Source organism: Mesorhizobium sp. CA15, assembly GCF_020165215.1.
Lineage (GTDB): Bacteria > Pseudomonadota > Alphaproteobacteria > Rhizobiales > Rhizobiaceae > Mesorhizobium.
In genome coordinates this window covers 226977-329055 of the sequence record NZ_JAIUHQ010000005.1, presented here as the reverse complement: position 1 = coordinate 329055, position 102079 = coordinate 226977, and the positions used below count along the sequence as shown (strand labels likewise).

Sequence of the window (102079 nt, the reverse complement as noted above, 5' to 3'; positions counted from 1 at the left end):
AACCATCGAGGCAGCCGAATGCAAGAACTACTTCGAAAACGCCGGATACGCTTCCGTCAAAACATGAAAGACTCTAGTGCATGTCGCCCAGAAGTGCGACGCGCTTTAATGCATCAGCGGGCCGCTGGCTTTCCGCCAGGCGTCGATGCCGCCCTGGATATGGCGGGCACTGGTAATCCCGACATCCTGCGCCGCTTGCACCGCCATCGCCGAGCGCTCGCCGAAGGCGCAGTAGAACAGGATCTGTTTGCTGGTCGATTTCGCCAGCTCGTGCAACATGCCGCCGGCGGCGATGTTTTCCTGCAGCCGCGCATAGGGCAGATGGATCGCGCCGGGGATGACCCCGTGTCGCTCGCGCTCGGTTTGCTCGCGCAGGTCGATCAGCGCCACGTCGGGTCGCCCGACCAGCGCCAGCGCCTGCTCCGCGCTGACCGCCCAGCCGCGGCTGGCGATGTCGTCCTGATGCAGCCCGACCCGCATGTTGGCGGGCACGGCCACATCCATCATTTTCGGGTTGGACAGATTGAGATTGTTCATGATGTTCACATACTCGTCGACCGACTTCACCTGCAGGCGCGGATTGAAGGCCTTTTCCTCGCCGATCGTCGACACGGTCTCGCCCTTATAGTCATGCGCCGGGAAGATCAGCGTCTCGTCGGGCAGCTTGAGCAGCCGGCCGAAGATCGATTCATATTGCTGGCGCGGATCGCCGTTCTGGAAGTCGGTGCGGCCGGTGCCGCGGATGAGCAGCGTGTCGCCGGTGAAGACCCGGTCGGGCAAGATGAAGCTGTAGGAATCGTCGGTGTGGCCCGGCGTGTAGATGACGTCGAGCGCCAGGCCTTCGATGCCGAGCTTGTCGCCGTCGGCAAGCCGCATCGACACCACGTCGGCCTTGGTCTGCTCGCCCATGACGGTCACGCAATGCGTCTTGTCGCGCAACGCGCCGAGTCCGGTGATGTGGTCGGCATGAAGATGCGTGTCGACCGCCTTGACCAGCCTCAGGTCCAGCTCATTGACCAGCTGCAGATAGCGCTCGACCTTCTCCAGCACCGGATCGATGATCAGCGCCTCGCCGCCGCGCCGGCTGGCGAGCAGATAGGAGTAGGTACCCGAAACGGAATCGAAGAGCTGACGGAAGATCATTCGTGCCTCTTTCGCCTGATGCCGGTTGTTCGGCTGCCGGTCAGTCTAGAACAAGCGCGAGGTGCCCGCCAGCGGCACACGCCCGTCAAAAAGGCTGAAACCCTACCGCCTCAGCACAGCACTCAGCACGTCCCTGATGCCAATCGAGCCGACGAAGCGCGAGCCTTCATCGAACAGCGCCACCGGCGCCGTCTGCGACCGGTGCATGGCGAGCATCACCGTCTTCAGCGGCGTGCCGGGATTGGCCCAGAACACCTGGGCGCCCTCCTCCGGCTGGCGCTCGACATCGGCGCAGGACACCCACACCGCCGGCTTGCCGTCGCGCTCGGCCGCCGCCACAAGGCCGTGGTCGTCGATCTTGAAGCGTGTCGTCTTGCGCCGGTCGAGCCACACCCAGCCGTTATCGCCGTGCTCCAGGTCGCGACGGTCCCGCATCACGTTCCACGCCGTCAGCACCGACAGCGGATTCACATTGGCGATGAAGTCGCGGACATAGTCGTTGGCAGGGCGCAAGACGATGTCTTCCGGCGCGCCGGTCTGCACGATGCGGCCGCCCTCCATGATCGTGATGTGGCTGCCGATCTTCAGCGCCTCCTCGAGGTCGTGGCTGACGAAGATGATGGTCTTCTTCAGCTCGGCCTGGAGCTGCAGCAATTCGTCCTGCAGCTTGGTGCGGATAAGCGGGTCGAGCGCCGAAAACGGCTCGTCCATCAACAGGATCGGCGCCTCGGTGGCGAAAGCCCGGGCGAGACCGACGCGCTGCTGCATGCCGCCCGAAAGCTCATGAGCGTATTTCTTCGACCACTGGTCGAGATGGACCAGTTGCAATTGCTTCTGCACGCGCGCCTTGCGTTCCGCCTCCGGCACGCCGGCAAGCTCGAGGCCGAAGCCGACATTTTCCTCGACCGTGCGCCATGGCAGCAGGCCGAACTGCTGGAACACCATGGCCACCTGCTTCTGCCGCAACCGCCGCAAGGTCGCCTCGTCGCAGGTGACGACATCGACCACACGGTCGCCGTCCTTGACCAGCACCTGGCCGCGCGACACCACATTGAGCCGGTTGACGGCCCGCAGCAGCGTCGACTTGCCGGAGCCGGACAGGCCCATCAACACCGAAATCTCGCCCTCATGGACGGTCAGGCTGGCGCCGGCGCAACCCAGCACATTCCCGGTCTTTTCGAGAATCTCGGCGCGCGTTGCGCCCTGATCGATCAGCGCCAGCGAACCGGCCTGGTCGGCGCCGAAGACGATGTCTACATTCTTGAAATCAACCGCGACGGTCATTTCTTGCCTCCAACGCCGATGCGGGTCATGCGGTCGAGCACGATGGCGAGCACGACGATCGCGAGGCCCGCCTCAAGCCCGAGATCGATGCGGCGCGAGCCGAGCGCCCGGTTGATTTCCGTGCCGAGGCCGCCGGCGCCGATCAGGGCGGCGAACACCACCATCGACAGCGACAGCATGATCGACTGCGTCAGACCCGCCATGATGGTCGGCAGCGCCGAGGGCAGCTCCACTTTCCACAGAAGCTGGCGCTTGGTGGCGCCGAACGCCTCGCCCGCTTCGATGATTGCCTTGGGCACCGAAACGACGCCGAGATGGGTGAGCCGAACCGCCGTCGGGATGACGAAGATGATGGTGACGATGAGGCCGGGCGCATTGCCGAGCCCGAACAGGGTGAGCACCGGTATCAGGTAGACAAAGGTCGGCAGCGTCTGCATCAGGTCGAGCACCGGCAGCATGACGCGGTAGACCTTCGGCTTGTGCGCCGCCCAGATGCCGAGCGGCACGCCGATCGCCATTGCCATTGCGGCGGCGGCAACGACCAGCACCAGCGTCTGCACCGTCTGTTTCCACAGATTCTGGTTGATGATGAAGATCAGGCCGAGGAAGACGCCGATGGCGAGCGGCCGCGAACGCTGTAAGAGCCAGGCGATGAACGCGATGACCAGGGCCAACAAAACCGGCGGCACCATGAGCAGGAGGCTCACTGCTCCGTCCAGGATGAAATTCAGACCGTTTGAAAATGCGCGGAAGATGGTGTCGAAATTGTCGGTCAGGAAACCGAAGAAAGCCTTGCCCCATGGCCCGATCGGAATTTTGTAGTCGGTCAGGAATTTAGAAATCGGATCCATCTTTCCCCTCTCGGCTTCGCCGCGCTCGCCGCACGGTTATCCTCTCACGTCTCCAGGCATATGAAAAAGGGCAGCCTCTTCGAGGGCTGCCCTTTTTCGGAAATCATGCCGGTCCCAAGCGGATCAGCCCCCGAGCGCGGTCTTGACGGCAGCCGCCGCGTCGCCGCCATCAAAGGTGGTGACGCCGGCGATCCAGGGCGCCACCGCGTCCGGATGCTTCTTCAGCCAATCGGTCGCCACCGTCTGCGGATCGCCACCCTTGAGGATCGCGTCCATCATCTCGCCTTCCATGTCGAGATTGAACTTCAGGTTCGCGATGAACTTCCCGGCGTTCGGGCATTCGGTGGTGTAGCCCTTGCGCACGATGGTATAGACGGTGGCGGCGCCGAAGCCGCTGTCGCCCATGCCGTCGAGATAGGTGATCTTCATGGCGCCCATCACCGGATGCGGCGTCCAGCCGAGGAAGGCGATCCACTCATTGTTCTTCATCGACTGCTCGGCCTGCGTCAGCATGCCGGCCTCCGAGGATTCGACCAGCTCGAAGCCTTCGAGGTTGTCCTTCGGGTTCTTGATCATGTCGAGGATGATGCGGTTGCCGTCATTGCCGGCCTCGATGCCGTAAATCTTGCCGTTGAACTTGTCCTTGAACTTGCCGAGATCGGTCAGCGTCTTGACACCGGCATCCGCGACATAGGTCGGCACGACGATGCCATAGCCGGCGCCGGTCAGGTTGGTGCTGATCGTCTCGATCGAGCCTTCCTTGGTGTAGTCCTTGATGTCGTTGGTCATCGACGGCATCCAATTGCCGAGGAAGACGTCCAGGTCCTTGTTCTTCAGCGAGGCCATGGTCACCGGCACCGAAAGCTGGATCGTCTGCGGCTCATAGCCGAGCGCGGTGAGCAGCACCGAGGCGAGGCCCGTGGTGGCCTGGATGTCGGTCCAGCCGACATCCGACAGCCGCACGGCCTTGCAGCTCGCCGGATCGCCGGCATTGGCGGCGGTTGTCGACAGGAACGCCGCAAGGCCGAGGCCTGCGACGAAAGATTTCATACGCGACATGAACTTATCTCCCATTGGATTTCCGAGGCAAAGCGAAGTCACGGTTCTTGCGCCCGCCTTGTTTCGTCAGCCAAACACCATTTTGATGTTGTTTCAAGCGGTTCAACGTCGCGACGAACGGCGCGCGCTGGCCATTAAGCGACATGACAGCTTTTTGAACGACATCGAGTTTTTGGTGGACGGAGCCGGTGCCCTCTCCCCGAGCCGCGGCAAGTCGGCTTAGGGTGTGTCGAGATTCAGGTCGGGCCGGCCTCGCCTGAATCCCGACACACCCAAAAGAGCGACATGGCCAAGCTTTACTTCCACTACGCGACGATGAACGCCGGCAAGACGACGATGCTTTTGCAAGCGTCTTACAATTATCGCGAACGCGGCATGTCGACGATGCTGTTCGTCGCCGGCCACTATCGTAAGGGCGACACCGGGCTGATCTCGTCGCGCATCGGTCTCGAATCCGAGGCAGAGATTTTCCGCGACGGCGACGACCTCTATGCCACGGTCGCCGAGCACCATCGGCATGGCCCTGTGCATTGCATCTTCGTCGACGAGGCGCAGTTCCTTGAGGAAGAGCAGGTCTGGCAGCTCGCCCGCATCGCCGACCGTCTAGGCATTCCGGTCATGTGCTACGGCCTGCGCACCGACTTCCAGGGTAATCTGTTCTCCGGCTCGCGCGCTCTGCTCGCCATCGCCGACGACCTGCGCGAGGTCCGCACCATCTGCCGTTGCGGCCGTAAGGCGACGATGGTGGTGCGCCTGGGGCCCGACGGCAAGGTGGCGAAGCAGGGCGAGCAGGTGGCGATCGGCAAGGACGTCTATGTCTCGCTCTGCCGAAGGCATTGGGAAGAGGAGATGGGCCGGGCCGCGCCCGACGACTTCATCGGCTTTGTCAACCGCTGAGCCGAAAGCCTGCATAGAGCAATTCCAGGAAAAGTGCATAGCGTTTTCCGTCCGGAATTGTGTAAAAACAAAGAGTTAAAGCGGTTCGGCGATTCCGTGAAACGCTGAACCGCTCTAGAGCCGGAGGTCGTCCGAAAACCGCTTCAAGCCCTGACCGGCGCCGGCGAAACCGGCATCGCCGCCGCAAGATATTTGCCGGCGCTGTTTCATGGCCGTTCGCAAAAACAAGACCTTAAGGCATGTCAGCAAAAGCTGTTCGATGATGGTGCGCGTTACTATGCGCCATGCGCATGCTTGCCTTGCCTTTCAAGGACCTAACCAATTCTTTTGTTTTGACGCTTCCCTTTGTCTTCCTTCTTTCAATCCCTTGAAGCCCCACATATATTCGCCGCCACGACACGGAAACGGATGCCGAAGCGGGAGGCCCCAATGGCGACATTGCAGAATTTCGATGCCGAAATTGCCAAGACCAAGCAGGTCGTGCAGGACATGCGCAGCAAGATCGAGCAGTCCGGCACCGTGCTCGACACGCTTGCTCAGGCCGACAAGAAGATCGGCGACGCCAATTTCGACATCGAGAACGCCCGTATCGAGGACGTGCTCAAGCAGCAGAAGGTCATGGAAGGCAATATTGCCGACCTGATCATCGGGCTCGAGGACGCAACCAATGTCTTCGGCGCCGAGTTCGAAAGCATGAAGAACTACACCGGCTGGGAAAACTTCGTCGGTGTCTTTTCGGCGCAGCGAAAGCAGCGCATGCGCACCGACCGCGTCCGCAACATGTCGCTTGCCGGCAATCTGCAGGAGCTGCTGGCCAAGTCGGACACCATCGTCGGCATCCTGAAGGCGCAGAAGCAGGTCCTCGACCAGCGCTACAAGACCTCCGAGGCCAGCCTTTCGCAGGTTATCGAGCGCCGCAAGATGACGATGACCAACCTTGAAGCGGTGCAGAAGCGCATCGAGGAATTGAACCCGATGCTGCTCGACATCGAAAACAAGATCGCCGCCTCCACGACCCAGAAGGAGCGCACCGAGCTTGAGGGCGAGCGCTCCAAAATGGCGACCGAATACAATGAAAAGCAGGCCAAGGAGCAGGAGCTGCTGGCCGAAAGCCAGACGCTGGAGCGCTACACCTCGATGTTCCAGACCTTCGTCGATTCACTCAACAACCAGATTGCCGCGCAGTCGACGCTGATCAACAAGCTGACCATCGACACCGAGCAGCGCATCGTCCTCTACAAGGCGCTGGAAGATTCGCTCAAGACCGCCGCCCAGCAGGACGTCGCCCACAAGATCAACACGCTGGGCAGCCAGGTCGACAACACGGCCGAGGAGACGATGGCCGGCATCGGCGCCGCCTCGCAGAAGCACATTGGCGACCTGCTCGAGATGCATGAGAAGAACATGGTGGCTTCAGCCGACATCCAGCGCCGCAAGAAGCTTGCCGACGATGCTTTCGCCCGCCGCTTCGACGATGTGATGAAGAAGCACAACGCCGCCAACTATGTGCAGCAATAGGCGGCGCCGCTGATTTCATTTCCACGGCAGCCACATGACACCTGAGAACGACGCCGCGGCACGCTATTTCTCCGCCATCACGGCGGCGCTGAGCGGGCTGGAAGTGTTCATGCGCGACGACCGCTCGCCGCTCTACCGGCACGGCATCGTCGCCAGGATCGTCGCGGAGTATATCGCGCGGCTGGACAAGTCCTTTGCCTGCTGGCGCAACCGGCTGGGCTTCATGGACACCTTCCGCATCTCGCGCGCCGAAAGCGGCTATCCGGTCTTCCAGAACCTGCTGGAGCTGGAAAACGACCGCCAGCAGGCCGATGCCCGCCTGGCCAACATCCCGCAGGCCGGCGAGCTGCGCGAGGAGATGGCCGACTTCATCCTGCGCCATAAGGAATTTCCCGAGGCGCTACAGAAGTCGATGGCCGAGCGGCTCTATCTGGAGGACGTCAAGAGCGAGGCGACCTTCGGCCCGTTCACGCTTGCGCAGACGGCCAAGGTCTCGGTCAACCCGAAAACCATGCGGCCCTATTACCTCGTCCACTGGGCCGCGTTCGACGGCAGCGCCAACCTGCCGCTGGTCTACATGGTGACGGTGGAGGACTCCTCCGAAAGCATGGTGCGCCAGCTGGTCGACGTGAACGGCAAGCTCAACGAGCGGGTCGATATCCCGCTCCCCGTCGACGGCTTGCTCAACCCGGAGCTTGCGCACCGCTTCGACGATTTCACCGAGAAGAACTCGGCCTATACGCTGTCTCCAGCGACGATCGCCGTCAATCTCGACAAGGATTTCGAGCCGCTGCATCCCAAGCAGCTGAGGCGCGTGGTGCTGGGACCCTTCTACTCGGCCGGCATCACCCAGAACAATTCGACGGTGGCCGAGGTGCTGGCCAAGGTGCGCAAGCCGCAGAACGCCTGGCTGCTCACCTGGACCATCCAGGAAGTCTTCTCCAAGAGCGAAAAGCCCGGCCGCAGGGGCCTGTTCTCCAGCGAGAAGACGACGCAGGAATTCTTCATCAACACCGACGATCTCGAAGCGGCGCGCCAGGGCGTGTCGAGCTACGAGAACCACGCGCTGATCCCGCACGAGGCCTATCAGGCGCTCTACGCCGCGGGCGAGGCGCAGAAGATCTTTTCCGGTTACAAGGTCCACATCCTGTCCAACGGACAGGTGATCAGCGACGTCTGACCGTCAATCGCGGAGCATCCTTCATGGACACCGGCCTGACCACGATCTCGGAAGCCGCAGTCGAAAAGCACCGCGCGACCGCGCAGAGCTTCATCACCCGCATCGTCGTGCTGGAGGACCCTTCGCGCGAATCCGGCACGGCGCTTGCCGGCACCAACCGCCGCTTCGTCTCGACCGTGTCGGTCGGCTCGGTGCACCGCACGCGCGAGGTCGAGCTCACGAAAACAGTAGCGGCCATTCATCCCGACGACCAGTTGATGAGCATCCCGCAGCACACGCTGCTCTACCGCGCCCGCCGCGGCCTGGCGATCGCGCTCGCCATATCCGACGTCTTCGCCGAAGGCTCCGACCTCGAAAGCCTGCAGGCGAGGAATGCGCGTGCGCCGCTGGAAGGCGATGAGGCAGCCACCTTCAAGAAGCTTCTGTCGGCCTCGGCTTACGTTTCCGCCTTCAGTTTCGCTTCGTATCTGTTCCAGCTGATCGACAGCGATGGCGAGGCGCCGAACGACATCCCCGAGCCCGACTTCCTGTTCGACACACCGCAGGACGCGGTCAAGTCGATCATCGCCGGTCTCGACAAGGCAATCGCCGGCTCGAAGGACGACGCCGACCTGACGACGCGCGCTCGCGCCTTCGCCCGCGGCGCCATCGACGGGTTGCTTGCGCGCAAAGGTCGCTTCGACGGCATTGGCCCGTTCGAAAATGCGCATATCCGTATCGACGTCGACGATTTCACCCTCGATGGTTTCGACGTCGCGCCCGGCAAGCGCACCAAGCCACTGGTGATGACCTTCAAGAAACCGGAAGAGGTCATCGGCAACCACATCGCCAAATTCCAGTCGGTCAGGCTGGCCAAGATGCTGATGGCCTACGACTTCGAGCGTGAGCTGAACCCCTTCGTCGAGCTCGGCGGGTTCCTGTTCACCTTCATCGGCGACGGGGCGCCGGGCACCGGCAAGACGACGCTGATCCAGATGATCGCCGGCCTCGTCAACGGCTACTGCCAGGTCGCCGGCTATTCCTTCGCCTATGAGAATTTCGGCGTCGACCAGATCTCGTCCTACCAGGGCAAGTCGGGCCAGAACTGCCGACAGTTCATCAACAACGTGCTCAACCCGCGCGCCATCGGCTTCGGCACCATCGACGACATCGACCAGGTGGCGGCGCGCCGTTCCGACGACCGTGCTTCCGCCGGTCAGCAGGAGATCACCGGCGTCCTGATGGACGCCTTCGCCGGCGCCTCGACGGTGGTGCGCGGCAATTGCTCCTTCGGCATGTTCTCCAACTATCCGGAAAATGTCGACGATGCGCTGCGCCAGCGCGCCGGCGCGCGCTGGCTGGTCGACGGCCCACAGACCCGCGATGATTATATCGACATCTTCGTGCTGCTTGCCGGCAAGAACCACGAGATCCCGCTTGGCAAGCACGAGCTCTATGCCGCGCAGGAAATCCAGCGCGCCGTGGCCGAAGCCTATGAAGAGCACGAGAAGCCGCAGGAAGACGGGCTGATGAAGGTCTATGAGCGCTACATGAAGGAAAACGGCGCGCCGAAGACCATGGCCGATGTCGGCACCTATCTGCACATGATCAAGGACGCCGAGCCGCGCTTCACCGGTCGCGCCATCAAGAACGTCACCGACGCGATAAAAATGCGCGCCATGGACATCGAGCTGCCGGACGACTGGTTCGAGAAGCCGGAAGCCTTCATGCACAAGAGCTACGATGACAAGAAGGCGATGATCGAGGAACTGCGCGGACCGTTCTCGATGGACATGGTCATGCAGGAGATCAACCGCTACGCCGATTCCGAGTTCCGCTATTCCGATAAATCCGACGACGCCGCCGTGGAGAAGCTCCTGCGCGACGCCAGGCTGCGCGAGCGCGCAGCGCGCGAGATGGAGGAGTTGAAGAAGAAGGGGCTGTGGAATGCGTGAGTTGCGCCGACCTCGCCTTCTCCCCTTGTGGGAGAAGGTGTCGCCGAAGGCGACGGATGAGGGGGGCTCCAGGGAACGCCAGCGTCTCACTCCGCTGGAACACCCCTCATCCGTCTCGGCGCTATCGCGCCGATCCACCTTCTCCCACAAGGGGAGAAGGAAAGGTCGCGCCCCTCATCCGCCCTTCGGGCACTTTCTCCCCGTGAACGGGGAGTAGGGAAGATGAGCGCAATTAAAAAACCCGACCTTCTGCGCGACAACGAGCTGATCTACGGCCGCTTGCTAACCATCGACGAGCCGCATCTCATCCAGCGCTACAACAAGGCGCTTGCCGCTTTCGGCCTCGAGCCCACCAAGCTTGCGAGCTTCCAGATCGACCGCACCGGCTTCTCGCCCGAAATCGCCGAGGAATGCGGCGACTACAACTATCTCGATCCCAATGAGGTCAACCGCCGCTTCATCATCCTGACGCCGTCGCAGATCGATCTGCCGGTGGTCCACACCGCCTTCTCCAACACCTCGCAGCTGATGTTCGAGTTCATGTCGAAGAACCGGCGCGCCATCGACGCGCTCACCATCAAGGACGTCATCTACGGCGAGATCGAGGACTCGGTTCCCAAGGTCAACGATATCGAGGACCTGCTGTCGATCAACCAGGTCGAGTTCAAGGTGTTGTCAGCCGAGGACGTGCTCGGCAAGGCGGCTGAGCTCGGCAAGCTCGTCGACCGGCTGAGGCAGGAGCCTGACGCCTGGCGCGACGACGCCATGCTTGAGCGCATGGTCGACCTTGCCAAGGTCTGCGGCGACATCCGCGAGAACGCGCTGGTGCCCGACCAGGTTATCTTCCGCCACAACGCCTACTGGACCAGCCATTTCGGCGGGCTCTACGTCTTCGTCGACCCCGATATGACGACGGTGATCAGCGATCCGGCCGCTCCCGGCTTCCGCCGCTCGCGGCCCTGGCAGGTGAGCTATCTGTCGATCAACGACGCCGACAAGGTGTTCGGCTTCCTGGCCGCCACCGGCCGTCTCGATCTGCCGCGCGCCTCCTGGATCGAGACTTCCGGTTATCTCGAACACCGCGCCGAAATGGTCGTGCGGGCGCTGATCCGCGACGCCGAGCCCAACCGCAATCTGACCGATGTCGACAAGGTCTGGCTGCAGACCTGGATCCTTGGGCACGCCGACCTGATCGCCAGCGACGGCAATTTCCCCTTCCTCAACGCCGCCAAGCGCGAGATCGCCCAGCTCGGCCATCTCAAGATCGAGGATGTGCCGCCGCGCCAGCGTTTCCTGGTCGTGCGCGCCAAGCCCGATCATCCCGACGCCTGGCTGACCAACCAGCTGATCTCGGATTTCGTGCCGCAGGACTTCGTGTCGCGCTACGTCTTCAACAAGCCCGGCTTCTACAAGGACTATGACGGCTTCAGCGACGCCTGGCGAAGCCATGTTGTGGACGTTCTGAAAACCACATATTTGAAGGACAAGGCGGCGTTCCGTGCGCGCCTTTACGGTTTGACTGACTAGAGCATGATTCCGAAAAGTGGGAACCGGTTTTCGGGGGAAATCATGCTCCAACAAAGAGTTAGATCAGGATGACGTTTCAACGAAACGTTATTCTGATCTAGAGCAATTCCAGGAAAAGTGTGGGCGGTTTTCCGCCCGGAATTGCGGCAAAACAAAGGGTTAGGGCAGATCGCCGCTTCCCTTGAAACGGTGAAATGCTCTGAGGGGTACCACAGCCATGCTCGACCCGATCGTGAACTTCTTCACCCGGATTTTTCAATGGATCGGCCGCGGCATCGGTTTCGTCATCGGCCTTATCCTGTGGCCGTTCATGTGGGTTGGCCGCTGGTACGGCCAGCGCGGCTGGATTCTGAAGGCGGTGGTCGGCCTTGCCGTTCTGGTATTGATCGGCCTCTATGCCAATTTCTTCTACGCCACGCAGTGGTGGAACAATTTCAACCCGAACTATCCCGACACCTACACGTTCGAGAAGCGGAACGTGTCGGCGGGCGAGCAGGTTTCAGCCGGCAGCGGCACCGATACGGCCAAGACATGCGGCAACTCGGCGATCGCCCAGGTTGCCGCTGATTTGACGGACTTCAATGTCAACCAGAATGCCTGGATCTCCTCGATGATCCTCTACAAGCTCGGCCTGTTCGGCATCGATTGGGACCACACGCCCTGGATGGACAACAAGGCGTCCTTCCAGCGCGGCATCAACCAGGCGGTGCGGCGCACCGCGACCGAGCTTGCCGACAATCTCGGCCGCGTGCGCACGACATCGCAGATCGACGCCGACCTGCAGGACGCGCGCGGCAATCTACAGTTCGATGAATACACCTGGTATTTCGGCCTGAACCCGTTCGGCCCCAAGACGCCGACGCCCAGCTATTATCGCGACGCGGTGCGGAAGCTGCGAAACTTCAACGCCCGGCTGGCCACCTGCCAGGCGACGTTCGACGCCCGTGCCGACAATCTGAAGCAATATATCGACCGCATCTCCTCGGACATCGGATCGACCTCGGCCATTCTCAAGGAGCGCGCGGAAAACCACAATGATGGCTGGTTCGATACCCGCGCCGACGACCGCTTCTGGTTCGCCTATGGTCAGCTCTATGCATATTACGGCCTGATGAAGGGCGCCCAGGCCGACTTCGACGACGTGATCAAGGAAAAGCACCTGCAGAGCCTTTGGGACACGATGGATTCGCAATTCGTCTCGGCGCTGCGCATCCAGCCCTTCATCATCGCCAACGGCCGCGAGGACGGCTGGCTCCTGCCGACGCATCTGACGACGATGGGCTTCTACATCCTGCGCGTGCGCTCCAACATGGTCGAGATCAGCAACGTGCTCACGCAATAGCGCCTTTCGAGGCGACACGGCGATGGTGGATTTGCGCCGTCGCTTCTGTCGCTTTTCGCGTATTCAGCGGCTGTTTTGAGACGGCGGAACGGTCTTGGCTCTGGCTTCTATACGCCGCAAGCGACCGGGGCCGAAGACCCGAGCAGGGTCGGACCGGGAACAGCAGTTTTTCTTTGCAGGAAACTTAGTTGCATGGAAGTTGACGCCGCGGCCGCGACAGGGTTAGAACTTGCCCTTGCTCCCGCGCGGCGTTTCGAACATGCACAGATGATCAAAACCGTCCCTTCCACCGCCCAATCCAGAGGAAAGCCGTCATGGCCGAAGTGAAGTCCGACATCGAGATCGCGCGCGCCGCCAAGAAGAAACCGATCCAGGAGATCGGCGCCAAGATCGGCATCCCGAACGAGCATCTCTTACCCTATGGCCACGACAAGGCGAAGGTCTCGGCCGAGTTCATCAAGTCGGTGAAGGACAGGAAGGACGGCAAGCTGATCCTCGTCACCGCCATCAACCCGACGCCGGCCGGCGAAGGCAAGACCACCACCACGGTCGGCCTTGGCGATGGCCTCAATCGCATTGGCAAGAAGGCGATCGTCTGCATCCGCGAGGCCTCGCTCGGACCGAATTTCGGCGTCAAGGGCGGTGCCGCCGGCGGCGGCCTCGCCCAGGTGGTGCCGATGGAGGACATGAACCTTCACTTCACCGGCGACTTCCACGCCATCACCACGGCACACAACTTGCTTTCGGCACTGATCGACAACCACATCTACTGGGGCAACGAACTCGGCATCGATACTCGCCGCGTCGCCTGGCGCCGCGTTATGGACATGAACGATCGGGCGCTGCGCGAGATCATCTGCTCGCTCGGCGGCGTCGCCAACGGTTATCCGCGCGAAGCCGGCTTCGACATCACCGTGGCTTCCGAAGTCATGGCGATCCTGTGCCTCTCCACCGACCTCAAGGACCTCGAGAAGCGCCTCGGTGACATCATCGTCGCCTACCGCCGCGACAAGTCGCCGGTCTATGCCCGCGACCTCAAGGCCGACGGCGCCATGGCAGTTCTGCTCAAGGACGCCATGCAGCCCAATTTGGTGCAGACGCTGGAGAACAACCCGGCCTTCGTGCATGGCGGCCCGTTCGCCAACATCGCGCATGGCTGCAACTCGGTCGTCGCCACCACGACAGCGCTGAAGCTTGCCGACTATGTCGTTACCGAAGCCGGCTTCGGCGCCGATCTCGGCGCGGAAAAGTTCTTCGACATCAAGTGCCGCAAGGCGGGGCTGAAGCCGTCGGCGGCGGTCATTGTCGCCACGGTGCGCGCCATGAAGATGAATGGCGGCGTCAAGAAGGAAGATCTCGGCAAGGAAAACATCGAGGCGGTCAAGAAAGGCTGCCTGAATCTCGGCCGCCATATCGAGAATGTGAAGCAGTTCGGCGTGCCGGCAGTGGTGGCGATCAACCACTTCACCACCGACACCGAAACCGAGATCCAGGCGATGAAGGACTTCGTCAAGGCGCAGGGCGCCGAGGCCATCCTGTGCAAGCACTGGGCGCAGGGCTCGGCAGGCATCGAGGACCTCGCCAGGAAGGTGGTCGAGATCGCAGAATCCGGCGCCTCACAGTTCTCGCCGCTCTACCCGGACGAGATGCCGCTGTTCGAGAAGGTCAACACCATCGTCAAGCGCATCTATCGCGGCGACGAGGCGATCGCCGACAAGTCGATCCGCGACCAGTTGCATGCCTGGGAGCAGGCCGGCTACGGCAATCTGCCGGTCTGCATGGCCAAGACCCAGTACTCGTTCTCGACCGACCCGAACCTGCGCGGCGCACCGACCGGCCATACCGTGCCGGTGCGCGAGGTCAGGCTATCGGCCGGCGCCGGCTTCGTCGTCATCATCTGCGGCGAGGTCATGACCATGCCGGGCCTGCCCAAGGCGCCGTCCTCGGAGAAGATCTTCTTGAACGAGACCGGCCAGATCGAGGGCCTGTTCTAGACGCTGCTCGAACTGAAAGCCCAAGGGCGCCGCCCCACCGCGGCGCCCTTTTTTCTTCGCCGGCTTTCACGCCACCGTGGGCGAGCCGAACTTCTTGATGCCGGCGACCGACATCGAGACGAACTGGTCGAGGATGGCGAAGAAGATATCGAGGCTGAAGCCGAACAGGAAAGCGAAGGTGAACAGGCTGAAGCCTATGCCGGTCACCTCGCCGCCGAGCTTGGTTCCCGGCGCCATGAACCAGGCTAGGATCATCCCGGCAAGCCCGCCCAGCGCAATGCGATGAATGAGCCGCGACAGCGGCGGATTGGGTAAGAGCGGGTTCAGGATCATGCGCATGTGGAACATGATGCCGCCAAGCGCGCCGTAAAGCGCGGGCAGGATCCACAGCGCATAGGGGCTGAGGACTTCGCTCAGCGTCTTGGCCTGCAGTGTCAGCGTCGAAATCGAATTCGGCGTGATGGTGATGACGCCTTCGCACTGCAGATCGCGTGTCGCCGCGTCGAAATCCGCGCTCACGTCTTCGACCATGCCGGTAGAACTGACGACTTGCATGCCGCCTTGAGTGTTGCCGTTGTTCCTGCAATCGAAATCCGACTGCTTGAGCGGCTGGCTGCTCCCGGCCCCGCTCTGCTGTTGCGCCAGCGCGATTTCCTGGCCGCAGAACTGGTCAATCGCCATCTGCCTGGGGTTCGAGAAATCAAGCAGCGCGCCCGCTTTGGCCGAGGAAGCCGAAAACTTGCAATAGGCCCATTGCATGCCCCAGAGCGGAAACGGCGCCTCCTGCGTCATGAACCCCTGCGCCCGCACCAGCAACGAGGAAAAACGCTGGTCAAGCGAATGCAGGCTGTCGACGGAATTGTAATAGGCGTCCTTCAGAAGCGTCAGATCGGTCGCCGACGCCTGCTGGGCGGCGGCCGAGCTCAATTGCTTCTTGGTCGCCCAGACCTGCCTGATCGACTGCCCGAACCGAGCGCTGAAATCGTTGTTGTCGATCTCCTGCAGTTCCGCGTTGATCGAGACGCCCCTGTTGTAGACATAGGTCAGCTTGCCGATGACGATCATCATCGTCACCGACAGGGCGATGAGGAAATAGGTCGCGAGAGCGGTCCGGCGCGACATGTCGCCCGGCGACCAGCCGGTGCGCAGCGCAGCCAAGGTTGAAAACGGCACGGTGCTGGAGCAGTCGTTGAGCACCGTTTGAAGTTTGACGACCTCGGGCTGGCTTGCGCTCGCGTCACTGAGTTTTTCCGCGTCGCCGATCGCAGCGAAGAGCGCGCTGTCCTTGAACACGCCGTAGCGGCCGTAGCCGGCAACCAGCTTGGCGTCGGCAAGCAACCCGGAGACAAGAGGATCGTGGAATGTCGTCATCGCGCCCCCCGACGACTAGCCCAGATAACCCTGCACGAAGCCATATTGCGACGGGCATCCGCAGGGATAGCCGGCCGGCCCGGGCGGTTGCGCCCAGCACCAGAAGAATTGGGTGAAGCAGATCGTGCCTGGCGCATGCGGCGGCACTTGCGCGAAGGCGGGCCACGGCAGCAGCGCCGCGCCGACAGCGAGGGTCAGGACGACCAAGGTTCGTGCAACGCGCGCCTTCAATCCAGTCCCCCGAGCCATCCGCGCTTATTCACATGCGCGGTGACTTTCTGAAAATACCGGAACGGCGTCCGTGAAATGGCTCACGCTCTTGCTGGATATTTGGCGCGAAGAAAAAGGCGCCGCATCCTGGCGGCGCCCTTGTTTTGAAGGCTTCGGGTTACGCTGCGTTCCGCTGCAGGGCCCGCTGGTTGGACGCATAGATCGTGTCGCGCTCGGGCAACTTCGCGGTCTTCAGGCAATCGATCCACTCGGCGGTCTTGAGCACCGCAGCGAAGCGCGACTGCAGGACGACGCTCACCACCCGGTGTATGTCCTCGGCGGACGCGTAGCCGGCGCTGTTGGCATAGGGCACCGAGCCGCTGGCATCCGAAAGGAACTCGACGGCAAAGCCCATATGCACCGCGTGGATGATGGTCGACAGATCGCAGTTGTGGGTCATGTAGCCGACGACCGCGATCGTATCGATGGCGTTGGCGCGCAGCCAGGCTTCAAGATCCGTGCCGGTGAAGGCCGAAGGCAGCGTCTTTTCGACATAGTGGTCGCGGGCGCGCCTGGCGATCTCGGGATGCAGCTCGCCGCCATGGCTGCCCTTGGCGAAGATCGGCGAGGTCTCGGGCGCCATCTGCTTGACGACGACGATTTTGATGCCGGCCGCCGCGGCGGCATCCATGGCGCGCGCCACATTGGCGACGGTCTCGTTGAAAGGCGGATGCTGGATGGCGAGGTTGCCGCCATTGTAGTCGTTCTGGACGTCGACGACGACAAGCGCGCGGCGCGGCTGGGTGGCTGGTGCTGACATGGCGGTTTTCCTTTCGACCGGGTTGATGGGCGCAAAGCTAGGCCGATGTGTCGAGCCAAGAAAGTGACCCGATCGACATCATTCGAAAAAATTGGGACATTCAACTTTCAACGAAACGATGCTTGCCATGAAGAATCCGATCATCGCCGCCGTCGCCTTCGACGGCATCAGCCCGTTCCACCTCTCTGTGCCGTGCCTGGTGTTCGGCACCGATCGAACCAACCTTGGGCTGCCGCGCTTCGACTTCCGCGTCTGTGCGATGGACGAGGGACCCATTCATACCGATGCGGGGCTGAGCATCGTCGTGCCGCATGGGATTTCGGCGCTCGACGAGGCCGACATCGTCATCATCCCGAGCTGGAAGGATCTCGAGGATCCCTTGGCCGCGCCGTTCAAGGACGCGCTGCAGCGCGCGCATCGGCGCGGCGCGCTCATCGTCGGCTTGTGCCTCGGCGCCTTCGCCATTGCCGGCGCCGGATTGCTGGCCGGACGCAAGGCAACCACCCACTGGGCCTATACCGACCGGCTGCAGGCGCTGCATCCCGACATCGCGATCGATGCGGACGTGCTCTATGTCGACGAGGGCGACATCGTCACCTCCGCCGGCGTCGCTGCCGGCCTCGACTGCTGCCTGCACATCGTTCGCGCCCGCTATGGCGCGGAGGCCGCCCTTCGGCTTGCCCGCCACGTCGTGCTCTCGCCGCATCGGCAGGGCGGCCAGGCGCAGTTCATCGAGCGCCCGCTCGCGCCGACGCCGAATGCCGACCGGTTCTCGCGCGCTCTCGACCAGGTGCGGGCGACGCTCGGCGAACCGCACAGCCTCGACAGCGTCGCCGATGCGGCCGGCCTCACCCGCCGCACCTTCACACGCCGCTTCCAGAAGTCGATAGGCACCAGTTTCGGCGATTGGCTTGCCGACCAGCGCGTGGCACTTGCGCAGAGGCTGCTGGAGCAGACGGACAAATCGATGGACATCGTGGCTTTCGAAGCCGGCTTCGGCAGCGCCACCTCGCTGCGCCAGCATTTCGCCGCGCGGCTCAGGACCTCGCCGGTACGGTACCGGCGTGAATTCTCAAAAACCGCTCAAAACGGCGGTGCGTTCATCGGCGCGTGACGACCCGCGCCGGGTTGCCGACGACGGTCGCGTTGGCCGGTACGTCGCGGGTCACCACCGCGCCCGCGCCGACGATGGCGCCCTCGCCTATGCTGACGCCGGCGAGAATTACCGCGCTGCCACCGATCCAGGCATTGTCGCCGATCGTTACGGCTTTTGCGATCTCCAGCCCGGCCAGCCGGCCGGCAGCTTCGCGATGATGCTCGGCGCAGTAGATCTGCACATTGGGCCCCAGCATCGTCCCCTTGCCGATGCGCACCGGCGCGGTGTCGAGGATGGTGCAGCCGGCATTGAGGAAGACGCCGTCGCCGAGGAACAGGTTGAAGCCATAGGCGCAGTGGAACGGCGCCTCGATGCGCACCCCCTCGCCCGCGCCGCCGAGCAGCGCCTGCAGCGCCGGGGCGATATCACCGCGCTGCCGGGGCGGCAGGCTGTTGTGCTCGAACACCGCATCGCGCGCGGCGATGCGCAACGCCTCGAGCTCATCGTCGATGCAGGTGTACCATTCGCCCGCCGCCATCTTTATGCGTTCGCTTGTCGTCATGGTGGCCCTCAGGTTTTCGTCTGCTCCCAAAGCACAATCGATCGTCTGACAAAAGCCCCGTAGCCAAACGCCTGGCTTGTGCTAGCCTGCCGTTGCGAGGCCATGCGACGGTCTCGGTTTGAGGGGGTCGATCATGCTTTACATTCTTGCATTGCTGATAGGCGTCATTGCCGGCCTGCGCGCCATGACCGCGCCCGCCGCCGTCGCCTGGGGTTCCTATCTCGGCTGGCTGCCGGTAACAGGCACCTGGGCGAGCTTCATGGGCCACTGGATCACTGTCGGCATCTTCACCATCCTGGCCATCGTCGAGCTGGTCGCCGACCAGCTGCCGTCGACGCCGAGCCGCAAGGTGCCGCCGCAGTTCGGCACCCGCATCGTCGTCGGCGCCTTCTGCGGCGCGGTGATCGGCGCGACCGCCGGCGCCTCCATCGGCGGCCTGGTCGCCGGCGCGATCGGCGCGGTGATCGGCACGCTGGGCGGCGCCGAGGTCCGCGGCCGGCTGGCCGCCGCATTCGGCAAGGATCAGCCCGCCGCCTTCATCGAGGATGCGGTGGCCATCATCGGCGGGCTGCTCATCGTGGCGGCGGTCGCATGAGCGCAAAGAGCTTCGACGCCATCGTCATCGGCGCTGGCCAGGCCGGGCCGCCACTGGTCGGCCGGCTTGAGGCCGCCGGCAAGAAGGTTGCGCTGATCGAGCGCAAGTTCATCGGCGGCACCTGCGTCAACACCGGCTGCATGCCGACCAAGGCGATGGTAGCGAGCGCCTATGCCGCGCATCTCGCCCGCCGCGCCGCAGACTACGGTGTCGCCCTCTCGGGCCCCGTCGGCGTGGACTACAAGCGCATCAAGGCGCGCAAGGACAAGGTCACCAACGACGCCCGCGGCAATCTCGAAAAATGGATCGCCGGCCTGAAGGGCTGCACGCTTTATCGCGACCATGCCCGTTTCGTCACCTCCGACACGGTGCGCGTCGGCGATGAGCTGCTCACCGCGCCAAAGATCTTCCTCAATACCGGCGGCCGCGCCTCGGTGCCCAATCTGCCCGGCGTCAACGACATACCCTATCTCACCAATTCCTCGATGATGGATCTCGATGTGCTGCCCAGCCATCTGATCGTCGTCGGTGGCAGCTATATCTCGCTCGAATTCGCGCAGATGTTCCGCCGCTTCGGCTCAGAAGTCACGGTGATCGAGAAGGCGCCGCGGCTGACCGGCCGCGAGGATGAGGACACCTCGGCCGCCATCCAATCGATACTCGAAAACGAAGGCATCGCCGTCCATGTCGGCGCGGACGACATCGCCTTTGCCAGGCAAGGCAATGGGATCGCCGTCACCTTCGCCGCCGGCAAGCCGCCGGCGGTCGGCTCGCATGTGCTGCTGGCGCTGGGGCGCAAGCCCAACACCGACGATCTCGGCCTCGACAAGGCCGGCGTCGCGGTCGACCAGCGCGGCTATATCGTCGTCGACGACCAGTTGCGCACCAATGTGCCGGGCATCTGGGCGATGGGCGACTGCAACGGCAAGGGCGCCTTCACCCACACCTCCTACAACGACTTCGAGATCGTCGCCGCCAACCTGCTCGACAACGATCCGCGCAAGGTGAGCGACCGCATCGAAGCCTATGCGCTCTATATCGATCCGCCGCTCGGGCGCTGCGGCATGACGGAAGCCGCCGTGAAGAAATCAGGCCGCCGCGCGCTGGTCGGACAGCGGCCGATGACGCGTGTCGGCCGCGCGGTCGAGAAGGGCGAGACGCAAGGCTTCATGAAGATCCTGGCCGATGCCGACACCGGTGAAATCCTCGGCTGCTCCGTGCTCGGCCCGGGCGGCGACGAGGCGATCCACTGCGTGCTCGACCTCATGTACGCCAAGGCGCCGATCTCGACGCTGGCGCGCGCCATGCACATCCACCCCAATGTCTCGGAGCTGCTGCCGACCATCGCCCAGGAGCTGAAGCCGCTGGAGTAGAGCAATTCCGGAAAAGGCGCAGCGGTTAGGCTCGGCGTCTTCGCCGTAGCAGGGCTCGGCGTCTTCGCCGTAGCCGCCCTGCCCCGATAGCCCGGCGAGGCTGGACCACTCGACAGCCCGATCGCAACAATGCATGGCTGAAACCTCCTCACGCGGAGATATCCCATGCAGAAGACGATCGAACGCATCGCCGGCGACAGCGAGGGTGTCGCCTACGAATTTCCGGTCTTGCGCTTCGAGGGCAAGGACAAGGCGGCTCCCTCCGCCTATCTGCAGGCGGCGCTGCATGCCGGCGAGCTGCCGGGCGTCGTCGCCATCGACGCGCTGATGCCGATGCTGGCCAAGGCGGAGGCCGAGGGCCGCATCAAGGGTCCGATCACCATCGTACCCTGGGCCAACCCGATCGGCCGCGCGCAATATCATTTCGGCGAGCACCAGGGCCGCTTCAATCTCGGCACCCGCACCAACTTCAATCGCTCCTTTCCGCTGCTTGCCGCGCCCGACGCCAGGCTTCTGCCGGATGTCAGCCTCGGCGGCGCCGATCGCCGGCTGAAGAACCGGCTCGTCCAGCTCTCGCTCGGCAACGATATCGTGCTTGACCTCCACTGCGACGACGAAGGTCTGGCCTATCTCTACATCCACACCAGCCTGTGGCCGCATATGGCCGATTGCGCGGCGGCCATGGGCGCCGAAGCCGTCCTGCTGTGGAGCGAGGACGATACCGGCACCTTCGAAGGCGCCTCGATCATGCCCTACCAGAACGTGCCGGCGAGCGTCGCGCGTTTCGATCGCCGCGCCGTCACCACGGTCGAATATCGCGGCATGCTCGATGTCGACGCCGCCTTCGCCGCGGCCGATGCCGCGGGACTTTACCGACTGCTTGTGACGCGCGGCGTCGTCCAGGACTCATCAGTGCCGAAATTCGAGAAATTTTCCGGACCGGTCGTACCGCTGGAAAACATCGACATGATGCCTTCGCCCAGGGCCGGCGCGATCCTTTACGAGGTCAAACCCGGCGACCGCGTCAAGAAAGGCGAAAGGCTGGCGACGATCGTCCACGCGCCCGGCGAGGCCGGCGGCCGCACGGAAGTGTTCGCCCCTCAGTCGGGCTTCATCCTGACCCGCCGCGCGCGCCGCATCATCCGCGCCGGCGAGGATCTTCTGAAGCTCGCCGGCGACGCCAGGAGCACCGATGCACGCTCCGGCACGCTGGAAGACTGAGGCGTAGCGGCTTTCACCATCGCCGTGAAATCCAGTTGCATGGACCTCCATTCGCCGCTATGGGAGTCGCCATGAACATGCGTTCGAACAAGACCATTTGGTGGTGGCCTCGCTGACAGCGGCCTGTTCGTGCGTGTGCGCGTGAAAAAGAGGGTGGCCGCAGCGGAATATCCGGGCGGCCATTTGTTTTTTAACGCCATTCCCGGGTCCGTTGCCCAAGACGCTGATGGAGACGGCAATGACGACTAAAGTTCTGGACAACGGGGCCGAGCGCTTCATCACCGCGGGCGGCGTGACGATCACCCGCGAGCGGCACGACCGGCCCTATGAAGGCGCGATCGATGCCTATGTCGACGGCCTGAATTCGCGCCGCGGCGCGGTGTTTTCCTCCAACTACGAATATCCGGGCCGCTACACGCGCTGGGATACGGCCATCATAGATCCGCCGCTGGTGATCTCCGCGCGGGGACGCACCATGCGCATCGAAGCACTCAACAAACGCGGCGAAGTGTTGCTGCCGGTGATCGGCAAGGCGCTTGGCGAGCTCGGCGAAGTGACGATCGTCGAGACCTCGAAGACGCTCATCCGCCTCGATGTCGCCAAACCAGGCCGCGTCTTCACCGAGGAGGAGCGCAGCCGCGTACCGTCCGTGTTCACGGTGCTGCGCGCCATCACCGCGCTGTTCAAGACCGCGGAGGACGCCAATCTCGGCCTTTACGGCGCCTTCGGCTATGACCTAGCTTTCCAGTTCGATCCTGTCGACTACAAGCTCGAGCGCAAGGAGAGCCAGCGCGACCTGGTGCTGTTCCTGCCCGACGAGATCCTCGTCGTCGACCATTATTCGACCAAGGCCTGGACCGACCGCTACGACTATTCCGGCGACGGCTTTTCGACCGAAGGCTTGGCCCGCGACGCCACCGCCGAGCCGTTCAAGACCGCCGACCGCATCCCGCCGCGCGGCGACCATGAGCCGGGCGAATACGCCAACCTAGTGCGCCGGGCGATGGAGAGCTTCAAGCGCGGCGACCTGTTCGAGGTCGTACCTGGACAGATGTTCTACGAGCGCTGCGAAACCCAGCCTTCCGACATCTCGCGCAAGCTGAAATCGATCAACCCCTCGCCCTACTCCTTCTTCATCAATCTCGGCGAGAACGAATATCTGATCGGTGCCTCGCCGGAGATGTTCGTGCGCGTCAACGGCCGCCGCGTCGAGACCTGCCCGATCTCGGGCACCATCAAACGCGGTGACGACGCCATTTCCGACAGCGAGCAGATCCTGAAGCTGCTCAACTCGAAGAAGGATGAGTCCGAGCTCACCATGTGCTCGGACGTCGACCGCAACGACAAGTCGCGCGTGTGCGAACCGGGCTCCGTACGCGTCATCGGCCGTCGCCAGATCGAGATGTATTCGCGCCTGATCCACACCGTCGACCATATCGAGGGGCGCTTGCGCGAAGGCATGGACGCCTTCGACGCGTTTCTCTCGCATGCCTGGGCGGTCACCGTCACCGGCGCGCCGAAACTGTGGGCCATGCGCTTCATCGAGCAGAACGAGAAGAGCCCGCGCGCCTGGTATGGCGGGGCGGTCGGCATGGTCAATTTCAACGGCGACATGAACACCGGGCTGACCTTGCGCACCATCCGCATCAAGGACGGCATCGCCGAGGTCCGCGCCGGCGCCACACTGCTTTTCGACAGCATTCCCGAGGAAGAAGAAGCCGAAACCGAACTGAAGGCATCCGCCATGCTCTCCGCCATCCGCGACGCCAAGACCGGCAACGCCACCGGAACCGAGCGCACCACCGCGCGCGTCGGCGACGGCGTCAACATCCTGCTGGTCGACCATGAGGACAGTTTCGTCCATACCTTGGCCAACTACTTCCGCCAGACCGGCGCCAACGTCTCCACGGTTCGCTCGCCGGTGCCGGAGGAGGTCTTCGAGCGGTTGAAGCCGGACCTCGTCGTGCTTTCGCCCGGCCCTGGCACGCCGAAGGATTTCGACTGCGCCGCAACCATCAGACGAGCGCGCAGCCGCGACCTGCCGATCTTCGGCGTCTGTCTCGGCCTGCAGGCATTGGCCGAGGCCTATGGCGGCGAGCTCAGGCAACTGCACATCCCCATGCATGGCAAGCCGTCGCGCATCCGCGTATCGAAGCCCGGCATCATCTTCTCAGGCCTGCCAAAGGAAGTGACCGTCGGCCGCTATCACTCGATTTTCGCCGACCCGGTGCGCCTGCCCGACGGTTTCGTGGTGACCGCCGAAACCGAGGACGGCATCATCATGGCTTTCGAGCACCGCAAGGAGCCGATCGCGGCGGTGCAATTCCATCCCGAATCGATCATGACGCTCGGTCACAATGCCGGCATGCGCATCATCGAAAACATTGTCGCGCATCTGCCGCGCAAGGCCAAGGAAAAGGCCGCCTAGGAACCATGGCTGTGACGCAGGACACGGTGGCGGCCGCGGCGAAAGCCGCGACCCGCGAGAAGATTGCCAGGCTTGCCTTCTGGTCGATCCTGGTCGCCTTCGTGGTGCTCGTCTTGAAGCTTGCCGCCTGGTACATCACCGGTTCCGTGGCGCTCTATTCCGACGCGCTGGAATCGATCGTCAACGTGATCGCATCGGCCGCCGCCTTCTGGGCGATCCAGGTCAGCTACAAGCCCGCCGACCAGGACCATCCCTTCGGCCATCACAAAGCCGAATATTTTTCCGCCGTCCTCGAAGGCGTGCTGATCGTCGTCGCGGCGCTGCTGATCCTCAACGAGGTCTGGCAGTCCTGGCAACATCCGGCCCCGCTGGAACAGCCTTGGCAGGGACTTGCCGTCAACGGCGTCGCGACGGTCATCAATGCGATCTGGGCCTGGACGCTGATTCGCGCCGGCCGGAATGCGAAGTCACCTGCGCTTGTCGCCGACGGCCAGCACATCATGACGGACGTGGTAACATCCGTCGGCGTGTTCGGCGGTCTTGTCGGTGCCGTGCTCACCGGCTGGCAGATCCTCGACCCGGCGCTGGCAGTGATCGTCGCGCTCAACATTCTGTGGCAGGGCTGGCATGTCATCGGCTCGTCGATGAGCGGGCTGATGGACCGCGCCGTCGACAACCATGAGCACATGCAGATCCGCAACATCATATCGGCCAATTCGAAGGGCGCGCTCGAGGTGCATGATCTCAAGACGCGCATTGCCGGGCGCGCCACCTTCATCGAGTTCCATCTGGTGGTCGACGCCGACATGACCGTCGGCGCCAGCCACGTCATCTGCGACCGCATCGAGGATGCGCTGAAGGCCGAGATCCCCTCGGTGCGCGTCACCATCCATGTCGAGCCGGACGACGAGGCGAAGCTGCCGAAAGGCACCGCGGCCGTGCCTTTCGCCTGACGGTGGCAGCAGGGCAGACATTGGAGATTGGCCGGAGCCTCTCAATTTCGTCATTCTAGGGCGGACCAGGAGCGAAGCTCCGTCGCGAAGACCCTAGAATCCATGCCGTTACCTTCGCCAAGGAGTGCAACGGAGCAAAATTCTGCACCGTGGCGGCGCTTCCAACCCACGGCGGGATTCTATGGTCTGCGCCGCGTCGCTTCGCTCCTTGCTCCGCCATAGAATGACGAAGCGCTGGTTACGGAGCACATGCCGACTGCGGCATCGGCTGCAGCCGATAGACCTTGTCGTCTGACCTGGTCTTGCCATCCGCCGCCTTCGAACAGAGATCGACAATTGCCACTGCATTGTTGGGATTTGCGACCATCATCGTGCCATTGACGCCGCGCTTGAGGAAGATCTCCTTCTGCGAGACGTCGCAGGAAAAATCGCTCATCTTGGAACTGGCCGAGCAGCGCCACTGATCGGCCTCGCCCTGGCAGGAATAGGTCTGCGTGACCTTTTTCCCTTTCTGCCTGGTCGTCACCGAAACGGCGACATCCGCCCCATCCGGCCAGTTCGCGGCATCGCCGCCGGCTGAGAAGGAGGCGAGCTCGACGGGTCCGCGAAACACGCGGATCGATTGCGTCAGCTGGTTGGGATGCGACTTCAGATGCGCATCGTCGTAGTCACGCCCGAAGCAGAAGGGCTGATCGGGCTTGAGCCGCACGCGCAGCGGCTCGCCCAGCGCCGGATCGATCGGGTCGATGCGCGCGAACTCCGCCTTGCAGGTCTCGGCCGGCATCGGGTCCAGCTTGAAATTGTCGTCGTCGCTGCCCAGCGCCTGCCTGTTGTACTCGGCCTCGCCGAGCTGCTCTTCCGAATCCGGGTCGAGATAGACGTCTGGCGACAGACCGGACAGAAGAAGCTTCCCCTTGTCGTCGACTTTCAGCGAAGCCAGCGTCCGGTCGCAGTCCATGCCGCAACGGATGCCGCTCGCCTTGTCGCTTGGATCCTCCTTGTTGCACCAGCTGCTCGCCCATTCCGGCTTCTTGGCGCCGCGCACCGTTGTGGTGAGGAAGCCGTTATAGGACGTATCCTGGTTGGCGGCGGGTTCTTCGTTCGTCCGGCTGACCGGGTCATGGCCGTAGAAGAAGAAGATGCGCGCCACCTTCTGACGCGGATGCGCCTTGAGATGGGCGGCGTCGTAGACACGGCCGAAGCAGGCGTCGGCGCCAGTCGGGCTGAGCTCGGGAAGCTTAGGCGGCTGTTCGGCGCGCGCCGCGCCGAACGAAGCGGCAAAGGCGGCGCAAAGCACCACCGCCATGGTCCTCGCCACCATGGTCCTCGATGTCATGTGATCCTCCTCCCACCGACAGGACTTGGATATGCTAGTCTAGGAGTGCCGCCTGGACCATGCAAAATCGCGAGCGCGCGGCGAACGGAGGATACGATGCTGCGCCGTGACATCTTTCGTGCCGGCCTCGCAGGCGCCGCGGGCCTGTTCGGCCTGAGCCGGGCAAATGCGGCAACGCCTGAGGGGCGGCTGAAAGTCGCCTATCACCTCAGCGACGCCGACAAGGTCAACTTCGTCCTCGGCAATATCAAGAACCACTATGAAGGCACCGGCGGCAATGTCGACATCGTGCTCGTGGTGCACGGTCCGGCTCTGGCCGCCTTCAAAGTCAAGGGCGCTTCCGGCGCTGTTTCCAGCCGCTTTGCCGGCCTTGTCCAGCAGGGACTTGTGCCGCAAGCCTGCGGCAACACCTTGCACGGTATGGATATCACGCTGACCGACCTGCTGGCGGGCTTCGAGCTTGCCGACAAGGGCGGCGTCGTGAAGCTCGCCGAACTGCAGCATCAGGGCTATGTCTATCTCAGGCCCTGAATGCGCCCGCACTGAACGCCAACACTTGAAGGCCGGGCCGGCAATGGCCTACGAAGGACGACAACCCGGAGACCAGCCGACATGACGACACTTGCCATCCCCGATCTTGCCGGCAAGGCGGTGCTGGTCACCGGCGCTTCGACCGGGATCGGCGCAGCACTTGCCCGTGCCTATGCGGCGCAGAAATGCCGCGTCGCGCTGCATTTCAATGAAAGCCGCGCTCCCGCCGAAACCGTGGCCGGAGCCATCCGCGACGATGGCGGCGAGGTGTTCCTGGTCCAGGGCGACTTCTCGAAACCTGCCGACGTCGAGCGTGTCGTCGAAGAGAGCGCAAACCATTTCGGCCGGCTCGACGGCCTGGTCAACAATGCCGGCGGCATGCTTGGCCGCGTCGCCTATGCCGACCAGGACGAGGCGCATTACGACGCCGTGATGGACCTCAATGCGCGCTCTGTCCTGACCGCTTCGCGCAAGGCGATCCCCTGGCTGAAGCGCCAGGGTGGCTTCATCATCAACACCACCTCGATCGCCGCCCGCAACGGCGCCGGCGGCGGCGCCGGCCTCTATGGATCGTCCAAGGCCTTCGTTTCCAACGTGACGCGCGGCATGGCCAAGGAGCTGATCGGCTTCGGCATCCGCGTCAACGCCGTGGCGCCCGGCACGATCTTGACGCCCTTCCACGAACGCTATTCGAATGCCGAGCAGATCAAGGCCATGGTCGCCACCATTCCGCAAGGGCGCGCCGGAACGCCGGAGGATTGCGTCGGAGCTTACCTGTTCCTGTCGTCCGATCTGTTGAGCGGCTACATCATCGGCCAGGTGATCGAGGTCAATGGTGGCCAGTTGATGCCGTGAGCGGTCGACTGCATACTCGATGCAGCGCACAACCTGGAGGAGATCAAGGCATGTACGGACTGATCGGCAAGATGCGGGCGGCGCGCGGCCAGCGCGATGCGGTCATGGACGTGCTGCGCGAAAGCACCGGCGCTCTCCCCGGCTGCCTGAGCTACATTATCGCCACCGATCCAGCCGACGCCGACGCCATCTGGGTCACCGAAGTGTGGACCGACCAGGCGAGTCATAAGGCATCGCTGCAGCTGCCGGAAGTCCAGGCGGCGATCGCCAGGGCGCGTCCCTTCATCGCCGGCTTCGAATTCCAGATCGAGACTCATCCCGTTGGCGGCTTCGGCCTTCCTGCGCCAGAAAAGGCTGGGTGACATCGCCGCCGCGGCGCAGAACGTCGACATCTCTTTCGTCATGGCCTTGCAGACGGCGCGCTTCCTGGTCGTGCTGCTGATTGTGCCAAGCGTAGCCAGGCTGGTGGCGCGAAACGTCGGGGCCTGATCCGAGCTATCCAATGCCAAAGGAATTTCAGGAAAAATGCTCAGCAGCTTTCCGTCCGGAATTGCGTAAAAATAGAAAATCAGAGGAGGTCAGCAATCCTATCAGGATGCTGAATTGCTCTGAGTGAGCGGAGGAGAAGTGCCCATGGAACGCCGTCAGAATGTCGTCAATCTTTCCGGCCGCATCGCCGTGGTGACGGGCGGCGCGCAAGGCATCGGTTTTGCGGTCGCCCGGCGCCTGTTGTCGTCGGGCGCCGGCGTTGCCATCTGGGACGTCGACCAGGCCGCAATGACCCGGGCTGTCGCCGAGCTCGCTTCGCTCGGCCGCGTTGAAGCCATTCTCTGCGACCAGTCCCAGATCGAGGCCGTCGATCGCGCTGCCGTCGCGACTGAGCGCTCGCTTGGCCCCGTCGATCTCCTGGTCAACAATGCCGGCATTGCCGGGCCGGCGGCGACCGTGGCGGACTACGACCCCGCCGCCTGGCGTCAGATCGTCGATATCGACCTCAACGGCGTCTTCTACTGCTGCCGGCGCCTGGTGCCCGGCATGGTCGCGCGCAATTACGGCCGCATCGTCAACATCTCCTCGGTGGCCGGCAAGGAAGGCAATCCGAATGCCGCCGCCTATTCGGCCGCCAAGGCCGGCGTGCTGGCGCTGACCAAGTCGCTCGGCAAGGAGCTCGCGGGACACGACATCGCCGTCAACGCGCTGACCCCCTCGCCCGCCCGTACCAGAATTCTCGAGCAGCTCACGGAAGCGCAGGTCGCTTATATGCTCGGCAAAGTGCCGCGCGGCCGCTTCGTCGAGGTGGAAGAGGCCGCCGCGATGATCGTCTTCATGCTGTCGGACGAGAACTCTTTCACCACCGGCGCGACCTTCGATCTCTCCGGCGGCCGCGCGACCTACTGACCATCCCCGCGGAGCTTCGTTTGGATTGCCGGGCCTATCGCCCCGCCGCAAGCCTCTCGGGAAGAAAATCGACGAAGACCCGGACCTTCGGCGAAAGATGGCGATTGGACGGCCACAGCATGCGGAACTGGCCGCGGCCGTCGACATGGTCGTCGAGCACGGCGCGCAGCCTGCCGTCATGCAGCGCCTCCCGCACCAGGAAGTCGGGCATGCAGGCGATGCCGAGACCGGCAATCGTAGCGCCCTTCAATGCCTCCATGTTGTTACAGGTCAGCATCGAACGGATCTGCGGCTCGGCGCTCCCGGTGATGAACGGCCAGTTGAGCAGCCTGCCGCTGTTGAGAAAGCGGAAGTGTATCCCGAAATGTGCCGCTAGATCCGCCGGCGTGCCGGGCATGCCATGGCGATCGAGATAGGAGGCGGCCGCGCACAATATCATGCGAAAGGGCGCGACCGGCCTCGACACCAATCGCGAATCGGGCAGCTCACCGCTGCGGATCGCGACGTCGATACCCTCGTCGATGACGTCGACGATGCGATCGTTGAAATCGATGTCGAGCTCGATTTCCGGGTATCGCGCCATGAATTCCGACAGCACCGGCAAAAGCAGATGATAGGTGACGATCGGCGTTGAGATGCGCAGCCGGCCATGCGGCGTTTCGCGTGTACGCGACAGCATCGCCTCCGCGTCTTCTATGTCGTCGAGGATGCGGCGCACCCGCTTGTTGAAAAGCTTGCCCTCCTCAGTCAGACCTATGCGCCGCGTGCTGCGCTGCAGGAGACGCACGCCGAGTTCCTGCTCGAGCCGGGCGACGCTCTTGCCGACGGCGGAGGCGGAAATGCCGAGCGCTTGTCCGGCGGCGACGAAACTGCCGAGCTCGGCGGTGCGGGCGAAAGCCAGAAGGCCGTTGAGACGATCCATGGTGAACCTATTCGAGCGTTTTGTTCCGAGATGAACGGAGATTTAATACTATTTTGCCGGAAACGTCGCCACCCTATCTTGTCGTTGCGATCGGCTGTGCCAGTCAGGACATGCCGGCAAATCCCGCCTCGGATAGGAAAATCCATGACTTTGATGACCAGAACCGGCCCGGCCGGCAGATGGCTCGTGCTGCTGTCAGTTTGCCTCGCAGCCATGACGATGCCGTTGAGCTTCACCGGTCCCGCCGTGGCGCTGTCCCGCATTGCCGCCGATCTCGGCGGCAGTCCGATCGAGCTCAATTGGGTGACCAATGCCTTCATGCTGACCTTCGGCGCCGGCCTAATGGCGGCCGGAGCGCTGGCTGACAATCATGGCCGCAAGCGGATTTTTCTCGCCGGCCTCGCCGCCTATTCCCTAGCCGCGCTGGGCTGCATGCTGGCGCCAGGCATCGTCTGGTTCGATTTCTTCAGGGCTCTGCAAGGCGTTGGCGGCGCTGCCGCCTTCGCCGGCGGCGCCTCTGCGCTTGCCCAGGAATTCGACGGGCAATCGCGTTTGCGCGCCTTCAGCTTCCTCGGCACCAGCTTCGGCATCGGCCTTGCCTTCGGCCCTGTTGCCTCCGGCCTGCTCATCGACGCGTTCGGCTGGCGCGCGATCTTTCTTCTGGTGGCGGTGCTTGGCGTTGCCGCCGCCGCGCTCGGCCTGCGCACCGTCGCCGAATCGCGCGACCCGGACGCAACCGGGCTCGACTGGGCGGGAGCCGCCACCTTCACCATCGCGCTTGCCGCGCTGACCTGCGGCGTGCTGCAGGCGCCCCAGAGCGGTTGGGCCAATCCCCTCGTTATCGCCCTCCTCGGCGTTGCAGCCATCTTCTTTGCCGCCTTCGTCATTGTCGAGCGGCGGGTGCGCCGGCCGATGCTGGACCTGACGCTGTTTCGCTTCCCGCGTTTCGTCGGCGTGCAGTTCCTGGCCGCCGCACCTGCCTATGCCTTCGTCGTCTTGCTCGTGCTCCTGCCGATCCGCTTCATCGGCATTGAGGGGATGAGCGAGATCAAGGCGGGGCAATTGATGATCTGCCTGTCCGGGCCGCTGCTGATCTTGCCGCTGCTGGCCGGCCAGGCGGCACGCCGGATCGCCCCGGCCACCATCTGCGGTGTGGGCCTCCTCGCTGCCGCGGCCGGCCTGGTCTGGCTCAGTTGCGTGCCCGTGGCGGACAACGCGCTGCTGCTCCCGCTGGTCTTGATCGGCATCGGCATCGCCTTGCCCTGGGGACTGATGGACGGACTTGCCGTCAGCGTCGTGCCAAAGGAGCGCGCCGGCATGGCGGTCGGCATATTCAACACCACCCGCGTCGCCAGCGAGGGCGTGGCCCTGGCGATCGTCATGGCGGCCTTGTCCGGTTTCACGGCCACGCAGCTTAGCGCTCAAGCACTGGCCTCGCCTGCCGAAGCGGCCGCGGCGGCACAGCTACTGGCAACCGGCAATATCAGCGAAACGGTGCAACATCTGCACTTGGCCGGAGCCAGTGCCCTGGTCCAAGCCTATGAGACGGCTTTCGACCGGCTGCTCATCGTGCTGGCGACGATCACCGTGCTCACCGCCGTCGTCGTCTTCTTCGGCTTGCGTCGCGGATCGCCGTCGCAACAAGACGTCGCGCCTGTCCCGGCCTGCCAGGAAGGCTGACGCCATGTGATGCCGTCAAGTCCGGCGAGGTACCAAAAAATACTTGACTCTCTTACTCATATTTGAGAGCGCGGAGGCGCAACCAAACATGAGGATTGGAGACAAGTTAATGACGAAGCGGTCGAGGACGTGGCGCCGGGGACTATCATTGCTGGCGGGCAGCGCCATCCTCGGCCATGCCTGGCCGACAATTGCCCAGGAAGGCGGCGACGCCACCGTTCTCGACAGGATCGAGGTGACCGCCGAGAGCAACGAGATCCTGAAGCAGGACGGCTACGTCGCGAAGAAGGACCGCATCGGCACCAAGACCGACACGCCGATCGCCAGGATCCCGCAGGCGGTCTCGGTCGTCACGCAGAAGCAGATCGAGGACCAGAAGCCGCGTACACTGAACGACGCACTGGGCTACACGGCCAGCGCCAATCCAAACAGCTTCGGTTTCGACACGCGCTACGACGCCTTCTTCCTGCGAGGCTTCCAGGCCTTCTACAACGGCATGTTCCGCGACGGGCTGCGCCAGTACAACGGCCCTTCCGCCTGGTTCAAGACAGAACCTTACGGCATCGAGGGCGTCACCATCCTGAAGGGACCGGCCTCCTCGCTTTACGGCGTCAGCGGTCCGGGCGGCATCGTCAATGTCGTCACCAAACGCCCCAAGGACGAGCCGTTCCATGAGAGCGAGTTGCTGGCCGGCGAGCACAACCGCTTCCAGGCGGCGCTCGATGCTTCCGGGCCGGTCAATGACGACGGCAGCATCCTCTATCGCTTCACCAGCCTCGGCCGTCTGAGCGAGACCGGCCTGCCCGACTATCCCGACGATAAACTCTATCTGGCGCCGGCCGTCACTTTCAAGCCGGACGAGGACACCAAGCTCACCATCCTCGGCGAATATTCGAAGTCCGTCACCGGCGGCACCGCGGCCTTCTACAACTCCGCCTATGGCGTGCTGTCGAACGTCTATGAAGGCGATGCGTCCTGGAATGATTTCACCCAGGATCAGGGGCGCATCGGCTACGAGTTCGAGCACCGCTTCAACGACTGGCTGACCGTGCGCCAGAACCTGCGCTACAACGCCGTTGACTCGGATATCGAATATAGCGGCCATTACTCGATCGGCGCCGATCAGCCGCTTGAGCGCTACTGGGGCCACTACACCGAGACGATGAAGAACTTCGTCGTCGACAACATGGCGCAGCTCGAATTCGACACGGGTCCGGTGCGGCACACCGTGATTGCCGGCATCGACTATGCCTGGTCGGACTATGACGCCGGCAGCGGGCTTTCCTATGTCTCGGTCGAGGATATCAAGGCCGCTCCCGTCCCCCATTTCGGCGGGCAGGAGATGAACCAGCTCGGCGTCTACCTGCACGACCAGATGGAGTGGAACGATTTCACCCTGTTCACCAGCGGCCGCTACGACTGGGTCGACACCACCTCCACCGCGGCGGATTTCAGTCAGTCGAAGCAGAAGGACAGCGCCTTCTCCGGCCGCGTCGGCCTGTCCTACCGGACCGAATGGGGCATCATCCCCTACGTCAACTATTCGACCTCGTTCTCTCCCAACATCGGCTTCGTCTATGACGACGTCTCGAGTTCCGTCAGCCGCGTCGCCCGCCCGACCATCGCCACGCAGACGGAGATCGGCGTCAAATACGAGATCCCCGACCACAACGCGACCGTCAGCGCCGCGCTGTTCGACATCGACCAGAAGGACGGCGTCGTCTTCGACGCCTCCACCGGCATCAACAAGCAGCGCCAGCTCGACCTCAACTCGCGCGGCGTCGAGCTGGAAGCCAATGCCTCACTCGATAATGGCTTCAGCGTCATCGCCTCCTACACGTATCTGCGCGTGAAGATCGAACGCGGCGCCGAAGGCACCGACGGCAAGGAACTGTCGGCCACGCCGAACCACATCCTGTCGCTCTGGGGCCATTACCAGTTCGAGAACGGCACGCTTGAAGGGCTTGGGCTCGGCGCTGGCGTGCGTTTCGCCGGCGCGAGCTACGGCGACGACACCAATACTTTCAAGAACGACGCGCGCGCCTTCGTCGATGCCTCGCTGTCCTATGATTTCGGCTATCGCAACCCGAGGCTCGAAGGCGTGAAGCTGCAGATCAACGCCAAGAACCTGTTCGACAACCAGCAGGCAATTTGCTCGGCCGGCTATTGCTACCGCGACGAGGGCCGCTCGCTGTTCGGCAGCCTGCGCTATCGCTTCTGATGTCGGTCTCCGTCTCGAACCGGGCCGCCTCGTCGCCGGCCGCCATCGTCGCCGCGATCGGCGGCCTCTATGTGGCGCAGAGCGTGATCGGCGGCATCACCTGGACGGGTCTCCCGGCCGTGATGCGCGACCAGGGCCTGCCGCTCGACCGCATCGGCCTGCTCACCCTGATCGCCCTGCCATGGGCGCTGAAGTTCCTGTGGTCGCCGGCGGTGGAGCGTTACCGGCTTCCGCCAGCGGGCAGGAACCGCACCGGCGCGATCGTCCTCATCGGCGGCCTCATCTCCATCACCGGACTGCTGGCCATCGCCCAGTTCGGTCCCGCCACCTTCTGGCCGGTCGTCGCCTGCCTGACGGTGGTCGCCTTTGCCGCCTCGACGGTCGACATCGCCTGCGATGGCTTTGCGGTGCAGAACCTTGCCGGCAAAAATCTCGGCTGGGGCAATGCCGCCCAGGTCGGCGGCGCCTATCTCGGCTCGGCGATCGGCGCCGGTCTCTTCCTCTATCTCGTCGAAATCCACGGCTGGCGCGCGGCGGTGTCGGCGATGGCCTCGCTGCTGGTGCTGCTCGGACTGCCCTTCCTGCTCGGCATCGCCGGCCGATCGCGCGAGGAAGTGCGCGAACACGTGCCCGCGCTCGGCACGGCGCTGCGGCGCTCGCAGATACGCCGCGGTCTGGCGGCGTCGGCGATCTACGTTCTGGCGCAGAAAGCGGCGCTGACCATGCTCGGCCCGTTTCTGGTCGATGCCGGGCTCAGCCTTTCCACGATCGGCCTGGTCAACGGTGTCGGCAGCATGGTTCTCGGCGGCGCGGCCGCCCTTGCCGGCGGCGCTCTTGTCCGATGGCTGGGCACGCGCAGCGTGCTTGTGCTCGCGCTTATGCTGCAGGCCGGATCGCTGTTCATCCTCGCGGCCTTCGCGCTTTCCGGCGTTTTCCCGGCAGGCCCGCTGGCGGCCGTCGCGACGCTGAGTTCCTCGGGCATCATGGCGCTCGGCTTCGTGGCGCTCTATGCGCAGTTCATGCGCTGGTCGGATCCGAAGCAGGCAGGGGTCGATTTCACGCTTTTCCAGTGCATGGATGCCTTGGTCAGCATGGCGGGCGGCATCCTGGCCGGCTATGCGGCGCAGCATCTGGGCTATGGCGCACTGTTCGGCGGCGCGGGCGTCGTCGCGCTGCTGGCGGTGCCGGCCATCGCCATGGTCAGCGATCGCAACTAAAAGATTGAACTATTCCTCGCCGGCACCGTCTCCGCCCGACTCGCCGCGGCGCCAATAGGCGGTGACAAGATGCCGGTTGCGCGACAGGGCCCATTCCTTGCGCACGATCCGGCGGATGTCGCGGAAGTCGGCGAACTCGCATCCGGCCCAGACAAAGAGATCGTCGGCCCCGCGGCCGCGCTCGCGCAGCGCTTCCGGCAGCAGGCCGGCCCGGCCTGCTTCGCGGCCATGCCGATAAAGCCAATGGACAGCGATGTTCTCGCCCGCCGCCAGCGTCACCCGGTCTTGCGGACCGTCAACCTCGATGAAGGCCTCGGCACGGACGGACGGCGCAAGCTCTTCCAGCATCCGGCCGATCGCCGGAAGCGCGGTATCGTCGCCCAGAAGAAGCAGGTTTGATGCCTCGGGCACATCGCCGCCGCCGGGGCCGATCATGCCGATGATGTCGCCGGCCCTCGCATTCTGCGCGAAACTCGCAGCCGGCGTCTCGGCGCCGGGATGCAGCACGAAGTCGATGTCGAGCCAACCCTCGGCCACGTCCAGCGCGCGGATCGTGTAGACGCGGATGGTGAGCGCATCCTCGCCCGACGGCCAGACGATCAGACCGTCCGGGCCCATGGTCGGCCAAACCGCCTGCCGTCCGGCCGGCGGCAGCAGAAGCCGAACATGAAATCCGCCATGGGCGAAGCGGCCGAGGGCGCGGCCGCAGAAGCGCACGCGTTGCATATGCGGCGACAACCGCCTCGAGGACAGGACCGATATCTCGCGGAAGAATATCGGCGTGCCGGCATCCTTGCCGTCTCCTTGCCAGCGCAGGCCTTCGGTGGTGCTGAGATGCGCGGCGATGTGGCCGGCGAAGATCATCTTCATGTAGGAGAGGCAGGTCTCGTCCTCCGCCGCGACACGGACCAGCACGCCGCGGTCGTCGAATGAGGCATTCAACGTGCCGTAATGCATACGGAATTCCCATTGGCCGGCAACGCCGGTGTCGTTTTCATAATCGCCGTGCTCGGCGCGCAGGCTGTCCATCACCGCGCGGATGTCGTCGTTTTGGATACGGGTTTGCGCGCTCAAGAGCTTCATCGCCGGGCCTTCCGATATCGACGAGATCGGCCGAAGCCCGATGTCACCAAGCGCCGGCATGCCACAGCGCCGGCGGCATTGCCACAAAAACATGATTACGATGGTCATATTTTTGGACGATGCCGCACGAAGGTCGGCGACGCATCCGTTCTTCAGCTGATGACCAGGCTCGCGATCCGGTCGCCGTTGAGCGTGAAGGCCATGTCGCCCTCGCCGTTGAAGCCGTTGCCGGTCACGGCGACGCGGGCATGGTAGACGCCGTCGCGCTCCGCGATGCGAACGATGCGAAGGTTGGACTGCACGCCGATATTGTCCGACTGGTTCCACCGCGCGACGCTATCGCGGCCACGGAAATCGCGACCCCAGTCGCTGAGGAAAGCATCGTCTGTGAATGTGGCCAGAAAGGCTTCGGTATCGGCGGCGTTGGTCGCTTCGACAAAGCGACGGATCGGATCGGGTGTGGTCATTGGTTTGTACATTTTGAGGTGTGTTGAGATTCAGGTCAGGCCGAGACGAAAATGGTGGCTTCCGAGAGAACCGGAGCGGGGCGTACTTCATGTACGTGAGCACCGGAAGCGCAGGAAACCGCCATTTGCAGGCCGGCCTCACCTGAATATCAACGCACCTCAGTCCAACCTGTGCATGAGGTCGTCATCCAGCCAACGGCCGAAGAAATAGACGAGCTGCTTATGCCACCACGGCCAGTCATGGCTGACGTCGCCACCCCAATAGTCGACCCAGGCCGGGATCGATTTGTCGCGCAGCACCTGTTCCAGCTCGCGCGTTTCGACCAGCATGCGCTCTTCCCAGGCGCCTTGGCCGCAGCAGAAGATCAGCCTGAGCGCCCTGAGCCGCCCGAGCAGCTTCTGGTCGACGATGCCGGGCAGATAGTCGAGCGGCGAATTGAAATAGATGTTGCCTTCAAGCACCCGGCCGAAGAAATCGCGGGCCGAATAGACGCCGGACAGCGAGATCACCCCGCTCGCCAGCTCCGGGAAGCGGAACACGAAATTGGATGAGTGGTAGCCGCCCATCGAGCAGCCGCAAAACAGCGGCTTCAAAACGCGGCCACCGTTGGACTTGGCGGCAACCGCCTGCAATTCCGGCAGCGCTTCTTCGCGCACATAGCGGAAATAGGCTTCGTGGCGGGCGATGCGTTGCGCCGGGTCGGCATGCTTGTCGAAGAAGGATTCCGAATCTACGCCGTCGAGCGTGAAGAGCTGGATGCGGCCGGTGTCGATGAAGTCGGCAAGCGCGCCGACCCCGCCCGAATCCTCGAGCTGGTAGAACCGCCCTTGCGAGGTCGGGAACACCACCACCGGCCGCCCGGCATGGCCGTAGCGCTTGTATTCCATGTCCCGGCCGAGATTGCGGGAATGGCCCTTGTGATAGGAGACGTCCATCGGCTCAGGCCTTTTCCGCGTGGATGTAGTCGACCGCCTGGCGCAGCGCCTTCGGATCCTTCGAACGCATCTGGTAGGCGTAATTGCCCATGGCGCGGCTGAAGACCTCTTCGATGGCCTGATGATGGACGATCTTGTCGCCGTGGGCGGCTAGCACGTCCGCATGGCTGTGCAAATAGTCGATGTGGCGTTTGCGGCTGGCATAGGCGGTGAAATACTTGCCCTTGTAAGGGCCGCCGGCGGCGTTCTTGACCACCATGTCGGCCCAGGCGGCATAGACGTCGATGTCGAATGTGTAGTTGATGGCGTCCGTCATCCAGGCGCCGGGCGGCCGCATGTTGACCTCGAGCGCGATGACGCGCTTGTCGCTGGTTTCGAACAGCTCGATATGGAAGAAGCGCTCGCGTACGTCGAACGCTTTGAGGATCTTGCGGCCCGCCTCCTCGACTTCCGGGCTGATCTCGGTAAAGCAGGTGTAGCTCATATGGCGATCCTTGTTGACCGCCTCCATGATGCTCTGATCGTAACGGTGGCTGGCCGCCAGCACCACCTCGCCGTCGCGGTTGACTAGCCCGTCGAAGGTCACGACCAGCCCCTCGATGAACTGCTCCATGACGAAGGTGACACCCTTCGGCTTGTCCTTGAAGAACTGGTCGAGCTCCTTGGCGTTGGAGATCTTGAAAGTGTTGGAAGCCCCGGAGCCCGAATCCGGCTTGACCACCACCGGAAAGCCGACGCGGCGGATGAAGGTCATGGCGCCGGCACGGTCGGAGCATTTGCGCTGCGGGATGGTCTCGACGCCGCTCTTGCGGAAGAAGGCGCGCATGCGGCTCTTCCGCTTCAAGTTCTTCACGAAATCGAGCTTGGTGCCGTAGATATTGAAATCGGTGCGGATGTTGGCTTCGAGTTCGAGCCAATGCTCGTTGAGCGACTCGAAGCGATCGATGCGGCCCCATTTGTGGATGAAGTGCCCCATCGCCCGCAAAACGGCGTCGTAATCTTCCATGTCGGCGATGCGGTAATATTCCGAAAGCGCCGCCTTGAGCTTGGCGTTCAAGGTTTCGTAAGGCGCATCGCCGATGCCGAGCACGGTGGCGCCCGCCTTTTTCAGCCGGTCGCAAAAATCGGTGCCGTTGGCCGGGAAATGCGGCGAGAAGAACACGAAATTCATGGACGAACCCTTCCCCGGAGCTTCGCTCGGTGCCAAGCCTTCGAAACCAAGTCTGGCGCATTTGCGAGGCGCGGGGAAGACTGTCCGCACCGGCGGCGCTATTAGGCAAGGGCGTTCATTCATGCGTCCCGCTTGCCTCCGACGGGCCGCTCCTGTAAGAGAGCCGGCATGACCACGCGCGTCCGCTCCGTCGCCTCCTCTCGCACCGGCTTTGCCGGCGAGACCGCGCGCGCGCTCGCCTCGACCCTGCTTCTTCTCGGCCTTATCGGCGATCGCCGGGTTCGCTGAAGGAGCGCCCGGCGGTCGAAACCGCCGCTCAAGGCGCATGCTCCTTGGCCAGACTTTGGCAAAGTCACATCAAGCGAACGAATTTTTGGTAGAGGCGACGCTCGCCACCCATCCGCCTGAAGCGGGCATGCGGGCCGCCGGGAGAAACGACGATGAACGCACGAGAAGAAATCCGCGCCGGCGAGGCTGAAGCCGGGAAGCGCGCGGCCGGCCACATGCCGGATGCGGCACGCAAATACCAATCCTACCCGACGGTCGGCCTGACCGACCGCACCTGGCCGAACAAGACCATCGACAAGGCGCCGATCTGGTGCTCGGTCGACCTGCGCGACGGCAACCAGGCGCTGATCGACCCGATGGGTCATGAGCGCAAGGCGCGCATGTTCGCGCTGCTCCTCGACATGGGCTTCAAGGAGATCGAGATCGGCTTCCCCTCGGCCTCGCAGACTGATTTCGACTTTGCCCGCTGGTGCATCGAGGAAGGCGGCGTCCCCGCCGACGTCTCACTCCAGGTGCTGGTGCAGTGCCGGCCCGAGCTGATCACGCGGACCTTCGAGGCGCTGAAGGGCGCGCACCGCCCGATCGTGCATTTTTACAATTCGACCAGCGAGCTGCAGCGCCGCGTCGTGTTCGAGAAGGACGTCGCCGGGATCAAGCGCATCGCCACAGACGCCGCCAAGATGATCACCGACATGGCCGCCAAGGCCGGCGGCGGCTACCGCTTCGAATATTCGCCGGAGAGCTTCACCGGCACCGAGCTCGAAGTCGCGCTGGAGATCTGCAACGCGGTCACCGAGATCGTGAAGCCGACGGCCGACAACAAGCTGATCATCAACCTGCCGTCGACGGTCGAGATGTCGACGCCCAACGTCTATGCAGATCGCATCGAATGGATGTGCCGCAACCTCGATGCCAGAGAGAACCTGATCGTCTCGCTGCATCCGCACAACGACCGCGGCACCGGCATCGCCACCACCGAGCTCGGCCTGATGGCTGGCGCCGACCGCGTCGAAGGCACGCTGTTCGGCAATGGCGAACGCACCGGCAATGTCGATATCGTCACGCTGGCGCTCAACATGTTCACCCAGGGCGTCGATCCGGAGCTCGACTGCTCCGACATAAACCGGATGAAGGACGTCTACGAATATTCGAACCAGCTGAAGATCCCGGAACGTCACCCTTATGTCGGCGAGCTGGTCTACACGGCTTTCTCCGGCTCGCACCAGGACGCCATCAACAAAGGCATGAAAGCTCTGAAGAAGGCCAACACCCCAATCTGGGAAGTGCCCTATCTGCCGATTGATCCGGCCGATGTCGGCCGCACCTACGAGGCGATCATCCGCATCAACTCGCAGTCCGGCAAAGGCGGCATCGCATATGTGCTGCAGGCAGATTACGGCCTCAACTTGCCGCGCAATCTGCAGATCGAGTTCAGCCAGGCGATCCAGGCGATCACCGATGCTGAAGGCAAGGAAGTGCCGGCCAGGCGCATCCACGAACGCTTCCTCGAAACCTATGTCGACCAACCCGGCGCGCGGCTGAAGTTCCTCGACCATCGCACCTATCCGGACACCGAGGTGAAGGGCCGGCGCATGGTCGAAGCGGATATTCTCGACAATGGCAAGGAAGTGACCATCACCGGCTCGGGCACCGGCCCGATCGACGGCTTTGTCGATGCGCTCTCGCGCCATGTCGGCGTCGACATGTCGGTGCTCGACTATTCCGAGCATTCCCTGCAGCGCGGCTCCAACGCCTCGGCGATCTCCTATGTCGAGATGGAGTATCCGGGCGGCAAGCTGTTCGGCGCCGGCATCAACACCAACATCGTCGCCGCCTCGCTGGAGGCTGTCGTTTCGGCCGCCAACCGGATCATCGGCGGCTAGAGCAAATTCCAGGAAAAGTGTGAGGCGGTTAGGCTCGGCGGTTTCGCCGTAGCCTTCCGTCCGGAATTGCGGTCAAACAAAAAATTGAGCGGTTCACCGTTTCGTGAAACGGTGAACCGCTCAAGCCGGATGATCTGATTCAGCGATGGAGCTGGCGCATTCCAGCTTGCGCCACGCTGCAGACGCGGACGCGAATCTGCCATTCGTTAACCGCCGGAGGAATTTCCGGTGGCTTACGCGATCACATAATAGAAGCATCCTTGTGCGCCGGCGCGAGCGCTATATTATCGCTCCCTAACCTGTGCCGACTTCGAAAGGTTCGACACTTGGAGCATGCCCCGCCTGCCGCCCCCGCAGTGCGCGAGACATTGGAGCGACTGCTTGCCAGCGAAACGTTCGGCCGATCCGAGCGTGCCCGCAGGCTATTACGCTATCTGGTCGAACGCGAGCAGGCCGGCGAGGCGGACAGGCTGAAAGGCGTTTCAATCGCCATGGACGTCTTCGGCAAGGACGGCGATTTCGACGCCTCCACCGATGCCGTGGTCAGGGTTCAGGCCGGTCGTCTGCGCGAACTTCTGGAGCAGTATTTCGCCAATGAAGGTGTCGCCGAGCCGGTGCGCATCGCGATCCCGCGCGGCGGTTATGTCCCGTCCTACGAGCCGAATGCGATCCGCCTGCCCGGCGACGCCAGGTCCGCCTCCAAAACCGTCGCGCAGCGGTCCGACGCTTTGGCCGAAGCCGCTCAGGCCGCAACCGAACATCTCGACGCCTCTGCCGCGGGCGAACCTGCAGCGCTGATGGCGCCGGCAGCACCCGCCCAGTCGCTCACGCGGCAATTGCGGTTCTTCTGGGCTGCCATGGCTCTGGTCATTGTCATGCTCGGCGTGCTCATCGTGCGTCAAGGCAATGCCTTCCTCAACGGCGGCGACACTGCCGCGACAGCCGAAACGGCGCGCCTGGCCGGCACCGCCCAGTCCCGATTCGACTCCCTGCCGCTGATCTACATCGCCGTCAAAGCCGATGGAGCGGAGGCGGCTCGTGTCGCGTCGTCGCTGCGCGCCGGGCTCGCGGGTTTCGACACCATCGATTTCATCGGGCGCGATGCGGATTCGACGCGTGATCGGTCCGCCGATCCGATCAGTTTCGTTTTCGAAATCGTTCCCGGGCCTGCTGCCGGCGACGTCACGGTGGAGTTGCAGAGCGTCGCGACCGGGCGGGTTCTCCTGTCGCGCAACCTTACATCGGCCGAGAGCGCCCCTGGCGCGGTTGAAGGCAACGTCGCCAGCCTTCTCACCTCGACCGTTCCCGCTTCGGGCGCTATCTACAGCTACATCGATCAGAGCGACATCCGGACCAGCCAGATCGGGTGCCTGGTGCTCGACGACCGCTATTATCTCGACATGAGCGCCCAGACGCACGAAATTGCGTATCGCTGCCTGGAGAAGCTGGTCGGCGAAGGCACCAAATCGTCGCTTGTCTACGCGGAGCTGGCCGCGCTTCATGTGGAAGCCGTCACCGCACACTATGCCTATCCACCGGAAGCGACGCTCGAAAAGGCCATGTCGCTTGCCCACCGCGCCGTCCAGATGGGGCCGATGAGCCCGCATGCGCATCGCGCCTTTGGCTACCTCAACTCGCGTCTCGGCAACACGGACGAAGCGATCCGATTGATGCGAAAGGCTTACGAACTCAACCCGTACGACCTCGGCATGGCCGCCGCCTATGGCTACGGCCTGATCTTCGCCGGTAAATATGATGAGGGAACGCCGATCCTGGACCACGCGGTCGAAGCCTTCAGCGGCCATCCAACCTGGTGGGATTATGGCCTTTTCGTCGGAGCCTTCATGCAGGGCGATATGAAAAAGGCCGCGCTCGCCAGCGAGTCGCTGCGCACGACGGCATCAAAGTCGCATTACCTGGCCGCGCGCCTGATCGGCGCCAGGATTTCGGGACGCGACAAGCTGGCGGGTGAGCTTGCCAACGAGCTCACCGCCGAATTCCCGAAGTTCGCCGCCGACCCGCGCGCGACATTCGTCGATCGCAAATACCCCCCGGATCTCACGGATCGGCTGGTTCAATCCTTGCGAGCCGCCGGGATCGGCAACCCGAGCTAATCCAACTCTCCATACTCATTTGGGCCACACGAATGCCGGAGCACCAAAGTATGACGCATCGAGCGCCTGACGGGGCGCTGCGGTCGCGAAAATTTTACTGGCCATCAATCCGGTTCGGGAGCAATTCAGCCACAATTGAAGCTCCTGCCTTGTTCACCGCCCCATTTTTTCATGCGTCCATTCCCTTATGCGGTCGAAAGCGGCGCCCGTCCGAGGACGATCGTGCTTCTGCACGGCTTCGGAGCCTGTGGTGAGATCTGGCGTGACGTCGCGGCCTCACTGGCGGCGCGGGCGAGAGTGTTGGCCTATGATCTACCGGGCCATGGACAGTCCCTGGAAAGCGAAGGCCTGGGCGGCGCCAAGCCAGCCGCGCGAGCCATCCTCGCCGATCTGGCCGCCCGCCGGTTGGGCAAGGTCCATCTCGTCGGTCACTCCATGGGCGGCGCGATCGCGACATCGATGGCGCTTGCCGACCCCGACAGGGTGGCCTCGCTTACGCTGTTGGCGCCCGGCGGTTTTGGCCCGGAAATCAACGCAGCCTTGCTGCACCGCTACGCCGCCGCGGCCGGCAGGAACCAGGTCCGCGCCAGCCTTGCCGCCATGTCGGGTCCGCGCAGCGTGCCGCCTGATCACGTGGTGGATGCACTCTGCCGGATGCGCACCCGACCGGGCCAGTTGCAGACCCTGATCGATATGGCGGCCGCGATGACGAGGGATGACCGGCAAGGGATCATCCCCCGCGCGCAGTTGGATACGCTCGACATGCCGGTCATGGTCGTTTGGGGAGCGGAGGATCCGCTGCTGCGGGTTGAGCAGGCCGAGGCGCTGCCGTCGCATTTCCATCTGCATCATGTCCTTGACGCAGGTCACATGCTGGTCGAGGAAGCTCCTGACCTGATTGCCGAAATCGTGCGTCGCAACGTGCGGCGGCGCGGCAGACGGTTGCGTCCACCGCTGGACGCTTCGGCGGGTTGATCGCTCCCGGACCGATCTCGAAACGTCCCTTACCCGCTTTCGCCGGACCGCGGCAGTCGCGCGGTTCGTCGTCGGCAGTGCATTTTGCCGGCGACTGTGGTAACTCGCTGTTAACCAACAGTGAGGCAGCCGCCATGACGGATGCAGGCGACAAAATCACCCCGATCGAACCGTCGCGAAAGCTCGCCGATGCCGTACGCGACGTCAAGAACGCCTTTGCCGACCGCGATGACGTGGTCGTCGACATGCGCGAGGCGCACCGCATGCGGCTCGATCTTCTGGCGAGCGAGCTTGCCCCGGTCTTTGCCGATGTCCCGGCCGACATGGACAGCTTCGACTTCGCCGTCTCGTCCGGCCTGCAGCCGCGGCTATGGATCGATGCGGTGAGCCATGTCGCCATGGGACGCGACCGCCGCACCTATCGCTTCCTCAGGGATACGCGCGTCGGCCGCGTGGTGCTGGCCGAATCGACCGAGATGAAAGCCGTTGCCGATGCGGTGATGCGCTACGTGGCCGAGCGTGTCGTCGAGCGGCAGCGCATGATGGAAGGGAGCGTGGAGAGCGCCGTTCGCGGCCTGCATCGCCCCGTGGTCCAGGAAGCGGAGCCGCCCATCCGATCCGAAAGCGGCCGCAATGGCTGGACGACCTTCTTCGCCGGCCTCGGCCTGATCGCCGCAGGCGCCCTTGTCGGCCTGGCGGTTTCGCTGGCGTTGTTTTGGGACCGCATCATGCAGATGAAGATCAGCTTCTGACGAGCTGGCGCGCCGTGCCGGCGGGCACATCGAGGTCGATGGCCTGCAGGTCGGCAGGCGGCAGGGCTGGTCCCGTCAGGCCGCGCCGGATCAGGCGAAGACGCCAGTCGCCCTTTTCACCGTCGATTTCGAAGATGTTGTATTGCGCCGGCGGGTGTTTGCCGCCGGGCGCCTGGCCCGCGGCGGCAACCCCGACCACGGGCACCTTGGCGCCCCGTGCGCCGATGGTGAACAGTGACGGCAGATGCGAATGCCCGTGCAGGACGAGTTCAGCGCCATGACGGCGAATGACCTTGTGAAAGCGAGTGATGCCGAACAGCCGCTTATGCTGCGGGACGGCACCGCGCACCGGAGGGTGGTGGATCATGATGGCGCGGAACAGCCCTTGCTCCGCGGCATCGTCGAGGATCTTGGCGAGCCGCTCGGCCTGCCCTTCCATGAAGAAGCCGTTGGCCATGAAGGGCGCGGTGGCGCGCGCCGTGGTGACCCCGATCAGCGCTACATTGCCGCGCACACGCAGATACGGAAAGGAATTGCGGTCGACCGGGCTATTGACGCCGTCGCCCGTCATCCAGGGAGCCCACGACCGGCAGACCTTGTCGAAGGCGCCCGGCACATAGGCGTCGTGATTGCCGGGGACCACGGAAACGTCATGCGGCGATCCAAGCGTCTCCAGCCAGTGCTTGGCCATCTCGATCTCGCCATCGAGCGCCAGGTTGACGAGGTCGCCCGTAACGGCCAGGTGATCGGGCGCGCCGGCCTTGATGTCGGCGACGATGGTGTCGATCACCGAGTCATGCATATGGCGGCGGCGATTGCGCTGCCAGTTGACGTAGCCCAGCACGCGCTTGGAGGCGAGGTCGCGATAGGTTACATCGGGCAGCGGTCCCAGATGAGCATCGGAAATATGCGCGAGCGTGAACATGGCCCCTTCTTAAGCGACGCCGACGAGGCTTTCCACTCACCGTTTGCTGTTCGCCCAAGCAAGTTCCGCAAAAGTGTCCCACGGTTTTGCGGCCAGAACCTGCGAAAAACAAGGAAAGCCAGGCAGATGTTCGTGGGGCAACCCATCTGCTTGGGGATCGTTGAATGAACCGCCCGGCCGATCCTGACGCGGCATTCCGCCAGACCGGCTGGCCGGGGTTGCGGGCAAGGCTGTTCCATTTCTACTTCCTGCTGCGCCGCCCGATGACGCTTGGCGTGCGCGGGCTGGTCTATGACCGTGCCTCCAACTCAGTCTTCCTGATCCGCCACACCTATGTTCCCGGTTGGCAATTGCCGGGCGGCGGCGTCGAGGTGGGCGAGACCCTTGAGGAAGCGCTGGCGCGCGAACTGGCCGAGGAAGGCAACATCGCTCTGACTGCGCCGCCGGTGCTGAAGTCGATGCATTTCAACCATCGCCCCAGCAAGCGCGACCATGTCGGCCTTTATCTGATCGAAGCCTTCTACCAGACGGCGCCGAAACTGCCTGACCACGAGATCGCCGAAGCGGGTTTCTTTCCGCTCGACCGCTTGCCGGAGGGCACGACGCCGGCGACGCTGCAGCGGATAGCGGAGATTTTTGGCGGCGAGCGTAACTCGGCTTACTGGTAATCACGCCGCCTTCCTGAACCTGTTCCGGTCATGCGGCGCGGCATAATCAAGCTCCGGCCCTGCCGGAACGATTCCCGTCGGGTTGATCGACCTGTGGCTGCCGTAATAATGCGCCTTGATGTGATGCAGGCTGACCGTGCCCGCGACCCCGGGCACCTGATAGAGATCGCGCAGATAGTTCGACAGGTTCGGATAGTCGGCGATGCGGCGCAAATTGCATTTGAAGTGGCCGACATAGACTGGATCGAAACGAACCAGCGTCGTGAACAGCCGCCAGTCGGCCTCGGTGATGCGTTCGCCGGTCAGAAAGCGCTGCTGCGAAAGCCGCTCTTCGATCGTATCAAGCGCCGAGAACAATTCGCCGAACGCTTCCTGATAAGCTTTCTGCGTGGTGGCGAAGCCGGCGCGATAGACGCCGTTGTTGATTGCCGGATAGACCAGCGCATTGATCCTGTCGATCTCCGCGCGTAGCGCCGCCGGATAGAAGTCGAGACCGGCGTCGCCCCATTCGTCGAAGGCGGAATTGAGCATGCGGATAATCTCGGAGGACTCATTGTTGACGATGGTCTCTTGCCTTTTGTCCCACAGCACCGGCACCGTCACGCGGCCTGAATATGCCGGATCGGCCTTGGCATAGACCTGGTGCAGAAAATCGAGGCCGTAGAGCGTGTCGCCCGTGGCGCCGTCCTCAGCTTTGAAGGTCCAGCCGTTCTCCCCCATGAAATGGTGCACCACGGAGACGGAGATGATGCCCTCCAGCTTCTTCAGGACGCGAAAGATCAGTGTGCGATGCGCCCATGGGCAGGCGAGCGACACATAGAGGTGATAACGGCCAGGTTCCGCCTTGAAGCCGCGCGTGCGCCCTTGCGCCGGCGCGCCGTCGCGCGTGATCCAGTCGCGCCATTGCGATTCCGTTCGCACGAACCGGCCGCCGCTGTCGGTGTTGGGCGTGCGATCCTGCCATCTGCCTTCAATCAGCAATCCCATGCGAAAAATCTCCCTGCGGCTCGATATTATCTAGGTTGATGACCGGGCTGGCGAAGCCCTCAGCGGATGAACAGTTCGTCAAACGACGAACCAGTTCGTCAAATGACCAACCGCTCCGGGGACGGATAAGTTCGTCATGGACGCAAAGAAAGCCTGAAAGCACCGATTGCAGCGGCCCAAAATTGATGCTAGCGGAGGCGCCCATGTTCGACTTTGCCTCGATCCGGTTTGACCGACGACGAAAGGGCGCCCGCGCTTAAGAAGCGTTGACTGGCGAACGCTGCCGCTTTGCAGCAAACCTTCCTCGATACCGGAACGCAAAGACCATGAGCCTTGCCGACGTGAAATACCTGCCGGAGACTCCGGCGCATGACCCTGAAATCGAAGCCATCAACGACGAGGCCTTCGGTCCGGGTCGTTTCGTGCTTGCCGCCTACAAGATCCGCGAGTCGGGAGGACATGACCGCTCGATGTCCTTCGTCGCCGTCAAGGACGGCACGGTCATCGCTTCGGTGCGTATGACGCGCGTGGCAGCGGGCGCCGGACGCGCTATGATGCTCGGCCCGCTTGCGGTGCGCCCCGCCTACAAGAATCTCGGCATCGGCCGCAAGCTGGTCGCGATCGCGCTGGAGGCGGCCAGGAAGGCCGGTGCGCCTGCCGTCATTCTGGTTGGTGACGAACCATATTATGGACCGCTTGGCTTCAAGCGCTTCCCGCGCGGACAGATCACCATGCCGCGCCCGGTCGATCTCGACCGGCTGCTGTATCACGAGATCAAGCCGGGGGCGGTCGCCCGCTTTGCCGGCGATGTCTGTCACGCCAACATGACGAGGGTTGCGGAACTTGTCCCGGCCTTGGCGCGGTCGGCCGCTACCGGGCAGGCATCTGTCGACCCGCCTGCTGCTGTTGCGCCTCCTTTGCGCGCTTCGTAGCATAATCCGGTCCCTGGGAGGCCTGCATGAACCCGAACGGCCAGATCGCGATCGTCACCGGCGGCGGGTCGGGCCTTGGCGAGGCGACGGCGCGCGCCTTGGCGGCCAGGGGCGCCCGCGTCGCCATCCTCGACGTGGGCATCGAGCGCGCGGCGAAAGTCGCGGCCGACATCGGCGGCGTTGCCGTCCAATGCGATGTCGGCAGTGGCGACAGCGCCACGGCCGCGATCGCCGAAGTGGCTGAAAAGCTTGGGCAGCCGCGCATCCTGGTCAATTGCGCCGGCATTGCCATCGGCATGAAGACGATCGGCAAGGAGGGACCGCATCCGCTCGACCAGTACCGCAAGGTGATCGAGATCAACCTCATCGGCACCTTCAACATGATCCGCCTCGTTGCCGACCGGGCGGCGAAACTCGAACCGCTCGCCGGCGGCGAGCGCGGCGTCATCGTCAATACCGCCTCCGTCGCCGCCTATGACGGCCAGATCGGGCAGGCCGCCTATGCGGCCTCCAAGGGCGGCGTCGTCGGCATGACGCTGCCTGTGGCCCGCGACCTGGCGCGATCCGGCATTCGCGTCTGCACCATCGCGCCCGGCATCTTCAAGACGCCGATGATGGCCGGCATGCCGCAGGAAGTGCAGGATTCGCTCGGCGCTTCCGTGCCCTTCCCGCCGCGGCTCGGCGAGCCGTCCGAATATGCGTCGCTTGCGCTCCACATCGTCGAGAACCAGATGCTGAACGGCGAGACCATCCGCCTCGACGGCGCTATCCGCATGGCGCCGAAATAAGCGGGGATGTCTGGCTCGCCGACAGGCGCCGGTGCTTCCACCGGAAAGACCGGGCCGCTCGCCGGCCTGAAAGTGATCGAAATGGCCGGGCTTGGTCCGGTGCCGCTTGCCGCCCTGATGCTGTCCGAAATGGGCGCCGAGGTGCTGCGCGTCGAACGTGCCGATGCCGGTCAGCCGCTTCTGAGCCTGCCCGAACAATACGATCTCGACCGCCACGGCCGTTCCATTCTCAAGCTCGACCTGAAGAGCCAGCCGGGCGCCGACCTGCTGCTGTGCCTTGTGGCAGGGGCCGACGTGCTTGTCGAAGGCTTTCGCCCCGGCGTGATGGAACGGCTCGGCCTCGGGCCGGATGCCGTTCTGCAGCGCAATCCGGCGCTGATCTATGGCCGCTTGACCGGATTCGGACAGGACGGGCCGCTGTCCGGGCGAGCCGGGCACGACATCACCTATCTCGCCTATGCGGGCCTCTTGCATGCGATCGGCAGGCAGGACGCGCCGCCGGTGCCACCGCTCAACCTCGTCGCGGATCAAGGCGGCGGCGCCATGATGCTGATCGCCGGCGTGCTCGCCGCTCTTTTCCAGCGTTCGCGCAGCGGAACGGGCCAGGTGGTCGATGCCTCGATGATCGAGGGAGCCTCGATGCTCGCCGCACCCATCCACGCCTACATGGCGGCGGGTCTCTGGAGCGACAGGCGCGGCGACAACCTGCTCGATTCCGGCGCGCCTTTCTACGATACATATGAGACGGCTGACGCAAGGCACATTGCCGTCGGCTGCCTCGAGCCGCGCTTCTTCGCCGAATTCGCCAGGCTGCTGCCGCTCGACGAGCATTTTGTCGGCAGCCAGTTCGACAAGTCGTCGTGGTCCGCGATGCGCGCCGCCATTTCCGGCCGGATCAAGGAGAAGACGCGCGACGAATGGGCCACGCTTTTCGCCGTGACCGACGCTTGCGTGGCGCCCGTGCTGTCCCTGGTCGAAGCCAGGAACCATCCGCACAGCCGCGCCAGGAAAAGATTTGTGAAGTCCGGCGAGCTCGACCGCCCGGCGCCGGCGCCGCGTTTCTCGCAAAACCCGCAGACGCTTGCCGCGGCGCCGGACGTCGCCGATCGCGAGCCTGCGGACATATTGAGCCGTTTTGGGTTGAACGAAGACGAAATCGCAGCCCTTGCAAAGGCGGGTGTACTCGGCCGATAACCGGAGAACAGATATCAACTTATCTCGGGTGAACCTGTGACCGAACCGAAAAAGGACGTCATCCGCAAGACCGACGCCGAGGCGATCAGGCTCGCGAAAACCCTGATCCGCGCAGCACGTTTCGGCGCGCTCGCGGTGATCGAGCCCGGCACCGGCGCGCCGCTGGCAAGCAGGGTTGGCGTCGCCACCGACATCGACGGCGCGCCGCTGATCCTGATCTCGATGCTGTCCGCCCACACCGGTGCGTTGCTCGCGGATCCGCGCTGCTCGCTGTTGCTTGGCGAACCCGGCAAGGGCGATCCGCTGGCGCATCCGCGCATCAGCCTGGCATGCCGGGCCCTGCGGCTGGAGCAGGGATCTGCCGATCAGATCCGAGCCGAACGCCGTTATCTCAACCGCAATCCGAAGGCGAAGCTCTATGCCGGGCTCGGCGACTTCTCGTTCTTCCGGCTCGATCCCGAGCGCGCCAGCCTGAATGGCGGCTTCGGCAAGGCCTTTCTTCTCGACCGTGATGATTTCATCACCGATCCCGCCCTTATCGAGGAGTTCGCCGGCAGCGAGCAGGCCGCACTCGATCACATGAATACCGACCATCGCGACGCGCTTGCCCTTTATGCCCGCCATTTCGGCCGCGCCGAAGGCGACGGCTGGATCGTCACCGGTTTCGACCCTGATGGCATGGATCTCGCCGCCCCCGATGCGACCTGCAGGATTTTCTTTCCCCAGCCTTTGCAAAGCGCGCGCGAATTGCGTTCGGTGCTTGTCGAGATGGCCAGGGCGGGACGCGCGGCCGAGCAAGAGCGATAGTTGATCGCGCGCCGGCAAAAGCAACGCTTGAGATTTAGATGAAATGATCTACCTTTGTAGTGGCGCTGATTCAGCAGCGCCTAGCGACATCTGAACATCGTGGAATCAGGCGCCATTGCCCCCTGGCGTCTGGATGAGCCAGGACCCTTGGGGGATCTATGATCTCAAATAAGCTAATCGCCAATGCGGAATCGGCGGCCGCCTTTCTCACGCTCATGGGCAACGAAAAGCGCTTGCTGATCATGGCTCACCTGATCGACGATGAAATGTCGGTCGGCGCCATCGCCGAGAAGGTGCAACTCAGCCAGTCCGCGCTGTCGCAGCATCTCGCCAAGCTGAGGGCGCTCGATCTCGTCGAGACCCGGCGCGACCGCCAGATGATTTATTATTCCTGCAAATCCGAGGCGGTGCGCGAATTGCTGCGCATGCTGGAAGGCATTTTCGGCGACGGCGACCTTTCACAGATGGCCTATCGGTTGCGCCGCGCCGGGGCTTGACCCGCGCCATCCAAAACCCCTTATCTCGCTGGCAATTTTTGCCGGCGAGATTTGGATGAATCTCATCCCCATCGACGATCCACGCGACCCGCGCGTCGCCGCCTATCTCGACATCCGCGAGCGCGACCTTGTCGGCCGGCATGGCCGCTTCGTCGCCGAAGGCAAGGTCGTGCTGGACCTTCTTCTGTCGAGCGGACGCTTCGCCACCGAGTCTGCCCTCATCCTCGAAAACAGGCTGGCTGGCGTGCAGGACATCTTGCGCAAGGCGCCCGCGGGTTTTCCAGTCCATGTTGCCGCCGGCGAGGTCATGGACCGGATCGCCGGCTTCCACATGCACCGCGGCATCCTGGCGATCGGCTTGCGCGGCGATCCGGCGCCCGCCGAGATTCTGGTGGAAACCTTGCCCCGGCGCGCCTTGGCCGTCGTCCTGGTCGGCATATCCAATCACGATAATATGGGCGCGATCTTCCGCAATGCGGCGGCCTTCGGCGCCGACGCGGTGCTGCTCGACCAGACCTGCTGCGATCCGCTCTACCGCAAGGCAATCCGTGTTTCCGTCGGTGCGGCGCTGAAGGTTCCCTTCGCGTCATTCGGCGACACCGGAACGTTCACCGCGACACTCGATCGGCTTGGCTTCGCCCAGTTCGCACTATCGCCAAGCGGAAACGTCGACATCCGCGCCGTGGAGCGATCGGCGCGCCTGGCGCTTTACCTCGGCACCGAAGGCGAAGGCCTGCCGCGGGATCTGCTTGCCCGGTTGCATACGGTGAAGATCGCCATGGCGGAAGGTTTCGACAGCCTGAACGTCGCCGCCGCGTCGGCCATCGCGCTGCACCACTTTTCAAACCGCTAGCGGTCCCGACCTGGGAGCCCGAACAGCTGCAACGCTTGAGGTGTGTTGAGATTCAGGTCAGGCCGAGTCGAAAATGGTGGCTTCCGAGAACCGGAGCGGAGCGTACTTAAAGTATGTGAGCACCGGAAGCGCAGGAAGCCGGCATTTGCAGGCCGGCCTCACCTGAATACCAACACATCTCAGTTGGACGGGCCGGCCTTCTGCAAAGCCCTCACGCGATCGGCAAGGCTGACGCCGCGCCCGTTCTGCTGCCCCTCGCCCGCCAGCGCCTTGGCGATAGGCGAATCCGGCCCGTCGAGCTTCATCGTCAGATTGACCACCTCGGCTGCCAGTTCGTTCATTTGTTCGCGCAGGCCGGCACCGGAGCGTGCGTCGCCCGCCGATTCGGGCATTGCCGCCCTCGTGGCGGCGGCAAGATCGGTCTTCAGCCGCTTGTTCTCGCGCGCCAGCGCCGTCAGCCTCGCCTCCAGCCGTTCCCGATCGCCCTCGAGCCTGGCGATTGCCTTGTCGACATCGTCGCCTTTCGTGTCCGTTCCGGCAGCCAGCCGCGCAACGCCGTTTGCAGCGCTCTCCTTCGAACGTTCGCGCATTCGGGCGAGATCCTTCTCGCGCCGGTTGAGCTTTTCCTCGCGGTCGGCAAGCGTCGCCAGAAGCCGCTCGACCTTCTTGTCGAGCTCGGCCGTTTTCTTCTTCTCCGCCTTCAGCGCTTCTCGGGCGGCCTTGCTTTCCGACGCGACCTCCTGATTGCGTCGGTCCGCCTCCCTGCGCTGGCCTTTGAGCAACGCGATGTCACTGGCGAGCTTTTCCAGCTCCGATTCGCGGGCAACCAGCTCGATCTGCCGGTTCGAGGACGAGAAGCTGGCGTCGTCATACATCTGCTCGAGCTTCTGCAACTCCAGCGCGCGCTTCTCCAGCGCCCGCTCCGTCTGCGCGTGCTTCTCCGCCAGGCGGTGCAACTCTTCCTCGCGCTGCCTGAGCTCCGCATTCTTCGCCTGCAGGTCGGAAAGCGCCTGATTCTTGTCCTTTTTCTCGACCGCGAGTCCCTTCAAAGCCTCGTTCGCGCGGCCGATCTCCACCAGTTGCTCAGCGACCTTTTCCTGAAGGTTCTTGACGGTTATCTCCAGCCGGCGCGTCGTCATGGCATATTCCGCCCGGACCCGGTCCTTGTCCGCCTGGATTTCGGCTGGTGTCAGCGGCAGCGAAGCCTCGAGGCGCCTGCGCGTCAGGACAACGGCCCGCCGCCAGACCGCCGGCGCGACCAGCGACGCCAGAAAAACGGCGCAAAGGAAACCGAGTACGAAGAACAGAACCGACTGGACCAAGGCGTGCTATCCACTTTACGGCGCGGCAATCGCTGGATTGTGCCAGCTTGGCATGGCGGAAATTCAACGCGGCGGCAAGAGCTTGCCGCGGCGCGATCAGCACTGTCCGAGCGATCGTAGCGAGCGCAATCCGATCAGAACGGGTTCCAGGTCGGCCTTTCGGTGAGCTTCAGATAGCCGAGATTGACTCCCAGACGCGCGCCGACGCCGGTGCGGATCGGCACGAGCAGCACCCGGTTGCTCTGCAGCACGTTGAAGCCGACGCCGGCGATGACATATGCTGAGCCGGCAACGCCGCCGAAGCGGTTATAGAGGCTGCTGATGTCGTCGAGGTTATAGACCAGCATCATCACCCGGGACCCCTCGCCGCCAAAATCCCAGCCGAGCGAAGGGCCTTGCCAGAACACCTTATGGTCGCCGGCGTTCTTGGTGTAGAGCGTCCCCTCGCCATAGGTCAGGCCGCCGATCAGGGCGCCGGATCCTTCCTCGCCGAGCAGGTAGCCATTGGGCAGGCCGTAGGAGGCGAAGATCTTCTCGACGACGGTGGCCAGGCCGCCGGATGTCTCGCCGAAGAATTTATGACCGGAATCGACGATTTCCTGAGCGGTGTACTGCTGAGCCCGCGACGCCGAGGTCGAAAGGACCAAAGCCGCCAGGAGTGTGATGGTCATGGTGAGGACGCGGACGAACGTCCGGTCATAGTATCGGGAAAACATGCTTCCAATCTCCGTCAGGGAGCACTTTCGCCGACGCCTCGCACCCCTGCGGCTCTTGCCGGCCGTTCGGGGTGGCTATCACGGGCAAATTATGCCGTAATCCTTTTTCAACCATTAAGCTCCCACACGAAGATGGCGGTTCGAAGGCTGCGCTTTTGCCGCTGCGGCGGGTTTCCCCCGCGAAACACACCATTTTCGCCGTCGATGATTTTGGATTTGTTGATGCGCGCTCGGGCCCTGTGTATTCAGAAAGCCTTGGAAAAGAGCGTGATTCGTGTGGGCAGGCGCGAAACCGTCGCTCGGCCATGAACAAATGACTTAAGCAGGGATTTCGCCGATGGCCGAGCTTTTCACCCTTTCCGCGCCAGATCTCGCCGCGCTGCTTTGCAGCCGTGTCTGCCACGACATCATTTCGCCGGTCGGCGCAATCAACAACGGCCTCGAGCTGCTCGACGAAGGCGGCGCCGACGAAGACGCCATGAAACTTATTCGCCAGAGCGCCAAGAACGCTTCGGCGCGATTGCAGTTTGCCCGCATCGCCTTCGGCGCCGCGGGTTCCGCCGGCATGATGATCGACACGGGCGATGCCGAGGCCGTGGCCATCGCCTTCTTGAAGAACGAAAAGCCGGAACTGCTGTGGAACGGCCCCCGTGCGCTGCTTCCTAAGAACAAGGTCAAGCTGCTGCTCAACCTCATTCTCGTCGCCAACGCAGCCATACCGCGGGGCGGCAAGTTGGTGGTCACGCTGGAAAGTCTCGAAACCGAGCCGCGTTTTTCGCTGTCGGCCAGTGGCCCGATGCTGCGCGTGCCGCCGAAATTCCTCGAGCTGCATTCCGGCCACAAGCCGGAGGAGCCGATCGACGCCCATTCGGTCCAGCCCTATTATACGCTGCTTCTGGCGCGCGAGGCCAATATGACGATCTCGATCCACGCGACCGCCGAGGAGATCGTGCTGACGGCTGCCTAAGAAAAACCGAAGTATCTTTTATTGCTGATATTTTTGCTGGCGGCGCAGATTGAGCAATGCCAGCCGCGATCCATGTAATCGCCCCGCGGGGCCAAGGCCGCGCGATACCGTGTTTGAAAAAACTTTACCTAACGGCTTTTCGGCTTCTTTACCAGATTGGCCTATGGTGGTTTGCGGCCACCCCGAGATTGCGGTTCGGCAGACGGCAAAGAGGACCCGGACATGAAGCGCTGCCTGTTCGTCGATGATTCGAGCGTCATCAGGAAGGTCGCAAAACGCATTCTTGGCGGCTCGGACATGATTGTCGTCGAGGCCTCGACCGGAGTCGAGGCGACCGACATTTGCGCCGGCGACATGCCCGATATCATCGTCATCGACGGTGGTCTTGCCGACGTCCCGGCCGTGGACCTTATTCGCCGCATCCGTGCTATCGAAGCGCCCATCAAGCCGCAGATTCTGGTCTCGCTGGTCGAGGTCGACGTCGCGGCGATCATGCGCGCCAAGCGCGCCGGCGCCCAAGGCTATCTGTTGAAGCCCTTCAACCGTGCGCAACTGCTCGAAAGCTTTCGCGTCCTGAAGATAGCCGCCTGATTCGCCGGAACCCTTTTCAAGCAAAAACCCGGCCTGAGCCGGGTTTTCGTTCGAATCACCTGGATCGCATATGCGCTCAAGCAAAACCCGGCCTGAGCCGGGTTTTTCGTTCGAATCGCTGGGATGGCTTATGCGCTGACGCGAATATCTTCCGGCTCGCGCAGCACATAGCCGCGGCCCCACACCGTTTCGATGTAGTTCTGACCGCCGGACGCCGCGTCGAGTTTCTTGCGCAGCTTACAGATGAAGACGTCGATGATCTTCAGCTCCGGCTCGTCCATACCGCCATAGAGATGGTTGAGGAACATTTCCTTGGTGAGCGTCGTGCCCTTGCGCAGCGAGAGCAGCTCCAGCATCTGATATTCCTTGCCGGTCAGGTGCACGCGCTGACCGCCGACCTCGACCGTCTTGGCGTCGAGATTGACCACAAGGTCGCCGGTGGTGATGACCGACTGGGCATGCCCCTTGGAGCGGCGCACGATCGCGTGGATGCGCGCCACCAGCTCGTCCTTATGGAAGGGCTTGGTCATATAGTCGTCGGCGCCGAAGCCCAGGCCGCGCACCTTGTCCTCGATGCCGGCCATGCCGGAGAGGATCAGGATCGGCGTCTTGACCTTGGAAAGGCGCAACGTGCGCAGGACTTCATAGCCCGACATATCGGGGAGATTGAGGTCCAGAAGGATGATGTCGTAGTCGTAGAGCTTGCCGAGATCGACGCCTTCTTCGCCGAGATCGGTCGTATAGACGTTGAAGCTCTCCGATTTCAGCATCAGTTCGATGCTCTGTGCGGTTGCACTGTCATCTTCAATCAGCAGAACACGCATTTCATTCCCCTTTTCTGCTGCCGGACCGTGTCACGACCCGTCCGGGACCCGGAGCAGTGATTGCCTGAACAGAAGGTGCCACCGACTGGTTAACAAATCCTAATTTCGTGCCATCCACGATACCAGATTTTTTAACCCCTTTCTACACCCACTTGAATCTAATAACGAATCACAGACCAAAACCGCTAATGCACCACATTAAAAAGTCAGCCTAAGTGACTCCAGGGACTCGCTGGCCCGGGCTTCCCGCCGCCGCCGGAATTTTTACCCGGCCTTAAGTCCTCGCCCGTATGATTAACAATGCCCGTAAACGAATGGTTACCGCCGGCGAAAATCTTTAGGGCTTTGTTTCCTATAGCCCAGGGAAAGCCGGGGGAAACGGGCAGCGCTTAGGTCTTTCCGGGCGGACTGGACGGTATTGCAGGTGTGCGTTTGCGGAGTATCGAGTCATGAAGTCACGTGAAAACCTCGTTCGACTGAAGCAGTTTCAGGTGAATGAGAAGCGGCGGCAGCTCTTGCAGCTGGACATGATGATCGCCGAGTTCGAGCGCATGGCCGTCGAGCTGGAGGCGCAGATCATCGCCGAAGAGAAAAAGGCCGGCATCACCGACATCAACCATTTCGCCTATCCGACCTTCGCCAAGGCGGCTCGCCTGCGCCGCGACAACCTCAGGAATTCACAAAGCGACCTCGCCCAGCAGCGAAGCACTGCCGAATCATTACTCGGCGAAGCTGAAGCGGAGCTGTCCAAGGCGGAGATGCTGGAATCGCGCGACACCAAGATCCGCGAGGCCGAAACGGGCGGCCGCAGCGCCATGATCGGCTGATCGCCGGGCATAGTCGAGTCATGCCGGAGACCTGCCGGCATCCTCAGAGCTGGCAATCGCTAAAAATCGGCCTCGCCGTCTTCACGGCATAGCGGCCTTCTCGCCGTGATCGGCCGATGCCCGGGTTCGGGCATCCTTGATTTCGGATGCATGCTCTTCCGCCCAGGAGCGTATCTGGCTGAGCAATCCCGCAAGGTTCCGCCCAAGCTCCGTCAGTTCGTACTCCACGCGCGGCGGGATCACCGCGAACACCTCGCGCCGCACGAGGCCGTCGCGCTCCAGCACGCGCAGCGTCTGCGTCAGCATTTTGGGCGTGATGCCCTCCAGCTTGCGCGCCAGCTCGCCATTGCGCAGCCGGCCGCTCCGCAGCGCGCAGACGGTGAGATAAACCCATTTGCTCGCGAGCATCTCGAGCACGGTATGCGATGGGCAGGAGCGCCGGAACGCGTCGTAGCCGAAGGGAGATCTGTCTTCGCTATCCATGAGGTGCCTATATATACAAAAGGTACATACTCGACAATCGAATATTACTATCCAAATGATAGCGGGCACATCCACTCGAACAGGAGGCGTTCATGCGTGCCGTTATCCAGACTTCCGTCGGCGGACCCGAGGTCCTTTTCGTGGCCGAGCAGCCCAACCCCAAGCCCGGCCCCGGTGAAGTGCTCGTCCGCGTCAAGGCGGCGGGCCTCAACCCGGTCGACGGCGCCGTGCGCGGCGGTTTCGTTCCGCTGCTCGGCGAACCGCCTTTCATCCTTGGCTGGGACATTTCCGGGACCGTCGCGGCGCTCGGAGACGGCGTGACCGCCTTTAAACTCGGCGACGAGGTGTTCGGCATGCCGCGCTTTCCCAAGCAGGCCGGCGCCTATGCCGAGCTCGCCGCGGCGCCGGCGGACGAGATCGTCGCGAAACCTGCCGCCATCGACCATGCCCATGCCGCGGCCTTGCCGCTGGCCGGTCTGACGGCCTGGCAAGGCCTCGTCCGCCATGGCGGCCTGCAAGCGGGCCAACGGGTGCTGGTTCACGCCGGCGCCGGCGGCGTCGGCCATCTGGCGGTGCAGATCGCCAAGGCGCGCGGCGCCTGGGTGGCATCGACCGCCAGTCCGGACAAAACCGACTATGTCCGCTCGATCGGCGCCGACGAGGTGATCGACTACACCAGGGACGATTTCACCGGGAAGGTCGGCAATGTCGATCTGGTGCTGGACCCGATCGGCGGCGACCACGCCGACAAGTCGCTGGAAGTGCTGCGTGACGGCGGCGTTCTGGTGTCGCTGCTCGACGTTCACGACGCCACCAGGGCGAAGGCCAAGGAGCGGAACATCCGCGTTGAACGCATGTCTGTGGTGCCTGATCGCGAGGGGCTCGCCGAACTCGCCAGGCTGGTCGGGGCCAAAAAGCTGATGCCGCATGTGGCGAAAGCTTTCCCGCTCGACCAGGCGGCGGCCGCCCATGCCTTCCTCGCGACCCGCCCCATCGGAAAGGTCGTGCTGACAGTTTGAATGGAAGGCCGCCGCAAAAGCGAAGGGCGCGGAGTCCCGCGCCCTTGCACGTTTTCGGCCGGCAGCTTAATGCCGGTATTGCTGGATTCGCGTGGTGCGCAGCCCGGCAAGGCCGTATTCGTCGATCGATGCCTGCCAGGAGAGAAATTCTTCGGTGGTGAGCTTGTAGCGCTGGCAGGCTTCCTCAAGGCTGAGCAGGCCGCCGCGTACAGCGGCGACCACTTCCGCCTTGCGCCGGATAACCCAGCGCCGCGTGTTCGTCGGCGGCAGATCGGCGATCGTAAGAGGGCTGCCGTCGGGCCCAATAACATACTTGACTCTAGGTCTAACCAGATCGGTCATCGTACTCTCTACTAAAAACTCAAAGACCCAATCCCCGCCACAGTACCGTCACAGCTTTAAAAATTGCCTAAGCGAACCCTAATGACTAAGTAAGGATCGTGAACGCCCGGTTAGGATTTCGTTTAGAATTTGAAACACCGGCCTCCGGGCCTTGATTTTTGCCGGTGAACTCGTCTTGGCCGCAAGCTGGCGCATGCGTGGCGCTTGACCTATATTCCGGCCATTGGCATTGAGCGCCGCACAGTGAAAGCATCATGAACAGCCTCGATCTCCCTCGCCGCCCCGAAGAAACCCGCGTCGTCGTCGCGATGTCGGGTGGTGTCGATTCCTCGGTGGTTGCCGGCATCCTCAAGCGCGAAGGCTATGATGTCGTCGGTGTGACGCTGCAGCTTTACGACCACGGCGCGGCCACCCATCGTGCCGGCTCCTGCTGTGCCGGACAGGATATTGATGACGCGCGTCGCGTCTCGGAGACGCTCGGCATCCCGCATTACGTGCTCGACTATGAGGAACGTTTCCGCAAGGCGGTCATCGATCCCTTCGCCGAAAGCTATGTCGCCGGCGAGACCCCCATCCCTTGCGTGTCCTGCAACCAGACTGTGAAGTTTGCCGATCTTTTGGCGACCGCCCAGGATCTCGGCGCCGACGCCTTGGCCACCGGCCATTACATTCGTTCGCGCGCCAATGGCGGGCATCGTGCGCTTTACCGGCCGGTCGACGCCGATCGCGACCAGAGCTATTTCCTGTTTGCCACCACGCAGGCGCAGATCGATTATCTGCGCTTTCCGCTCGGCGGCCTGTCGAAGCCGCAGGTCCGCGCCATTGCAGAGGAAATGGGGCTCACCGTCGCCGCCAAGCAGGACAGCCAGGACATCTGCTTCGTGCCCCAGGGCAAGTATTCCGACATCATCGCCAGGCTGAAGCCGACCGCCGCCAATCCCGGCGACATCGTCCATATCGACGGCCGCGTGCTCGGCCGCCATGAAGGCATCCTGCGCTACACGATCGGCCAGCGCCGCGGCATCGGCATCGCTTCGGGCGAGCCGCTCTATGTCGTCCACCTCGACGCTGACCGCGCGCGCGTCATCGTCGGCCCGCGCGAGGCGCTGGAGACGCATAAGATCTATCTGCGCAACATGAACTGGCTGGGCGACGGGCCGCTGTCGGATGTTCCGGCCGCCGGTATTGAGCTCTTCGCGAAAGTCCGCTCGACCAGGCCGCCGCGTCCGGCCGTGCTGCACCACTGCAACGGCGTGACCTCTGTCGAGCTGGCCGACGGCGAATCGGGCATCGCGCCGGGGCAGGCCTGCGTGCTTTATTCCGACGACGGCAATGAGGCGCGTGTCTTCGGCGGCGGCTTCATCGAGCGTTCCGAGCGCGGCGCGGAAGCCGAGGCGATGCTGTCCAGGCTGGCGGCCAGGCCGGCGCAGATTCCCGCTGAGTAAATTCTCGATCTGATTGCTTTATGCAGACGAGCCGGTGTGGATCACTGTGCCGGCGGTCAGGATGCGCAGCACCCGGATCGCTTCCTCGCCATCGGTGCGCGGTTCGGCGCGCGTCTCGATGCATTGCATGAAATGGGCAAGCTCGCGCGTCAGCGGCATTCCCTCGCCGACGGCCACATAGGCAGGCTCATTGGCGGTGAAGGCCCACTGGCCGCTGTCCTGCCAGACCGCGTGGCGGTAGACGGCAAGCTTGCGCTCCCAGGGCTCGACGTCGTCGAACACCGCCATCGCCTTGGTGCCGACGACCGTCAGCCGCCGCTCGCGATAGGGATTGAGGCGCGAGGCGAAGAGATGGCTGCGCAGGCCGTTCGGGAAACGCATATGCAGATGCGCAAAGTCGCTGAGATTGTCGAGGAGTGCTGCCCCCTCGCCCCTGACTTCGATCGGCTCGGTGCCGGTGATGGCCAGGATCATCGACAAATCATGCGGCGCAAGGTCCCAAAGCGCGTCGTTTTCGGTGTGGAACTTGCCGAGGCCGAGCCGGTGCGAATGGATGTAGCGCACCTCGCCGAGCTCGCCATTGTCGATCAGCGCCTTCAGCGTCTCGAAAGCGGGATGGAAGCGCAGCACATGACCGACCATGAAGATCCGGCCATTGTCCTTTGCCGCCTTCACCGCGCGCTCGGCGTCGGCGACCGTCAGCGCGATCGGCTTTTCCACCAGCACGTCCTTGCCGCTTTCGACGGCCCGCACCGCGGTGTCGGCATGGAATTGCGGCGGCAGCGCCATGACAATGGCGTCGATATCGGCGCGCTCGAACAGTCGGTCTGGCTCGATCGCCAGGCAATCCTGCTCGCTGGCGAAACCTTCGGCGCGGGCGCGGTTGGCGTCGGAAACGGCATGGAGCGCGCCAAGCGCCTTGAGGGTGCGGATATGGTTGCTGCCCCAGTATCCGCAACCGAGGACGGCGATGCGCGGCTTCATTCGCTCAACTCTAGAATTTCTTGGCCGAGACATAACGACGTGCCCCGCCGAACTCAACCCCGGGGCAGGCCCTGAGTGTCTGTCCGGCAAAGCTTTTCTGGGATGAGATCATGACGGCCGGATTATGCCCGCATGTCGGCCGCTTCGAAGCTTGACAGGCCCACCCTCCCAACCTTATATCCGCGCGACCTTGGCGAACGCCTTGAAACAACCCATCCGTCCAGGACGGTTTTTCGGGCCATTTGCCACCCTGGCGGGGTAGCTCAGTTGGTTAGAGCACGGGAATCATAATCCTGGGGTCGGGGGTTCAAGTCCCTCTCCCGCTACCATTGCTCCACCTGTACGGCCGAAATGCTTAGAGGAATGCTGATCGCGGTGGCGACCGTCGCAGCCGATCCGGCCGACAGGCGTGGCGAGGTCGCCATCTGCATTCGCGAGGACCGTAAGCATCGCGGCGTCGGCTGGGAATTTCTCGGCTATATCGCGCACTATGCCGACGACCATGGCATCGAGACGCTCGAGTCGATCAAAAGCCGCGAGAACCGTGCGGCGATCGAGCTTGAGCGCGAGATGGGCCTCACTGTCGCGATGGTTCCCGACGATCCGACGCTTGTCCTGGTCCAGCGGAAGCTCGGCGCCACGTTGGCGAATTAAGATCCTGCCATTTCCAGCCGTATGGGAGCCGCTACCAGGATCGTCGAGATCGGTAGCGGGCGCAAATGGCTGCCCGAGGGATCGGCCATCCACCTCAATCGACAGCTCAGGCATGCGAGGGGCGTTCCGCCAATAAGCGGGAGACTGTTCCGCTCAAGCCGTTTCGACGCCGAGCAGTTCTGCCGCCACCGCGCGTTCTTCGTCGGCCGGAATGACAAGCACATCGACACGGGAATTCGCGGCACTCACAAGGTCTTCGCCGCTGCCATTCAAACCGTCATCCATAGCGACGCCCAGCCATGCGGCAGCCTCGCATATCCGTCGCCGGATCGCCGGCGCATGCTCGCCTATGCCGGCGGTGAACACCAGCGTGTCGAGCCCGCCCAGCGCGGCCGCCAGTGATCCGATCTCTCGCCCGACCCGATAGACGAACAGATCGACAGCGCGCATTGCCGCCGGGTCCTTCGACGCCAGCAGCGTCTGCATGTTTCCCGACATGCCAGATACGCCGAGAAGCCCGGACTTCTCGTAAAGCAAGGTGGACAGTTCGTCGGAGGACAGCTTCCTGTCTTGCAGAAGGTGCAGGAGGACGCCCGGATCGATCGCGCCGCAACGCGTGCTCATGACCAGGCCGTCGAGCGTCGAGAAACCCATGGTGGTGGCCTGGCTTACCCCTGCCTTCATCGCGCAAAGGCTTGCGCCGCTGCCAAGATGGGCTACGACGGCGCGGCCACCCGCGCCGGCGCCGTAACGCCTGCGGAGCTCGTTGGCGATATGGCTGTAGGAGAGCCCGTGGAACCCAAAGGACACGATGCCCTGCTCCGACATCTCGTGCGGCAGGCCATAAAGTCTTGCGATCTGAGGCTGCGTGGCATGAAAGGCGGTATCGAAGCAGCCGACCTGCATGGCGCCGGGCAAAAGACGGTGGGCCAGATCGACGAGCTCCAGGTTGATCGCCTGATGAATCGGAGCGAGCGGCTCGAGCTTGTGCAAGGCATCGAGCGTGGCCTGGTCAAGCAGCGTTGCGCGGGCAAACTCCCGACCGCCATGGACGATGCGATGCCCGACCCTGCTCACGCGGCGCAACAGGCCGCGGTCCGTCAGATAGGACGCAACGGCTTCGAATGCCTCGCCGACGGAGATCGCTCGTTCGCCGAGGCTCCTGTCGAACGGCGGCGTCGTTGCAGTCGGCGCGACATGGAGTCTGGGCCGCTCGCCGATCGACGAGACGCTGCCCCGCATCAGCAGGTGAAGCTCGCGGCGTCCTTGAAAGGCGGCGAACTTCAGGCTCGATGAGCCGCCATTGAGGACAAGGATGACATCAGTCATGTCCGACAGTTCCAGCCACTTTTGCGGGTCGGATCCTGTCGGCCTGGCGCTTCGGCATCGGCTACTGCTCCCATTTCCAGCCGAGGATCTCCGGCATGTCCTGCCCGTGCTCGCGGATATAGGCCCGGTGCTCGATCAGCTTGCCTTCCATGGCCTGTTTCAGCTGGATATGCGCACCGGCCGGCTCGGGAATGCGGTCGAGCACGCCGAGCACCAGATGATAGCGGTCGAGCCCATTAAGCACGGTCATGTCGAAGGGCGTCGTCGTCGTCCCCTCCTCATTGTAGCCGCGCACGTGGATGTTGTCGTGATTGGTCCGCCGGTAGGTCAGGCGATGGATGGTCCAGGGATAGCCGTGATAGGCGAAGATGACGGGCTTGTCCCTGGTGAACAAAGCATCGAATTCGCGATCCGACAGCCCGTGCGGATGGTGTTCCCTTGGCTGCAGGGTCATCAGGTCGACGATGTTGACCACACGCACCTTGAGGCCGGGAATGTGGCGCCTTAGGATTTGAACGGCGGCCAGCGTCTCGAGCGTCGGCACGTCTCCGGCGCAGGCCATCACCACATCCGGCTCGGCCCCGCCGTCGGTCGACGCCCAACCCCATATGCCGATGCCGGCGTTGCAATGGACTTTCGCCTCGTCGATGGACAGCCACTGCCAGGAATTGGCTTTCCCGGCGACGATGATGTTGATGCGGTTCCATGTCCGCAGCACATGATCCGTCACGCAGATCAGGCTGTTGGCATCCGCCGGCAGATAGACGCGCACGACATCCGCCTTCTTGTTCAACGCCACGTCGATGAAGCCCGGATCCTGATGGCTGAAGCCGTTGTGCTCCTGCTGCCAGACATGGCTGGACAACAGATAGTTCAGCGAGGCGATCGGCCGCCGCCAGGCAAGCTTGCGGCAGGCATCGAGCCATTTCGCATGCTGGTTGAACATGGAATCGACGATGTGCGTGAAAGCCTCGTAACAGGAAAAGAAGCCGTGGCGCCCGGTGAGCAGGTAACCTTCCAGCCAGCCCTGGCAGGTATGCTCGGATAGAATTTCCAGAACCCTGCCTTCTCGACCGAGATGCACGTCCTCGGGCAGGATCTCTTCCATCCAGGCACGCTCCGTCACCTCGAAGACGTCCTGCAGCCGGTTCGATGCCGTTTCATCGGGCCCGACGATGCGGAAGTTCCTGGTGCCTTGATTCAATGCCATGACGTCACGCAGGAAACGGCCCATCACACGGGTCGACTCCGCCTTGACGCCGCCGGGCCGCTCGAACGGGACGGCGTGCTCTTGCAGGGCGGGCAGTTCCAGAGACCGGCGCAGCAGGCCGCCATTGGCATGCGGGTTGGCGCTCATGCGCCTTTCACCTTTTGGCACGGTAGCGCGGACCGCAGCCACCGGCGCGCCGGCGGCATCGAAAAGCTCTTCGGGCCGGTAGCTTCTCATCCATTCCTCGAGCATCCTCAGATGCGCGGGGTTATCGGCGAGGCCGGAAAGCGGGACTTGGTGGGCGCGCCAGAACCCTTCGGTCTTCAGTCCGTCGACCTCCTTGGGACCGGTCCAGCCCTTCGGGCTTCGCAGCACGATCATCGGCCAGCTCGGCCGCGGCTGCGCGGTCTTCGCGCCGTTACGAGCCGTGTCCTGAATCGCCTTGATGCGGTCGAGCGCATCGTCGAGCATGAGCGCCATTCGCTCATGCATCCATGCCGGATCGTCGCCCTCGGCGAACAGCGGCTCGTAACCATAGCCGACGAACAAGTTACGCAGCTCTTCTTCGGGAACGCGGGCGAGAATGGTGGGATTGGCGATCTTGTAGCCGTTGAGATGGAGGATCGGCAGCACCGCGCCGTCAAGCGCCGGGTTGAGGAACTTGTTGGAATGCCAGGAGGTGGCGAGTGGTCCGGTTTCCGCCTCGCCGTCGCCAACCACGCAGGCGACGACAAGGTCCGGGTTGTCGAAAGCCGCGCCATAGGCATGCGAGAGCGCGTAGCCAAGCTCGCCGCCTTCATGGATCGAGCCGGGCACGTCGGGCGCGGCATGGCTTGGGATGCCGCCCGGAAAGGAGAATTGCCGGAAAAGCTTCTTCATTCCAGCCTCGCCCGGCGCGACGTCCGGATTGATCTCGCTGTAGGTGCCTTCGAGGTAGCTATTGGCAACCATCGCGGGTCCGCCATGACCCGGACCGCAGACATAGATGACATTGGCGTCGCGTTCCCGGATCACCCGGTTCAAATGCGCATAGATGAAACTGAGGCCCGGCGACGTGCCCCAATGGCCGAGCAGCCGCGGCTTGACGTGCTCCAGCCGAAGCGGCTCGCGAAGCAGCGGATTGTCGAGCAGATAGATCTGCCCGATAGTCAGATAGTTGGCGGCACGCCAGTAGGCATCGATGTCGTGCAGTTCCTGTGCGGACAAGCGATTGGTGCTGGGACGCTCGGTCATTTTCCGACTCCTTCGCTGGTGCCAGACCCATCCGGCTGAAGCTGAACGCTTAAAGGCCGCCGCCGGTTCACCACTGGTCGGTGTCAACAACGGGCGATTTCGATTTATCCGGGCAAGACCGGTCGAGCTTTGATCCATCGCAAATGTACCGCTGTGAGCGGTTCATTTTTCGGCGCATTGATCGAGCTCAAATTCTTCCTGTCATAATGGTCATATGTCTTGCAATCAGGCGCTTAAGGTGAATTCCGCTCGATGAAAAATGCCGTCGCGAGACTTGTCGACACGTGCAACGCCGAAAGAAGCAAGGGATCGGACTTTCCCACGATCTGGAGGAATGTGCTGAAGGCGCATCTTGCGTGCGCGGACAACCCGTTCAGGACAGCGCAGAGAGCGGCCCTATTTTGCGGGTCCCCCTGATTACCGGCCAGTTCCTCGTGTTCCTGGGTTCGCATTTCATCCTGTTATGAGCTGAGTACCAAAGCGTCCCTGTATTTTGACTTTCGCGCTCGCGGTCATGCCTTGCGTTCCTGCAGGATGTTGCCGCCGTCCACGACGAGAACGGCGCCGTTGACATAACTGGCTCCGTCGGACGCCAGGAACAGCACGGCCGCCGCGACTTCCTCGGGGCTGCCGGCGCGGCCAAGCGGCGTGTTGCGGGCAGCGGTCAGTTCCTCAGGCGTCGAGGCGCCCGTCGCGATCCATCCCGGCGCCACGGCATTGACCGTGACGCCGCTGCGGCCGACCTCCAGGGCAAGCGCATGCGTCAGCCCGATCATGCCGGCCTTGGCCGCCGAGTAGGCGGCCTCGCCTTCATTGGATACGTAAGGCCCCGTTACCGATGCCATGTTGACGACGCGTCCATGGCCGCGCTGCACCATGCCGGCCAGAAAGCCGCGCGTGCTCAAAAAGGCGGTCTTCAGGCTGACATCGATGCCGCGATCCCAATCGCTTTCTGTGAGATCGAGAAACCGCCGCTGCAATGCCGGCTGGGCAACGGTGCCCATCCCGGCATTGTTGACGAGGACGTCGATCTCGCCGGTCTCGGAGCGTAAACGATCGACATCGCCCGAGAGCGTCAGGTCGGCCGCGAAAGCGCGGACATCGTGCCCCTCTCCCCGCAGTTCCGCCGCTCGTTGCTCCACGCGTGGGGATGAAGCGGTGATGGTGACCGAAAGACCGGCCTCGGCCAACGCACGCGCGATCGCCACGCCGATGCCGTCGGCGGCGCCCGCGCCGGTCACCAGGCCCTTGCGGGATTTGCGGAACATGATCATTTGCCCTCCAGGATACAGGCGCCGACATGCCGGCGCGGCCAATCACAGCCGGCGACGACCCGAACCGGCTCAATAGCCGGCGCTGACGCCGAAATCGATTGAAAGCGCGGCCCCGGTGATCGGCGCCGCGCCCGGCTGGCACAGATAGTGGATGAAGGAAGCAATCTCCTCCACCTGGATGAACCTTGCTTTGTCCCCTTGCGGATAGTGCCCCAGGAGCCGGCGCTTGTAGCCGTCGGGGTCGTCCGCGCCATAGGTTTTGGCCTGGTATTCGATCATCGGCGTTGCCGTGTCGCCAGGACAGACGGCGTTGACCCTGATGCCTTGCGGGGCGAGCTCCAGCGCGAGAGCCTTGGTCAAGAGCACCAGTCCGCCCTTCGAGGCGCAATAGACGGAAGCCCCGTTGTTGCCGACGATGCCGGCATCGGACGCAATATTGACGATCACGCCCTGCGCCGCCGACAGATGCGCTATGGCTGCCGAGATTAGGAAGAAGGCTCCCTTGAGATTGACGTCCAGCACCAGGTCCCACTGATCTTCCTCGACCTCGCGTGCCGGTCCCTCGAGCCAGACCCCGGCGGCGTTGACGAGAATGTCGATCGCACCGCCCCACTCCCTGGCCTTGCCCACCACGTCGCGGCAGGCAGCGACGGAGCGGATATCGAGCGGCAAGCCGATCGCGTCCGCCCCGGCCGCGGCAATCTTGGCCACGGCGCCGTCGAGCTTGGAGCCGGGAAGATCCGCGAGCACGATCCGCTCGCCGTCGGCGGCGAAACGCAGTCCGGTCGCCAGACCCATTCCGCCGGCGCCGCCGGCGATCAGAACAGTCCTTCCAGCCATTCGATAGTCTCCAAAACGCAGCTCGGCAAAGGCAACCACGTCATGAAGCCATGTCGCATGGACCAGCCAGGCAAAACAATGATCTCAGCACCGCGATCATCCCAGCTCGAGCGTCGTGACGCCGAAAACCGTCGACTGGTCGTTGCCGGGCTTGCCGCCCTTGTACATGCGTGTCGTCGTGAAGCCCGGAACCATGCCGGCGGCCTGCAGCATGGCGGTGAATTGAACCTGGCCGGCCGGCACGTCGATGTGCAATTCCTCGCCGGCAATTGCATCCGACAGGTCCGCCAGCATTGCCAGGGCCAGGTCCGTCCGATCTGCGAACAGCGGCCCGACCTTGAAACCCTGCCTGCAGCGGCGCGCCACGCCGTAGCCGGTAATGCCGTCCGATCCGGCTGAGAGCAGCGCAATCCGCGGCGGCCGCAGCCACTCGCCAAGGAAGATTTCGCGCAGTGCTGGAAAGCACTTGCGATCGTAGGCGAAAATCTCAGCCGTGTCGCCGGCCGTCACGGGTCTTGTCTTGCCGCCCTCGGGCAAGCCGGATGGACCGCCGCTGTGGCGGACGGTCTCATAGGCAGGCACGAAGCCCATGCGCTGGTAGTTGGCCCGCTGCTCGGCCACCCCGTCGAGACCGATGATACGGTTGCCCAGACGCGCCATGCCGGCGTCCCAGACCGCCTTGCCGTGACCTTCGCCACGCCGGTCGGGCCGGCAGATGTAGAGGCCGATAAAGCCAAAGCCCGAGCCGTATGCGACGGCCGAAATGCCGGCCACCATCTCGCCGCCGACAAAGGCGCCGATGAACCCTTGCGGATCGACCGCCCGAAACGCCGCGGCATCGCCGGTGCCCGGATTCCAGCCCTCCTCCGCTGCCCAGCCAACAAGCGTTTCCACCTCGCTGGCGGTCAGCGTCCTGATTGTTCTCGGCATCGTTTCACTCAGGGTTGGCCATCACCGACCAGGATAGGCCGCCCTCCGCAGGCTGCAAAGGGCTGCGCGGATTCCTCGTCAGCCATACGTTATCGATCGGCGCCGACCGGCGCGGCCGACGCCAAGGCGCATGTATTGGAGACCGTCGCGCTGGCCCGACAGAATGCGGCATCCTCGAAGCGCGGATCCTGCAGGATTGTCTGCGAATCGGCACCAGGGACGAAGCCCGGCCCCGGGAAGCACTCCCCGCAGCCCCGATGGCGCGGAACCTATGCTCGCCTGGCGGACTCGTCAATTCAACGCAGGAGCTGCGGGCCCGACGGCTTTCCCGAACCGATACAAAGAGTTAGCAGCGAATTCACCGCCTGATCGTTCGTTGTTCCAATGGGCAACTGGACACGACCGGCGAAGACTGGGAATCTTCATTTGTCGTTGCTTGGAATCGCATGGAGTGCCGTAGGAAATGCCGCTGAGTGCCGCAGAAATCGCCCGTCATCCGGCAGCGCTTCGCGGTGTCCAGGAGCAGTCCAAAGCGCTCATCCATATTTATCAAACGAGCCCGCGGCTGGCTGCCGTGTTTGCCACCCAGCAGCGCTGGCTGCTCGCTCATGTCGGCTTGGCTCTGCATTTCCGGCGCGATCCCAACGACCGCCGCACCGACATGACGATGGCGCGTTTCATCGAGGTCGTGCGCCGCAATTCCGTGGCCAGCCGCAACACCGCCGAGGCTTTCGTCAAGGAGATGCTGCACTACAACATCGCCGAATATATTTCGGCCAGCGGTGATGGCCGCGCCCATCCGTTGCGGGTCACGGCGGGCACGATAGAGACCTTCACCGGCTGGATTTACGCGCATCTGCGAACGCTCGACCGCATAGATGGCGCGAACCGGCTGGAAAACTTCCTCGAGCGACCCGAGATGCTGCCCATCCTGCAGCCTCTGATCGCCGATGGATTGCTGGCCAGCGGCGCAGTGCGGGAGCCTGGGCAGACCTTTTCATTGTTCATCTGGCTAAACAACGGCGGCATCGTCATGGACTGGCTGATGTCCGGTATCGATCCTGAGGATGTCCATCTCGACAGGATACCGACCGGCGTCATCTCGGTCAGGGAATTCGCCCACTGGCTGAAGCTCTCACGCACCCATCTGGCGCGCAAACTGTATGATGCCGAGGCGCTCGGCAGCATCGGCTGGATCGGCCAGCGCGGCCATTCCGTGATGTGGGTTTCGAGGGCTTTCTTCGACGAATACATGGCCGTCCAGGCAGCCAAGCTCGCCGTCGTCGACGAGGCCTTCGAAGCCTGTATCTCGGCTCTGAAGAATCGCTGACCGTCAAGACTCCGCCCGGCGCCGCCCAAGACCGGTACCCGCGCTGGCGGGCGCCGCGCAGGCGGTCAAGCTCGCCATCATCGACGCGGCTTTCGCCGCAAGCATGACGCAGGCGACGGGCCGACCGCTTCTATCCGGCCTTCAGGATCGCGGAAAAGCGCGGATCGAAGGCCCGGCTGATCGGCTCTGCCGCGGCGCCGACCGCGATCGCCCAGGGATCGGTGGTGCCCAGTTGCAGCCGTGGCAGGCGCCGGACCGGGCGATCCGCGATCGACGGCAGCAGCGGATGCATGGCCCGAAGCAGGAGCCGGGCGAGCGCCTCCGGCGCGCTGGAGGTGAGGATGACGGTTTGCGGATCGAAGATCGTTTCGATCAGATGCACGCTCCAGCGCAGGTCGGACGCGGCTCTTTCGACCCAGCCCATGACCCGCGGATCTTGCGCAAGCGCCAGTGCGCCAAGCGTCTCGTAAAGCCCCCTCTCGGTAGGGTCGAGGCCGAGATGCTGATAGAGCGAGGCCAGCGATGCACGGTGTTCGAGCGGCGTGGAACCGGGGCCGGCCGGCGAAAGCAGCGCCATGCCGACCTCGCCCGCATTGCCGTTGCCGCCGCTGTAGAGTTCGCCATTGAGGATCAGCCCGGCGGCTATGCCGTAACCGACATAAAGGCAGACGGCGTGGTCGACGCCATGCGCCGCGCCGACGATCCGCTCCGCCGTCGCGCAGGCGGCCGCATCGTTCTGCAGGCCGACATCGAGCCCGGTGCCGGCCGAAAGCGCCTCCACCAGCGGATATTGCTGCCAGGCGGGCATCATCCATTTGTTGTCGGGGTTCTTCAGCCCGAACGGTCCCGGCATGGCGACGCCCAGTCCGACCAGCCGCCGCTCGGACTGGACAAACAAGGAAGCCAGCTCGCGCCTGACGCGGTCGACCAGGCCGAGGATTATGTCCACGCCCTCTGAGGGCACGTCGAACGGCAGCCCCGCCTCGGCGCGTGCGATCACCTTGCCGACGAGATCGACCACCACCACGCGTGTCAAATGCCGGTCGATCTGCAGCCCGATGGCGAAAGCTCCCTCAGGGACCAGCCGGTAGGGCGTGAAAGGCTGTCCCCTGCCCTTGCGCACCGCATCCAGCGCCACGACCAGGCCATCGCGCTCGAGATCCTCGACGATGTTGGAGACCGCCTGCTTGGTAAGCTGCGTCGCCCGTGCCAGGTCGGCGCGCGAAAGCGCGCCGTTGAGCCGCAGCGCCTCGATCATGACGCGCCGGTTGTGGGCGCTCGTTCCCTCCTGGTTGGTGCCGCTTTTGGCGCGGATCGGGCTGATGTCGTGCACCGTCGTTTTCCCCTCTTGACTCCATTAAAGGATTGATCGACTAATTAAGTCAAGCGAATTGACTTAATAGGTGAGACCTCCGCGGTTTAAAAAAAGACGGCAAAAGCTTTGGAGCTCCGCCGCACGCCGTTGGGGATGGATCCGGTCAGATGCGAATTCGAGAAAGCGGCACAGCCTTGGCCGCCCACTCGCAGCCGTCGAAAATGGGAGAACGACAAATGCTGAAATCGATCGGTAAGACACTTCTGGGCGCGGTGTTCGTTGGCGGGCTGCTCGTCCCCCACGCCTTTGCTGAAACCACCTTGAACGCGCTCTTCATGGCGCAGGCCGCCTATAGCGAGGCCGACGTGCGCTCGATGACGGAGGCCTTCACCAAGGCTAATCCGGACATCAAGGTTAATCTCGAATTCGTTCCTTATGAAGGCCTGCACGACAAGACCGTGCTCGCCCAAGGATCCGGCGGCGGCTATGACGTGGTGCTGTTCGACGTCATCTGGCCGGCCGAATATGCGACCAACAAGGTGCTGGTCGACGTGTCGTCGAAGATCACCGATGACATGAAAAAGGGCGTTCTGCCCGGGGCCTGGACCACCGTCCAGTATGACGGCAAGTACTATGGCATGCCGTGGATCCTCGACACCAAATACCTGTTCTACAACAAGGAGATCCTGGAAAAGGCAGGTATCAAGGCGCCGCCGAAGACCTGGGAAGAGCTCGGCCAGCAGGCCAAGATCATTCAGGACAAGGGCTTGCTGAAGACGCCGATCGCCTGGAGCTGGTCGCAGGCCGAAGCCGCCATCTGCGACTATACCACGCTGGTCAGTGCCTATGGCGGCGACTTCCTCAAGGACGGCAAGCCCGACTTCCAGAACGGCGGCGGCCTCTCGGCGCTGAAATACATGGTCGACAGCTACAAGTCGGGCCTGACCAATCCGAACTCCAAGGAATTCCTGGAAGAGGATGTGCGCAAGGTATTCGAGAACGGCGACGCCGCTTTCGCGCTGAACTGGACCTACATGTACAACATGGCCAATGATCCGAAGGACTCCAAGGTCGCGGGCAAGGTCGGCGTCGTGCCGGCGCCGGGCGTTGCCGGCACCAGCGAGGTCTCGGCCGTCAACGGCTCGATGGGCCTTGGCGTCACGGCGGTGTCGAAGCACCCGGACGAAGCCTGGAAATATATCGAGTTCATGACCTCGCAGGCGACCCAGAACCAGTATGCCAAGCTGTCGCTGCCGATCTGGGCCTCGTCCTATGACGATCCGGCCGTCACCAAGGGCCAGGAAGAACTGATCGCCGCCGCCAAGCTCAGTCTTGCCGCGATGTATCCGCGCCCGACCACGCCGAAATACCAGCAGCTGTCGACGGCGCTGCAGCAGGCGATCCAGGAATCGCTGCTCGGCCAGGCGACGCCGGAAGACGCGCTCAAGACCGCTGCCGAAAACAGCGGCCTCTGATCTGGCGTTCCTCCACGCGGGCGGCCTCATCCACGAGCGCCGCCCGTGCTATTTCTAGAGCAATTCCAGGAAAAGTGTGAAGCGGTTTTCCGTCCGGAATTGCGTCAAAACAAAGAGATAGAGCGGTTCGCCGTTTCCGTGAAACGGGTGAACCGCTCTGACCGGATGACAGGAGAGAGGCGCTCTGATGTCGGGCACCTGGATGACGACTCGCGCGTGGCTGTTGATGCTGCCGCTTCTGATGATCATGGTGGCCGTCATCGGCTGGCCGTTGGTCGATACCGTCAGGCTTTCCTTCACCGACGCCCAGTTGGTCGGCACGGCGGGCAACTACGTCGGCTTCGACAACTACACCAAGATGCTGACCAGCTCGAACTTCACCCGCACGCTCTCGACCACCACCTGGTTCGCGGTTATCTCGGTCGCCGCCGAGATGGTGATCGGCGTGCTTGCGGCCCTCCTGCTCAATCAGGAATTCCGCGGCCGCGCCGTCTTGCGCGGCCTGATGATCCTGCCCTGGGCGCTGCCCACCGTCGTCAACGCGACGCTCTGGCGGCTGATCTACAATCCCGAATATGGCGCGCTGAACGCAGCGCTGACGCAGCTCCATATCATAGACGATTACCGCTCCTGGCTAGGCGAGCCGGGAACGGCTCTGGCGGCGCTGATCGTCGCCGACTGCTGGAAGAATTTCCCGCTGGTCGCGCTGATTGCGCTCGCCGCCCTGCAAGCCGTGCCGCGCGACATCACCGCCGCGGCACTCGTCGACGGCGCCGGCCCGCTCAACCGCTTCCGATTCGTCATCCTGCCCTATCTTGCAGGCCCGCTGATGGTGGCGCTGGTGCTGCGCACCATCGAGGCCTTCAAGGTCTTCGACATCATCTGGGTCATGACGCGCGGCGGCCCGGCCAACAGCACGCGCTCGCTGTCGATCCTCGTCTACCAGGAAGCCTTCTCCTTCCAGCGCGCCGGCTCCGGCGCCTCGCTGGCGCTGATCGTAACCCTGCTCGTCACCGTGCTGGCCGTCGCCTATGCGACGCTGGTCAAGAAGACCGCCGGGAGCGCGGCCTGATGGAACGCAAGAGCCCGGTCTTCACCGCCTTCGTCTACGTCTGCGCCCTCCTGCTTGCCGCCGTGATCCTGGCGCCGCTCGCCTGGCTCTTCGTCATGAGCATATCGCCGGCGGCCGACCTAGCCGCCAAGCCGCTGCGCTGGTGGCCGCAGGCGGCCGACTTCTCCCGTTACGCGCAGCTTCTGTCGAGGGCCGAGAACAGTGCCGGCGCCGCCTTCACCGCATCGCTGCGCAACAGCCTAGAGGTCGCCGCCATGGCGACGCTGGCAGCGATTGTCCTTGCCGTGCCGGCCGGCTGGGCCGTCTCGCGCACGCCTTCGGTCGGCTGGTCGCTGTCGATGGTGATCGCCACCTACATGCTGCCGCCGGTGGCGCTCTCCGTGCCGCTTTACATGGGCCTGTCCCATCTCGGCCTGCTCAACAATGTCTTCGGCTTGGCGCTGATCTATCTGACGATCCTCGCGCCTTTTACCACGTGGCTGATGAAATCGGGTTTCGATTCCATCCCGCGCGAGATCGAGGCCGCGGCGATGATCGACGGAGCGGGACTGCTCCAGACCTGGCGCATCATCACCTTGCCACTGGCCGCGCCCGTCGTGGCGACATCGGCGCTGTTTGCCGTGCTGCTTGCCTGGGACGAGTTCTTCTACGCCCTGCTCTTCACCTCGGACCAGCGGGCAAAGACGCTGACGGTCGCCATCGCCGATCTGGCCGGCGGCCGCGTCTCCGACTACGGACTGATCGCCACCGCCGGCGTTCTTGCGGCCTTGCCGCCCGTGCTGATCGGCCTCGTCATGCAACGCGCGCTGATCTCCGGCCTGACCAGCGGCGGTGTGAAAGGATAATCATGACCGCAGACAAACAACGGCCGACAGGCCTCCTTGCCATCGACCGCGAGATGGCGCGCCAGCATGAGGATGCGCTTGCCTCGTTCGCCAGCAATCAAGAAATAGCCGCCGAGATCGCTGCCTCGATCAACAAGAACGGCAGGCTCCTCCTGCTCGGCATGGGTGCCTCGCATGCCGTCGCCCGCGCCGTCGAGCCGCTCTATCGCGCGCACGGCATCGACGCCATCGCGCTGGCGCTGTCGGAGCAGCTCGGCCAGCCGCTGCCGCTGACCGGCAAGACGGTGATCGTCACCTCTCAATCCGGCGAAAGCGCCGAGGTCTTGCGCTGGTTTGCCGAGACCGGCGATCGCACGGAGACCTTCGGTCTGACGCTTGAGGCCGGCTCGTTTCTTGGCCGTACGGTGCCTTGCCTCGTCGGCGCCGGCGGTAGCGAGCTCGCCTTTGCCGCGACCCGCAGCCTGACCGTGACCTTCGCCCTGCATCTCGCCATCCTGACTGCGCTAGGCGACGATCCCGCCGGCGCGCTCGCCGGGCTCAAGGCGCCCCAGACGGTCGAGATCGATGCCGCGCTCGCGGCGCTGAGAATGGTCACGACCATCGTCACTTCCGGCCGCAAGCTTCAAGGCGTGGCCGAAGCCCTTGCGCTCGGCTTCACCGAACTGTCGCGCCTGCCTTGTTTCTCGCTCGAAGGCGGTCAGTTGCGCCACGGGCCGATGGAGATGCTGGGCCCAAGCATTGGCGTCGTGCTCTTCCGCGGCAACGACCCGACCGCCGACCTCGTCACCGCCATGGCCACTTCAGTGGTCGAGACCGGGGCGCCGCTGATCGTCTTCGACGCTTCGGGCAAACCGCCGGTCGCAGGCGCCGTCACATTAAGGTTCAAGCCCGCGTCAGGACTGGCGGCGATCTTCGCCATGCTGCCGGTGGCGCAACGCCTGATGATCGCCTTCGCCGATTCCCGCGTCGAGAACGCCGGAACGCCGGTGCGCACCACCAAGATCACCAGGAGCGAGTGATGCGGCCGCTCGCGGTGATCGGCAACGTCAACGTCGACCTGATCGTCGGGCCGGTCGCGCCATGGCCGAAGGCGGGCACGGAGACCGTCGTCGACCACGATGACCTGCGTGTCGGCGGCCAGGCCGGTAACACGGCGCTTGCCTGGCAGGCGCTGGGCATCGATTTCGAGATTGCCGCCAATCTTGGCGACGACCAGTTCGGGCGCTGGCTGCGCGAGGCATTCGGGGGCCGCGCCGCGAGATGGCCGGTCCACACGGAGGGCACGACGCTGTCGGTCGGCATGACCCATCCGGACGGCGAACGCACCTTCTTCACCACCCGCGGTCACCTGCCGCGCTTCAATCTCGACGACGTGCTTTCGGTTCTGGACGGCAAGCGGCTTTCGGGCGGCTACGCGCTGCTTTGCGGCTCCTTCCTGACCGACGACCTCACGCGCCAGTACGATGCTTTTTTCGATTGGGCGGAGGCACACCGCATCGCCGTCGCGCTCGACACCGGCTGGCCGATGGATGGCTGGACGGCGCAAAATTGTGCCGCGGCGCGCGCTTGGCTGTCGCGTTGCGAGCTTGCGCTCTTCAACGAGGTCGAGACGACGACGCTGGCGGGGTTGAAGAATCCCACGGACGCGGCACGCAAGATCCGCGACGGCATGAAAAAAGCCGCGACCGTGGTCGTCAAGCGCGGACCCGAGGGCGCGATCGCTATCGGCCCGGACGGCCAGATCATCGATGCGACCGCGCCACGCGTCAACGTCGTCGACACTATCGGCGCCGGCGATGTCTTCAACGGCGCCTTTCTGGCGGCGCTTGCTCGGGAGCACGCTCTGGCACGTTGCCTTGCAGCGGCTGTTCAGGTGGCATCGCGGGCCATTTCCACCCTGCCCCGCGATTATGGCGGGCCGATTTTCTTCGAGGAAGCCATCCATGAGCGCGCTTGAAATCCGCGATATCCGCAAGAATTACGGCAGCGTCGAAACGCTGAAAGGCATCGACATCGCGCTCGAGAACGGCGAGTTCCTGGTGCTGCTGGGCTCCTCCGGCTGTGGCAAGTCGACCTTGCTCAACATCATCGCTGGTCTTGCCGAGGCGACCAGCGGCGACGTGTTGATCGGCGGCCGGTCCGTGCTTGGCGTGCATCCGAAGAACCGCGACATCGCCATGGTCTTCCAGTCCTACGCGCTCTATCCGAACCTGACGGTGAGCCGCAACATCGGCTTCGGGCTGGAGATGCGCAAGGTTCCCGTCGCCGAGCGCGACAAGGCGGTGCGCGAGGCGGCGAAGCTTTTGCAAATCGAGAACCTGCTCGACCGCAAGCCCGGGCAGCTCTCCGGCGGCCAGCGCCAGCGCGTCGCCATCGGCCGGGCGTTGGTGCGCAAGCCGCAGGTCTTCCTGTTCGACGAACCGCTCTCCAACCTCGACGCCAAGCTGCGGCTCGAGATGCGCACCGAACTGAAGCGCCTGCATGAGATGCTGCGCACCACGGTCGTCTACGTCACCCACGACCAGATCGAGGCGATGACGCTGGCGACCCGCATCGCCGTCATGCGCGACGGTCGTGTCGAGCAGCTCGGCACGCCGGAAGAGATCTACAACCATCCGGCGACGCTCTATGTGGCAGGCTTCGTCGGCGCGCCTGCGATGAACATGCTGGAAGCTTTTGTCGAGGACGGCAAGCTCGCCATTGCCGGCACGGATGCGCGGCTGGCGCTGCCGGCGCACTACGCCAACGCAGGCCGCGACGGTGCTCAGGTCATTGTCGGGGTGAGGCCGGAAGCGCTCCGGCTGGGGCCGGGCAGCGGCGCCGATCTGTCACTGCCGGTCGAGATCGACGTCGTCGAACTGACCGGTCCCGAACAGGTCACCACGGCCCGGATCGGCGCGCAGAACTTGACGGCGACCTTGCCGCCGCGCGCCCGAGTCGCCAAGGGTCAGCCATGCGCGTTCGTCTTCGATGCGGACGCGCTCCGCCTCTTCGATCCGGCCACCGGCAAGGCTTTCTGAGCAATCGGCCGCCTTCCGCCTACACGATCTGGTCGATAGTCGGGCCGGGTCAGCTCGCGGGTGAGGGCTGACCCGTCGCTTCGTCCCTTAATCGATGTCGAACGACACGCCTTGCGCGAGCGGCAGCGCCTTGGAATAGTTCACCGTGTTGGTGGCGCGGCGCATATACGCCTTCCAGGCGTCCGAGCCGCTCTCGCGGCCGCCGCCCGTCTCCTTCTCGCCGCCGAAGGCGCCGCCGATCTCCGCGCCCGAAGTGCCGATATTGACGTTGGCGATGCCGCAATCCGAACCGTCGACGCCTAGGAAGCGCTCTGATTCCTGCAGGTCGCGCGTGAAGATCGACGATGACAGGCCGGCGCCCACGGCATTGTGCTGCTCCAGCGCCTCGTCGAAATCGGAGTATTTCATCACATAGAGGATCGGCGCGAAGGTCTCTTCCGTCACCGGCGAGACCTGGGCAGGCATCTCGACCAGTGCCGGATGCACATAATAGGCGTCCGGGTGGCCGTTCTCGACCCGCGTGCCGCCGGTCACCTTGCCGCCATGCGCTTCAGCCTCCTTCAATGCCTTCTGCATGTTGTCGAAGGCCGCCTTGTCGATCAGCGGACCGACCAGCGCCTTGTCCTCCAGCGGATTGCCGACCGAGACGGACTGATAGGCCTTCTTCAGCCGCGGCAAGAGCGCGTCATAGACGCTGTCATGCACGAACAGGCGCCGCAACGTGGTGCAACGTTGGCCGGCCGTGCCCATGGCGCCGAAGGCAATCGCCCGCAGCGCCATGTCGAGATCGGCGGTGGGCGTGACGATGCCGGCATTGTTGCCGCCGAGCTCAAGCACGGCGCGCGCAAAACGCCTGGCGAGCCTGGGGCCGACCTCGCGGCCCATGCGGGTCGAGCCGGTGGCCGAGACCAGCGGCACCTTCGGATGATCCACCAGCACCTCGCCGGCGGCGCGGTCGCCGATCAGCACCTGGAGCAGTCCTGCCGGCGCATCAGTGCCGAAACGCTTGGCGGCGCGCTTGAAGATCGCCTCGCAGGCAAGCGCCGTCAGCGGCGTCTTTTCCGACGGTTTCCACACCACCGCGTCGCCGCAGACGAAGGCCAGCGCCGAGTTCCAAGACCAAACGGCAACTGGGAAATTGAAGGCCGAGATCACCCCGACGACGCCGAGCGGATGCCAGGTCTCCATCATGCGGTGTCCGGGGCGCTCGGTGGCGATGGTGAGGCCATAGAGTTGCCGGGAAAGGCCGACGGCGAAATCGCAGATGTCGATCATCTCCTGGACTTCGCCCAGCCCCTCGGACGGGATCTTGCCGACCTCGATCGACACCAGCCGGCCAAGCTCGTCCTTATGCGCGCGCAACTCCTCGCCGAGCAGGCGCACCAGCTCGCCGCGCTTTGGCCCCGGCACCAGTCGCCAGGCCTGGAAGGCCTTGTGCGCGGCATCGATGGCCTTGCCGGCGTCGGCGGCCGAGATCGACTTCAGCGCCGCGATCTGTTCGCCCGTCACCGGGCTGCGCACGATGAGGTCGCCTCCGACAAGCGCCTCCCTGGCGACGCCCAGTTTCTCAAGAAGTGAAGCGGTTTCCTTCGCTAACGTCATTTTTGTCCCTTTCATATCCCGCCGCTCATGGGACGGGCGTGGAAGCCATGCGCCATGTCCGTGCCGTCGGGCACAGCCCGGCGCTTTCATGGCGTGGCATTACGCGTTTCGGGGGAAAACCGCTACCCCGGCATGGTCCAAGGCCGGATTGGGAAATTGGGCCAGACGGCGAAGCCGGATCAGCGCGCTTTTTGGAAGGAAGACTTCTCAGTGCTTTCCTTGATCAGCCGGTCGATATGCATGCGGATATGCGCCGCCTCGGCCGCGGTGTTGGCCAGGGCGATGGCGCGGTCGAAGGCGACACGCGCCTCGTCGTTGCGCCCAAGCTGCATCAGCAGCCCGCCCCTCAGCCCGAAGAAGTGGAAATAGCCCGACAGCCGCTCTTCCAGCGGCTCGATCATGGCAAGTGCGGCTTCCGGGCCGCGCACCTTGCTGACCGCGACGGCGCGGTTGAGCGTTACCACCGGCGACGGCTGCATCTGCTCCAACAGACCATAGAGCAGGTCGATCTCGGTCCAGTCGGTATCCTCGGCCGTCGCCGCCCGCGCATGCAGCGCCGCGATCGCCGCCTGCACCTGATAAGGGCCGGGCTTGCGGTGGCGCAGCGCCTTGTCGACCAGCGCTAAGCCCTCATCGATCATCTTGCGGCTCCAGAGCGAGCGGTCCTGGTCCTCGAGCAGCACGATCTCGCCGTCTTCATCGAAACGCGCCGGTGCCCGCGCATGCTGGAGAAGCAGCAGCGCCGTCAGCCCCATGATTTCAGGTTCCTGCTGGAACAGCCTGAGCAGCAGCCGGGCGAGCCGGATCGCCTCCTCGCACAGCGGCGCGCGAGCCGGCGCCTCGCCGCCATTGCTCGAATAGCCCTCGTTGAAGATCAGATAGACCATTGCGGAGACTGCGGCGAGCCGCTCCGAGCGCTCAACCGCGCCCGGCGTCTCGAACGGCACGCCGGCATCGGCAATGCGCGCCTTGGCGCGGGTGATGCGCTGTTCCATGGCGCTCTCGCCGACGAGAAAGGCGCGCGCGATCTGCTTGACGGTGAGGCCGGACACGATGCGCAGCGCCACCGCGATCTGCTGCGTCGCCGGCAAATCCGGATGGCAGCAGATGAACAGAAGCCGCAGGATATCGTCGCGATAATGCGCACCGTCCAGCCGCTCGGCCATATCGCCTTCGGCATCCTCGAGATCGGAAATCTGGTCCTCTTCCGGCATCGGCGCCTGCTTGGCGCGCTTGCGCACGGCGTCGATGCCGCTATTGCGTCCAACGAAGATCAGCCAAGCCGCGGGATCGCGTGGCGGCCCGTTCTTCGGCCAGTTGTTGAGCGCCCTCAGGCACGCGTCCTGGAAAGCCTCTTCCGCGGCGTCGAGGTCGCGGAAGTAGCGCAGCAGCGCGCCCATCGCCTGTGGGCGGGCATTGCTGATCGCGGCGTTTATCCAGGCGAGTTCCGTCATACCGCGACCTTTGTCGGATTGAAGACCGAAACCGGCCGGATCTCGTAGGAACCGCCGCTCGGATTGACTTCGGAAAGCTCGCGCGCGAATTCGACGGCTTCGTCGAGATCGTTGCATTCGAGCGTGTAGAAGCCCAGGAATTGTTCCTTGGTCTCGGCGAATGGGCCGTCGAGCACGATCGATTCCCCCTTGACCTTTCGCAGCGTCGTGGCCGCCGTCGTCGGCAACAGGCGCGCCACCGGCCCCAGCCGGCCCGCCTTGGCGTATTTGTCCTGCACGTTGAGGAGCTTTGCCATGACCTCGTCGTCCTGTTCCTTGCTCCAGGAGCAGACGACGTCTTCGGAGGCGTAGCAGAGGATGGCGTAAAGCATGGCAGGTCCTTTCCGTATCAAAGGACGCGACACTAGGACCCTTCCCGACACCAGGTCGATAAAAAAATTTATCGAGGGATCACTGACTTGACGATCTCCGCAACCGCCTGTCAGGCGCCGCGCGCCTGCAGCCATCTGAGCACCAGCGTTTCTTCCTCGTCGAGGCCGGATATGAGGCGCTTATGTTTATTGGCTTCGGCCATTTCGTCGAGCAGGCGCCCGTTGCTCCACGCCTCGAACACCAGCGGGTGGATGTAGCATTTGCGACAGACGGCACGGGTGTTGCCCAACCGCTCGGCGACCTTGTCGACGACGCTGTTGATGACCCGGTTTTGCTGCGTTTTGCTTTCCGGCAGCTCGGTCCCGGCAAACAGCGACGCTGCATGGATCGTGCCGCCCCAGGTGCGGAAATGCTTTGAGCTGAATTCAGCGCCGGATGCCTCGCGAATATAGCGGTTGACGTCCTCCGAGCGCACCGGCCGCCGGTCGCCGTCCTCGTCGAGATATTGGAACAGCTTCTGTCCCGGCAGATCCTGGGCGCCGCGCACGACCTTGGCGATGCGGCGATCGGCCAGCTTCAGCTTCCATTCCTTGCCCGATTTGCCCTTGAAGGCGAAGCGCAGGCTTGATCCGGTGATCTCGACATGGCGGTCGCGCAGCGTGGTCAGTCCGAAGCTCTTGTTGTCGCGCGCATAGGCCGCGTTGCCGATGCGGATCATGGTGTTGTCGAGCAACCAAACCACAGAGGCGACGACGCGCTCCATCGGCAGCCCGTGGCGGCGCAGATCGGCATCGATCTGCCGCCTGAGAGTGGGCAGGCTTTCGGCGAAAGCAACGAGGCTGGAATATTTGACGCCATCGCGTTCCTCAGTCCATTGCGGATGATAACGGTACTGCTTGCGGCCCCGCTGATCCCGGCCTGTTGCCTGGATGTGGCCGTCCGGATCGGGTGATATCCATACATCCGTCCAGGCCGGCGGAATGACGATCGCCTTGATGCGGGCAAGTGTCTCCGCGCTGACCTTGCGCCCGTTCGGACCGACATAGGAAAATCCCTTGCCTTTTCTCAATCGTCGGACGCCGGGATCGGTGTCGCTGACATAGCTGAGCGACGCGCGCTCGGCCGAATCCTGCGCACCGTCTTTCCGGCTTCGGTCCTCGCCTGCCGGCCGGTCGACGCAGGATCGCGATTGTTGCAGCATGATGGCTCCACGGAAGTTCCCGTAGATAAGCCGCGTAACCGGCGGCTGGTTCCGAAACAGCTTTCAGTCCCGCCGCATGGCGGAGAGATCCGCCATCCAGAGCCCGCCGTCGTCGGCATGAGCGGGAACGTACTCTCGCCCGGCCGGCACGGCCTCGAGAACCAATCCCGACTCGTCCGCCAGATAGTCGTAGCCGATCTGCTGCAGCCGGCGATCCGGGTCGAGGCAATTGTAGAGGTCGCGACGCGCTGCGCGCCGCTTTGGCTCGATCATCTTCAAATGATAAAGATTGAGACCGCTATCCTCGAGCCTGAAGCCGATATCGTCGGGAAACCAGGCGCCGTGCAGATCTTTCGATCGATAACGGTCAGGGGGATAGGCGGCAAAAAGCCTGTGCTGCATCTTCTGGCCCCAGCGACCGTCGATCCTGTAGCTGGCCGGCGTATACAGTTCCCGACAGCGGAACCCCCAGGCGATGCGCCTGGACCCGCTGGTCAGGCGGCCGATCCGGCCGGCAACGGCTTGTTCCAGCCTTTCATCAGGATCCATGGCCAGAACCCAATCGGCGCCGGCCTCATGGGCCGCGGCGATAAGCGCACGCCGCCTCTGCGGCTCGCTGCTGAAAAGCCCCTCCGAGGCGCGGTCGTCATAGGCGATCCAGCCGTCGACGACAGGCTCGAGATTGGCGATAAGGTCGGGCACGAGATGCTGATCGTAGCGGTAGCTGAAAACGGCGACGATTTTGCGCTGTGACCAAAACCATCGGCCGCGCCGCCGGCGCGGCGGCTTCATCTCGATGGTGATCATCGCCGGTCCTCCGTCGTGTCGCCATGCCGGGCGCCGGCGGACGCCCCCAGCGATTTGGCGAACAATGCCAGCCACACGATCGGCAGCGACAGCCTTGCGAAGGTCCTGTCCTTGCCGGACAACCCCTCCTTGATCAGCTTGCCTACATTGCGCCGGTCGCGGAACACCTTTCGGAACGGACGCATCGGTTTTCCGGTGTCGAGGGACCGGAGATAGGCGCCATAGCGGCGCCCGCGGCGATACTGGTCGGCAAGCAAGCCGGACAAGCTCATCTCGTTGCGGTGAACGGTCAGGACCCTCGGTTCCCAGACCGGCCGCAGAGCCTCCGGCAGTCTGGCCATGAATTCGGTGTCTTCTCCGGACTTCAGCCCCTCGTCGAACGCTCCATATCGCTCGAACAGCTTCCGGTCGAACGAAACGCCGTAGCACTGCGCCTTCCCGGCCGGGAGACCGGGCAGGCGTCGCATATAGGTGACGAGATGCGCCGCGCAGGCGACTAGATTGCGCGGATGGCTGTTGAGGACGGCGCTCGCCACAGCCGCGGCGCCCTCCCGGTGACGCTGCAGCCGGATTTCGGCCCATTGTGGACAGGCCAGGCAATCATCCGCGAGAAAGGCGATGAACGGAGCCTGCGTTGCAGCGATGCCGCGATTTCGCGCGGCCCCGGCAAACAACCGCTCCTCGACATCGATGACAGTTACGCCGATGCCGCAATCGGCAAGCAGCGACATGGCGTTGCCGCCGCCGGAATTCACCACCACGATCTCGAGCGGAACATTCTGGTCGAGCACCGACCTTACCGCAGCCGCCAGTGAGGCGGGTGCCCGCAAACCAATCACCACGACCGCGAGATCCGGCCTTGCGGCCATCAGGCGCGTTGCAATTGGGCGGCCGGCGCCGAGAACCGGCGCCGCAACGCGATCTTCAGCCGATAGCGCATGCACCGCCAGACAGCCGCGCCCGTCCGTGGCGCAGCTTCGGCCACGCTGAGGAATCTTCCCGCCATATCGAAATCGCCGCGCGCATAATGAACGCGCGCAATCTTCAAGGCGACGAGGCCTTCCCTGGTCTTGAGCGACCGCTCCGCGATGCCGCAGGACCGGAGCCGGCGCAGCGCCAGGCGCCATTCGAGAAAGCAAGCGGCGGGCCTGATCGTGAAACGGTCGTCGGAACGCTCCGCCGAGACGAAATAGATGAAGATCGGTCGCGTCAGGACCGCAAGCGAGGCTTTGGCCATCAGGCGCGCCCAAAACAGCGTGTCCTCGTCATAGGCGAGCCCGGTGGGGAACCTCGTGTCGCCGACAACCCGCCGCGACACCAGCGCGCTGCCGACTGCGATCGACCGTATCCGCCCTTCGAGATAGGCGCAGGCATTGGCCGGTCCGCTCTTCGTGTAGCCGCCCGGCAGCTTGGTCGACCGCTCCTCGCCGCCGACCTGTCGGCGGTAGGCGCCGACCACCATGTCCGCTCCTCGATCCCCTACGGCCTTGGCCAGCAGTGCGCGCAGGCCGCCTTCGAGATGAATATCGTCGGCATCCATCAGATAGATCCAGGGAAAGCGGGCCTGCTCCAGAGCCAGATTCCTGGAGCCGCCGGCGTCACGGCAGCTCGATTTGACGACGCGCAGCGGCAACCCGCACTGCAAGGACAAATCCGACGCGACGGCCGCGGTGGCGTCGGACGACGAATCGTCAACCAGCAGCACCTCGCCGATAACTTCTTTTTCCGAAACCAGTGAAGCGAGCGTCCGGGCAATCGTCCGAGCCGCATCATGTGCTGGTATGATGACGCTTACCGCTTCCAAATCTATCTCCGCGCGCCACGCCCACGCAGGCGCGCGCCCCCGTCAATCCCGTGCCCAGGATACTGACGGCAGGCGCATTTGAGAAGCGCCCACGGGCAATCGGGTTGTCGTTACACCTTTTCGACGACGACCGGAATGACGTCGACCGCTTGCTCGCCGACCTGGCCGCCGGTGGTCTTCAACACGCCGACGATCGGCGCGACGTCGGAATAGTCGCGGCCGTAGCCGACCGTGATATGGTCGTTGCTCGCCCTTATGCCGTTGGTCGGGTCGAACTCCTGCCAGCCGGCATCGCGTCCGCACCAGGCCTTGACCCAGGCATGCATGGCATCGGCGCCCTCGAGCCGAGGCTTGCCCTTGGGCGGGATCGTGCGCAAAAAGCCGCTGACATAACCGGCGGGAATGCCAAGCCCGCGCAGGCCGGCGATCATGATATGCGAGAAATCCTGGCAGACGCCGCGTTTCAGCGCGAAGGCGTCGCTTGCCCGCGTCTGCACCGTGGTTGCCTTGCCGTCATAGGTGAAATCGCGATGGATGCGGTTGCAGAGATCGGCCGCCGTTGCCACCGCCGAGCCGGCCAGGCTTTCCCGCGCATAGGCCGTGATCGCCGCATCGATGCCGGCATGGTCGCTGGCGGCGAGGAAATGATGCGGCGCGGACGGCAATAGCGAGCGTACCAGATCGAGCTCCGACCTCAGCCCGCTTATATCGGGCGAGACATCGAGACCTGGCTCGGGCCGCGAGACAGACACGCGCGCGCTCATGCGGATGTCGAGCGTCTCATGCGCGTCGCGAAAAGCGATCGAGGTGACGTTGTTCCCGAAGAAATCGGAAAAATCGGCACGCTCGGCCGGCGACGGCTGGAACGACAGCGAGGCGGCGATCACGCGCTGCACTCCGGCGATCGTCTGCGGCATGACGCGCACCTGGTGCCGTCCGCCACCGGCGGCAGCGGCGTAGTCGTAATGCAAATGGAGTTTGATGTCGTAGAGCATTAGGGCAATTCCAGCAAAAAAGCGCAGCCGTTGGGCTCGGCGGCTTCGCCGTAGCCTTGCGTCCGGAATTGCGCAAAAACAGAGAGATAGAGCATTGAAGGCGATCCTTTTCGCTGGAAATGCTCTAACCGAAATAGGCCTTGGAGAGGCTGTTGTAGAGATCGCCGATCTCGCCGGCGAGGTCGTCGAGCGCCTTGGCGCTCATGTCCGATGGCTCCATGACGGCTATTGCCGTGTTGAGCCGCAGGATCTCCTTGGCGGCGGGTGACATGTGCCCCTCGCCGCCGATCGAAGGCAGCATGCCGATCTCGGCCTTCAGCCGCTCCAGCTGGAACAAGATCGAGCGAGGATTGAGCGGGTCGAGCGCGAGCAGGTCGATAACCGTGTGCCGCCCGGCCTGCACCGGATATTGCCGGCGATGGGTCATGACGCTGTCGCCGATCTCCAGCATCATGTCCAGCGCCCCTTCCGGCGCCTCATTCCTTGTCAGCTGGCTGAGCGTGCGCGCGATCTGGATGCCGCGTTCCAGCCTGCGGCCGATCTCCAGGAAGCGCCAGCCGGTGAAGCGGTACATGTTCTCGTGCAGCAGGCCGGAAAAGCCGGCAAGCTTGCGCAGCATCACCGTCATCGCCCGCGTCGCGTCGTCTCCGGGCGCGACCGTCTCCGCGAATTTGTGGATGGTCTTGGACAGATCCTTCAGCGCCAGCCAGCCATCGGGAGAGAAGCGGTCGCGAATCTGGCCGGCGCTGTAGACCGCGCTGTCCAAAGTGCCGATTAACCCCGGTGGTATCGCCGTTTCGACGTCGATGCCGAACGGTTCCAGATAGTCCCTGATATCGGCGAGCAGCGGCATATCCGGATCGGACGTCTCGGCAAGCCGCACGTGATAGGCGCGCAGCACGCGCACCGTGTCTTCGGAGCGCTCGATATAGCGTCCGAGCCAGGTCAGGTTCTCGGCCGCGCGGCTGGGCAGGCTGCCCGGCATGGTGCGGGTGAAGCCGTCATGCTCCTGCGGCAACAATGTCTCGCGCTCGACCGGCCTGTCGCTGACCACCCAGACATCCGCCGCCTGGCCGCCGCGCTGCATGGCAATCGCAGTCGGGTCGAGCGAAAATCCGACACGGGCGAAGCCGCCGGGCATCACCGTCCAGCCTTCCGGCGTGCGCGCCAGATAGACGCGCAGGCTGGCAGGCCGCGGCTCCAGCAAGCCGTCGACGAACACCGGCGTGGTCGACAGCGTCACGGCTTCCTGGCCGACGAAGCCGGCGCCGTCCGCCTCGATGCGCGCGATGAGCTCGGCCCGCTCGCCGGCCGAAAGGGACGATCCGAGCCGGGTCGCGCCATCGTCCTCGAAGGCAAGCCGGGTCGAGAGCGCCGGGCCGACCACCATGCGGTCGATATTGGCCAGCACATGCGCGCGCTCCGCCTCTTGCCCGCACCACCAGGTGGCGATGCTCGGCAGCTTGAGATTGTCACCTTGCAGTTCTCGCGCGATCCTGGGCAGGAACGACAGCAATGCCCGCGTCTCCATCAGGCCCGAACCCAGCGCATTGACGGCCGATACGGAGCCGCGCCGGATTGCCTCGACCAATCCCGGTGTGCCGATCTGCGAGTCCGGCCTGAGCTCCAGCGGATCGGCGAAAGCGGCATCGAGCCTCCGCCACAGGACGCCGATCGGCATCAGGCCGGAAACGGTTCGCACCATCAGCCTGCCGCCGGAAACGGTCAGGTCCTCGCCCTCGAGCAGCATGATGCCCAGATAGCGGGCGATATAGGCGTGCTCGTAATAGGTTTCGTTGAGCGGTCCCGGCGTCAGGATGGCGACGCGGCCGCCCGACTCCCTTGCCATAGCGTTCAGCGCGTCGCGGAAGCGGCGGAAAAAGCCGGCAAGCCGATGCACATGCATCTCGCCATAGATATCCGACAGCGCACGCGTTGTGGCGACGCGGTTCTCCAGCGCGAAGCCTGCGCCCGACGGCGCCTGGGTGCGATCGCCCAGCACCCACCAGCGGCCGTCCGGGCCACGGCCGAGCTCGAAGGCGACCATATGCAGAAAATGCCCGTTGGCCGGCCGGACGCCGGCTATCGGGCGCAGATATTCCGGGCTGGCTGCAATCAGGCCGGCCGGCAGAATGCCTTTCTCGACCAACCGGTTCGGCCCGTAAATGTCGGACAGGATCGCCTCGAACAGGTCGGCGCGCTGGACGAGGCCGGCGCTGATCTCGGCCCATTCCTTCTCGTCGATCAGCAGCGGGACATGCGCGAGCGGCCACTCCCGCTCATTGGCGCCAGCCTGCTCATAGACACGGTAATAGACGCCGGCATCGCGCAGATACTGGTCGGCGCGGGCAAACCGCTGCCCGAGCCGATCCGCCCCGAGATCGTCGAGCGCGTCGATGAAGGAGCGCCAGGCCGGGCGCGGGCTGCCGGCCGCGTCGACCATCTCGTCGACGACGCCTTCGATCGGTCGGTAGCGTTCCAGCAGGCTCGGCGCCCGCGGCCTGCCGCCCGCCCGTCTCTGATTCCCCTTGGCCATTGTCGATCAGAATCTCGCCGGCTGCCTGAGGTCAAGGGTCATGGGGAACTCTTCAGCAGCTTCTTCGTCACGCAGCACATAGCCGCCCGGCGTGTGGCCGCGCGGTTCGAACCGGGCAAGCCGTCGCGCCTCGGCCTCGTTGCCGTTGACTGGGAAGGTGTCGTAGTTGCGGCCGCCCGGATGCGCGACATGGTAGACGCAGCCGCCGACCGAGCGGCCCGACCAGCGGTCATAGATGTCGAAGACCAGCGGCGTGTTGACCGGCAGCGCCGGATGCAGGCCCGACGCCGGCTGCCAGGCCTTGAAGCGAACGCCGGCCACGGCGACCTCGCGATTGTCGGTGACCTTCATCGGCACGAGGCGGCCGTTGCAGACGATGGCGTGACGCTCCGGATTGAGGCCTTCGGTTCGCACCTGCAGCCGCTCGACCGAGGAATCGACGAAGCGGACCGTGCCGCCGATAGCGCCCTGCTCGCCCATCACATGCCACGGCTCCAGCGCCTGCCTCAACTCCAGCTTGACGCCGGCATGTTGGACCTCGCCGCAGAACGGGAAACGGAATTCGAGCTGGGCCGCGAACCATTCGGGGCGGAAATCGAAGCCGTTCAGCTTCAGATCCTCCAGCACGTCGAGGAAATCCGCCCAGACGTAGTGCGGCAGCATGAAACGGTCGTGCAGCGAGGTGCCCCAGCGCACGAAGCGTCCGTCGAGCGGGTTCCTCCAGGCGCGGGCGACGATCGCGCGGACCAGCAATTGCTGCGCGAGGCTCATGCGCGCATTGGGCGGCATCTCGAAGCCGCGGAACTCGACCAGCCCGAGCCGGCCGGTCGGGCCATCCGGCGAGAACAGTTTGTCGATGCAGATTTCCGAACGGTGCGTATTGCCGGTCACGTCGGTCAAGAGATTGCGGAACAGCCGGTCGACCAGCCACGGCAAGGGCGCCTCGCCCGTCTCGGGATGCGGCACCTGCGCCAGCGCGATCTCGAGCTCATAGAGCGAATCGTGCCGCGCCTCGTCGATGCGCGGCGCCTGGCTGGTCGGGCCGATGAACAGGCCCGAAAACAGGTAGGACAGGGACGGATGCCGCTGCCATTGCAGCACCAGGCTCTTCAGAAGGTCTGGCCGGCGCAGGAACGGGCTGTCATTGGGCGTCGCGCCGCCGACCACGACATGATTGCCGCCGCCGGTGCCGGTGTGGCGGCCGTCGATCATGAACTTGTCGGTACCGAGCCGCGACTGCCGCGCTTCCTCGTAAATGGCTGTGGTTGTCGTGACACATTCCTGCCAGTTGGCGGCCGGGTGGATGTTGACCTCGATCACGCCTGGATCCGGCGCGACGCGGATGACGTTGAGGCGCGGGTCGTGCGGCGGAGCATAGCCCTCGATATGCACCGGCAACCCGATGGCCTTGGCAGCATTTTCCGCCGCCGCCACCAGTTCGAGATAATCCTCCAGCGCCTCGACCGGCGGCATGAACACACAGAGCCTGCCGTCGCGCGGCTCGACGGTGAGTGCGGTCCGCACCGCGCCGCCGATCTCGGTCAGTCGCTGCTCGACCCGGTCCTGCTGGGCCGTGGCGGCAGTGAAGGAGGCCTCAGCCTGCTGACGCGCCATTTCGTCCGCGCCGCCGGCCGGAGCTTCCGGCAGGATTTCGGCGCGCGCCGGCAGCGGGCCACGCGGCACTGAGGGGTCGACGGGCATGATGTAAGGGAATTGCGCCGGCGGAACATAGGGCAACGTACCGAGCGGCAAGCGGTAGCCGACTGGAGAGTCGCCCGGCACCAGAAACAGGCGCCCGCGCCTGGTCTTCCATTTTTCCGAGCGCCAGCGCTGTCCAGCGGCCTGGCTGTTCCAGCGCTGCACCGGCAGCACATAGCCTGACGGCTTAGTCAGGCCGCGCTCGAAGACGCGCGCCATGCGACTGCGCTCTTCCGGGTCCTCCAGCTTCGAATTGGACGGATCGACATTGTCCGGCAGCTTGCCTTCCTTGAGCAGCCACTCGCCCGGATCCTCATAGGCCTCGCCGACCATCGCCTTGTCGATGCCAAGCTCGCCGGCGATCGCCGTGAGCAGGCTTTCGGCCTGTTCGGGTCCGATGGCGGCGCTGCTCGTCTCGCGCGCGATCAGCGACGGATCGCGCCAGATCGGCTCGCCATCGGTGCGCCAGTAGAGCGAGAAGGTCCAGCGTGGCAGGCTCTCGCCCGGATACCACTTGCCCTGGCCGTAATGCAGGAAGCCGCCCGGCGCAAAGCGCTCGCGCAGCCGGCGGATGAGCTGGTCCGCCTTGTCGCGTTTGGTCGGACCGACGGCCGCCGTGTTCCATTCCGCGGATTCGAAATCGTCGATCGACACGAACGTCGGCTCGCCGCCCATGGTGAGCCGCACGTCGCCGTCTTTCAGCACCGCGTCGACCTTTTCGCCCAGTCGATCGAGCGCCTCCCAGCTTTCGTCCGAAAATGGCTTGGTGATGCGCGGATGCTCGGCGATGCGGTCGACCCGCATGTCGAAGTGGAAATCGACATTGGCGAAGCTCGCCATGCCAGAGATCGGCGCGGCATTGCGGAAATGCGGCGTCGCGGCAAGCGGCACATGGCTTTCGCCGGTGAGCAGGCCGGAGGTCGGGTCGAAGCCGATCCAGCCGGCGCCCGGAATATAGACCTCGCACCAGGCATGCAGGTCGGTGAAGTCGACAGCGGTCCCCGGCGGTCCGTCGAGCGAGACGAGATCCGGCTTCAACTGGATCAAATAGCCGGAGACGAAGCGCGCGGCGACGCCCAGATTGCGCAGGATCTGCACCAGAAGCCAGCTCGAATCCCGGCACGAGCCCTTGCCGGCGGCTAATGTCTCCTCGGGCGAATAAACGCCCGTCTCCATGCGCACGATATAGGCGATCTCGCGCTGCAACCTTGCATTGAGGCCGACCAGGAAATTGACGGTATTTGTCGGGCTGCGGTCGATCGTCCGAAGGAATGCCGTCAACAGCGGCCCGGCCGGCTCCGGCGCGCGGTAGATGGCGAGGTCTTCCCTGATCTCCTCCGGATAGTCGAAAGGGAAAATCTCGGCGCTTTCCTCAATGAAGAAGTCGAATGGGTTATAGACCGTCATGTCGGCGACGAGGTCGACCTCGATCTTCAATTCCGTCACCGGCTCCGGGAAGACGAAGCGGGCGAGGAAGTTGCCGTAGGGATCCTGCTGCAGGTTGACGAAGTGGTTTGCCGGCTCGACCTTCAGCGAATGGCTGAGCACCTTGGTGCGCGAGTGCGGCGCCGGCTGCAGCCTGATCACCTGGGGACCGAGCACCACCGGCCGGTCATATTTGTAATGGGTCAGGTGATGAACGGCTGCCTGAATTGCCATGGTGCCCCGGAGTTCGGCGTTTCAATTCGCCGAACCCTGACATAGATGCTGGCCATTCTCCAAGCAGAGATGTTGCGTTGCACCTAATTTAAGCAGCCTTACCGGCTTAGAAAAACGCCTGGATCCCCGTCTGCGCCCTTCCGAGGATCAGCGCATGCACATCATGCGTCCCTTCGTAGGTGTTGACCGTCTCCAGGTTCTGCGCGTGGCGCATCACGTGATAGCCGATCTGGATGCCGTTGCCGCCATGCATGTCGCGGGCCTGGCGGGCGATGTCGAGCGCCTTGCCGCAATTGTTGCGCTTGACGATCGAGATCATTTCCGGCGCCATCTTGCCTTCGTCCATCAGCCGGCCGACGCGCAGCGAGCCCTGCAGTCCGAGCGCGATCTCGGTCTGCATGTCGGCGAGCTTCTTCTGGAACAATTGCGTGCCGGCGAGCGGCTTGCCAAACTGTTTTCTGTCGAGGCCGTATTGCCGCGCCCGGTGCCAGCAATCCTCGGCCGCGCCCATCGCTCCCCAGGAGATGCCGTAGCGCGCCCGGTTGAGGCAGCCGAACGGACCGCCGAGGCCCTTGGCGTTGGGCAGCAACGCGTCTTCGCCGACCTCGACGCCTTCCAGCACCACCTCGCCGGTGATTGACGCCCGCAACGACAACTTGCCGCCGATCTTCGGCGCCGACAGTCCCTTCATGCCCTTTTCCAGTACGAAGCCGCGGATCTCATCCTTGCCGCTGTCGCCCTTCAGCTTCGCCCACACGACGAAGACGTCGGCGATCGGCGCGTTCGAGATCCACATCTTGGAGCCGGAGAGCCTGTAGCCGTTCGCGGTCTTCTCGGCGCGCGTCTTCATGCCGCCCGGATCGGAGCCGGCGTCCGGCTCGGTGAGCCCGAAACAGCCGATCCATTCGCCCGACGCCAGCTTCGGCAGGTATTTCTTGCGTTGCACTTCCGAGCCATAGGCATGGATCGGATACATGACCAGCGAGGATTGCACGCTCATCATCGAGCGGTAGCCTGAGTCGATGCGCTCGACTTCGCGCGCCACCAGGCCGTAAGTCACATAGTTGGCGCCCAGCCCGCCATATTCTTCCGGAATGGTGATGCCGAGCAGGCCCGCTTCGCCCATCTCGCGGAAGATCGACGGGTCGGTCTTCTCGTCGGCATAGGCTTCCTCGATTCGCGGCGCCAGCTTGTCGGCGGCGAAGGCGGCAGCGCCGTCGCGCACCATGCGCTCGTCCTCGGAAAGCTGGTCCTCGATCAGGAAAGGATCGTTCCACACGAAGGCGTTCTTCTCGGCGGCCATGGCCTCGATCTCCCGACATATTGTTGAGATGGCCGGCTTATCGGACTCCGCGTGCAAAAAATCAAACGAAATTGCATCACGGATCAATGAGCGTTAGTAATGAATCATGAATGTCCAGCGCCGCCTTCTACCCAACACCGCCGCCCTCGCCGCCTTCGAAGCGGTTGCGCGTCTCGGCTCCTTCACCGCCGCCGCGCGTGAGCTCGACCTGACACAAGGGGCTGTCAGCCGGCAGATCAGCCTCCTAGAAGAGCAATTCGGTCGCCGGCTGTTCGAACGCGACAGCCGCAACGTCCGGCTGTCGCCGCCCGGCGAGATCTATGCCGAAGCGGTGCGCTCGGCGCTTGGCCAATTGCGCGACGCAGCACTTGGATTGATGAGCAATCGGCATAGCGGCGTTCTCAACCTGGCCATCCTGCCGACCTTCGGCACACGCTGGCTGATGCCGCTGATCCCGGATTTCGTCGCCCGCCATCCCGACATCACCATCAACTTCGCCACCCGCATCGGACGCTTCGACTTCGCCCGCGAACGGCTCGACGCCGCGATCCATCACGGCATGCCCGACTGGCCGGAGGCCGACTGCACGCTCTTGACGCGCGAGACCGTCATGCCGGTGGTTTCGCCCGAATTCCTCGCCACCCGCGCCATCGTGACGCCGGCCGATATCAGCCGTCTGCCGCTGCTGCACATGGCGACCCGCCCCGGCGCCTGGAGCGAATGGTTCGAGCATCAGGGGCTCGAGCCCCCGACCGGGCCCGGCATGCAGTTCGAGCAGTTCGGCACGGTCGCGCAGGCTTGCATGGCCGGCCTCGGCGTGGCGCTGCTGCCGGAAATCCTGATTGCCGGCGAATTGCAGCGCGGCCAGCTGGTGCCGGCGCCGGGCACGCCGATGCAAAGCCACAGCGCCTATTACCTCGTCGTGCCGCACGACAAGCGCGGCCACCCGCCGGTCGCCAGCTTTCGCGACTGGCTGCTGGGCCAGATCGGCAAGGAGCCAGCTGTCCTGGCGTGGTAGCTATTTGCGCTTCATCGCCTCGGCGAGCGCCGCACCGAGCGCGCCCTGCGACGGCCGCTCCGGCTGGCGCTGCGGCGCTGGCGAGCGCGGCGCCGGCTTGCTGCCGCCGTGATCGCGCTGGCCGCCACGGGGCGCCCCGCCCTCGCCGCCATCCTTGCGCATTGAAAGCCCGATGCGCTTGCGCTTAATGTCGACATCGACGACCCGCACCTTCACGACATCGCCGGCCTTCACCACTTCATGCGCGTCCTTGATGAAGCGGTCGGCCAGTTGCGAGACATGCACCAGCCCATCCTGGTGCACGCCAATATCGACGAAAGCGCCGAAGGCGGCGACATTGGTAACGGTGCCTTCGAGCAGCATGCCCGGCTTCAAATCCTTGATGTCGTCGACACCCTCGGCAAAGGTCGCCGTCTTGAAGCCGGGGCGCGGGTCGCGTCCGGGCTTTTCCAGTTCGGCGATGATGTCGCGCACCGTCGGCAGGCCGAACCGCTCGTCGACGAAGACGCGCGGGTCAAGGGCCTTCAGCGCGGCGCTGTCGCCCATCAGCGCGCGCACGTCGCGGCCGCAAGCGGCGACGATTTTCTTCGCCACGCCATAGGCTTCCGGATGCACCGATGACGCGTCGAGCGGCTCTGTCCCGTTCGGTATGCGCAGAAAACCGGCGCTTTGCTCGAACGCGCGCGGCCCGAGCCGCGCCACCTTGAGCAGGTCCTTGCGGGTGGCAAACGGCCCGGCCGCGTCGCGATGCGCAACGATCGCCTCGGCGAGCGACGGCCCAAGACCCGACACGCGCGCCAAAAGCGGCGCCGAGGCCGTGTTGAGGTCGACACCGACAGCGTTCACCGCATCCTCGACCACCGCCTCCAGCGAACGGCCGAGCCGGTATTGGTCGACATCATGCTGGTACTGCCCGACGCCGATCGATTTCGGCTCGATCTTGACCAGCTCGGCCAACGGATCCTGCAGGCGCCTCGCGATCGACACCGCGCCGCGCAGCGAGACATCGAGGCCCGGGAATTCCGCCGCTGCCGTCGCCGAGGCCGAATAGACTGAGGCACCAGCCTCGCTGACGATCACCTTGAGAGGCTTCGGCCCGGCACCTGCCGGCAGGTCCGAAAGCATGTCGGCAACCAGCTTCTCGGTCTCGCGGCTGCCGGTACCGTTGCCGATCGAGATCAGCTCGACCTTGTGCTGGCGGATGAGGGCGGCGAGCTCGGCCTGCGTGCCGCGCACATCGTTCCTTGGCGGGAACGGATAGACGGTGGTGGTCGCCACCAGCTTGCCGGTGCCGTCGACCACCGCAACCTTGACGCCGGTGCGGATGCCCGGGTCGAGCCCCATGGTCGGTCGCGAGCCGGCCGGCGCCGCAAGCAAAAGATCTTTCAGGTTGCGGGCAAAGACATGGATCGCTTCTTCCTCGGCCCGCTCGCGCAGGTCGCGCATCAGATCGAGCGTCAGATGTAGCGACAGTTTTATCCGCCAGGTCCAACCGGCTACCTCCATCAGCCATTTATCGCCGGGCAGCGTCGCGCCGATCGCATAGGCGTTGGCGATCATGCGCTCGACCGGCTTCACCAGCGATTGATCGTCCGCATCGACCTCGATGTCGAGCGACAGCACCTCTTCATTGCGGCCGCGCAGCATGGCCAAGGCACGGTGGCTGGGCACGCCAGACCAGCGCTCGACATGGTCGAAATAGTCGGCGAATTTTGCGCCGGCCTCCTGCTTGCCGTCGACGACTTTTGCGCGCAGGAAGGCGCGTTCCTTCATATAGGCGCGCAGCTTGCCGACCAGATCCGCATTTTCGGCGAACTGCTCCGACAAGATGTCGCGTGCGCCTTCGAGCGCCGCCTTGGCGTCGGCCACCTCTTCCGTGACATAGGCGAGCGCAAGCTCGGCCGGAATTTTCGAGCGATCAGCGAGGATCGCCTCTGCGAGCGGCCCGAGCCCGCGCTCCCTGGCGATTTCGGCCTTGGTGCGCCGCTTCGGCTTATAGGGCAGATAGATGTCCTCGAGCTCCGCCTTTGTGCCGGCCGCGGCGATCTTGGCTTCCAGCTCCTCGGTCAGCTTGCCCTGCTCTCGGATCGAGCTGACGATCGTCTCGCGCCGTGCGTCGAGCTCGCGCAGATAGCCGAGCCGCTCGGAAAGGTCGCGCAATTGCGTGTCGTCAAGCCCGCCGGTGACTTCCTTGCGGTAACGCGCCACGAAGGGGACTGTCGCGCCTTCGTCGAGCAGCCCGATTGCCGCCGCGGCCTGCTCCGGCCGCGCGCCGATCTCGGCCGCGATGATCGCTGCGATGCGTTTGATGTCCGATGCCATGCTGGTCCCTGCGGAAAAGAGCGGCGACCATAGGCCGGGAGAACCGCTACGCCAACCGCAACGGTTTCATCACGCGCCGAAGGTCCACAGAAAACAGCTGTTGGAACCAGCCTCTGGTCGGCTCAAACCATGCCGCTCAACGCTTCGAAGAACGCCACGATGTCCCCATCCAGCTTATCGTCCACCGGTTCCGGTTGGGACGACATCTTGGCGATGACCACTTCCGTCTTCGGATTGACGTAAAGCCACTGACCGTGAATGCCGATGCCGCAAAAGGCGCCGCTGTCGTGGCCGGTCTGGTACCATTTGTTGCGATAGCGTCCCTTCGGGAACAGGAACGCCATCGTGCCGCGTTGCCAGGCTTCATGACTGCCGCCGGTGGCCACCGTGTCGCGCACCCAGGCTTCGGGCACGATGCGGCGGCCATTGGCCGTGCCTCCCTGCCGCATCATCTCGCCGATACGGGCAAGGTCGCGCGGCGTCATCGACATGCCGCCGGCGGTGCGCGCCGTGCCTTCCATGTCGACGGTCACCGACATTTCGCTCGCGGCTCCCAGCGGCAGCCAAAGCTTCTCGCTGAGCAATTGGCTGACGCGCATGCCAGAAGCCCGTTCGATCAGGATGCCGAGCACGTCTGAATTGGGCGAACGGTAGCGATAGGTCTGGCCATGCGGCTCGGCAAGCCGCTGGATGGTCATCAGGAACGCGGCGAGGCTCTCGGACCCGCCGCCGGGATTCCACAGCGTCGAGCGGCGGTAGCGGGCGAAGGCGCTTTCCGGATCGAGATAGGCTTCCTCGAAATCGAGGCTCACCGTCATGTCGAGCACGTTGCGCACGCTCGCGTCGCCATAGGCTGAGCCCTTGGCTTCAGGGATGTAGTGCGTTACCGGCGCGTCGGGATCGAACAACCCCTCGCCTTCCTGTATGCCTGCGAGGATCGCCATCACCGACTTGCTGATCGAAAAGATGATGTGGCGCGCTCCGAACGGCATATGCGGCGCCGACCAGTCGCCGACAGGCTTGCCGGCCTTCAGGATCGTCAGCCCGTCCGTATCGGAACGCTTCAGAAAGCTCTCGACGGTCTCGCTGCCACCGGCGAGCGATATCTTTTCCTCAAGCAATGCGCCGAGCGATTTCGCTTGGCTCTCGCCGGCGGGCGCCGCCGCGATATGCGCGCTCGGCACCAGCTCGCCGACATTCTGGAACGACCATCGGTTGAACGGCGAAAGCCGCCAGTTGTCGAGCCGCACATCCTTGCGGGCAAAGCCGTATCTGGCCTCGAACGCGGTCTTGCCGCTCATGATGCTCTCCCGGATCTTGTTTTGCGGTTTCAGGCCAGCGCGGCGGCGATGGCATGCACCGCCTTCTGCGTCGCCACCGAATAGGCGGAGTTGACGAAATCCGGATAGCTCGAAAGCTTCACAACGACCATCCTGTGTTTCCAGCTCATGTGGATCAATTGGCCGAACACGCCGCGGCACATCAGCGAGCGTGAGTGCGGATCCTCGATCCAGAACTGGTTGCGGTAGCTGCCGTCGGGAAGGCTCGGGCTGAAATTCGGCCCGTGCTTGCCGCTGCGTGTCGCCTCGATCCAGTCGGCCGGGATCACGCCGCCGCCATTGTCGAGGATCAATTGTCCGAAGCGGCCATAGTCGCGCAGCGTCGCATTGAAGCCGCCATCGGCCAGCGCATAGCCGGCGCTATCGACGGTGAAGCAGGCGCTCTCGTCGGCGCCGAGCTTCTGCCAGAGCTCTTCCGAGACCAGCTGCGCCAGACGCTTGCCGCTCACCCGCTCCATGATGAAGGCGAGCACGTCGGTCTCGATCGAGCGGTATTCGAACGCCTCGCCATGCGGGCGCGCTCTGTCCTTCAGCCGCAGGATCAACTCGAACAGGTGGGACGGCCACGCGAAGTCCGGATCGCTGCCCGGCGGGATCGGCTTCCAGCCGGTCGCGACATCGACCTGGCCGATATCGGAATAGCGGTCGGTGTATTCCTCGGAAAAGCGCACGCCCGTCGTCATGTCGAGCACGTGCTGCACAGTGGCGCCGGCCCAGCCGGTCTCGCCGAGCTCCGGCAGATAGTCGGTGACCAGCCTGCCCGGATCGATCAGGCCGCGGCCAACCAGGATGCCGCACACCGATCCGGTGACCGACTTCGCCATCGACTGCGACAGATGAAGCGTGCGCTCGTCCATGCCGTTGAAATAGCGCTCATAGACGATCCTGCCGTCCTTCAGCACCAGGAAGCCGTCGGCATAGGTTTCGTCGAGCAAGCCGGCAAGCGTCGTCGGCGCTCCGTTGCTGTCGGCCACCGGCAGATCGTCGAGGTCCACCTCCGCGCGCTCGAGGCGATGGCGATGGCCGCTGCCGCGCCACACCTCAATGGTCGGCAGGAATTCGCGGATGTGCTGGAAGGCCCAGCGGTTCCAGGGCGGCCGATCCCAGTCGAGCTTCGGCGGCACCAGCTTCGGCGGCGAGCCCTGCATGATCGGCGGCCGCGGATCGGAGTTGCGATAGGACGACAAGATCTTCCTCCCCGGTTCACGTCGCCCAAGTGCGTGAGCGGCTTTCGTAGAACGACGTGCACAGAACCAGTCACAAGAAAGGGAGGCCGGAGCCTCCCCTCCTTCCATGCGTCGCGCTGTTTTATTTGCGCAGGTTGGTCCAGATCTTGTTGTAGATCTCCACCACGTCCGGCGGGCATGGCGGTACGAATTCCGGCGTCGGCGAGCCGGCCGGAGGGCTGATTTCCGGCGAGTTGGCAAACTCCGGCGGCAGGAATTTATGGCTGCCGGCGATGCCGTTGTCGTAACCGGCAAACTCGGAGATCAGCGCCGCGTTCTCAGGCGCCATGACGAAGTCCTGGAACAGCTTCGCGTTTTCGAGGTTCTTGGCGCCCTTCAGCACCGCGACATTGTCCATCCAACCTTCGATGCCTTCCTTCGGATAGGCATATTTGATCGCCGGAATCTTCTGCCTCGAACGGTAGCTGGCGCCGTTCCACTGCTCTGAGACGATGACGTCGCCGGAGGTGATCTTGGTGATGGTGTCGTAACTGAAGGTTTTCCACGACGGCTTGGCGGCCGTTAGGATGTCGTTGATTTTCTTCAAATTGGCCTTGTCGGCGCCGCACCGCGGCACGCCGGCATAGCGCTCGGCCGCATGCATGACGGTGTTGACGTCGTCCAGCATGTTGATCTGGCCCTTCAGTTCATCGGGGGGATTGAACAGGATGGCCAGCGTGTTGATGTCGCCCTTGAACTTGTCCGTATTGACGGAGAACGCGGTCGTGCCGAATTGCCACGGCACGGTATAATGGCGGCCGTCGTCCCAATAAATGTTGAGGAAGCGCGGATCGATGTTCTTGCCGTTCGGCATCGCGTTGGGCTCGGTTTTTTCGAGCAGGCCTTCTTCGATCATGATCTTCACAGTGTAGTCGGACGGCACGACGATGTCGTAGCCGGAATTGCCGGCGCGCACCTTGGACAGCATGGTTTCGTTGGAATCGTAGTCGTCCAGCGTCACCTTGACGTTGTACTGCTTCTCGAATTTTTCGATCAGCTTGGGGTTGGTGTAGTCGCCCCAATTGTAGATGTGCAGTTCGCCGTCGGCGAGCGCCGGCACTGCCCATAGCAGAACGGCCGCGGACACGGCCGCCATCATCTTTCCAGACATTTTATGTTCTCCTTGCCTTCCCATTGTTGTGTTGGAGCTCGCGGATCATTTTGCTCGCCGCCGCGCGATCAGGAACGAGACCGAAACGAACAGGATCGACACCAGGAGCAAGATGGTCGAGATGGCGTTGATCTCCGGCGTCATCGGCCGCCGGATCTGGTTCCAGATGTAGAGGGGCAGCGTCGTCTGGCCGGGGCCGGCGACGAGTTGCGTGATGGTGAAATCGTCGAAGGAGACGATGAAGGCCAGCGCCGCGCCCGACATGATGCCGGGAACCAAAAGCGGCAGCGTGATGCGCTTGAAGGCGTTCCACGGCGTCGCATAGAGATCTGCCGCCGCGTATTCCAGCGTCAGGTCCATGTCCTCGAGCCGCGCCCTGATCGGCATATAGGCGAAGGGGATACAGAACACGGTGTGGGCGAGGATCAAATTGCCGATGCCGAAATTCAGCCCGAGCGTGCCGGCGATCAGCGCGAAGAACGAGAGCGTCGCCACCGCCGTGATGATCTCCGGCACCATCAGCGGCAGGTTGATGACCATGAAAGCCGCGGCGAGCCCGCGCCATGGCTTCACACGCGTCATGCCGATCGCGGCAAGTGTCGCGCAGATGGTCGAGACGATCGTCGCTGTCACCGAGATGATCAGCGTGTTTTTCGCAGCACTGTGGAACTCCTCGTTGAGGAATGCGCTGCCATACCATTTGAGCGTGACGCCTTCCCAATGCGTGACCAGCGAGCCGCTGTTCA

90 protein-coding genes, 1 tRNA gene and 1 pseudogene (1 of these 92 running past the window's edge) are annotated in these 102079 nt (G+C 63.8%); 48 read left to right on the top strand and 44 right to left on the bottom strand.

Annotated features, from left to right (window positions below; translation table 11 throughout):
• Window positions 1-105: 105 nt before the first annotated feature.
• The 4 genes from LB515_RS12570 to LB515_RS12555 form a co-directional block, all read right to left on the bottom strand.
• The gene (locus LB515_RS12570; RefSeq protein ID WP_224630928.1) at window positions 106-1143 is read right to left on the bottom strand and encodes an MBL fold metallo-hydrolase; all 1038 of its coding nucleotides are present in this window, start codon (window positions 1141-1143) and stop codon (window positions 106-108) included.
• 102 nt (window positions 1144-1245) lie between these two features.
• A complete protein-coding gene (choV, locus tag LB515_RS12565) occupies window positions 1246-2427 on the bottom strand; it encodes a choline ABC transporter ATP-binding protein (RefSeq protein WP_224603713.1) in 1182 nt (393 codons plus the stop codon).
• Complete coding sequence (gene choW, locus LB515_RS12560; RefSeq protein ID WP_095766478.1) at window positions 2424-3278, bottom strand: choline ABC transporter permease subunit; 855 nt, start codon at window positions 3276-3278, stop codon at window positions 2424-2426. The genes choV and choW overlap by 4 nt, the downstream gene beginning before the upstream one ends.
• 123 nt (window positions 3279-3401) lie before the next feature.
• Window positions 3402-4337: a choline ABC transporter substrate-binding protein gene (locus LB515_RS12555; protein ID WP_095766477.1), complete on the bottom strand. Its 936-nt coding sequence runs from the start codon at window positions 4335-4337 to the stop codon at window positions 3402-3404.
• On the opposite strand from LB515_RS12555, the gene LB515_RS12550 reads away from it, so the two are divergent.
• The 8 genes from LB515_RS12550 to LB515_RS12515 all read left to right on the top strand — a co-directional run bounded on the left by LB515_RS12550 (window position 4336) and on the right by LB515_RS12515 (window position 14729).
• Entirely contained in the window at window positions 4336-4560 is a 225-nt protein-coding gene (locus LB515_RS12550) for a hypothetical protein (protein ID WP_095766476.1), read from the top strand. The genes LB515_RS12555 and LB515_RS12550 overlap by 2 nt on opposite strands.
• 62 nt (window positions 4561-4622) lie before the next feature.
• On the top strand, window positions 4623-5234 hold the full coding sequence (locus LB515_RS12545) for a thymidine kinase (protein WP_095766475.1): 612 nt from the start codon (window positions 4623-4625) through the stop codon (window positions 5232-5234).
• Between the two features lie 429 nt (window positions 5235-5663).
• The gene (locus LB515_RS12540; RefSeq protein ID WP_224524557.1) at window positions 5664-6752 is read left to right on the top strand and encodes a hypothetical protein; all 1089 of its coding nucleotides are present in this window, start codon (window positions 5664-5666) and stop codon (window positions 6750-6752) included.
• 34 nt (window positions 6753-6786) lie between these two features.
• Window positions 6787-7932 (top strand): hypothetical protein, encoded by a 1146-nt coding sequence (locus LB515_RS12535; protein ID WP_224630931.1) that lies wholly within the window; start codon window positions 6787-6789, stop codon window positions 7930-7932.
• Between the two features lie 23 nt (window positions 7933-7955).
• A complete protein-coding gene (locus LB515_RS12530; protein ID WP_224707893.1) occupies window positions 7956-9866 on the top strand; it encodes an AAA family ATPase in 1911 nt (636 codons plus the stop codon).
• 222 nt (window positions 9867-10088) lie between these two features.
• Window positions 10089-11393 (top strand): DUF6638 family protein, encoded by a 1305-nt coding sequence (locus tag LB515_RS12525; protein ID WP_224707892.1) that lies wholly within the window; start codon window positions 10089-10091, stop codon window positions 11391-11393.
• 217 nt (window positions 11394-11610) lie between these two features.
• Window positions 11611-12735, top strand: a complete 1125-nt coding sequence (locus LB515_RS12520; protein ID WP_095766470.1) for a DUF2333 family protein — start codon at window positions 11611-11613, stop codon at window positions 12733-12735.
• Between the two features lie 314 nt (window positions 12736-13049).
• Window positions 13050-14729 (top strand): formate--tetrahydrofolate ligase, encoded by a 1680-nt coding sequence (locus LB515_RS12515; RefSeq protein ID WP_140838762.1) that lies wholly within the window; start codon window positions 13050-13052, stop codon window positions 14727-14729.
• A 66-nt stretch (window positions 14730-14795) separates the two neighbouring features.
• Here LB515_RS12515 and LB515_RS12510 read toward each other — a convergent pair whose 3' ends face one another.
• The 3 genes from LB515_RS12510 to LB515_RS12500 all read right to left on the bottom strand — a co-directional run bounded on the left by LB515_RS12510 (window position 14796) and on the right by LB515_RS12500 (window position 17130).
• A complete protein-coding gene (locus LB515_RS12510; RefSeq protein WP_224524538.1) occupies window positions 14796-16100 on the bottom strand; it encodes a hypothetical protein in 1305 nt (434 codons plus the stop codon).
• Window positions 16101-16115: 15 nt separating this feature from the next.
• Window positions 16116-16331: a hypothetical protein gene (locus LB515_RS12505; protein WP_140838766.1), complete on the bottom strand. Its 216-nt coding sequence runs from the start codon at window positions 16329-16331 to the stop codon at window positions 16116-16118.
• 157 nt (window positions 16332-16488) lie between these two features.
• A complete protein-coding gene (locus LB515_RS12500; protein ID WP_224707891.1) occupies window positions 16489-17130 on the bottom strand; it encodes a cysteine hydrolase family protein in 642 nt (213 codons plus the stop codon).
• 127 nt (window positions 17131-17257) lie between these two features.
• Between LB515_RS12500 and LB515_RS12495 the strand changes: the two genes are divergently transcribed.
• Window positions 17258-18244 (top strand): helix-turn-helix domain-containing protein, encoded by a 987-nt coding sequence (locus LB515_RS12495; RefSeq protein ID WP_224707890.1) that lies wholly within the window; start codon window positions 17258-17260, stop codon window positions 18242-18244.
• On the opposite strand, the gene LB515_RS12490 is transcribed toward LB515_RS12495, so the two are convergent.
• Entirely contained in the window at window positions 18231-18788 is a 558-nt protein-coding gene (locus LB515_RS12490) for a sugar O-acetyltransferase (RefSeq protein ID WP_224707889.1), read from the bottom strand. The two genes, LB515_RS12495 and LB515_RS12490, sit on opposite strands and share 14 nt — an antisense overlap.
• A gap of 133 nt (window positions 18789-18921) precedes the next feature.
• Here LB515_RS12490 and LB515_RS12485 point away from each other — a divergent pair, with 133 nt between their 5' ends.
• The 5 genes from LB515_RS12485 to LB515_RS12465 all read left to right on the top strand — a co-directional run bounded on the left by LB515_RS12485 (window position 18922) and on the right by LB515_RS12465 (window position 25358).
• Window positions 18922-19383, top strand: a complete 462-nt coding sequence (locus tag LB515_RS12485; RefSeq protein ID WP_224707888.1) for a DUF4126 domain-containing protein — start codon at window positions 18922-18924, stop codon at window positions 19381-19383.
• Window positions 19380-20756, top strand: coding sequence for an FAD-containing oxidoreductase (locus LB515_RS12480; RefSeq protein ID WP_224603656.1), 1377 nt, complete (start codon window positions 19380-19382; stop codon window positions 20754-20756). Before LB515_RS12485 ends, LB515_RS12480 begins: the two co-directional genes overlap by 4 nt.
• 165 nt (window positions 20757-20921) lie before the next feature.
• Entirely contained in the window at window positions 20922-21977 is a 1056-nt protein-coding gene (locus LB515_RS12475; RefSeq protein ID WP_224707887.1) for a succinylglutamate desuccinylase/aspartoacylase family protein, read from the top strand.
• A 238-nt stretch (window positions 21978-22215) separates the two neighbouring features.
• A complete protein-coding gene (locus tag LB515_RS12470) occupies window positions 22216-24405 on the top strand; it encodes an anthranilate synthase (protein WP_224707886.1) in 2190 nt (729 codons plus the stop codon).
• Window positions 24406-24410: 5 nt separating this feature from the next.
• Window positions 24411-25358, top strand: coding sequence for a cation diffusion facilitator family transporter (locus LB515_RS12465; RefSeq protein WP_224707885.1), 948 nt, complete (start codon window positions 24411-24413; stop codon window positions 25356-25358).
• Between the two features lie 238 nt (window positions 25359-25596).
• Here LB515_RS12465 and LB515_RS12460 read toward each other — a convergent pair whose 3' ends face one another.
• Entirely contained in the window at window positions 25597-26694 is a 1098-nt protein-coding gene (locus LB515_RS12460) for a hypothetical protein (protein ID WP_224707884.1), read from the bottom strand.
• 96 nt (window positions 26695-26790) lie between these two features.
• Here LB515_RS12460 and LB515_RS12455 point away from each other — a divergent pair, with 96 nt between their 5' ends.
• The 5 genes and pseudogenes from LB515_RS12455 (at window position 26791) to LB515_RS12435 (ending at window position 29478) form a co-directional block, all read left to right on the top strand.
• On the top strand, window positions 26791-27225 hold the full coding sequence (locus tag LB515_RS12455; RefSeq protein WP_224543232.1) for a DsrE family protein: 435 nt from the start codon (window positions 26791-26793) through the stop codon (window positions 27223-27225).
• Between the two features lie 81 nt (window positions 27226-27306).
• Window positions 27307-28080, top strand: a complete 774-nt coding sequence (locus LB515_RS12450) for an SDR family NAD(P)-dependent oxidoreductase (protein ID WP_224707883.1) — start codon at window positions 27307-27309, stop codon at window positions 28078-28080.
• 50 nt (window positions 28081-28130) lie between these two features.
• Window positions 28131-28442 (top strand): putative quinol monooxygenase, encoded by a 312-nt coding sequence (locus LB515_RS12445; protein WP_095766458.1) that lies wholly within the window; start codon window positions 28131-28133, stop codon window positions 28440-28442.
• A gap of 1 nt (window position 28443) precedes the next feature.
• A pseudogene (locus tag LB515_RS12440) lies at window positions 28444-28569 on the top strand (AbrB family transcriptional regulator); the annotation flags it as partial.
• A gap of 144 nt (window positions 28570-28713) precedes the next feature.
• Window positions 28714-29478, top strand: coding sequence for an SDR family NAD(P)-dependent oxidoreductase (locus tag LB515_RS12435; protein ID WP_224707882.1), 765 nt, complete (start codon window positions 28714-28716; stop codon window positions 29476-29478).
• A gap of 34 nt (window positions 29479-29512) precedes the next feature.
• Here LB515_RS12435 and LB515_RS12430 read toward each other — a convergent pair whose 3' ends face one another.
• Window positions 29513-30400, bottom strand: a complete 888-nt coding sequence (locus LB515_RS12430; RefSeq protein ID WP_224707881.1) for a LysR family transcriptional regulator — start codon at window positions 30398-30400, stop codon at window positions 29513-29515.
• Between the two features lie 144 nt (window positions 30401-30544).
• Between LB515_RS12430 and LB515_RS12425 the strand changes: the two genes are divergently transcribed.
• The 3 genes from LB515_RS12425 (at window position 30545) to LB515_RS12415 (ending at window position 35518) form a co-directional block, all read left to right on the top strand.
• On the top strand, window positions 30545-32080 hold the full coding sequence (locus LB515_RS12425) for an MFS transporter (RefSeq protein ID WP_224707880.1): 1536 nt from the start codon (window positions 30545-30547) through the stop codon (window positions 32078-32080).
• 109 nt (window positions 32081-32189) lie between these two features.
• Complete coding sequence (locus tag LB515_RS12420) at window positions 32190-34301, top strand: TonB-dependent siderophore receptor (protein ID WP_224707879.1); 2112 nt, start codon at window positions 32190-32192, stop codon at window positions 34299-34301.
• Window positions 34301-35518 carry an MFS transporter gene (locus LB515_RS12415; protein WP_224707878.1) on the top strand — a complete coding sequence of 406 codons (1218 nt, stop codon included), beginning with the start codon at window positions 34301-34303 and terminating at the stop codon, window positions 35516-35518. Before LB515_RS12420 ends, LB515_RS12415 begins: the two co-directional genes overlap by 1 nt.
• Before the next feature lie 9 nt (window positions 35519-35527).
• On the opposite strand, the gene LB515_RS12410 is transcribed toward LB515_RS12415, so the two are convergent.
• The 4 genes from LB515_RS12410 to LB515_RS12395 form a co-directional block, all read right to left on the bottom strand.
• Window positions 35528-36661, bottom strand: a complete 1134-nt coding sequence (locus LB515_RS12410) for a siderophore-interacting protein (RefSeq protein WP_224707877.1) — start codon at window positions 36659-36661, stop codon at window positions 35528-35530.
• 92 nt (window positions 36662-36753) lie between these two features.
• Window positions 36754-37068: a nuclear transport factor 2 family protein gene (locus tag LB515_RS12405; RefSeq protein ID WP_140838796.1), complete on the bottom strand. Its 315-nt coding sequence runs from the start codon at window positions 37066-37068 to the stop codon at window positions 36754-36756.
• Between the two features lie 159 nt (window positions 37069-37227).
• Window positions 37228-38004, bottom strand: a complete 777-nt coding sequence (locus tag LB515_RS12400) for an esterase family protein (protein ID WP_224707876.1) — start codon at window positions 38002-38004, stop codon at window positions 37228-37230.
• 4 nt (window positions 38005-38008) lie between these two features.
• Window positions 38009-39175 (bottom strand): ATP-grasp domain-containing protein, encoded by a 1167-nt coding sequence (locus tag LB515_RS12395; protein WP_224707875.1) that lies wholly within the window; start codon window positions 39173-39175, stop codon window positions 38009-38011.
• Window positions 39176-39615: 440 nt separating this feature from the next.
• Here LB515_RS12395 and leuA point away from each other — a divergent pair, with 440 nt between their 5' ends.
• The 4 genes from leuA to LB515_RS12375 all read left to right on the top strand — a co-directional run bounded on the left by leuA (window position 39616) and on the right by LB515_RS12375 (window position 45187).
• Entirely contained in the window at window positions 39616-41346 is a 1731-nt protein-coding gene (leuA, locus tag LB515_RS12390; protein ID WP_224524488.1) for a 2-isopropylmalate synthase, read from the top strand.
• A 326-nt stretch (window positions 41347-41672) separates the two neighbouring features.
• Complete coding sequence (locus tag LB515_RS12385; RefSeq protein ID WP_224707874.1) at window positions 41673-43460, top strand: tetratricopeptide repeat protein; 1788 nt, start codon at window positions 41673-41675, stop codon at window positions 43458-43460.
• A gap of 171 nt (window positions 43461-43631) precedes the next feature.
• Window positions 43632-44435, top strand: a complete 804-nt coding sequence (locus tag LB515_RS12380) for an alpha/beta fold hydrolase (RefSeq protein ID WP_095766447.1) — start codon at window positions 43632-43634, stop codon at window positions 44433-44435.
• A 134-nt stretch (window positions 44436-44569) separates the two neighbouring features.
• Window positions 44570-45187 carry a hypothetical protein gene (locus LB515_RS12375; RefSeq protein WP_095766446.1) on the top strand — a complete coding sequence of 206 codons (618 nt, stop codon included), beginning with the start codon at window positions 44570-44572 and terminating at the stop codon, window positions 45185-45187.
• Here LB515_RS12375 and LB515_RS12370 read toward each other — a convergent pair.
• Window positions 45177-46112 (bottom strand): metallophosphoesterase family protein, encoded by a 936-nt coding sequence (locus tag LB515_RS12370; RefSeq protein ID WP_224524483.1) that lies wholly within the window; start codon window positions 46110-46112, stop codon window positions 45177-45179. The two genes, LB515_RS12375 and LB515_RS12370, sit on opposite strands and share 11 nt — an antisense overlap.
• Before the next feature lie 164 nt (window positions 46113-46276).
• Between LB515_RS12370 and LB515_RS12365 the strand changes: the two genes are divergently transcribed.
• Entirely contained in the window at window positions 46277-46780 is a 504-nt protein-coding gene (locus LB515_RS12365; protein WP_095766444.1) for an NUDIX domain-containing protein, read from the top strand.
• Here the strand turns inward: LB515_RS12365 and LB515_RS12360 are convergent, their stop codons facing one another.
• The gene (locus LB515_RS12360) at window positions 46781-47767 is read right to left on the bottom strand and encodes a glutathione S-transferase family protein (protein ID WP_224524480.1); all 987 of its coding nucleotides are present in this window, start codon (window positions 47765-47767) and stop codon (window positions 46781-46783) included.
• Between the two features lie 326 nt (window positions 47768-48093).
• Here LB515_RS12360 and LB515_RS12355 point away from each other — a divergent pair, with 326 nt between their 5' ends.
• The 6 genes from LB515_RS12355 to LB515_RS12330 all read left to right on the top strand — a co-directional run bounded on the left by LB515_RS12355 (window position 48094) and on the right by LB515_RS12330 (window position 52838).
• Window positions 48094-48699, top strand: coding sequence for a GNAT family N-acetyltransferase (locus LB515_RS12355; RefSeq protein WP_224524478.1), 606 nt, complete (start codon window positions 48094-48096; stop codon window positions 48697-48699).
• Between the two features lie 26 nt (window positions 48700-48725).
• Window positions 48726-49487, top strand: a complete 762-nt coding sequence (locus tag LB515_RS12350; protein ID WP_224524476.1) for a 3-hydroxyacyl-CoA dehydrogenase — start codon at window positions 48726-48728, stop codon at window positions 49485-49487.
• Window positions 49488-49493: 6 nt separating this feature from the next.
• A complete protein-coding gene (locus LB515_RS12345; protein ID WP_224707873.1) occupies window positions 49494-50681 on the top strand; it encodes a CaiB/BaiF CoA transferase family protein in 1188 nt (395 codons plus the stop codon).
• Between the two features lie 36 nt (window positions 50682-50717).
• The gene (locus LB515_RS12340) at window positions 50718-51488 is read left to right on the top strand and encodes a HugZ family protein (protein ID WP_224524472.1); all 771 of its coding nucleotides are present in this window, start codon (window positions 50718-50720) and stop codon (window positions 51486-51488) included.
• A gap of 158 nt (window positions 51489-51646) precedes the next feature.
• Entirely contained in the window at window positions 51647-51985 is a 339-nt protein-coding gene (locus tag LB515_RS12335; protein ID WP_095766438.1) for an ArsR/SmtB family transcription factor, read from the top strand.
• 55 nt (window positions 51986-52040) lie between these two features.
• A complete protein-coding gene (locus tag LB515_RS12330; protein WP_224524470.1) occupies window positions 52041-52838 on the top strand; it encodes a TrmH family RNA methyltransferase in 798 nt (265 codons plus the stop codon).
• Window positions 52839-53017: 179 nt separating this feature from the next.
• Here the strand turns inward: LB515_RS12330 and LB515_RS12325 are convergent, their stop codons facing one another.
• Together LB515_RS12325 and LB515_RS12320 are read right to left on the bottom strand one after the other, a co-directional pair.
• On the bottom strand, window positions 53018-54160 hold the full coding sequence (locus tag LB515_RS12325) for a hypothetical protein (RefSeq protein ID WP_224524468.1): 1143 nt from the start codon (window positions 54158-54160) through the stop codon (window positions 53018-53020).
• 134 nt (window positions 54161-54294) lie between these two features.
• Complete coding sequence (locus tag LB515_RS12320; protein ID WP_224514585.1) at window positions 54295-54831, bottom strand: DUF1134 domain-containing protein; 537 nt, start codon at window positions 54829-54831, stop codon at window positions 54295-54297.
• A gap of 382 nt (window positions 54832-55213) precedes the next feature.
• Between LB515_RS12320 and chpT the strand changes: the two genes are divergently transcribed.
• Window positions 55214-55843, top strand: a complete 630-nt coding sequence (chpT, locus tag LB515_RS12315; protein ID WP_095766435.1) for a histidine phosphotransferase ChpT — start codon at window positions 55214-55216, stop codon at window positions 55841-55843.
• Window positions 55844-56065: 222 nt separating this feature from the next.
• Window positions 56066-56434, top strand: coding sequence for a response regulator (locus LB515_RS12310; RefSeq protein ID WP_224524466.1), 369 nt, complete (start codon window positions 56066-56068; stop codon window positions 56432-56434).
• 128 nt (window positions 56435-56562) lie between these two features.
• Here the strand turns inward: LB515_RS12310 and ctrA are convergent, their stop codons facing one another.
• Entirely contained in the window at window positions 56563-57258 is a 696-nt protein-coding gene (ctrA, locus tag LB515_RS12305) for a response regulator transcription factor CtrA (protein WP_006203583.1), read from the bottom strand.
• A gap of 449 nt (window positions 57259-57707) precedes the next feature.
• Here ctrA and LB515_RS12300 point away from each other — a divergent pair, with 449 nt between their 5' ends.
• Window positions 57708-58085: a flagellar export protein FliJ gene (locus tag LB515_RS12300; protein WP_040989842.1), complete on the top strand. Its 378-nt coding sequence runs from the start codon at window positions 57708-57710 to the stop codon at window positions 58083-58085.
• Between the two features lie 81 nt (window positions 58086-58166).
• Here the strand turns inward: LB515_RS12300 and LB515_RS12295 are convergent, their stop codons facing one another.
• Entirely contained in the window at window positions 58167-58568 is a 402-nt protein-coding gene (locus LB515_RS12295) for a winged helix-turn-helix transcriptional regulator (RefSeq protein WP_140838824.1), read from the bottom strand.
• 92 nt (window positions 58569-58660) lie between these two features.
• On the opposite strand from LB515_RS12295, the gene LB515_RS12290 reads away from it, so the two are divergent.
• A complete protein-coding gene (locus LB515_RS12290; RefSeq protein ID WP_224707872.1) occupies window positions 58661-59587 on the top strand; it encodes an NADP-dependent oxidoreductase in 927 nt (308 codons plus the stop codon).
• Window positions 59588-59653: 66 nt separating this feature from the next.
• On the opposite strand, the gene LB515_RS12285 is transcribed toward LB515_RS12290, so the two are convergent.
• Window positions 59654-59929 carry a DUF1153 domain-containing protein gene (locus tag LB515_RS12285; RefSeq protein WP_006203587.1) on the bottom strand — a complete coding sequence of 92 codons (276 nt, stop codon included), beginning with the start codon at window positions 59927-59929 and terminating at the stop codon, window positions 59654-59656.
• Between the two features lie 254 nt (window positions 59930-60183).
• Here LB515_RS12285 and mnmA point away from each other — a divergent pair, with 254 nt between their 5' ends.
• Complete coding sequence (mnmA, locus tag LB515_RS12280) at window positions 60184-61374, top strand: tRNA 2-thiouridine(34) synthase MnmA (RefSeq protein ID WP_224707871.1); 1191 nt, start codon at window positions 60184-60186, stop codon at window positions 61372-61374.
• 18 nt (window positions 61375-61392) lie between these two features.
• Here the strand turns inward: mnmA and LB515_RS12275 are convergent, their stop codons facing one another.
• Window positions 61393-62358 carry a Gfo/Idh/MocA family protein gene (locus LB515_RS12275; protein WP_140841943.1) on the bottom strand — a complete coding sequence of 322 codons (966 nt, stop codon included), beginning with the start codon at window positions 62356-62358 and terminating at the stop codon, window positions 61393-61395.
• Between the two features lie 252 nt (window positions 62359-62610).
• Between LB515_RS12275 and LB515_RS12270 the strand changes: the two genes are divergently transcribed.
• A tRNA-Met gene (locus LB515_RS12270) sits at window positions 62611-62687 on the top strand.
• Window positions 62688-62709: 22 nt separating this feature from the next.
• The gene (locus LB515_RS12265) at window positions 62710-63012 is read left to right on the top strand and encodes a GNAT family N-acetyltransferase (protein ID WP_411969130.1); all 303 of its coding nucleotides are present in this window, start codon (window positions 62710-62712) and stop codon (window positions 63010-63012) included.
• Between the two features lie 153 nt (window positions 63013-63165).
• On the opposite strand, the gene LB515_RS12260 is transcribed toward LB515_RS12265, so the two are convergent.
• The 5 genes from LB515_RS12260 to LB515_RS12240 form a co-directional block, all read right to left on the bottom strand.
• Window positions 63166-64341, bottom strand: a complete 1176-nt coding sequence (locus LB515_RS12260) for an acetate/propionate family kinase (protein ID WP_224603580.1) — start codon at window positions 64339-64341, stop codon at window positions 63166-63168.
• A gap of 61 nt (window positions 64342-64402) precedes the next feature.
• Entirely contained in the window at window positions 64403-66784 is a 2382-nt protein-coding gene (locus LB515_RS12255) for a phosphoketolase (RefSeq protein ID WP_224707869.1), read from the bottom strand.
• A gap of 512 nt (window positions 66785-67296) precedes the next feature.
• Window positions 67297-68052, bottom strand: coding sequence for an SDR family NAD(P)-dependent oxidoreductase (locus LB515_RS12250; protein WP_224707868.1), 756 nt, complete (start codon window positions 68050-68052; stop codon window positions 67297-67299).
• 75 nt (window positions 68053-68127) lie between these two features.
• Window positions 68128-68898, bottom strand: a complete 771-nt coding sequence (locus LB515_RS12245) for an SDR family NAD(P)-dependent oxidoreductase (RefSeq protein WP_140841994.1) — start codon at window positions 68896-68898, stop codon at window positions 68128-68130.
• Window positions 68899-68994: 96 nt separating this feature from the next.
• A complete protein-coding gene (locus LB515_RS12240) occupies window positions 68995-69828 on the bottom strand; it encodes a GNAT family N-acetyltransferase (protein WP_224707867.1) in 834 nt (277 codons plus the stop codon).
• A gap of 463 nt (window positions 69829-70291) precedes the next feature.
• On the opposite strand from LB515_RS12240, the gene LB515_RS12235 reads away from it, so the two are divergent.
• Complete coding sequence (locus tag LB515_RS12235) at window positions 70292-71158, top strand: hypothetical protein (protein ID WP_095766424.1); 867 nt, start codon at window positions 70292-70294, stop codon at window positions 71156-71158.
• A 130-nt stretch (window positions 71159-71288) separates the two neighbouring features.
• Here the strand turns inward: LB515_RS12235 and LB515_RS12230 are convergent, their stop codons facing one another.
• Complete coding sequence (locus LB515_RS12230; RefSeq protein ID WP_224707866.1) at window positions 71289-72491, bottom strand: ROK family protein; 1203 nt, start codon at window positions 72489-72491, stop codon at window positions 71289-71291.
• Between the two features lie 218 nt (window positions 72492-72709).
• On the opposite strand from LB515_RS12230, the gene LB515_RS12225 reads away from it, so the two are divergent.
• The 6 genes from LB515_RS12225 (at window position 72710) to LB515_RS12200 (ending at window position 78885) form a co-directional block, all read left to right on the top strand.
• Window positions 72710-73948, top strand: coding sequence for an extracellular solute-binding protein (locus tag LB515_RS12225; RefSeq protein ID WP_224707865.1), 1239 nt, complete (start codon window positions 72710-72712; stop codon window positions 73946-73948).
• Between the two features lie 187 nt (window positions 73949-74135).
• The gene (locus LB515_RS12220) at window positions 74136-75020 is read left to right on the top strand and encodes a carbohydrate ABC transporter permease (RefSeq protein ID WP_224707864.1); all 885 of its coding nucleotides are present in this window, start codon (window positions 74136-74138) and stop codon (window positions 75018-75020) included.
• On the top strand, window positions 75020-75865 hold the full coding sequence (locus LB515_RS12215; RefSeq protein WP_224707863.1) for a carbohydrate ABC transporter permease: 846 nt from the start codon (window positions 75020-75022) through the stop codon (window positions 75863-75865). Before LB515_RS12220 ends, LB515_RS12215 begins: the two co-directional genes overlap by 1 nt.
• Window positions 75862-76884: an SIS domain-containing protein gene (locus tag LB515_RS12210; protein WP_224707901.1), complete on the top strand. Its 1023-nt coding sequence runs from the start codon at window positions 75862-75864 to the stop codon at window positions 76882-76884. Before LB515_RS12215 ends, LB515_RS12210 begins: the two co-directional genes overlap by 4 nt.
• Window positions 76884-77822, top strand: a complete 939-nt coding sequence (locus LB515_RS12205) for a PfkB family carbohydrate kinase (protein ID WP_095766418.1) — start codon at window positions 76884-76886, stop codon at window positions 77820-77822. The genes LB515_RS12210 and LB515_RS12205 overlap by 1 nt, the downstream gene beginning before the upstream one ends.
• Window positions 77809-78885: an ABC transporter ATP-binding protein gene (locus tag LB515_RS12200; protein ID WP_224626714.1), complete on the top strand. Its 1077-nt coding sequence runs from the start codon at window positions 77809-77811 to the stop codon at window positions 78883-78885. Before LB515_RS12205 ends, LB515_RS12200 begins: the two co-directional genes overlap by 14 nt.
• Window positions 78886-78972: 87 nt before the next feature.
• On the opposite strand, the gene LB515_RS12195 is transcribed toward LB515_RS12200, so the two are convergent.
• From LB515_RS12195 to LB515_RS12145, 11 genes are all read right to left on the bottom strand, one after another.
• Entirely contained in the window at window positions 78973-80487 is a 1515-nt protein-coding gene (locus tag LB515_RS12195) for an aldehyde dehydrogenase family protein (protein WP_224707862.1), read from the bottom strand.
• A 179-nt stretch (window positions 80488-80666) separates the two neighbouring features.
• Window positions 80667-81941, bottom strand: a complete 1275-nt coding sequence (locus LB515_RS12190; RefSeq protein WP_224524412.1) for an RNA polymerase sigma factor — start codon at window positions 81939-81941, stop codon at window positions 80667-80669.
• Complete coding sequence (locus LB515_RS12185) at window positions 81938-82312, bottom strand: YciI family protein (RefSeq protein ID WP_095766415.1); 375 nt, start codon at window positions 82310-82312, stop codon at window positions 81938-81940. The genes LB515_RS12190 and LB515_RS12185 overlap by 4 nt, the downstream gene beginning before the upstream one ends.
• A 110-nt stretch (window positions 82313-82422) precedes the next feature.
• Complete coding sequence (locus tag LB515_RS12180) at window positions 82423-83514, bottom strand: DNA topoisomerase IB (protein ID WP_224707861.1); 1092 nt, start codon at window positions 83512-83514, stop codon at window positions 82423-82425.
• Window positions 83515-83577: 63 nt separating this feature from the next.
• Entirely contained in the window at window positions 83578-84321 is a 744-nt protein-coding gene (locus LB515_RS12175) for a hypothetical protein (protein ID WP_224707860.1), read from the bottom strand.
• Window positions 84318-85190 (bottom strand): glycosyltransferase family 2 protein, encoded by an 873-nt coding sequence (locus tag LB515_RS12170; RefSeq protein WP_224707859.1) that lies wholly within the window; start codon window positions 85188-85190, stop codon window positions 84318-84320. Before LB515_RS12170 ends, LB515_RS12175 begins: the two co-directional genes overlap by 4 nt.
• Window positions 85190-86125, bottom strand: a complete 936-nt coding sequence (locus tag LB515_RS12165) for a glycosyltransferase family 2 protein (RefSeq protein ID WP_224707858.1) — start codon at window positions 86123-86125, stop codon at window positions 85190-85192. The genes LB515_RS12170 and LB515_RS12165 overlap by 1 nt, the downstream gene beginning before the upstream one ends.
• A gap of 110 nt (window positions 86126-86235) precedes the next feature.
• The gene (locus LB515_RS12160) at window positions 86236-87120 is read right to left on the bottom strand and encodes a transglutaminase N-terminal domain-containing protein (RefSeq protein WP_095766410.1); all 885 of its coding nucleotides are present in this window, start codon (window positions 87118-87120) and stop codon (window positions 86236-86238) included.
• Between the two features lie 124 nt (window positions 87121-87244).
• Complete coding sequence (locus tag LB515_RS12155) at window positions 87245-89656, bottom strand: circularly permuted type 2 ATP-grasp protein (RefSeq protein WP_224707857.1); 2412 nt, start codon at window positions 89654-89656, stop codon at window positions 87245-87247.
• 6 nt (window positions 89657-89662) lie between these two features.
• Window positions 89663-93013, bottom strand: coding sequence for a DUF2126 domain-containing protein (locus LB515_RS12150; protein WP_224707856.1), 3351 nt, complete (start codon window positions 93011-93013; stop codon window positions 89663-89665).
• Between the two features lie 106 nt (window positions 93014-93119).
• On the bottom strand, window positions 93120-94316 hold the full coding sequence (locus LB515_RS12145; protein ID WP_224707855.1) for an acyl-CoA dehydrogenase: 1197 nt from the start codon (window positions 94314-94316) through the stop codon (window positions 93120-93122).
• Window positions 94317-94422: 106 nt separating this feature from the next.
• Between LB515_RS12145 and LB515_RS12140 the strand changes: the two genes are divergently transcribed.
• Complete coding sequence (locus tag LB515_RS12140; protein ID WP_224707854.1) at window positions 94423-95334, top strand: LysR family transcriptional regulator; 912 nt, start codon at window positions 94423-94425, stop codon at window positions 95332-95334.
• On the opposite strand, the gene LB515_RS12135 is transcribed toward LB515_RS12140, so the two are convergent.
• The 5 genes from LB515_RS12135 to LB515_RS12115 form a co-directional block, all read right to left on the bottom strand.
• On the bottom strand, window positions 95335-97656 hold the full coding sequence (locus LB515_RS12135; protein ID WP_224707853.1) for a Tex family protein: 2322 nt from the start codon (window positions 97654-97656) through the stop codon (window positions 95335-95337).
• A gap of 122 nt (window positions 97657-97778) precedes the next feature.
• On the bottom strand, window positions 97779-98957 hold the full coding sequence (locus tag LB515_RS12130; RefSeq protein WP_224707852.1) for a serine hydrolase domain-containing protein: 1179 nt from the start codon (window positions 98955-98957) through the stop codon (window positions 97779-97781).
• A 29-nt stretch (window positions 98958-98986) separates the two neighbouring features.
• Window positions 98987-100183: a serine hydrolase domain-containing protein gene (locus LB515_RS12125; protein WP_224707851.1), complete on the bottom strand. Its 1197-nt coding sequence runs from the start codon at window positions 100181-100183 to the stop codon at window positions 98987-98989.
• A 121-nt stretch (window positions 100184-100304) separates the two neighbouring features.
• Window positions 100305-101333 carry an extracellular solute-binding protein gene (locus LB515_RS12120; RefSeq protein ID WP_224524381.1) on the bottom strand — a complete coding sequence of 343 codons (1029 nt, stop codon included), beginning with the start codon at window positions 101331-101333 and terminating at the stop codon, window positions 100305-100307.
• 45 nt (window positions 101334-101378) lie between these two features.
• On the bottom strand, window positions 101379-102079 hold the 3' portion of the coding sequence (locus LB515_RS12115; protein WP_224603474.1) for an ABC transporter permease. Its footprint extends 112 nt past the window's final position; only the last 701 of its 813 coding nucleotides appear in the window; the start codon falls outside the window, past its right edge — the gene reads right to left on this strand; it ends in the stop codon at window positions 101379-101381.

Coding starts and splice junctions, on each gene's coding strand:
- LB515_RS12570 (WP_224630928.1), bottom strand. CDS start 1,143: ATGATCTTCCGTCAGCTCTTCGATTCCGTTTCGGGTACCTACTCCTAT.
- choV (WP_224603713.1), bottom strand. CDS start 2,427: ATGACCGTCGCGGTTGATTTCAAGAATGTAGACATCGTCTTCGGCGCC.
- choW (WP_095766478.1), bottom strand. CDS start 3,278: ATGGATCCGATTTCTAAATTCCTGACCGACTACAAAATTCCGATCGGG.
- LB515_RS12550 (WP_095766476.1), top strand. CDS start 4,336: ATGAACTTATCTCCCATTGGATTTCCGAGGCAAAGCGAAGTCACGGTT.
- LB515_RS12555 (WP_095766477.1), bottom strand. CDS start 4,337: ATGTCGCGTATGAAATCTTTCGTCGCAGGCCTCGGCCTTGCGGCGTTC.
- LB515_RS12545 (WP_095766475.1), top strand. CDS start 4,623: ATGGCCAAGCTTTACTTCCACTACGCGACGATGAACGCCGGCAAGACG.
- LB515_RS12540 (WP_224524557.1), top strand. CDS start 5,664: ATGGCGACATTGCAGAATTTCGATGCCGAAATTGCCAAGACCAAGCAG.
- LB515_RS12535 (WP_224630931.1), top strand. CDS start 6,787: ATGACACCTGAGAACGACGCCGCGGCACGCTATTTCTCCGCCATCACG.
- LB515_RS12530 (WP_224707893.1), top strand. CDS start 7,956: ATGGACACCGGCCTGACCACGATCTCGGAAGCCGCAGTCGAAAAGCAC.
- LB515_RS12525 (WP_224707892.1), top strand. CDS start 10,089: ATGAGCGCAATTAAAAAACCCGACCTTCTGCGCGACAACGAGCTGATC.
- LB515_RS12520 (WP_095766470.1), top strand. CDS start 11,611: ATGCTCGACCCGATCGTGAACTTCTTCACCCGGATTTTTCAATGGATC.
- LB515_RS12515 (WP_140838762.1), top strand. CDS start 13,050: ATGGCCGAAGTGAAGTCCGACATCGAGATCGCGCGCGCCGCCAAGAAG.
- LB515_RS12510 (WP_224524538.1), bottom strand. CDS start 16,100: ATGACGACATTCCACGATCCTCTTGTCTCCGGGTTGCTTGCCGACGCC.
- LB515_RS12500 (WP_224707891.1), bottom strand. CDS start 17,130: ATGTCAGCACCAGCCACCCAGCCGCGCCGCGCGCTTGTCGTCGTCGAC.
- LB515_RS12495 (WP_224707890.1), top strand. CDS start 17,258: ATGAAGAATCCGATCATCGCCGCCGTCGCCTTCGACGGCATCAGCCCG.
- LB515_RS12490 (WP_224707889.1), bottom strand. CDS start 18,788: ATGACGACAAGCGAACGCATAAAGATGGCGGCGGGCGAATGGTACACC.
- LB515_RS12485 (WP_224707888.1), top strand. CDS start 18,922: ATGCTTTACATTCTTGCATTGCTGATAGGCGTCATTGCCGGCCTGCGC.
- LB515_RS12480 (WP_224603656.1), top strand. CDS start 19,380: ATGAGCGCAAAGAGCTTCGACGCCATCGTCATCGGCGCTGGCCAGGCC.
- LB515_RS12475 (WP_224707887.1), top strand. CDS start 20,922: ATGCAGAAGACGATCGAACGCATCGCCGGCGACAGCGAGGGTGTCGCC.
- LB515_RS12470 (WP_224707886.1), top strand. CDS start 22,216: ATGACGACTAAAGTTCTGGACAACGGGGCCGAGCGCTTCATCACCGCG.
- LB515_RS12465 (WP_224707885.1), top strand. CDS start 24,411: ATGGCTGTGACGCAGGACACGGTGGCGGCCGCGGCGAAAGCCGCGACC.
- LB515_RS12460 (WP_224707884.1), bottom strand. CDS start 26,694: ATGACATCGAGGACCATGGTGGCGAGGACCATGGCGGTGGTGCTTTGC.
- LB515_RS12455 (WP_224543232.1), top strand. CDS start 26,791: ATGCTGCGCCGTGACATCTTTCGTGCCGGCCTCGCAGGCGCCGCGGGC.
- LB515_RS12450 (WP_224707883.1), top strand. CDS start 27,307: ATGACGACACTTGCCATCCCCGATCTTGCCGGCAAGGCGGTGCTGGTC.
- LB515_RS12445 (WP_095766458.1), top strand. CDS start 28,131: ATGTACGGACTGATCGGCAAGATGCGGGCGGCGCGCGGCCAGCGCGAT.
- LB515_RS12435 (WP_224707882.1), top strand. CDS start 28,714: ATGGAACGCCGTCAGAATGTCGTCAATCTTTCCGGCCGCATCGCCGTG.
- LB515_RS12430 (WP_224707881.1), bottom strand. CDS start 30,400: ATGGATCGTCTCAACGGCCTTCTGGCTTTCGCCCGCACCGCCGAGCTC.
- LB515_RS12425 (WP_224707880.1), top strand. CDS start 30,545: ATGACTTTGATGACCAGAACCGGCCCGGCCGGCAGATGGCTCGTGCTG.
- LB515_RS12420 (WP_224707879.1), top strand. CDS start 32,190: ATGACGAAGCGGTCGAGGACGTGGCGCCGGGGACTATCATTGCTGGCG.
- LB515_RS12415 (WP_224707878.1), top strand. CDS start 34,301: ATGTCGGTCTCCGTCTCGAACCGGGCCGCCTCGTCGCCGGCCGCCATC.
- LB515_RS12410 (WP_224707877.1), bottom strand. CDS start 36,661: ATGCCGGCGCTTGGTGACATCGGGCTTCGGCCGATCTCGTCGATATCG.
- LB515_RS12405 (WP_140838796.1), bottom strand. CDS start 37,068: ATGACCACACCCGATCCGATCCGTCGCTTTGTCGAAGCGACCAACGCC.
- LB515_RS12400 (WP_224707876.1), bottom strand. CDS start 38,004: ATGGACGTCTCCTATCACAAGGGCCATTCCCGCAATCTCGGCCGGGAC.
- LB515_RS12395 (WP_224707875.1), bottom strand. CDS start 39,175: ATGAATTTCGTGTTCTTCTCGCCGCATTTCCCGGCCAACGGCACCGAT.
- leuA (WP_224524488.1), top strand. CDS start 39,616: ATGAACGCACGAGAAGAAATCCGCGCCGGCGAGGCTGAAGCCGGGAAG.
- LB515_RS12380 (WP_095766447.1), top strand. CDS start 43,632: ATGCGTCCATTCCCTTATGCGGTCGAAAGCGGCGCCCGTCCGAGGACG.
- LB515_RS12375 (WP_095766446.1), top strand. CDS start 44,570: ATGACGGATGCAGGCGACAAAATCACCCCGATCGAACCGTCGCGAAAG.
- LB515_RS12370 (WP_224524483.1), bottom strand. CDS start 46,112: ATGTTCACGCTCGCGCATATTTCCGATGCTCATCTGGGACCGCTGCCC.
- LB515_RS12365 (WP_095766444.1), top strand. CDS start 46,277: ATGAACCGCCCGGCCGATCCTGACGCGGCATTCCGCCAGACCGGCTGG.
- LB515_RS12360 (WP_224524480.1), bottom strand. CDS start 47,767: ATGGGATTGCTGATTGAAGGCAGATGGCAGGATCGCACGCCCAACACC.
- LB515_RS12355 (WP_224524478.1), top strand. CDS start 48,094: ATGAGCCTTGCCGACGTGAAATACCTGCCGGAGACTCCGGCGCATGAC.
- LB515_RS12350 (WP_224524476.1), top strand. CDS start 48,726: ATGAACCCGAACGGCCAGATCGCGATCGTCACCGGCGGCGGGTCGGGC.
- LB515_RS12345 (WP_224707873.1), top strand. CDS start 49,494: ATGTCTGGCTCGCCGACAGGCGCCGGTGCTTCCACCGGAAAGACCGGG.
- LB515_RS12335 (WP_095766438.1), top strand. CDS start 51,647: ATGATCTCAAATAAGCTAATCGCCAATGCGGAATCGGCGGCCGCCTTT.
- LB515_RS12330 (WP_224524470.1), top strand. CDS start 52,041: ATGAATCTCATCCCCATCGACGATCCACGCGACCCGCGCGTCGCCGCC.
- LB515_RS12320 (WP_224514585.1), bottom strand. CDS start 54,831: ATGACCATCACACTCCTGGCGGCTTTGGTCCTTTCGACCTCGGCGTCG.
- chpT (WP_095766435.1), top strand. CDS start 55,214: ATGGCCGAGCTTTTCACCCTTTCCGCGCCAGATCTCGCCGCGCTGCTT.
- LB515_RS12310 (WP_224524466.1), top strand. CDS start 56,066: ATGAAGCGCTGCCTGTTCGTCGATGATTCGAGCGTCATCAGGAAGGTC.
- ctrA (WP_006203583.1), bottom strand. CDS start 57,258: ATGCGTGTTCTGCTGATTGAAGATGACAGTGCAACCGCACAGAGCATC.
- LB515_RS12300 (WP_040989842.1), top strand. CDS start 57,708: ATGAAGTCACGTGAAAACCTCGTTCGACTGAAGCAGTTTCAGGTGAAT.
- LB515_RS12295 (WP_140838824.1), bottom strand. CDS start 58,568: ATGGATAGCGAAGACAGATCTCCCTTCGGCTACGACGCGTTCCGGCGC.
- LB515_RS12290 (WP_224707872.1), top strand. CDS start 58,661: ATGCGTGCCGTTATCCAGACTTCCGTCGGCGGACCCGAGGTCCTTTTC.
- LB515_RS12285 (WP_006203587.1), bottom strand. CDS start 59,929: ATGACCGATCTGGTTAGACCTAGAGTCAAGTATGTTATTGGGCCCGAC.
- mnmA (WP_224707871.1), top strand. CDS start 60,184: ATGAACAGCCTCGATCTCCCTCGCCGCCCCGAAGAAACCCGCGTCGTC.
- LB515_RS12275 (WP_140841943.1), bottom strand. CDS start 62,358: ATGAAGCCGCGCATCGCCGTCCTCGGTTGCGGATACTGGGGCAGCAAC.
- LB515_RS12265 (WP_411969130.1), top strand. CDS start 62,710: ATGCTTAGAGGAATGCTGATCGCGGTGGCGACCGTCGCAGCCGATCCG.
- LB515_RS12260 (WP_224603580.1), bottom strand. CDS start 64,341: ATGACTGATGTCATCCTTGTCCTCAATGGCGGCTCATCGAGCCTGAAG.
- LB515_RS12255 (WP_224707869.1), bottom strand. CDS start 66,784: ATGACCGAGCGTCCCAGCACCAATCGCTTGTCCGCACAGGAACTGCAC.
- LB515_RS12250 (WP_224707868.1), bottom strand. CDS start 68,052: ATGTTCCGCAAATCCCGCAAGGGCCTGGTGACCGGCGCGGGCGCCGCC.
- LB515_RS12245 (WP_140841994.1), bottom strand. CDS start 68,898: ATGGCTGGAAGGACTGTTCTGATCGCCGGCGGCGCCGGCGGAATGGGT.
- LB515_RS12240 (WP_224707867.1), bottom strand. CDS start 69,828: ATGCCGAGAACAATCAGGACGCTGACCGCCAGCGAGGTGGAAACGCTT.
- LB515_RS12235 (WP_095766424.1), top strand. CDS start 70,292: ATGCCGCTGAGTGCCGCAGAAATCGCCCGTCATCCGGCAGCGCTTCGC.
- LB515_RS12225 (WP_224707865.1), top strand. CDS start 72,710: ATGCTGAAATCGATCGGTAAGACACTTCTGGGCGCGGTGTTCGTTGGC.
- LB515_RS12220 (WP_224707864.1), top strand. CDS start 74,136: ATGTCGGGCACCTGGATGACGACTCGCGCGTGGCTGTTGATGCTGCCG.
- LB515_RS12215 (WP_224707863.1), top strand. CDS start 75,020: ATGGAACGCAAGAGCCCGGTCTTCACCGCCTTCGTCTACGTCTGCGCC.
- LB515_RS12205 (WP_095766418.1), top strand. CDS start 76,884: ATGCGGCCGCTCGCGGTGATCGGCAACGTCAACGTCGACCTGATCGTC.
- LB515_RS12200 (WP_224626714.1), top strand. CDS start 77,809: ATGAGCGCGCTTGAAATCCGCGATATCCGCAAGAATTACGGCAGCGTC.
- LB515_RS12195 (WP_224707862.1), bottom strand. CDS start 80,487: ATGACGTTAGCGAAGGAAACCGCTTCACTTCTTGAGAAACTGGGCGTC.
- LB515_RS12190 (WP_224524412.1), bottom strand. CDS start 81,941: ATGACGGAACTCGCCTGGATAAACGCCGCGATCAGCAATGCCCGCCCA.
- LB515_RS12185 (WP_095766415.1), bottom strand. CDS start 82,312: ATGCTTTACGCCATCCTCTGCTACGCCTCCGAAGACGTCGTCTGCTCC.
- LB515_RS12180 (WP_224707861.1), bottom strand. CDS start 83,514: ATGCTGCAACAATCGCGATCCTGCGTCGACCGGCCGGCAGGCGAGGAC.
- LB515_RS12175 (WP_224707860.1), bottom strand. CDS start 84,321: ATGATCACCATCGAGATGAAGCCGCCGCGCCGGCGGCGCGGCCGATGG.
- LB515_RS12170 (WP_224707859.1), bottom strand. CDS start 85,190: ATGGCCGCAAGGCCGGATCTCGCGGTCGTGGTGATTGGTTTGCGGGCA.
- LB515_RS12160 (WP_095766410.1), bottom strand. CDS start 87,120: ATGCTCTACGACATCAAACTCCATTTGCATTACGACTACGCCGCTGCC.
- LB515_RS12155 (WP_224707857.1), bottom strand. CDS start 89,656: ATGGCCAAGGGGAATCAGAGACGGGCGGGCGGCAGGCCGCGGGCGCCG.
- LB515_RS12150 (WP_224707856.1), bottom strand. CDS start 93,013: ATGGCAATTCAGGCAGCCGTTCATCACCTGACCCATTACAAATATGAC.
- LB515_RS12145 (WP_224707855.1), bottom strand. CDS start 94,316: ATGGCCGCCGAGAAGAACGCCTTCGTGTGGAACGATCCTTTCCTGATC.
- LB515_RS12140 (WP_224707854.1), top strand. CDS start 94,423: ATGAATGTCCAGCGCCGCCTTCTACCCAACACCGCCGCCCTCGCCGCC.
- LB515_RS12135 (WP_224707853.1), bottom strand. CDS start 97,656: ATGGCATCGGACATCAAACGCATCGCAGCGATCATCGCGGCCGAGATC.
- LB515_RS12130 (WP_224707852.1), bottom strand. CDS start 98,957: ATGAGCGGCAAGACCGCGTTCGAGGCCAGATACGGCTTTGCCCGCAAG.
- LB515_RS12120 (WP_224524381.1), bottom strand. CDS start 101,333: ATGTCTGGAAAGATGATGGCGGCCGTGTCCGCGGCCGTTCTGCTATGG.